General features: G+C 72.5%; 91 protein-coding genes and 1 pseudogene (2 of these 92 running past the window's edge). 41 read left to right on the top strand and 51 right to left on the bottom strand.

The window, feature by feature from the left end; genetic code table 11:
• A protein-coding gene (locus ICC28_RS14025; RefSeq protein WP_188288859.1) for an ABC transporter permease crosses the window boundary here: on the bottom strand, positions 1-541 show its 5' portion. It extends 500 nt beyond the left edge of the window; the window shows 541 of its 1,041 coding nt (coding positions 1-541); its start codon is at positions 539-541; its stop codon lies off the left edge, out of view.
• Positions 541-2,220, bottom strand: a complete 1,680-nt coding sequence (locus ICC28_RS14020) for an extracellular solute-binding protein (protein WP_188288858.1) — start codon at positions 2,218-2,220, stop codon at positions 541-543. Before ICC28_RS14020 ends, ICC28_RS14025 begins: the two co-directional genes overlap by 1 nt.
• A gap of 473 nt (positions 2,221-2,693) precedes the next feature.
• Between ICC28_RS14020 and ICC28_RS14015 the strand changes: the two genes are divergently transcribed.
• Positions 2,694-4,829 (top strand): alpha-galactosidase, encoded by a 2,136-nt coding sequence (locus tag ICC28_RS14015; RefSeq protein WP_188288857.1) that lies wholly within the window; start codon positions 2,694-2,696, stop codon positions 4,827-4,829.
• 18 nt (positions 4,830-4,847) lie between these two features.
• Here ICC28_RS14015 and ICC28_RS14010 read toward each other — a convergent pair whose 3' ends face one another.
• From ICC28_RS14010 to ICC28_RS13985, 6 genes are all read right to left on the bottom strand, one after another.
• Positions 4,848-5,903: an ABC transporter substrate-binding protein gene (locus ICC28_RS14010; protein WP_317454019.1), complete on the bottom strand. Its 1,056-nt coding sequence runs from the start codon at positions 5,901-5,903 to the stop codon at positions 4,848-4,850.
• Complete coding sequence (locus ICC28_RS14005) at positions 5,809-6,744, bottom strand: lysophospholipid acyltransferase family protein (RefSeq protein ID WP_223188822.1); 936 nt, start codon at positions 6,742-6,744, stop codon at positions 5,809-5,811. Before ICC28_RS14005 ends, ICC28_RS14010 begins: the two co-directional genes overlap by 95 nt.
• A complete protein-coding gene (locus tag ICC28_RS14000; protein WP_188288855.1) occupies positions 6,744-7,511 on the bottom strand; it encodes a GNAT family N-acetyltransferase in 768 nt (255 codons plus the stop codon). The genes ICC28_RS14005 and ICC28_RS14000 overlap by 1 nt, the downstream gene beginning before the upstream one ends.
• A gap of 216 nt (positions 7,512-7,727) precedes the next feature.
• Positions 7,728-8,477: a succinate dehydrogenase/fumarate reductase iron-sulfur subunit gene (locus ICC28_RS13995; protein WP_188288854.1), complete on the bottom strand. Its 750-nt coding sequence runs from the start codon at positions 8,475-8,477 to the stop codon at positions 7,728-7,730.
• Positions 8,474-10,420, bottom strand: coding sequence for a fumarate reductase/succinate dehydrogenase flavoprotein subunit (locus tag ICC28_RS13990; protein ID WP_188288853.1), 1,947 nt, complete (start codon positions 10,418-10,420; stop codon positions 8,474-8,476). Before ICC28_RS13990 ends, ICC28_RS13995 begins: the two co-directional genes overlap by 4 nt.
• Positions 10,421-10,423: 3 nt before the next feature.
• Complete coding sequence (locus ICC28_RS13985; RefSeq protein ID WP_188288986.1) at positions 10,424-11,095, bottom strand: succinate dehydrogenase; 672 nt, start codon at positions 11,093-11,095, stop codon at positions 10,424-10,426.
• Between the two features lie 121 nt (positions 11,096-11,216).
• Here ICC28_RS13985 and ICC28_RS13980 point away from each other — a divergent pair, with 121 nt between their 5' ends.
• Positions 11,217-12,101: a LysR family transcriptional regulator gene (locus tag ICC28_RS13980; protein WP_188288852.1), complete on the top strand. Its 885-nt coding sequence runs from the start codon at positions 11,217-11,219 to the stop codon at positions 12,099-12,101.
• A 508-nt stretch (positions 12,102-12,609) separates the two neighbouring features.
• Here the strand turns inward: ICC28_RS13980 and ICC28_RS13975 are convergent.
• The 3 genes from ICC28_RS13975 to ICC28_RS13965 all read right to left on the bottom strand — a co-directional run bounded on the left by ICC28_RS13975 (position 12,610) and on the right by ICC28_RS13965 (position 16,855).
• Positions 12,610-14,745 (bottom strand): putative bifunctional diguanylate cyclase/phosphodiesterase, encoded by a 2,136-nt coding sequence (locus tag ICC28_RS13975; RefSeq protein ID WP_188288851.1) that lies wholly within the window; start codon positions 14,743-14,745, stop codon positions 12,610-12,612.
• Positions 14,742-15,554, bottom strand: a complete 813-nt coding sequence (locus ICC28_RS13970) for an SAM-dependent methyltransferase (protein WP_188288850.1) — start codon at positions 15,552-15,554, stop codon at positions 14,742-14,744. The genes ICC28_RS13975 and ICC28_RS13970 overlap by 4 nt, the downstream gene beginning before the upstream one ends.
• A gap of 314 nt (positions 15,555-15,868) precedes the next feature.
• A complete protein-coding gene (locus ICC28_RS13965) occupies positions 15,869-16,855 on the bottom strand; it encodes an SCO0930 family lipoprotein (protein WP_188288849.1) in 987 nt (328 codons plus the stop codon).
• Positions 16,856-17,679: 824 nt separating this feature from the next.
• Between ICC28_RS13965 and ICC28_RS41100 the strand changes: the two genes are divergently transcribed.
• From ICC28_RS41100 to ICC28_RS13950, 3 genes are all read left to right on the top strand, one after another.
• Positions 17,680-17,811: a hypothetical protein gene (locus ICC28_RS41100; protein ID WP_262928468.1), complete on the top strand. Its 132-nt coding sequence runs from the start codon at positions 17,680-17,682 to the stop codon at positions 17,809-17,811.
• A gap of 16 nt (positions 17,812-17,827) precedes the next feature.
• Positions 17,828-18,592 carry a DUF4239 domain-containing protein gene (locus ICC28_RS13955; protein WP_188288847.1) on the top strand — a complete coding sequence of 255 codons (765 nt, stop codon included), beginning with the start codon at positions 17,828-17,830 and terminating at the stop codon, positions 18,590-18,592.
• 211 nt (positions 18,593-18,803) lie between these two features.
• Positions 18,804-19,337, top strand: a complete 534-nt coding sequence (locus ICC28_RS13950; protein WP_188288846.1) for a hypothetical protein — start codon at positions 18,804-18,806, stop codon at positions 19,335-19,337.
• 94 nt (positions 19,338-19,431) lie between these two features.
• Here ICC28_RS13950 and ICC28_RS13945 read toward each other — a convergent pair whose 3' ends face one another.
• On the bottom strand, positions 19,432-19,923 hold the full coding sequence (locus ICC28_RS13945; RefSeq protein WP_188288845.1) for a hypothetical protein: 492 nt from the start codon (positions 19,921-19,923) through the stop codon (positions 19,432-19,434).
• A gap of 344 nt (positions 19,924-20,267) precedes the next feature.
• Between ICC28_RS13945 and ICC28_RS13940 the strand changes: the two genes are divergently transcribed.
• Entirely contained in the window at positions 20,268-20,933 is a 666-nt protein-coding gene (locus ICC28_RS13940) for a class F sortase (RefSeq protein WP_188288844.1), read from the top strand.
• Positions 20,934-20,952: 19 nt separating this feature from the next.
• On the opposite strand, the gene ICC28_RS13935 is transcribed toward ICC28_RS13940, so the two are convergent.
• Positions 20,953-21,801, bottom strand: coding sequence for a polysaccharide deacetylase family protein (locus tag ICC28_RS13935; protein WP_188288843.1), 849 nt, complete (start codon positions 21,799-21,801; stop codon positions 20,953-20,955).
• A gap of 627 nt (positions 21,802-22,428) precedes the next feature.
• Here ICC28_RS13935 and ICC28_RS13930 point away from each other — a divergent pair.
• Entirely contained in the window at positions 22,429-22,890 is a 462-nt protein-coding gene (locus tag ICC28_RS13930) for a universal stress protein (RefSeq protein WP_188288842.1), read from the top strand.
• A gap of 18 nt (positions 22,891-22,908) precedes the next feature.
• Here ICC28_RS13930 and ICC28_RS13925 read toward each other — a convergent pair whose 3' ends face one another.
• Positions 22,909-23,724, bottom strand: a complete 816-nt coding sequence (locus ICC28_RS13925; RefSeq protein ID WP_188288841.1) for an alpha/beta fold hydrolase — start codon at positions 23,722-23,724, stop codon at positions 22,909-22,911.
• Positions 23,725-23,796: 72 nt separating this feature from the next.
• Between ICC28_RS13925 and ICC28_RS13920 the strand changes: the two genes are divergently transcribed.
• A complete protein-coding gene (locus ICC28_RS13920; protein ID WP_188288840.1) occupies positions 23,797-24,270 on the top strand; it encodes a MarR family winged helix-turn-helix transcriptional regulator in 474 nt (157 codons plus the stop codon).
• A gap of 18 nt (positions 24,271-24,288) precedes the next feature.
• On the opposite strand, the gene ICC28_RS13915 is transcribed toward ICC28_RS13920, so the two are convergent.
• The gene (locus ICC28_RS13915) at positions 24,289-25,437 is read right to left on the bottom strand and encodes a CapA family protein (protein ID WP_188288839.1); all 1,149 of its coding nucleotides are present in this window, start codon (positions 25,435-25,437) and stop codon (positions 24,289-24,291) included.
• A 211-nt stretch (positions 25,438-25,648) separates the two neighbouring features.
• Here ICC28_RS13915 and ICC28_RS13910 point away from each other — a divergent pair, with 211 nt between their 5' ends.
• From ICC28_RS13910 to ICC28_RS13900, 3 genes are all read left to right on the top strand, one after another.
• Positions 25,649-26,197 carry a sigma-70 family RNA polymerase sigma factor gene (locus ICC28_RS13910; protein ID WP_188288838.1) on the top strand — a complete coding sequence of 183 codons (549 nt, stop codon included), beginning with the start codon at positions 25,649-25,651 and terminating at the stop codon, positions 26,195-26,197.
• A 135-nt stretch (positions 26,198-26,332) separates the two neighbouring features.
• Entirely contained in the window at positions 26,333-26,848 is a 516-nt protein-coding gene (locus ICC28_RS13905; RefSeq protein WP_188288837.1) for a hypothetical protein, read from the top strand.
• A gap of 236 nt (positions 26,849-27,084) precedes the next feature.
• The gene (locus ICC28_RS13900) at positions 27,085-27,732 is read left to right on the top strand and encodes a zf-HC2 domain-containing protein (protein WP_188288836.1); all 648 of its coding nucleotides are present in this window, start codon (positions 27,085-27,087) and stop codon (positions 27,730-27,732) included.
• A 9-nt stretch (positions 27,733-27,741) separates the two neighbouring features.
• On the opposite strand, the gene ICC28_RS13895 is transcribed toward ICC28_RS13900, so the two are convergent.
• From ICC28_RS13895 to ICC28_RS13885, 3 genes are all read right to left on the bottom strand, one after another.
• Positions 27,742-28,611: an Fpg/Nei family DNA glycosylase gene (locus tag ICC28_RS13895; RefSeq protein WP_188288835.1), complete on the bottom strand. Its 870-nt coding sequence runs from the start codon at positions 28,609-28,611 to the stop codon at positions 27,742-27,744.
• 18 nt (positions 28,612-28,629) lie between these two features.
• Positions 28,630-30,717, bottom strand: a complete 2,088-nt coding sequence (locus ICC28_RS13890; protein ID WP_188288834.1) for a SpoIIE family protein phosphatase — start codon at positions 30,715-30,717, stop codon at positions 28,630-28,632.
• Positions 30,718-30,816: 99 nt separating this feature from the next.
• On the bottom strand, positions 30,817-31,329 hold the full coding sequence (locus ICC28_RS13885) for a hypothetical protein (protein ID WP_188288833.1): 513 nt from the start codon (positions 31,327-31,329) through the stop codon (positions 30,817-30,819).
• A 144-nt stretch (positions 31,330-31,473) separates the two neighbouring features.
• Between ICC28_RS13885 and ICC28_RS13880 the strand changes: the two genes are divergently transcribed.
• Complete coding sequence (locus tag ICC28_RS13880) at positions 31,474-32,907, top strand: lipase maturation factor family protein (protein WP_188288832.1); 1,434 nt, start codon at positions 31,474-31,476, stop codon at positions 32,905-32,907.
• Positions 32,908-32,994: 87 nt separating this feature from the next.
• Here ICC28_RS13880 and ICC28_RS13875 read toward each other — a convergent pair whose 3' ends face one another.
• From ICC28_RS13875 to ICC28_RS13850, 6 genes are read right to left on the bottom strand one after another with little or no spacing between them, the layout of a single operon-like run.
• A complete protein-coding gene (locus ICC28_RS13875) occupies positions 32,995-36,009 on the bottom strand; it encodes an alpha-mannosidase (RefSeq protein WP_188288831.1) in 3,015 nt (1,004 codons plus the stop codon).
• Between the two features lie 48 nt (positions 36,010-36,057).
• Positions 36,058-38,073 (bottom strand): endo-beta-N-acetylglucosaminidase, encoded by a 2,016-nt coding sequence (locus ICC28_RS13870; protein WP_188288830.1) that lies wholly within the window; start codon positions 38,071-38,073, stop codon positions 36,058-36,060.
• Entirely contained in the window at positions 38,070-39,326 is a 1,257-nt protein-coding gene (locus ICC28_RS13865) for a glycoside hydrolase 5 family protein (RefSeq protein ID WP_188288829.1), read from the bottom strand. Before ICC28_RS13865 ends, ICC28_RS13870 begins: the two co-directional genes overlap by 4 nt.
• A gap of 29 nt (positions 39,327-39,355) precedes the next feature.
• Positions 39,356-40,252: a carbohydrate ABC transporter permease gene (locus ICC28_RS13860; RefSeq protein WP_188288828.1), complete on the bottom strand. Its 897-nt coding sequence runs from the start codon at positions 40,250-40,252 to the stop codon at positions 39,356-39,358.
• Positions 40,249-41,139 (bottom strand): carbohydrate ABC transporter permease, encoded by an 891-nt coding sequence (locus tag ICC28_RS13855; protein ID WP_282701711.1) that lies wholly within the window; start codon positions 41,137-41,139, stop codon positions 40,249-40,251. The genes ICC28_RS13860 and ICC28_RS13855 overlap by 4 nt, the downstream gene beginning before the upstream one ends.
• Positions 41,140-41,141: 2 nt before the next feature.
• On the bottom strand, positions 41,142-42,431 hold the full coding sequence (locus ICC28_RS13850; RefSeq protein WP_188288827.1) for an ABC transporter substrate-binding protein: 1,290 nt from the start codon (positions 42,429-42,431) through the stop codon (positions 41,142-41,144).
• A gap of 242 nt (positions 42,432-42,673) precedes the next feature.
• Here ICC28_RS13850 and ICC28_RS13845 point away from each other — a divergent pair, with 242 nt between their 5' ends.
• From ICC28_RS13845 to ICC28_RS13835, 3 genes and pseudogenes are all read left to right on the top strand, one after another.
• Positions 42,674-43,684 carry a LacI family DNA-binding transcriptional regulator gene (locus ICC28_RS13845; protein ID WP_188288984.1) on the top strand — a complete coding sequence of 337 codons (1,011 nt, stop codon included), beginning with the start codon at positions 42,674-42,676 and terminating at the stop codon, positions 43,682-43,684.
• Positions 43,685-43,937: 253 nt separating this feature from the next.
• The gene (locus tag ICC28_RS13840; protein ID WP_188288826.1) at positions 43,938-44,951 is read left to right on the top strand and encodes an alpha/beta hydrolase family protein; all 1,014 of its coding nucleotides are present in this window, start codon (positions 43,938-43,940) and stop codon (positions 44,949-44,951) included.
• A gap of 107 nt (positions 44,952-45,058) precedes the next feature.
• Positions 45,059-46,398, top strand: a pseudogene (locus tag ICC28_RS13835) (amidase).
• 25 nt (positions 46,399-46,423) lie between these two features.
• Here ICC28_RS13835 and ICC28_RS13830 read toward each other — a convergent pair.
• Positions 46,424-46,906: a GNAT family N-acetyltransferase gene (locus ICC28_RS13830; protein ID WP_188288825.1), complete on the bottom strand. Its 483-nt coding sequence runs from the start codon at positions 46,904-46,906 to the stop codon at positions 46,424-46,426.
• 56 nt (positions 46,907-46,962) lie between these two features.
• Positions 46,963-47,139 carry a hypothetical protein gene (locus ICC28_RS13825; protein WP_188288824.1) on the bottom strand — a complete coding sequence of 59 codons (177 nt, stop codon included), beginning with the start codon at positions 47,137-47,139 and terminating at the stop codon, positions 46,963-46,965.
• A 451-nt stretch (positions 47,140-47,590) separates the two neighbouring features.
• On the opposite strand from ICC28_RS13825, the gene ICC28_RS13820 reads away from it, so the two are divergent.
• Positions 47,591-48,025, top strand: a complete 435-nt coding sequence (locus ICC28_RS13820; protein WP_188288823.1) for a hypothetical protein — start codon at positions 47,591-47,593, stop codon at positions 48,023-48,025.
• A gap of 25 nt (positions 48,026-48,050) precedes the next feature.
• Positions 48,051-48,836, top strand: coding sequence for an SDR family oxidoreductase (locus tag ICC28_RS13815; RefSeq protein ID WP_188288822.1), 786 nt, complete (start codon positions 48,051-48,053; stop codon positions 48,834-48,836).
• On the opposite strand, the gene ICC28_RS13810 is transcribed toward ICC28_RS13815, so the two are convergent.
• The 5 genes from ICC28_RS13810 to ICC28_RS13790 form a co-directional block, all read right to left on the bottom strand.
• Positions 48,815-50,308, bottom strand: a complete 1,494-nt coding sequence (locus ICC28_RS13810; RefSeq protein ID WP_188288821.1) for an SDR family NAD(P)-dependent oxidoreductase — start codon at positions 50,306-50,308, stop codon at positions 48,815-48,817. The two genes, ICC28_RS13815 and ICC28_RS13810, sit on opposite strands and share 22 nt — an antisense overlap.
• A gap of 512 nt (positions 50,309-50,820) precedes the next feature.
• Positions 50,821-52,164: a wax ester/triacylglycerol synthase family O-acyltransferase gene (locus ICC28_RS13805; protein WP_188288820.1), complete on the bottom strand. Its 1,344-nt coding sequence runs from the start codon at positions 52,162-52,164 to the stop codon at positions 50,821-50,823.
• Positions 52,165-52,301: 137 nt separating this feature from the next.
• On the bottom strand, positions 52,302-53,522 hold the full coding sequence (gene glgC, locus ICC28_RS13800) for a glucose-1-phosphate adenylyltransferase (RefSeq protein WP_188288819.1): 1,221 nt from the start codon (positions 53,520-53,522) through the stop codon (positions 52,302-52,304).
• A 51-nt stretch (positions 53,523-53,573) separates the two neighbouring features.
• Positions 53,574-54,725, bottom strand: a complete 1,152-nt coding sequence (glgA, locus tag ICC28_RS13795) for a glycogen synthase (protein ID WP_188288818.1) — start codon at positions 54,723-54,725, stop codon at positions 53,574-53,576.
• A gap of 33 nt (positions 54,726-54,758) precedes the next feature.
• Positions 54,759-55,535, bottom strand: coding sequence for a (2Fe-2S)-binding protein (locus ICC28_RS13790; RefSeq protein ID WP_188288817.1), 777 nt, complete (start codon positions 55,533-55,535; stop codon positions 54,759-54,761).
• 209 nt (positions 55,536-55,744) lie between these two features.
• On the opposite strand from ICC28_RS13790, the gene ICC28_RS13785 reads away from it, so the two are divergent.
• Positions 55,745-56,902 (top strand): DMT family transporter, encoded by a 1,158-nt coding sequence (locus ICC28_RS13785; RefSeq protein ID WP_188288816.1) that lies wholly within the window; start codon positions 55,745-55,747, stop codon positions 56,900-56,902.
• On the opposite strand, the gene ICC28_RS13780 is transcribed toward ICC28_RS13785, so the two are convergent.
• The gene (locus ICC28_RS13780; RefSeq protein ID WP_188288815.1) at positions 56,892-58,031 is read right to left on the bottom strand and encodes a transglycosylase family protein; all 1,140 of its coding nucleotides are present in this window, start codon (positions 58,029-58,031) and stop codon (positions 56,892-56,894) included. The two genes, ICC28_RS13785 and ICC28_RS13780, sit on opposite strands and share 11 nt — an antisense overlap.
• A 306-nt stretch (positions 58,032-58,337) precedes the next feature.
• Here ICC28_RS13780 and gndA point away from each other — a divergent pair, with 306 nt between their 5' ends.
• The 5 genes from gndA (at position 58,338) to ICC28_RS41095 (ending at position 67,964) form a co-directional block, all read left to right on the top strand.
• On the top strand, positions 58,338-59,777 hold the full coding sequence (gene gndA, locus ICC28_RS13775) for an NADP-dependent phosphogluconate dehydrogenase (protein WP_188288814.1): 1,440 nt from the start codon (positions 58,338-58,340) through the stop codon (positions 59,775-59,777).
• Between the two features lie 93 nt (positions 59,778-59,870).
• Entirely contained in the window at positions 59,871-60,824 is a 954-nt protein-coding gene (locus ICC28_RS13770; protein WP_188288813.1) for an alpha/beta hydrolase, read from the top strand.
• Positions 60,825-60,853: 29 nt separating this feature from the next.
• Positions 60,854-62,821, top strand: coding sequence for a hypothetical protein (locus ICC28_RS13765; protein ID WP_317454012.1), 1,968 nt, complete (start codon positions 60,854-60,856; stop codon positions 62,819-62,821).
• A 171-nt stretch (positions 62,822-62,992) separates the two neighbouring features.
• The gene (locus ICC28_RS13760) at positions 62,993-63,913 is read left to right on the top strand and encodes an AAA family ATPase (protein ID WP_188288811.1); all 921 of its coding nucleotides are present in this window, start codon (positions 62,993-62,995) and stop codon (positions 63,911-63,913) included.
• The gene (locus ICC28_RS41095; RefSeq protein ID WP_317454011.1) at positions 63,906-67,964 is read left to right on the top strand and encodes an SAV_2336 N-terminal domain-related protein; all 4,059 of its coding nucleotides are present in this window, start codon (positions 63,906-63,908) and stop codon (positions 67,962-67,964) included. Before ICC28_RS13760 ends, ICC28_RS41095 begins: the two co-directional genes overlap by 8 nt.
• Before the next feature lie 494 nt (positions 67,965-68,458).
• Here the strand turns inward: ICC28_RS41095 and ICC28_RS13750 are convergent, their stop codons facing one another.
• From ICC28_RS13750 to panD, 3 genes are read right to left on the bottom strand one after another with little or no spacing between them, the layout of a single operon-like run.
• Positions 68,459-69,094, bottom strand: a complete 636-nt coding sequence (locus ICC28_RS13750) for an aspartate/glutamate racemase family protein (protein WP_188288810.1) — start codon at positions 69,092-69,094, stop codon at positions 68,459-68,461.
• 4 nt (positions 69,095-69,098) lie between these two features.
• On the bottom strand, positions 69,099-69,443 hold the full coding sequence (locus ICC28_RS13745) for a GNAT family N-acetyltransferase (RefSeq protein ID WP_188288809.1): 345 nt from the start codon (positions 69,441-69,443) through the stop codon (positions 69,099-69,101).
• A gap of 28 nt (positions 69,444-69,471) precedes the next feature.
• A complete protein-coding gene (gene panD / locus ICC28_RS13740; protein ID WP_188288808.1) occupies positions 69,472-69,894 on the bottom strand; it encodes an aspartate 1-decarboxylase in 423 nt (140 codons plus the stop codon).
• Positions 69,895-70,505: 611 nt separating this feature from the next.
• Here panD and ICC28_RS13735 point away from each other — a divergent pair.
• The 5 genes from ICC28_RS13735 to ICC28_RS13715 all read left to right on the top strand — a co-directional run bounded on the left by ICC28_RS13735 (position 70,506) and on the right by ICC28_RS13715 (position 78,095).
• Positions 70,506-71,870, top strand: coding sequence for an ABC transporter substrate-binding protein (locus ICC28_RS13735; RefSeq protein WP_188288807.1), 1,365 nt, complete (start codon positions 70,506-70,508; stop codon positions 71,868-71,870).
• Positions 71,871-71,984: 114 nt separating this feature from the next.
• The gene (locus ICC28_RS13730) at positions 71,985-72,932 is read left to right on the top strand and encodes a carbohydrate ABC transporter permease (RefSeq protein WP_188288806.1); all 948 of its coding nucleotides are present in this window, start codon (positions 71,985-71,987) and stop codon (positions 72,930-72,932) included.
• The gene (locus tag ICC28_RS13725) at positions 72,929-73,840 is read left to right on the top strand and encodes a carbohydrate ABC transporter permease (protein WP_188288805.1); all 912 of its coding nucleotides are present in this window, start codon (positions 72,929-72,931) and stop codon (positions 73,838-73,840) included. Before ICC28_RS13730 ends, ICC28_RS13725 begins: the two co-directional genes overlap by 4 nt.
• Entirely contained in the window at positions 73,837-75,936 is a 2,100-nt protein-coding gene (locus ICC28_RS13720; protein WP_188288804.1) for a beta-galactosidase, read from the top strand. The genes ICC28_RS13725 and ICC28_RS13720 overlap by 4 nt, the downstream gene beginning before the upstream one ends.
• Entirely contained in the window at positions 75,933-78,095 is a 2,163-nt protein-coding gene (locus tag ICC28_RS13715) for an alpha-galactosidase (protein ID WP_188288803.1), read from the top strand. Before ICC28_RS13720 ends, ICC28_RS13715 begins: the two co-directional genes overlap by 4 nt.
• 12 nt (positions 78,096-78,107) lie before the next feature.
• Here ICC28_RS13715 and ICC28_RS13710 read toward each other — a convergent pair whose 3' ends face one another.
• The 4 genes from ICC28_RS13710 to ICC28_RS13695 form a co-directional block, all read right to left on the bottom strand.
• Positions 78,108-79,463, bottom strand: a complete 1,356-nt coding sequence (locus tag ICC28_RS13710; protein WP_188288802.1) for a family 43 glycosylhydrolase — start codon at positions 79,461-79,463, stop codon at positions 78,108-78,110.
• 46 nt (positions 79,464-79,509) lie between these two features.
• Positions 79,510-80,415: a helix-turn-helix domain-containing protein gene (locus ICC28_RS13705; protein WP_188288801.1), complete on the bottom strand. Its 906-nt coding sequence runs from the start codon at positions 80,413-80,415 to the stop codon at positions 79,510-79,512.
• 244 nt (positions 80,416-80,659) lie between these two features.
• Entirely contained in the window at positions 80,660-81,523 is an 864-nt protein-coding gene (locus ICC28_RS13700) for a hypothetical protein (RefSeq protein WP_188288800.1), read from the bottom strand.
• A gap of 135 nt (positions 81,524-81,658) precedes the next feature.
• Positions 81,659-82,138, bottom strand: coding sequence for an RICIN domain-containing protein (locus ICC28_RS13695; protein ID WP_188288799.1), 480 nt, complete (start codon positions 82,136-82,138; stop codon positions 81,659-81,661).
• A 401-nt stretch (positions 82,139-82,539) separates the two neighbouring features.
• Here ICC28_RS13695 and ICC28_RS13690 point away from each other — a divergent pair, with 401 nt between their 5' ends.
• The gene (locus ICC28_RS13690; RefSeq protein WP_317454010.1) at positions 82,540-84,423 is read left to right on the top strand and encodes a protein-arginine deiminase domain-containing protein; all 1,884 of its coding nucleotides are present in this window, start codon (positions 82,540-82,542) and stop codon (positions 84,421-84,423) included.
• A gap of 46 nt (positions 84,424-84,469) precedes the next feature.
• On the opposite strand, the gene ICC28_RS13685 is transcribed toward ICC28_RS13690, so the two are convergent.
• The 4 genes from ICC28_RS13685 to ICC28_RS13670 are packed head-to-tail and all read right to left on the bottom strand — an operon-like array spanning position 84,470 to position 89,368.
• Positions 84,470-85,480: a DUF5914 domain-containing protein gene (locus tag ICC28_RS13685; RefSeq protein ID WP_188288797.1), complete on the bottom strand. Its 1,011-nt coding sequence runs from the start codon at positions 85,478-85,480 to the stop codon at positions 84,470-84,472.
• Positions 85,477-86,505 carry a phytoene/squalene synthase family protein gene (locus ICC28_RS13680; protein WP_188288796.1) on the bottom strand — a complete coding sequence of 343 codons (1,029 nt, stop codon included), beginning with the start codon at positions 86,503-86,505 and terminating at the stop codon, positions 85,477-85,479. The genes ICC28_RS13685 and ICC28_RS13680 overlap by 4 nt, the downstream gene beginning before the upstream one ends.
• Positions 86,502-88,043: a phytoene desaturase gene (locus ICC28_RS13675; protein WP_188288795.1), complete on the bottom strand. Its 1,542-nt coding sequence runs from the start codon at positions 88,041-88,043 to the stop codon at positions 86,502-86,504. Before ICC28_RS13675 ends, ICC28_RS13680 begins: the two co-directional genes overlap by 4 nt.
• Positions 88,040-89,368 (bottom strand): polyprenyl synthetase family protein, encoded by a 1,329-nt coding sequence (locus ICC28_RS13670; protein WP_188288794.1) that lies wholly within the window; start codon positions 89,366-89,368, stop codon positions 88,040-88,042. The genes ICC28_RS13675 and ICC28_RS13670 overlap by 4 nt, the downstream gene beginning before the upstream one ends.
• Positions 89,369-89,558: 190 nt before the next feature.
• Between ICC28_RS13670 and ICC28_RS13665 the strand changes: the two genes are divergently transcribed.
• From ICC28_RS13665 to ICC28_RS13650, 4 genes are all read left to right on the top strand, one after another.
• Positions 89,559-90,746, top strand: coding sequence for a lycopene cyclase family protein (locus ICC28_RS13665; protein ID WP_188288982.1), 1,188 nt, complete (start codon positions 89,559-89,561; stop codon positions 90,744-90,746).
• Positions 90,747-90,778: 32 nt separating this feature from the next.
• The gene (locus ICC28_RS13660) at positions 90,779-91,510 is read left to right on the top strand and encodes a methyltransferase domain-containing protein (RefSeq protein WP_188288793.1); all 732 of its coding nucleotides are present in this window, start codon (positions 90,779-90,781) and stop codon (positions 91,508-91,510) included.
• Positions 91,507-93,063 (top strand): FAD-dependent oxidoreductase, encoded by a 1,557-nt coding sequence (locus ICC28_RS13655; RefSeq protein ID WP_188288792.1) that lies wholly within the window; start codon positions 91,507-91,509, stop codon positions 93,061-93,063. The genes ICC28_RS13660 and ICC28_RS13655 overlap by 4 nt, the downstream gene beginning before the upstream one ends.
• Positions 93,064-93,425: 362 nt before the next feature.
• On the top strand, positions 93,426-94,718 hold the full coding sequence (locus tag ICC28_RS13650; RefSeq protein WP_188288791.1) for an NAD(P)/FAD-dependent oxidoreductase: 1,293 nt from the start codon (positions 93,426-93,428) through the stop codon (positions 94,716-94,718).
• Here ICC28_RS13650 and ICC28_RS13645 read toward each other — a convergent pair.
• A complete protein-coding gene (locus ICC28_RS13645) occupies positions 94,685-96,190 on the bottom strand; it encodes a cryptochrome/photolyase family protein (protein WP_188288790.1) in 1,506 nt (501 codons plus the stop codon). The genes ICC28_RS13650 and ICC28_RS13645 overlap by 34 nt on opposite strands.
• 204 nt (positions 96,191-96,394) lie before the next feature.
• The gene (locus ICC28_RS13640; RefSeq protein ID WP_188288789.1) at positions 96,395-97,066 is read right to left on the bottom strand and encodes an SDR family NAD(P)-dependent oxidoreductase; all 672 of its coding nucleotides are present in this window, start codon (positions 97,064-97,066) and stop codon (positions 96,395-96,397) included.
• A 310-nt stretch (positions 97,067-97,376) separates the two neighbouring features.
• On the opposite strand from ICC28_RS13640, the gene ICC28_RS13635 reads away from it, so the two are divergent.
• Positions 97,377-98,453 (top strand): MerR family transcriptional regulator, encoded by a 1,077-nt coding sequence (locus ICC28_RS13635; RefSeq protein ID WP_188288788.1) that lies wholly within the window; start codon positions 97,377-97,379, stop codon positions 98,451-98,453.
• On the opposite strand, the gene ICC28_RS13630 is transcribed toward ICC28_RS13635, so the two are convergent.
• Together ICC28_RS13630 and ICC28_RS13625 are read right to left on the bottom strand one after the other, a co-directional pair.
• Complete coding sequence (locus ICC28_RS13630) at positions 98,448-99,074, bottom strand: sigma-70 family RNA polymerase sigma factor (RefSeq protein ID WP_188288787.1); 627 nt, start codon at positions 99,072-99,074, stop codon at positions 98,448-98,450. The genes ICC28_RS13635 and ICC28_RS13630 overlap by 6 nt on opposite strands.
• Before the next feature lie 158 nt (positions 99,075-99,232).
• Positions 99,233-99,814, bottom strand: a complete 582-nt coding sequence (locus ICC28_RS13625; RefSeq protein ID WP_188288786.1) for a DUF4383 domain-containing protein — start codon at positions 99,812-99,814, stop codon at positions 99,233-99,235.
• 246 nt (positions 99,815-100,060) lie between these two features.
• Between ICC28_RS13625 and ICC28_RS13620 the strand changes: the two genes are divergently transcribed.
• A complete protein-coding gene (locus ICC28_RS13620; protein WP_188288785.1) occupies positions 100,061-101,428 on the top strand; it encodes a diacylglycerol/lipid kinase family protein in 1,368 nt (455 codons plus the stop codon).
• Here the strand turns inward: ICC28_RS13620 and ICC28_RS13615 are convergent.
• From ICC28_RS13615 to ICC28_RS13600, 4 genes are all read right to left on the bottom strand, one after another.
• A complete protein-coding gene (locus ICC28_RS13615) occupies positions 101,402-105,295 on the bottom strand; it encodes a glycoside hydrolase family 2 TIM barrel-domain containing protein (protein ID WP_188288784.1) in 3,894 nt (1,297 codons plus the stop codon). The genes ICC28_RS13620 and ICC28_RS13615 overlap by 27 nt on opposite strands.
• A 162-nt stretch (positions 105,296-105,457) precedes the next feature.
• Positions 105,458-105,970 carry an HIT family protein gene (locus ICC28_RS13610; RefSeq protein WP_188288783.1) on the bottom strand — a complete coding sequence of 171 codons (513 nt, stop codon included), beginning with the start codon at positions 105,968-105,970 and terminating at the stop codon, positions 105,458-105,460.
• A 2-nt stretch (positions 105,971-105,972) separates the two neighbouring features.
• A complete protein-coding gene (locus ICC28_RS13605; RefSeq protein WP_317454009.1) occupies positions 105,973-106,293 on the bottom strand; it encodes a hypothetical protein in 321 nt (106 codons plus the stop codon).
• A gap of 154 nt (positions 106,294-106,447) precedes the next feature.
• A complete protein-coding gene (locus tag ICC28_RS13600; protein ID WP_188288782.1) occupies positions 106,448-108,343 on the bottom strand; it encodes an ABC transporter ATP-binding protein in 1,896 nt (631 codons plus the stop codon).
• A gap of 175 nt (positions 108,344-108,518) precedes the next feature.
• Between ICC28_RS13600 and ICC28_RS13595 the strand changes: the two genes are divergently transcribed.
• From ICC28_RS13595 to ICC28_RS13570, 6 genes are all read left to right on the top strand, one after another.
• A complete protein-coding gene (locus ICC28_RS13595) occupies positions 108,519-109,502 on the top strand; it encodes a lysylphosphatidylglycerol synthase transmembrane domain-containing protein (RefSeq protein ID WP_317454008.1) in 984 nt (327 codons plus the stop codon).
• Positions 109,503-109,571: 69 nt separating this feature from the next.
• Positions 109,572-110,357, top strand: a complete 786-nt coding sequence (locus ICC28_RS13590) for a crotonase/enoyl-CoA hydratase family protein (protein WP_188288780.1) — start codon at positions 109,572-109,574, stop codon at positions 110,355-110,357.
• A 328-nt stretch (positions 110,358-110,685) separates the two neighbouring features.
• Complete coding sequence (locus tag ICC28_RS13585; RefSeq protein WP_188288779.1) at positions 110,686-111,780, top strand: mechanosensitive ion channel family protein; 1,095 nt, start codon at positions 110,686-110,688, stop codon at positions 111,778-111,780.
• Between the two features lie 181 nt (positions 111,781-111,961).
• On the top strand, positions 111,962-114,184 hold the full coding sequence (locus ICC28_RS13580) for an NADP-dependent isocitrate dehydrogenase (RefSeq protein ID WP_188288778.1): 2,223 nt from the start codon (positions 111,962-111,964) through the stop codon (positions 114,182-114,184).
• Positions 114,185-114,415: 231 nt separating this feature from the next.
• Positions 114,416-115,279 (top strand): helix-turn-helix domain-containing protein, encoded by an 864-nt coding sequence (locus ICC28_RS13575; protein ID WP_188288777.1) that lies wholly within the window; start codon positions 114,416-114,418, stop codon positions 115,277-115,279.
• Positions 115,276-115,343, top strand: partial view of a DUF397 domain-containing protein gene (locus ICC28_RS13570; protein ID WP_188288776.1) — the 5' portion only. Its footprint extends 151 nt past the window's final position; 68 of the gene's 219 nt are visible here — the first part of the coding sequence; it begins with the start codon at positions 115,276-115,278; its stop codon lies beyond the right edge, outside the window. The genes ICC28_RS13575 and ICC28_RS13570 overlap by 4 nt, the downstream gene beginning before the upstream one ends.

The raw sequence follows: 115,343 nt of genomic DNA, 5'->3' as shown, positions 1-115,343 counted from the left end.
CCGCGCCGCCGAGGATCTGCTGGAAGACGGTGACCACGAGGACCCACGAGAAGAAGTGCGGCAGATACATGATCGCCTGCGCCACGGCCCGCACCCGGGGCCGGATCACGCTGTTGATGACCAGCGCGAGGGCGATGGGGACCGGGAAGAAGAACACCAGTTGGAGCAGGAAGAGCACGATCGTGTTCTGCGTGGCGTCCCAGAACAGCGGGTCGTCGAGCATCCGGGAGAACTGTTCCACGCCCACCCAGGGGCTGTGGAAGATCGCCGTGATGCCGTTGTTGGAGACGTACGGGTCGTAGTCCTGGAAGGCGACGACGTTACCGAGCAGCGGGACGTAGTTGAAGATGAGGAGCAGGAGGATGACGGGCAGCGTCATCAGGATGAGCGTGCGGTCGCGCCGCCACCGAACCCGCCAGGGGACCTTGCCCACCCTGCGTGTCCCCCGGTCCTCCACCGCCGCGGCGACCGCGGCCGTCGGTTCCTCGACGGCCGCGGGGGGAGGTGACCCGTCCGGCCTGCTCCTGGCCGTGGTGGGCATCAGTTGCCACTGCCGTTCTTGTCCAGGAGCTCCTTGTACCAGTCGCGGAGCTTGTCGCCACCGGAGGACTTCCAGGTGGAGATGGCCTGCTGGACGTCGGACAGCTGCTTGTGGCCGCGCACGTAGTCGAGCTCCAGCTGCTCGAACTGGCTGACGAGGCCGGCGTAGCGGCTCGGTTCGATGACCTTCATGCCGTACGTGGACGTCTTCTTCATGAAGGCACCCATCCGCTGCTGCCATTCGACCTGCTTGCGGGCGATGTCGGGGAGGTCGGGATGGGCCAGGTAGGCCGCTGGGCCCGCCAGCATCCCCCAGGCGTTGTTCACCTCGGAGTTGCCCTGGTCGTTCTTGGCCGGGACGCCGTCCGTGACCGTGTAGTGGGTGCCCTCGACGCCGTACTCGACGAGCATGCGCTCCTTGGTACCGTAGGGCGCGGCCGCGAAGTTGGCGGCGGCCAGCGCGTTCTCGACCGTCTCCTTCGAGGCGCCCTTGCGGATGAACGACCAGATGGTGGCGGGCTGGCTCGCGTACAGCGTCGGGTTGCCGCCGTCGGCGCCGAAGTAGTCCATGCCCTCGATCTGGAAGTCCGGGTTGGACTGGGCCTGTTCAGCACTCTTGCCGTACCAGGCGGACATGTCGCTGTTGAAGACCAGGATCTGCCCGGCGGTGAACCGCTGGCTGGCGTCGCCCGTGCGTGCCTTGTCGTCGGGGTGGACCACGCCCGCGTCGAACAGCTTGCGCACCCACGCCAGGGCTTCCAGGAACTCGGGGTGTTCGATGCGGTACGTCACCTTGCCGTCGTCCTCGATGTTCCAGCCGAGCGGCCCGGCGGGGCGGACGCCGAAGATGGCCGCCGCGCTCCAGCTCATGTCACCGCAGGCCCACACCTTGGCCTTGGCGCTGGTGACGTCCTTGGCCCAGCTGAGGAATTCGTCGGCCGACGTGGGGACGGACCAGCCCTTCGCGTCGAAGATGTCCTTGCGGTAGTAGGGCACGATGGTGCTCGCCGCGGCGGCGGGGATCGGAATGCCGCGCAGTGCGCCGCCGAAGATGCTCACCCGCCAGGCGTCGGACGGGATCGCGGCCAGGTTGGGGTACTTCTTGACCTTGTCGCCCGCCAGGTAGGGGCCGAGGTCCATGAACTTCGCGGTGACCGCGTTCGGGATCTTGCCGCCCAGTTCCCAGTCGGGCACGACCACCATGTCGGGTATGGAGCTGGAGGCGAGGACGGCGCCGAGCTTCTCGCCGTAGGTGTTGCCGTCCTGGTTCTGCCAGGTGATCTTGGTGCCCGCCGCCGCGTCGAGTTCCTTGTAGTACGCGCACCCCGGCTTCGGCGGGGTGCCCCACAGCGGGGACATGATCTTCAGGGGAGCGCCGGTGCCGAGCTTTTCCGGGACCGCGGTGGCGAAGGCCGCGAGGTCGACCTTGCTGGTGTAACCGGCGGCCGAGCCGTTCTTCGACGGGATGTCCGGCTCGGCGACCGTGCTGGGGACGTACGTGGGGAGCAGCTTGTCCGCGTCCTTGCGCGAAGTGGCGCCCTCGCGCGTTCCGCTGTCCGAACCGCCGCAGGCGGAGAGCAGCGGGATTCCACCGGCAACCGCTGCGGTGGCGACCGCCGTGGAGGCGAGGAAGCTTCTCCGGCTCGGTCCTGCGGAGGTGGAGGCGGCATTCGGCGTCATTGCGTCAACCCTTCATGGCGCACCTGAGCACCCGGTGGTGGGCCGTCGGCTGCGCGCGGTGTCGTGACGGGAACTGGCTGATCTGGAAGAGGACATCCCATTAATGCGACGTGGTGCACAGTCGAAGCGCTTCGACGTTGCAGCGAGGTTAAGTGAAGGCATAGGGGCGCACAAGGGGCGTTTCCAAGATTCCTCGAAGGGGCAGAACGGGTCGAAGCGCTTCGAGCAGCCATCTTCTTCCTGCTCAGGAAGACCTCATGCGCCGCGCAGAAGATGGGATCACTGTGCCCGTTTGCGCTCCCGGCCGGTCGAAGCGCATCGACCGCAACCACACCACCAGCAGGGCGCCAACGCGGCCAGGATAGAGAAACTTTCCGCATGGCACAGCCTCTTGTTTCGCACGAAACCTGTCCGTTAACTTCACCCCCTAGCGAAGCGCTTCGACACTCGTCGCCGGTCTGGAGAAGGACACCATGGAGAACGAACAGCGGAGCTTCCGCTGGGGTCACGAAGCCCTGCGACTCGACTTCGTCGTCGGCGACGACCGCAGTCCGCGCCTGACCCACCTCGGGCTGCCCGGCGAAGTGGACAGCGCCGCCCGTCCGTCCTTGCCACTGGTGGAGGTGACGGCCGCGGGTCACGGCCGCGACTGGTCGGGCAGCCGCCTCGTCGGCACCGGTCTCGGCGCGCGGCTGCGCCACCGGGCCCACCACGCGACTCGCGACGGCGACTGGCACACGCTGACCGTCCACCTCCACGACCCGGAGACCGGGCTGGCCGCGGAGGTGGTCTACCGGTCCCCCGACGGCGTGCCCGCGCTCCGCAGCGAGGTGACCCTGCGCAACGAGGGGCAGGCCACGCTGCACCTGGAGTCGGTCAGCTCGCTCGTGGTGGGCTGCCTCACCCCGCCGGACCCGGCGGCCCTCGATGCCGCGGACGTGCTGTGGGCGGAGAACGACTGGCTCGCCGAGTGCCGCTGGCAGCGCCGACCGATGCGCCGGTCCACCCCCGCCCTCAGCGGTCGCGTCACGTACGGGCACGGCAAGGCCGGTTTCGCCCTGACCGGCCAGGGCACCTGGTCCACCTGCGGGCACCTGCCCATGGGCGCCCTGACGGACCGTCACTCCGGCCGTAGTTGGGCGTGGCAGATCGAGCACAACGGCGGCGGCTGGCGCTGGGAGTGCCAGGAGCACGAACAGGCGGCCTACGTGGCACTGTTCGGGCCCACCGACACCCATCACGGCTGGCGGCACCCGCTGGAACCGGGCGCGGCCTTCCGCACCGTACCCGCCTCGCTGGTCTACGCCGCCGACGGCGGCCCCGATGCGGCGTTCAGCGCGCTGACCCGCTACCGCCGCGCCCAGCGCCGCCCACACACCGACCATCAGCGCCTGCCCGTGATCTTCAACGACTACATGAACTGCCTGATGGGAGACCCCACCACCGACAAGCTCCTGCCGCTGATCGACGCGGCCGCCGACGCGGGCGCCGAGTACTTCGTCATCGACGCCGGCTGGTACGACGACGATGACGGCGGCTGGTGGAGCACCGTCGGCGCCTGGGAACCGGCCGCCTCACGGTTCCCCGGGGAGAAGGGGATCCACGAGGTGCTCGACCGCATCCGCGAGCGCGGCATGGTCCCCGGCCTGTGGCTGGAGCCGGAAGTCATCGGCGTGCACAGCCCCATGGCCAAGACCCTGCCGGACGAGGCGTTCTTCCGCCGCGACGGCGTCCGCGTCGCGGAAGTGGGCCGCCACCACCTGGACCTGCGCCACCCCGCCGCCCGCGCCCATCTGGACCGGGTCGTGGACCGCCTCGTCGGCGAGTGGGGCGTCGGCTACCTCAAGCTCGACCACAACATCGACCCCGGCTCCGGCACCAGCGCCCACCCCGGGGAGACACCGGCCGCCGGCCTGCTCGGTCACAACCGGGCGCACCTCGACTGGCTCGACGGCATCCTGGACCGGTACCCGCACCTGGTGGTGGAGAACTGCTCCTCCGGCGGCATGCGCTGGGACCACGCCCTGCTCTCCCGGCTTCAGCTGCAGTCCACCAGCGACCAGCAGAACCTTCAGCTCTACGCGCCCATCGCGGCCTCCGCGCCCACCGCCGTCACCCCCGAGCAGGGTGCCGTCTGGGCCTACCCGCTGCCGGAGGACTCCCCCGACGAGGTGGCTTTCACCATGGCCAACGCGCTCCTCGGCCGTATCCATCTCTCCGGCCACCTGCTGGAGTTGGGGCCCGAGGGCCGCGCCCTGGTCCACGAGGCGGTCGCCGTGTACAAGGCCGTCCGCGCCGACCTGCCGCGGGCCGTGCCCTGCTGGCCGCTCGGGCTCCCCGACTGGGACGCCCCCTGGATCGCCCTCGCCCTGCACACCCCCGCCACCACCTACCTCACCGCGTGGCGCCGCCCCGGCGCCGACCCCTCCGCCGCCCTCCACCTGGCCCACCTGCGCGGCTCCGACCTTCGCGCGGAGCTGCTCTACCCGTCCACCAGCCAGGCCGCCGCCACCTGGAACCCCGACACCGGGGACCTCTCGGTCACCCTGCCCACCGCACCGTCCGCGGTGATGTTCCGCATCACCCGTACCGAACCGGACGCTTCCTGAGCGCCCACGGCAGGGGGCTCAGCCGGCGTGCAGGATCCTGAAGCGGCCGGGTTCCGCCGGGTCCCGGTCGACGACCTGGATGGGCGCCCACGTCCACTGCCACAGGCCGGTGTCGGGTGTGCGCGTGAAGCTGATCGGTCCGCGGGTGCCTTCGACCGCGACGTCCGGCCAGGCCTCGGTGATGCTCGCGCGGTCCGTGCCGTGCGAGCGGAGCGCCTCGGCGAGGACGGTGATGGTGTCGTAGCCCTCGAAGGCGACGAAGGAGGGCGGCGTGCCGAGCCGTTCGGCCAGGGCGGTTTCCACGCGCGTGCCCAGGGGGCCGAGACGCTCGGGGAGGTAGCGCAGGAAGGGGATCGCGGCGCCGTCCTCGCCCAACTCGCCTGCCCATGAGGCGAATTCCGGCTGTCCGGCCGGAGCGCCGATCAGAGTCTCGGCCAGCCGTTTGTCCGCGCGGACGGACCGCACGATCGGCACCGCCGGCTCCGGGTGGCCGACCAGGAGAAGGAGGGCTGTGGCGCCGGTGTCCGCGAGCGCGTCACACACGGCGGCGGGGGTGAGGGCGGTCGTGTCGAGTTCGGCGACCGTGCCGCCGTGCGCGGTGAGGTGGTCGCGCAGGATGCGGGTGCCGGTCGCCCAGTAGAGGCTCGGCTGGGTTGCCACGGCGATGTGCCGGTGGCCCGCGCCGAGGAGGAAGTCCGCGTAGACGCGCCAGCCGCGGGACTGTGGCGGGGACAGGCGCGCGATCCGGCGCGTCGGCTGTTCGGTGAGCGCGTCGAGGACCGCCGACGTGCACAGGTAGGGCAGGCCGAGGGTGTCGGCCCTGGTGGCGGCGGCGCGTGCGACGACGCTGTGGTACTCGCCGACCAGGGCGGCGACGCCCAGTCCGGCCAGTTCGTCCACGGCCGCCTCGGCCCGCCGCGGGTCGGCCGCGGTGTCGCGGACCAGCAACTCCAGTGGTCTGCCGCCGATCCCGCCGTCGTCATTGACCTCGCGGACGGCCAATTCGAGCCCGGCGAGCAGGTGTTGGCCGGCCTCGGCCCAGCCGGGCCGGGTCAGCGGGGCGAGGGCGCCGATCCGGACGGACGTTCCATGGGTGATCATGCCGGACATTGCATCCACGACCGGCGCCGGCGGGCAAGGGATTATCCACGGCCGACTCAGCGGCACCGGCCAGTGTACGGCGGTCGGCGTGGCTGCCCGGTGCGATGAGGTCCCCCACCTCGACCTCCGCCACCAGACCGCGGGCCCTCGCCACCCGCCACAGCGAGGCGAGCAGACCGTCCTCGCCGACGAACGCCGGCGCCGTGCTGGTCGTACCCCGGTCCAGCCGGTACCGCAGGCGCACCGGCTGGACCGGGACGCCCGCGTCGAGGGCGGCCTGGAAGACGGCCGGGCGGAAGCGGCCCCGGGCGCGCCCGCACCAGGTGCTGCCCTCGGGAAAGACCGCGACCGCGGCGCCCCGGCGCAGGGCCTCCGCGATCCGGGCCACCGTGTCGGGCAGGGCGCGCAGCCGGTCCCGTTCGATGAACAGCACGCCGCCCCGCGCGACCAGGCGGCCCGCCAGCGGCCACTGCCGTATCTCGGTCTTGGCCAGCATCCGGGCCGGCCGTACGGCGGCGAGCAGGGGGACGTCCAGCCAGGAGATGTGGTTGGCGACGAGGAGCAGGCCGCCGTCGGGCGGGGCCGCCCCGGTGATCCGGACGCGGACGCCCGCCGCTCGCACGATCGCCCGGCACCACCGCCGTACCAGTCGGGCGGGGATGCGGTGGCCCACGGGGGTCAGTGCGAGGCCGGCGAGCAGCAGGGCGGCGATCGCGGTCAGCCGTAGCAGGGCGCGGGGTGCGGCCGTCGCCGTGGCCGTCGGCTCCACGCACGCTGCCGGGGTGCAGGGCGCGCTGGGCAGCCAGACGCTCATCAGGCCGGGACGAGGGAGAGGAAGTGCCGCAGGTAGCGCGGGTTGACCCGGCTCATCGGCAGCAGCACCAACAGGTCGGCGACGCCGAAGTCGGGGTCGTGGGCAGGCTCGCCGCACACCCAGGCGCCCAGGCGCAGATAGCCGCGCAGGAGCGCCGGAAGTTCCGTGCGGCCGGCGGCGGGCGCACCCGGCGTCCAGGGCAGCAGGGGGCGTACGCGGAACTCCTCGGGGGCCAGGTTCTTGGCGCGCACGCGTTCCCAGGTGGCGGAGGCCAGCGCGCCGCCGTCGGCGAGCGGGACGGAGCAGCAGCCTGCCAGCCACTCGTGGCCGCCGTCCGCCATGTAGCGGGCGATGCCGGCCCAGATGAGGCTGATGACGGCGCCGTCGCGGTGGTCGGGGTGGACGCAGGAGCGGCCGACCTCGACCAGGCCGGGCCGGATCGGGTCGAGCGGGGCGAGGTCGAACTCGCCCTCCGAGTACAGCCGTCCGGCGACCGCGGCGCGGTCCGGGGGCAGCAGCCGGTAGGTGCCGACCACCTGGCCGGTCACCGTGTCGCGGACGAGCAGGTGGTCGCAGTAGGCGTCGAAGGCGTCGATGTCGTGTCCGGGCTGCGGGCTGGACAGCAGGGCGCCCATCTCCCCGGCGAAGACATCGTGCCGCAGCCGCTGCGCGGCCCGTACGTCGTCCTCGGTGCGGGCGATGCCGACGGTGTAGCGGGCGGGTGCCGTCGGCTGCGCGGGGCGGTCGAGCGTGGAAACGCCGTTCATGGGCTGACTCCTGTGGTCACAGGCCGGGGACGGTTGAGCGGCCGGAACAGTTCTTCCGACGCCGGACGTCGTCCGCGTGACCGTCGTCAGGAGCGCGGATGTGGGGTTGTTGAACGGAACGGTCAGGGTGCCGCGGGGCGGAAAAGCGAGACGGGGCCGGGGAGCACCACTCCCGGCCCCGTCCGTCCGCGCTGAACGGCGAACGTCTTGGGGGGCCTACCGCTTGGCCACCTTGCGCGTGGCCCGCAGCCACTCCTTGTTCATGCTCGTGATGGAGACGAGCGGAATGCCCTTGGGGCAGGCTGTGGCGCACTCGCCCGTCAGGGTGCAGCCGCCGAAGCCCTCGTCGTCCATCTGCGCCACCATGTCCAGCACCCGTGTCTCCCGCTCGGGCGCGCCCTGCGGCAGCACGTTGAGGTGGTTGACCTTGGCGGAGGTGAACAGCATCGCCGCGCCGTTGGGGCACGCGGCCACGCACGCCCCGCAGCCGATGCACTCGGCGTGCTCGAAGGCGAAGTCGGCGTCCGGCTTCGGCACCGGCGTCGCGTGCGCCTCCGGCGCCGACCCGGTCGGGGCGGTGATGTAGCCGCCGGCCTGGATGATCCGGTCGAACGCCGAGCGGTCGACGACCAGGTCCTTGATCACAGGGAACGCGGCGGCCCGCCACGGCTCGATGTCGATGGTGTCGCCGTCCTGGAAGGACCGCATGTGCAGCTGACAGGTGGTGGTGCGCTCCGGGCCGTGCGCGTCGCCGTTGATGACGAGGGAGCACGCGCCGCAGATGCCCTCGCGGCAGTCGTGGTCGAAGGCGACCGGGTCCTCGCCCCGGAGGATGAGTTCCTCGTTGAGGGTGTCGAGCATCTCCAGGAAGGACATGTCGGAGGAGATGCCGTCCACCTCGTACGTGGACATGGCGCCGTCGGCGTCGGCGTTCTGCTGCCGCCAGACGCGCAGGGTGAGCTTCATGCGTAGCTCCGCTGGGTGGGGTGGACGTACTCGAAGACGAGGTCTTCCTTGTGCAGGGTGGGGGCCTCGCCGGTGCCGGTGAACTCCCAGGCGGCCGCGTAGCCGAACTCGTCGTCCCTGCGGGCGGCTTCGCCGTCGGGTGTCTGGGACTCCTCGCGGAAGTGTCCGCCGCAGGACTCCCTGCGATGCAGCGCGTCGAGGCACATCAGCTCGGCGAGTTCCAGGTAGTCGACGATCCGGTTGGCCTTCTCCAGCGACTGGTTGAACTCCTCGCCGGTGCCGGGCACCTTGATGCGCCGCCAGAACTCCTCGCGGATCTGCGGAATGCGCTCCAGGGCCTTGCGCAGGCCGGAGTCGGTGCGGGCCATGCCGCAGAACTCCCACATGAGTTCGCCGACTTCGCGGTGGAAGGAGTCCGGGGTGCGGTCGCCGTCGACGGACAGCAGCAGGTTCAGGCGGTCCTCGGTCTCCGCCAACACCTCCTGTACGACGGGGTGTTCGGCGGTGACGGCTTCCTGGTGCGGGTTGCGGGCGAGGTAGTCGTTGATGGTGGCGGGCAGTACGAAGTAGCCGTCGGCCAGGCCCTGCATGAGCGCCGAGGCGCCGAGCCGGTTCGCGCCGTGGTCGGAGAAGTTGGCCTCGCCGATCGCGAACAGGCCGGGGACGGTGGTCTGGAGGTCGTAGTCGACCCACAGGCCGCCCATCGTGTAGTGCACGGCCGGGTAGATCCGCATCGGCACCTTGTACGGGTCCTCGTCGGTGATCCGCTGGTACATGTCGAAGAGGTTGCCGTACTTGGCCTCGACCGCCTTGCGCCCCATCCGCTGGATGGCGTCGGCGAAGTCGAGGTAGACGCCCTGGCCGCCGGGGCCGACTCCCCTGCCCTCGTCGCAGACGTTCTTCGCGGCGCGGGAGGCGATGTCGCGGGGCACGAGGTTGCCGAAGGAGGGGTAGATGCGCTCCAGGTAGTAGTCGCGCTCGTCCTCGGGGATCCTGTTCGGCGGGCGGTCGTCGCCCTTGGCCTTCGGCACCCAGATCCGGCCGTCGTTGCGCAGGGACTCGCTCATCAGCGTCAGCTTGGACTGGTGGTCGCCGGTGCGCGGGATGCAGGTCGGGTGGATCTGGGTGAAGCAGGGGTTGGCGAACCAGGCGCCGCGCCGGTGCGCCCGCCAGACGGCGGTGGCGTTGGAGTTCATGGCGTTGGTCGACAGGTAGAAGACGTTGCCGTAGCCGCCGCTGGCGAGTACGACGGCGTCGGCGAAGTAGGTGTCGATCCTGCCGGTGATCAGGTCCCGGGCGACGATGCCGCGGGCCCGTCCGTCGATGACGATCAGGTCGAGCATCTCGGTGCGCGGGTGCATCTCGACGTTCCCGGCGGCGATCTGGCGGCTGAGCGCCTGGTAGGCGCCGAGCAGCAGTTGCTGGCCGGTCTGGCCGCGGGCGTAGAAGGTCCGTGACACCTGCACGCCGCCGAAGGAGCGGGTGTCGAGCAGGCCGCCGTACTCGCGGGCGAAGGGCACGCCCTGGGCCACGCACTGGTCGATGATCTCGACGGAGATCTGGGCGAGGCGGTGGACGTTGGACTCGCGCGCCCGGAAGTCGCCGCCCTTGACGGTGTCGTAGAACAGCCGGTGGACGGAGTCGCCGTCGTTGCGGTAGTTCTTCGCGGCGTTGATGCCTCCTTGCGCGGCGATGGAGTGGGCGCGGCGCGGGGAGTCCTGGTAGCAGAACTGGACGACGTGGTAGCCCTGTTCGGCGAGGGTGGCTCCGGCGGAGCCGCCGGCCAGTCCGGTGCCCACCACGATCACGGTGTGCTTGCGCCGGTTGGCGGGGTTGACCAGCCTGGCCTCGAAACGGCGCTTGTCCCAGCGCTCGTTGACGGGGCCGGAGGGGGCCTTGGTGTCGACGACGGGGTCGCCGGTCGCGTAGTCCGTGTAGGTCATGGGTCAGCTCACCACTCCGGTCATGACACCCACGGGTACGGCGACGAAGCCGGCCGTGAGCAGCAGTGCGAGGACGTTGGCCGTGGTCTTCAGGGCGCGGTCGCGGGTGCGGCTGCCCGCGCCGAGGGTCTGGGCCGCGCTCCAGAAGCCGTGCCGGATGTGCAGGCCGAGCGCGAGCATCGCGACGATGTAGATGGAGTTGCCGTACCAGGTGGAGAAGGTGTCCACGACGTTCTGGTAGGGCCGGCCCTCCTGGAAGCCGCCGGAGTGCACGGTGCCGGTGGTCAGGTCCAGGACGTGCCAGACGATGAACAGGCCGAGGATGATGCCGCCCCAGCGCATGGTGCGCGTGGCGTAGCTCGCCCGGGGCTTCTTGTGCACGTACTTGCTGGGCCGTGCCTTGATGTCCCGGCGGCTGAGCTGGTACGCGGAGGTGGCGTGGGCGACGACGGCGACGACCAGCACCACGCGGACGAGCCACAGCGTCCACCCGTAGTGCATGAAGGGTTCGCCGACCGTGCGCAGCCAGTGCCCGTAGCGGTTGAACTCCTCCGGCCCGAAGAAGATCTTCAGGTTGCCGATCATGTGGACGACCAGGTACAGCAGCATGATCAGCCCGCTGACCGCCATCACGGTCTTCTTGCCGACGGAGCTGTCCCACACCGTGCGTGCCATGGACGGCCGTCGGTCCGTCCGCGTTGCCAGAGCCATGGCTCAAGACGCTAGGGCCGGACGGCCCCATCGGTCCAAGACATGGTATGCCTCGATGCGATAGGCATTGCCTATCATGGGGCTCATGCAGTTCCAGCAGCTCCAGTACTTCGTGGCGGTCGCCGAGACCCGGCACTTCACCCGGGCCGCGGATCGCGTCCACGTGTCGCAGCCGTCCCTGTCCCAGCAGATCAGGGCGCTGGAGCGGGACCTGGGCGCCGATCTGTTCCTGCGGGCGCGCGGCAACATCACGCTCACCGACGCGGGCGAGGCGCTGCTGCCGCTGGCCCGGCGGATCCTGGCCGACGCCGATACAGCCCGGCTCGAAGTCCAGGAGCTGGTCCACCTGCGCAGCGGCCGGGTCCGGCTGGGCGCGACGCCGAGCCTGTGCACCGGTCTGCTGCCGGACGTGCTGCGCGCCTACCACGACCGCTATCCCGGCATCCGCCTGCTGGTCGAGGAGGGCGGCTCGCACGACCTGGTGCGCGAGCTGGCCCGGGGCGCCCTGGACCTGGCCCTGGTCGTGCTGCCGCTGCCGACCCCGTCACCCGCCCTGGCCACGGTGGAGCTGCTGCGCGAGGACCTGGTCGTGGTCTCCTCGCCGGACGCGCCGAGGCCCGGCCACGGCCGCCGCTCCGTGCGCATCGCCGATCTGGAGGGCGAGCGTCTGGTGATGTTCCGCCACGGCTACGACCTGCGGGAGCTGACCGTGGCCGCGTGCCGCGCCGAGGGCTTTGAACCCGACTTCGCGGTGGAGGGCGGCGAGATGGACGCGGTCCTGGGCTTCGTACGGGCGGGGCTCGGGGTGGCCGTCGTCCCCCGGATGGTGGCGGCCCGGGCCGGGCGCGGGCTACGCGTCACCCCGCTGGCCCGGCCCGGCCTGCACCGGACGATCGCGCTCGCCCACCGCAGCGACGTGGCTCCGCCGCGGGCGGCACGGGAGCTCCAGCGGATGCTGCTGGAGCGGTGACGGCCCATGCCCGTACGGCCGGCCCTGGCACCTCCTCGCGCCACGAGCAGCCGCGGCTGCTGCGCCGGGCGAGGCGGAAGCGGCACCGGTCGTGGAGCCGTTCGACCGCACCGGCCCGGACACCGGGCCGCGCGTCGCGGCCCGCGCCGCCGCGCCTCCCCTCGCCGCATGCGACCGGCTGGCCCTGGCCGGCCCGGGGCCGCGCCCGGGTGACGTGCAGCGGTACATCGACGAGAGCCGCGCCGGGGGCCACGACCTCGCCCTCGCCGGGCGGGGCCGTGCCTCTGCCGCCCGCAGCCGTCGCTGTCCGCTGTCCCCGCCCAGAAGTCGTCACCCGCAGGGGCGCCGTCGCCCCGCCCGCGGTCCGGCCGTCACCCGGTCGCGGCACTCCCGTGCGACGGCCACCGCGGGCCTCGTCCGCGCGGCCCGACGACCGGGACCGGGCCGTCGTACTCGGAAATTCGGTACGGCCGTACGGACTGGCGATTCCGTACGGCCGTCGCGGTGTTCAGCCGGTGGCGTCCACCAGTGCCAGTTCGTGGAGTCGGTCCGGTGGGCCCGGGCGGGCGTAGTACCAGCCCTGGGCCGTGTCGCAGCCGAGTATCCGCAACTGCTCGGCCTGGGAGCCGGTTTCGACGCCCTCGACGGTCACCGCGAGGTTGAGGCTGTGGGCGAGCGAAACGATCCCTTCGACGATCTTGAGGTCGACGGGGTCGGCGGGGAACTGCTGCATGCTCTGGGTGAAGGAGCGATCCAGCTTGAGCACGCTCACCGGCAGCCGGCGCAGGTTGGCGAGGTTGGAGTAGCCGGTGCCGAAGTCGTCCAGGGCGATGTCCACGCCCATCTCGGCCAGCCGGCGCAGCGGTTTGAGCAGGTCGTCGTCCGCGCCGATCAGCGCCGACTCGGTGACCTCCAGGCACAGTACGTCGGGGGTGACGCCCGCCCGCTCCAGGATGTCCACCGTGTCCTGCACCAGACCGGGGTGCGTGAGCTGGCACGGCGAGAGGTTGACGTTGATGCGCAGCGGGCCCGCGTCGGTGTGCCGGTCGCGCCACTCCCGGGCCTGGCGCACGGACTGCTCCAGCACCCAGCGGCCGAGCGGAACGATCAGCCCCGTGTGCTCGGCGAGCGGGATGAAGCGGTCCGGGCCGAGGATTCCGTGCTGCGGGTGCAGCCAGCGCACCAGCGCCTCGGCGCCGCGCACGCTGCCGTCGCCGAGATGGACCAGCGGCTGGTACTCGATGAAGAACTCGCCCCGGTCCAGGGCGGTGGGCAGCGCGGTGGTCAGGCCGTGCCGGGTGATGGCACGGGCGTCGGCCTCCGGGTCGGCCAGCTCGAAGCGGTTGCCCCCGGCCGACTTGGCCCGGTACATCGTGATGTCGGCGCTGCGCAGCACCTCCGCGGGGCTGCGCTCGCCCGCCGGCCCCTCGACGATGCCGATGCTGCCGCGCACGGTCAGTTCCCGGCCCTCGACCATGATCGGGGCGACCAGCGCGTTCATGATGCGGGCGGCCAGCTCGTCGACCTCTCGCTCGGTGTCCGTGCCGGTGGTCAGCGCCACGAACTCGTCGCCGCCGAGCCGGGCGACCATCTCGCCGGGCGCGGTCGCGCAGGACTGCAGCCGGTCGGCGACCTCCACGAGCAGCCGGTCGCCGGCCGCGTGGCCGAGGCTGTCGTTGATGGTCTTGAAGCCGTCGAGGTCAAGGTAGCACAGCCCGAACCGCTGGCCCGCGCCGGCGGTGAGCGCCTTCTCCAGGCGTTCGAAGAACAGAGTCCGGTTGGGCAGTCCGGTGAGCGCGTCGTGCGTGGCCTCGTAGCGCAGCCGGAGGTTGAGCAGCCGCCGCTCGGTGGTGTCCTCCATGAGGGCGAGCTGGTACTGGGGTTCGCCGTCGGCGTCGCGGAGCAGGGACACCGTCAGGTTGGTCCACAGGACCGTTCCGTCGGGGCGGTAGAACGCCTTCTCGACGTGGTAGTGCTCGCGCTCGCCGCGGACGAGCTCGTCGTAGAGCTTCCAGACCTGCGGCGCGTCCTCGGGGTGCGTCCAGTCCATGACGTTGCGGCCGCGCACGCTCTGCTCGGAGCCGCCGAACATACGCACGAGCGCGCCGTTGACCTGCAGTATGTTGCCCGAGAGGTCGGCGATGCCGATTCCTATGGCGGCGCCCTCGAAGACCGCGCGGAAGCGGGCCTCGCTGGCGTGCAGGGCCTGGGCCACCACGCCCTGCGCCCGCAGGGCGGCCGCGGAGATCGCCTCCTGCTCGGCCAGCGTGCGCTCGCGCAGCGCCTGCGCGTACCCGGCGGCCATGGCGTGCTGGAGCCGCGCGCTGCGGGCCCGCAGGTCCTCCTGGTCACCGCCCTCGCCGCAGTACAGGACCAGATAGGCGTCGACGCAGTCGAGGCTGCGGCTGAGCGCCTCGGGGTCGGTGCAGTGCGCGCCGACGAGAGCGGCGCCGACCGCTCTCGCCGCGTCGGCGTCGAACGCCCTGGCCCGCAGCGCCTCGCTCAACCGCCGGGCGAGCGGCAGCAGTTGCTCCTCGAACTCCGGCCGGGTCGACGACGTCGAGGTCACCGGGAACACGGCCCGGCTCCAGATCGTCGCGAACCGGCGCAGTCTGTCCTCCGGCCCGTCCGGCTCCGCGCTCACGCCGTACGCCCCACGCCCGCGAAGCCGGAGAAGGCCCATGGGTCCTCCTCCTCCGGTGCGGTGTCCGGCCGCCAGTGCGGCATCGGCACCAGTCCGGGTTCCACCATGTCGTACCCCTCGAAGAACCGCGCGATCTCGTCGCGCGAGCGCATGATCAGCGGGTTGCGAATGTCCTTGTATACGCCGACCGTGCCCTCCGCCCGCTCGGTCGGCAGCGGGATTCCCTCGTACGAGGCATGCGTGAGGATCAGCAGGCTGCCGGGCGCGAGCGCGTCGCGCAGTTCGGCCACCGCTCCGTACGGGTCGTCCGTGTCTTCCACGAAGTGCAGTATGGCAACGAGGAGAAGCGCCACTGGACGGTTCAGGTCGATCAGCCGCTCGACCTGGGAGCTGGAGAGGATCTCGCGGGGCTTGCGCAGATCGGCCGCGAGGACGTCCGTGGCCTCGTCCCCGGCCAGCACCGCGCGGCTGTGCGCGACGGCCACCGGGTCGTTGTCGACGTAGACGACATGCGCGTCGGGGGTGGCCGCCCGGGCCACCTCGTGGACGTTGCCGAACGTGGGGATGCCGGAACCGATGTCCAGGAACTGGGTGATGCCCTCGGCGGCCGCGTACCGCACGGCGCGGCGCATGAACGCCCGGTTCGCCTGCATGATCTTGGGGAGTCCCGGCATGAACTCCATGGCCTTGCGGGCCGCTTCCCGGTCGACCTCGAAGTTGTGCGAACCGCCCAGGTAGTAGTCGTAGATTCGCGAGACGCTCGGCACCGAGATGTCGATGCTCCGTGGTGCCCAGGCGGGACGCTCCATCTATCTCTCCAAGGCTCAGGCGATCCAGTGTTCGAGCTGAGGCTACTGATCGCCTGCCAAAGGAGCGAGCCGAAACGGAAATTGACCATCCGTTCCCGGTCACTGCCTGCGGCACGTGCCGAATTGTGCACCCGCGAATCGGCTACGAAATGCATCCGAAGCGTTCCACAGAGTTCTGAATCAGGCTGAACGGGACGAAGAGTTGGGGGCGGCACAGCACACCGGTCCGCCCCCTCCGTGCGGTGCGGAGGGGGCGGACCGGTGTGGCGCGCGCTGACCGTTCGTCCGGCACTCGCTCTCTTTTTCCCGCCTCCCTACTTCTTCTCCTCCGGCGCGCCGACCGCCTTGCCGTCGGGGCGGACGGCGTACCAGGTGCCGCCGACGCCCTGACCGTTGGTGTCGCCGGGCTTCTTGTCACCGGCGAAGGTGTAGATCGGCACGCAGTCGATGGACTGCTGCTTGATGCCGTCGGGGCGGTCGAAGACGACGTAGCCCCGGTTGGGGGTGGACCCCTGCAGATCGATGCCCTTGGTGTCCTTGGCGTCGACCGGGGCGACGACGGGCCACTTGTCCAGGCAGGCACCGGTGCACGCGGTCGACATCGGCCACTGGGTGTCCTTCAGGAAGCGGTAGACCGTCATGCCGTTCTTGTCGACGACGATCTCGCCGAGCTTGGGGTCGTTGCGGGTGGACAGGCCGGGCAGGCCCGCCTCCTTGGCCCCCTTGGCCCCCTTGGCCTTCTTGCCGTCGGGGGCCAGCGCGTACCAGGTGCCGCCCACGCCCTGCCCCTTGGCCTCGCCCGCGTTGACGTCCTTCGCGTACCGGTACGCGGGCCAGCCGTCGACCGTCAGCTGCTTGGTGCCGTCGCTCCGGATGACCTCGCCGAGCAGCGCCTTGTCGATACCGGCGCCGGCGGTGGCGTCGTCCGCGGGGACCGGCGGCCAGGCCGTGGCGCAGTCGCCGTCGCAGTTCGACTTCGGCGGCTCGGCCGTGTCCTTGTCGAAGCGGTAGAGGGTCAGTCCGGCGCTGTCGGTCAGCACCTTGCCCAGCTCGGCGTTGGTGGCCACGGACAGCTCGCCCGCGGAATCCGCCGGCGCGGCCGGGGCTCCCTGCGCTCCGGCGCCGGTGTCGGCGCTCGATCCCAGTCCCGTACCGGCACTTCCGTAATCGCCCGCCGCGGCCGTGGCGCCCACGTTCTGGCTGCTCGCCGGCGGGGTGCTCTCCTGACCGCACGCCGTCGTCAGCGCCAGTACGGCCACGGCGCCCACCGCGAGCGAGGCGCTCCGCCACGAGGTCTTCATCGTCAACTCCCCATAATCGCAAGGGTGTTGCAGCGCCCTGCTGCGCCGCCGCACGACACTGGGTACGCACGGGGACCATGGTCGTGTTCAATCGCCTCACAAATTTCTTTCGGAAACCTGTGACACCGCGCCTCGCAGACCCGCCGCACCACGCCCCGGGAACCCGTGCCATCACGCCCTCGAGTCGCACACACGCCCGGGTCGATGGACATGCGAGCGACCCTCGATCAAACAGCCGGACACGATAGTTCCCCCCTTCGGGGCAATCCCCGTGGCTGCGGGGGCGCGAGCCTCCTCCAGGCCTCATGATCTTCGCCGTGCATGCACTCCAAACGACCCAATCCGCCCTCGGGGCGCGGGCGTTGGCCGCGGTGGCGTTGACCTGGTTCCTGGTGGGGGTACCGGCCGGGCCGGCCGCGGCCGACGCCTGCGCGTACGCCTCGACCGGGCCGGGGGGCACGGAAGCGGTCGCGGTCGCCGGGAGCGCCACCTGGCCGACTCCCCCGTGCCCGCCGCCGCCCCCGCCTCCCCCGCCGTGCCCGTCGCCGACCCCCACACCGACCCCGACCCCCACACCCACGCCGCCGCCCGAGCCGCCCCCGCCGAAACCGACGCCCACCCCCACACCCACCCCCGACCCACCGCCGAAACCGACTCCGAAGCCCACCCCGAAGCCGCCTCCGCCACCGGCACCCCGGCCGGCGGCCCCCCTCCCCCCGCCGCCCCCGCCTCCCCCCTCGCCCACCCCGCCCACTCCCACACCCACACCCACGCCGAAGCCACCCCCGTCGGCCCGCCCCGCCCCGCCCCCGTCCGTCGCCCCAGTGCACTACCCGCGCTACCACGCCGCGCAGCCGCAGAAGCGACCGCCGAACCGCACCACCGACCCCCTCACGTTCGTTCTGCTCATCGCCGCGCCCGCCGTGGTCGCCGTCGCCGCGCTCCGCCCGCGCTGATCCCTGGAGGCACCCCTTGCCGGAATGGCTTGTTCTCACCCTCGCGATGCTGGCCGCCTGCGTCGCGGTGGTCGCCATCACCTTCGTACGGCACCGCACCGCGTCGGACGACGAGGACCCTTCCGAGACCCCGGACGTCATCGAGTACATGACGATGTGGATCGGCGTGGTGTACGCCATCGTGCTGGGCCTGGCCATCGCGGGCGTGTGGGAGGGCCGCAGCGCCGCCCAGGACCACGTCCAGGCGGAGGCCCTCGCGCTGCACGAGGTGCACGAGCGGGTCCGCGTCTACCCGCCCGACGTGCGCGACCGCATTCGGGACGATGTCAACGCCTATGTCGGACACGTCGTGAACACCGAGTGGCAGACCATGGCCGACCACGGCCGGGTCACCGACCGCGGCGCCGAGCTCCTCCAGCGCCTCCGCGAGGACGTCACCGACTACGAGCCGCGCACCGACTTCGAGGCCCAGGCCTACCAGCCGCTGATCGACCAGGTCGCCGCAGCGGACCAGGCGCGCAACGCCCGCGCGAACTCCACCGGCGAGACGATGCCGGGCGTGGTGTGGTTCGGGCTGATCGCCGGGGCCGTAGTCACCGTCGGGATGATCCTCGCGCTGCAGATCAGACGGACGCCGCGGGAAGTGCTCCTCGCCGTGCTGTTCTCCGCGCTGATCGCGTTCCTGCTCTTCCTCATCTGGGACTTCGACGCGCCCTACAGCCGCGGCATCACGGCGTCCGCAGAACCGTTCCTGAACCTCTTCCCGGACGCAAAGGGCTGACGGCCGCTCACCCGGGGACCCGGGCGGCGCTCCGTCCGGGTCCCCCGGACGCAGGAACGGCGTCCCCTGTGCGGCCCACACCTGTGCCCCATTCGCCCGACTGCGTTCGCGCAGGTGTGCGCACCTTCCTAGCGTTCCGGTCATCGAGGTGCATTTCCGGCACAAGCGGAACAGGTCCGCAGCTGCTCCTCGGGGACCCGGAGGAACCACCATGCGCGCGATACGCGTCGCTTCGGCCGCACTGCTGGGCGTGACCGCCCTGGCCTTCACCGCGCCGGCAGCCCAGGCGAACGGCGACAACAACATCACGCCGTTCGGCTTCAGCGTGCTGCCCTCCACGATCGCGGCGGGCGGCCAGGTCACCCTGCGCCTCGACCGGAGCGACGGCGGCTGCAAGGGGTCGGCGACCGTCACCTCGGCGGTCTTCGACACGGTCACCATCCCCGCGGGGAGGACCCAGGCGACGGCCGTCGTGGACTGGGACGCCAAACCGGCCGCGGTCTACCGGGTGACCTTCGCCTGCGACGGCGTGAGCGGTTCGACGGAGCTGACCATCTCGGCCGGCCGGCCCACCCATCGGCCGGTGCCCCAGCCCTATCCACCGGGCGGTGTGCACGCCGGCGGGGGCGGCAGCTTCGCCGGGTTCGACCTGAAGGAGATCGGCCTCGGCGCCGCGCTCATCGCGGGTTCCCTCGGAGCCGCGTACCACCTCTCCCGGCGGCGCACCGGGGAGGACGGCGGCTGACGCCGCAGCAGCCCGCACAGGCCGTCGCCCCGGCCCCCTCGCGGAGGGGGCCGGGGCGACGGCCTGTGACGTGCGGTACCGAAGAGGGTGCGGCTCAGATGCGCTTCTCGGAGCGGCGGCGCATCCAGAACAGCCCGCCGCCGAGGAGCGCGGCGGCCACGAGCCCGCCGCCGATGGCCATGTCGGTGGGGGTGGCCCCGGAGGAGCTGCTGCCGCCGAGACCGCCGCGGACACCGCCGATGACGGTGAAGGCGCCCGGCTTGGTCAGCGACTTGTTCTCACCGCAGTTGGCCGTGATGTCGTACGTGCCCGGGGCGGCGTTGCTGTTGACGGTGACCTTCGCGGTCGCCGACGAGCCTCCCATGGAGGTGAGCTTGGTGGTGGGGAACGCCGACGACGAGACGGTGCTGCCCGGCATCTGGCAGGCCGTCCCGTCCACCGTGATGGTCAGCTGGCCGCCGCGGGCGATGACGCTGGGCAGAGCCACGATGTTGCTGGGTTCCGTCCAGGCGGCAGCCGTCGGTGCGGCGAGCCCGAGGGCGGCCACCGCCACTGCTGACACCGCCAGGGCACGAGAGTTGCGCATCTCAATCCTCCGCGGGAGGCGCCCCGGGAACCGTCCCCGGTGGATCGGCGAGAAAACGCCTCCCGGAAAAACCCTCAGATGCCGTGCGGCGGGCCGCATTTCGGCAATGGTCCGTCCTGGTGAGAGGACACGCCGAACGATCACCGCACAATCGGATATCACCGCAGGTCACGGACCGTCAGAAATTTCCTTTCGACGGCAACTCGGATGGCTCACCACGGCCTGCCGAAAGGGAGCGGGGCCACCCGTTCGCTGCTGCCCCGTCGCCGGTTCGGTGCGCCGGACTTAGCGTTCTCGTATGCGCGAATGACGGGGCGACGGCCGCGTCGAGAGGGGAAAAGCGAATGTCTGCGTACGAGCTGGCCGAAGAGGAGGAGCAGCAGCGGAAGAAGCGCGCTCCTTGGGGCGTGATAGCGCTTGTTCTGCTGACCGGCCTCGCGCTCATTCGGAATGGTTCGGGGGAATTCGACGTGGGCCCCCCGCAGCCCGCTTCGGCGGCCGCGGCCGACAGCCGGATGCCGGGCGGCACCTTCGCCAACACCCCGGATCCGCTGCCGTACGCCGTGCCCGACCGGGTCAGGATCTCCGCGATCCGGGTCGACGCGCCGATGATGCCGGTCGGCCTGGACGCGGACGGCTGGGTGGCGGCACCGCCGCCGGAGGACCCCAACCTGGCCGGCTGGTTCACCGGCGCCGTGTCCCCCGGCGAGAAGGGCACCGCGGTCGTCGTGGGCCACGTCGACAACAAGCAGGGCCCCGCCGTGTTCTACGGACTGGGGGCCCTGAAGAAGGGAAACCGCGTCGAGATCGCGCGCAAGGACGGAAAGACGGCCGTGTTCGAGATCTACGGCATCGAGGTGTTCGAGAAGAACAACTTCCCCGGCGACCGCGTCTACGCCTCCAAGGGCGTCGCGGAGCTGCGCGTCATCACCTGCGGCGGCGGTTTCTCCCAGCAGGACGGCTACGCCGGCAATGTCGTCGCCTTCGCCCGCCTGGTCGAGGTCCGCTGACCAGGCGGGCGGGCGCGGCTCAGGAGTACTGCCGACGCGGGACCGTCACGGAGTAGCCGGCGTCCAGCAGTTCGGGCAGATAGTCCCGCAGCGCGCGGACACTCTGCGAACGGTCGCCCCCGGCGTCGTGCGAGAGCACCACGACGCCGGGGGCGGCGCCGTTCTCGACCCGGGCGGAGATGGTACGGGCACCAGGGGTGGTCCAGTCGAGGGTGTCGACGGTCCAGGCCAGCGGCTCCATGCCGAGTTCGGCGCCGAGCTGGAAGGCCGCCCGGTTCCAGGCGCCGTAGGGTGCGCGGAACCACTGCGGCCGCTCCCCGTACGCCTCCTCGACGACATCGCAGGTGCGCTCCATCTGGGAGCGGATCTGACCGCGGCTCAGGCGGGTCAGCAGGGGGTGGGACCAGGTGTGGTTGCCGACCACATGGCCCTCGTCGGCCATGCGGGCCAGCAGGTCCTTGTGGGCGGCGGCCATCTCCCCGCACACGAAGAACATCGCGCGGACGTCGTACTCGGCGAGCGTGTCCAGGATGGCCGGGGTGTAGCGGGGGTCGGGGCCGTCGTCGAAGGTCAGCACCATGGTGCGGCCGCGCCCGGACATCCGGAGCAAGGGGGTGCTGCGGACGAGCGTGCGGCGGGGCGCCGACCGGGGCGGGCCGTAACCGGTCAGGGGCTGGAGGCGGTAGGCGGAGGGCTTGAGCGGGCGGCGCGCCGGAGGGCCGGCGGCGGGTGCGGTGGCCCGCACCGGCTTCTCGCCCCCGCCGAGCGCGAACAGTCCGCCGGTGCCGGCCGCCCCTACGGCGACGGCTCCGGCGAGCAGGGCCCGGCGGCGCGTGAGCAGCCGTGTGAGCAACTGATCCTTCTGCATGACTCATCAGTCGCCCGGCGGGGCCCCGACGCACCACAACGACACCGGTGCGGCGGCGGGATTCCACCCGGGCGGCCTATGACGGGGCGTCAGCAGGGGTGCACGGACCGGGGGTCGTACCGCCGGTCGCATCGGCGGTCGTGACAGCTGGCCGTACCGGCGCTCGCACCGGCTGGCCGTACCAGCGGTCGCATGGGCGATCGTGACGGCTGGGCGTACCGGCGATGGTGACGGCCGGCCGTACCGGCGGTCGCATCGGCGGTCGTACCGACGGCCGTACCGGCGATCGTGACGGCCGGCCGTCTTGGCGGTCGTATCGGCCGGCCGTACCAGCGCTCACATCGGCGGTCGCATCGACTGGCCGTACCGGCGGTGCCGGATGCGGATCCGTTCGGGCGGGTCCGCATCCGGCTCGGCGCGCCCGGCCTCGTCCCCTCCGTCGAGGCCGAGCGCCGGGCGGCCCGGTCGGCCCGGCCCTCGGGGGCCCGGGCAGCCCGGGGAGCGCGCGGCTTTCGCGGCGCGTCGGCGGTGGCAGCCGTGGTTCCGACTGTAGGAAGAGCTCCGGCCGGTCGCTCGTCGAGCCGGCCGGCACCCGCGGGACCTGCGGTTTCCGATAGCCTCGCAGGCGTGACGGAACAGCACGCGCAGGGCTTCGAGCGGGGCACGGACGGGCCGAAGGTCATCGTGGTCGGGGTCGACGGCTCCGACTCCTCACTGCGGGCGGCGGCCTACGCGGGTGGCCTCGCCCGCCGCCAGCGGGCACTGCTCGCGGTGGTGTACGTACAGCCGGTGATGTCGGCGGGTGCGGCGCTGGGGGCGCCGGTCGCCCAGGTGACCGACGAGATCGCCGAGGACCTGGTCGCGCAGATCCGGGAGGCGACGGAGCGCACGAAGGGGATATTCGACGTGCGCTGGGAGTTCCACACCTTCCGGGGTGATCCCTACACCGGGCTGGTCAAGGCGGCCGACGAACTCACGGCGGACGCCGTGGTGGTGGGCGCCTCCGAGCAGGCCGGGCACCGGATCGTCGGTTCGGTCGCGGTGCGGCTGGTGAAGGCCGGGCGGTGGCCGGTCACGGTCGTGCCGTAGCCACCGCGCGGCCGTTTCTCACAGCGTCCGCAGGAACTCCAGCAGGATCTTGTTGAATTCCTCGGGCTTCTCCAGGTTCGGGTAGTGGCCGGCGCCGTCGACGGTCACGGCGCGGCCGTGACGGACCGAGCCGACGAGCCGGTCCGCCGCGTCGATCATGTCGGCGGGTTCCAGGGTGCCGTTGAGGGCGAGCACGGGGACGTCGATGCGGTCCAGCCGGGACCAGGAGTCGGTCACGGGCACGTGCCAGTCCCGCTCGCCGGGCGTGTGCTTGGAGACGGTGTGCAGGGCCATCTCCCGCATCCGGCGCAGGATGCCGGGGTCGACGGCGTCGGCGGTCCGGTGCTCGCCGGGCACGACCTTCTCGAAGGCGGCGAGCCAGCCCTCGATGTCACCGGCGCCCAGCGTCCGCGCGAACTCGTCCTGGATCTCCCGGGTCCAGGGGTCGGTGTACCGGTAGTCCCCGGTCGCGGACCCGCAGGTGACCACGGCGCGAACGAGGTCGGGGTATTCCAGCACGGTGTCGGTGACGACCACTCCGCCCATCGACAGGCCGACCAGGGCCGCGGGCCCGGCGTCGAGGTGACGCAGCAGGTCGGCGAGGTCGTCGGCCCAGCGGAACGGCCGCGTCGCGTTGGCCGAGAAGCCATGGCCGCGTACGTCCGGGGCGATCACGCGGTACTCGGCGGCGAGGGCCGGTATCTGGTCCGCCCAGAGGCGGTGGTCGACGTAGCCGGAGTGGACGAGGACCACGAGGTCCCCGGACCCGGTGTCGAGGTAGGCGAGGTCGCCGTCGCGGGACGGGAAGAAGCGAAGGTCGGAAGCACCAGTCATGACAACCAAGGTGTCACCCTGGGGAGATTTTGACAACCGGGTTGTCATGTTGGATCGGTGCATGATGTCCTGGTGAACGACATCGACGACCCGCTGCCCCCCGACGAACTCGGCCACCGCGTCTCCGAGGTGTTCGACCTGATCGGCGCGCTCTACCGCCGCGGCCTGCGCAAGATCGAGCAGGGCGAACAGGTCGAGGGGGTCTCCGTCGGCGTGCGCTCCGTTCTGGTCCTGCTGCGCAGGTACGGGTCCATGACGGTGCCCCAGATGGGCCGGATCATGGCGTTGTCCCGGCAGTTCGTGCAGCGCATGGTCAACGACGCGGTGGCCGGGGGCTGGGCCGAGACCACGCCCAACCCCGCCCACCAGCGGTCCTCCCTGATCCGGATCACACCGGAGGGCGAGGCGATGATCGACGCGATCCTCGCGCGCGAGCACGCCCTGAACCGGCAGGTCGGCGGCGACCTCACCGACGCCGAACTGCGGGCGTGCAAGCGGGTGCTGAAGGAGATGCTGAAGACCTTCGACCACGTGGACCTGGACTAGGGCCCGCCCGGCCGGGGGCTACCGGCCCATCACCAACCCGTCCCCGGCGGCGCCGCGGCTCAGGACCACCTCCCGGATGCGGTCGCGCACGGCGCCCACGTCGGCGCCCCGGGCGAGGGACTCGTTGAGGTTCACCACCCGGCCCGCGTCGATGTCGAACACCTGTGGGACGAACTCGGCCTTCGTCACCCGCCAGCGCCCGCCGGGCTTCGCGGGCGGGGCGAAGGTGAAGCGGCCGAGGGTGGACTCGTTGCCGCGCGGGTCCCGGACCCCCGAGTAGTTGTACATCTCGCCGGCGACCTGGTCCCCCATGCCGTAGATCACCCAGGTTCCGTTGACCTTCTCGTAGGCCTGCGGGACATGGGCGTGGGTGCCGAGGATCAGGTCGATGTCGGGGCGGTCGCCGGTGCGGGCGGCGGTGAGGGTGCGGGCGAGGGTCACCTGACGCTCGTCGGGGGCGTCCTGCCACTCCGTGCCCCAGTGCAGCGATACGGCGACCACGTCGGCGCCCGCCCGACGGGCGGCCCGCGCGTCCGCCAGGATCCGGCCCTCGTCGATCAGGTTGACCGCCCAGGGCTGTCCCGGCGGGAGCGGGAAGCCGTTGGTGTCGTAGGTGTAGGCGAGGTGGGCGACCCGCGCCGAACCGGCCCGCAGGATCGTGACCGTGCGCGCCTCGCCCTCGGTGCGCGCCGATCCGGCGTGCCGTACGCCGGCCCGGTCCAGGGCGTCCAGGGTGCGGCGGATGCCGGCAGCGCCGTCGTCGAGGCTGTGGTTGGAGGCGGTGGAGCAGCCGTCGTAGCCGGTCGCGGCGAGGCCCGCGGCGACCTCCGGCGGGGACTTGAAGGTGGGGTAGCCGGTGTAGTCGCCGTGCTCGCCGTACACGGTCTCCATGTGGCACAGGGCCACGTCGGCGCGGGAGACGACCGGTTTCACCCCGGCGAACATGGGGCGGAAGTCGTGGCCGGTGCCGCCCGCGTCGTACCGGGCGCGGTCGATGATCGAGCTGTGCGGGAGGATGTCGCCGGAGGCGACGAGCGTGAAGCCGCGGGGGCCGTCCGCGGCGGGCGCGGGGCGCCCCGGCGGCTCGTGCCGGTCGGCCTGGCAGGCGGCGCCCGCGGCCAGGAGAGCGGTCAGGGCCAGGGCCACCTGTCTACTGCGCGCGATCATCTCTCACCCCGGTGTAGTCGTATTTACGCACCAATAGGTAAGAATCAGGACACTCTCACATCGCGCTCCGACACGCTGATTAGCCCGTCCGGCCCTTGCGCGAACGGCTGCGGGACCGTTCGTCGAACCGTTCGTCGACGCGATCGACCGTCCGCCGCAGAGGCGTGTGCGCTCCCTGTCCCCGGACGGCCCCCTGCGATGCCATACGGCCATGACGGCCGGAACCACTCTCATCAACGGGACGACGACCGCCGAGCACGAGCTCGCCGCCCTCCAGCGCGAGCACGGCCGGCCCCTCTTCGCGCTGCTGCTCCGGCTCTGCGACGGAGACCGGCAGCGCGCCGAAGACCTCGTACAGGAGACCCTCGTACGCGCCTGGCAGCACCCCGAGGCGCTGCGCGCCGACGACTTCGACTCCGTACGGCCCTGGCTGCTCACCGTCGGGCGCCGGCTGGCGATCGACGCGCGGCGGGCCCGGCAGGCGCGGCCCCCGGAGGTCGGCGACGCCATCCTGGAGAACGCGCGGGTGTGCGCGGACCACGCCGAGCGGGCGGCCGCCGCCCTCGATGTGCGCAAGGCTGTGAAGACACTCACTCCGGAGCACCGTGAAGTCCTGGTGCTCGTGTACTTCCAGGGGGCCAGTGTGGCGGAAGCGGCGCAGGCCCTCGGGATCCCACCCGGTACCGTGAAGTCCCGCGCGTACTACGCGCTGCGCGCCCTGCGCCGGGTGCTTCCGGGATACGCGCCCGACCTGCGATGAAACCAGGTGCCGGGTCAAACCTCCGTAAAGCGCCTGCCGATGACCATGGTTGAGTAATCGGCTGTCTTCATCCGTGTTCCGCAGTAGGGGCCCGGGGTCGGGCGACGCGTACGCACCGGAGGAAGGCAGGAAAGGATGCTGCACAGAGGTCAAGAGGGTTCGGAGGGCGCCGGCGGCGGTGAACTGACCGTCCCGATGGCGTGGTTGTACGCGGAGTACATCGCCGACGAACTGCTGCGGACCGGCGATCTCATGCCGCCGACGTCCTTCGAGTTCCGCGCGGGCCGGGATGCTCTGGCCCTGACCATCTTCCTGTCCGACAGCGGCGGTGAGCTGCCCGGCATCCGGGTCGTCACCCAACTGGAGACCTGGCTGTCGCTGACGGCGTACGACCAGCCGTGGCAGGACTGGGTGCGCGAGCGGATGGCACAGCTCACCGCCGAGGCCGTCGCCTCCGGCACCCCGGCACCCGACCTCGACCTGGCCGAGGCCGCCTGGCGCTGGCTGGAGGAGACCGAGCTGCTCGCGCCCGACCTCAACGCGGTGCCCGGCGGCGGTGCGCCCGGTGGCGAGGACGAGGGCCCGAAGGTGTGGACACCGGCCTGGCAACTCGGACTGCCCCTCGGGCACTTGGCGATCCACCTGTTCTAGGGACGGCGCCTGTTCCCGGGATCGCTCCCGTTCCCGGGACGGCGCCCGTTCCCGGGAACGCTCCTGTTCCAGGGATCGCTCCGAACTTTTTCGGAACGGGACCAATCCGCCGCACCGGCCGCTCCGAATCCCGGGGTTGGCGATTCTGTGGATGCCTTGAGTGATTCGGCGGTCCGGTGCGTACCCGTGGGTGCAAGGAGTAACCCACCCCGCACCCAACGGCACGAGGATTCCGCATGAGGTCCCTGGAAAGGCATCGCGACGTCGCCGCGTACGCGCTCGGCGTGCTGGACGAGGCGGAGGCCTTCCGCTTCGAGGACCACCTCATGGAGTGCGCCAGCTGCGCGGCGCAGGTCACCGAATTCGGGCCCGCGGCACGGCAGTTGATGCTGTACCGGCGGGCGACGCCGCGCTTCGTCCACCCGATGGCCCAGCCCGGCCCCCGTCTGCTGGACCGCCTCCTCGGCGAGGTGGCGAACCGGCACCGGCTGCGCCGCAGGCGCCTGCTGTACGCCGTGGCCGCCTCGGCGGTGGTCGCGCTGGCCGCGCCCGGCATCGCGGCGATGGCCCCGGGGGACAGCGGCGCCGTACGCATCGCGGCCACCGACGAGCGCTCCGGCGTCTGGGCCCAGGTCACCGCCGAGAACGAGCCATGGGGCGCCCAGGTCGAACTCAAGGTCAAGGACGGCGCGGGCCCCCGCGCCTGCCGCCTCGCCGTCATCGGCCACGACGGTTCCGAGCAGACGGTGACGAACTGGGCGGTGGCCCGTCACGACGCCCGCGAGAACACGATGATGGGCGCGGCCGCGCTGCACCCCGACGAGATCGCCCGGTACGAGGTGCGAACGGCGGACGGGGAGCACCTGGTGACGCTGGAGCCGTAGCGGCCCAGGTCACTTCAGCAGGCGCGACATCCTCCGGTCCGCCAGTGGCTTGCCGCCCGTCTGGCACGTGGGGCAGTACTGGAGAGAGGAGTCGCTGAAGGAGACCTCGCGGATGGTGTCACCGCACACCGGGCAGGGTTCGCCGGTCCGGCCGTGGACGCGCAGCCCGGTCTTCTTCTCCGACTTCAGCCGGCCCGCGGCCAGGCCCCGGGAGCGGGTGACCGCGTCGGTGAGCGTGGAGCGCAGGGCCTCGTAGAGGGTGCGGACCTCCTCCGGGGTGAGCTTCGCGGCCAGTTTGAAGGGGGACATCCGCGCGGCGTGGAGGATCTCGTCGCTGTAGGCGTTGCCCACCCCGGCGATCAGGGTCTGGTCGCGCAACGCGCCCTTGACCTGGCGGCGTTCGGCGGCCAGCAGCGCCGCGAACCGGGGCTCGTCGAAGTCGTCCGCCAGCGGGTCCGGGCCCAGGCGGGCGATGCCGGGGACCTCCTGGGGGTCCTGGACGACGTACACCGCGAGGCGCTTCTGTGTGCCCGCCTCGGTCAGGTCGAAGCCCGCGCCGGTCTCCAGGGCGACGCGTAGGGCGAGGGGGCTCTTGCCGCCGGGGCGGGGCGGGCCGTCGGGGAGGCGGTCCTTCCAGTGCAGCCAGCCCGCGCGGGCCAGGTGGGTCACCAGGTGCGGGCCGCCGTCCGCCGTCGCGATGTCGAGGAACTTGCCGTGCCGGTGCACCGCCGCCACCTCGCGGCCTTCGAGCGCGGTGAGCGGTGGATCGTAGGTCTTCAGGACGCTGACGGCGGTGGGGAGGACTCGGACGATCTCGTGGCCGACGAGCTGCTCGGTGAGGAAGTCCTTGAGTGCCTCGACCTCGGGGAGTTCCGGCATGGGTCCAGACTGCCGTGCTCAGGCGCGTTCGCGCACCAGGAACTCGCACCACACGCACTTGCCGCCGCCGCGCGCCTCCACGCCCCACACGTCGGTGAGCCGCTCGACCAGGAGCAGACCCCGTCCGGAGACGCCCGACTCGCCCGCCTCCCGGCGGCGGGGCAGGGCGCTGGAGGAGTCCTCGACCTCGACGCGCACGCGGCGGCCGCTGCCAGTGAGCGCTCGGAGGGTGACGACCGCGGAGCCCTCGGTGTGCATCAGGGCATTGGTGATCAGCTCGTCGGCGACGAGTTCGATCTCGTCGGCGCGTTCGCCGGCGCCCCAGGCGCGGACGGCGGCGCGGATCATGTGGCGGGCCCCGGAGAGGGCCTCGGGGTCACCGAGCCGCACGTGCTGCTGGAGACGGCCGCCGCTCTGCGGGGCGTCGAGGCCGCGTCGGCGCAGCAGGAGCAGGGCCACGTCGTCGTCGCCGTCCCGCTCCCCGGCCGCGTCGATGAGCCGGTCGGCGAGTTCGCGGACGTCGTCCGGGCCGTCGGCGACCAGGGCCATCAGGGTCTGCATACCGTCGTCGAGGTCCGCGCCGGGCTGCTCCACCAGGCCGTCGGTGCACAGCAGCAGCGTGTGCCCGGGGTCCAGTTCGAGGGTGCCCACGGGATAGTCCAGCCGTCCGAACTCGGCGGACAGGCCGAGCGGCAGCCCGCCCTCCACCCCGACCCGGCGGCAGGTGCCGTCGGGGTGCCGGACCAGCGGGTCGATGTGGCCGGCCCGCACCACCTGCACCACGCCCGTGGACAGGTCGGCCTCGGCGTACAGACAGGTCGCGAACCGGTCGGTGTCCAGTTCGTGCAGGAAGACCGAGGCGCGGGCCATGACCGCCGCCGGGGTGTGCCCCTCCGCCGCGTAGGCGCGCAGAACGATGCGCAGTTGGCCCATGACGGCGGCGGCGTGCGTGTCATGACCCTGGACGTCGCCGATGACGGCGCCGACACGGCCGCCGGGCAGCGGGATCAGGTCGTACCAGTCGCCGCCGATGTCCCGGCCGAGGGTGCCGGCGGCGGTGCCGGCCCGGTAGCGGACGGCGACGTCCGCGCCGGGGACGCTGGGGATGGTGCGCGGCAGCATGGCCTGCTGCAACCCGGTGGCCAGGTCCTTCTCCTGCTCGTACAGCATGGCCCGCTGCAGGCTCTGCGCGATGCTGCTGCCGAGGGCGACGAGGACGTTGCGCTCGTCGGCGGAGAAGCCGCTGCGGTCGCTGTAGAGCAGGCCCATGGCGCCGATGGGCCGGGCCTGGGCGATCAGTGGGAGGTAGGCGGCCGAGGTGATGTCCAGGTCGGTGATGTGCGGCCACAGGACGGGGTAGCCGTCCGCGAACTCCTGCGGTGACTCGATGAACCGCGGGGTGAGGGTCCGTACGACCTCGCTCATCGGGTAGGGCTCGTCGATGCCGGTGACCCGGGTGCCCGGCACGAAGCTGCCCGCCGGGCCCTCGGCGACCAGCCGGATGCGGTCGGCCTCCACCAGGCCCATGACCAGGCTGGTGGCGCCCAGATGGGTGAGGCCGTGGGTGTCCTTCAGGACGTCGATGACGTCCTGAACGGTCCGGGCGTGGGCGAGCGCGGCGGTGGTGAGCTGGACGACGTTCGTCTGCTGCCGGCGCGCCTCGTCCGCCTCGGCCCGTTCCCGGCGGGTGGCGATCTCGCTCAGTTCCTGGGTGGCGTCCCGGACGATGCCGATGATCCGGCGCGGGCGGCCCGTCTCGTCGCGCCGGATGTAGCCCTGGGTGTGGGTCCAGCGCAGGCTGCCGTCACGGCAGCGGAGGCGGAAGTAGGCGCCGTAGTTCTCGCTGCCGTCCTTCATGGCCTGCGCGACCAGGGTGTCCAGGCGGTAGCCCTCCGCCGCCGGGACCCGGCAGGCCAGCGACTCGGGGTGGCCGTCGAATTCGTCGGGACGCAGGTCGAAGATCTCGTGGGCCTGCGCGTCCATGTGGAACAGACCGCTGTCCAGGTCCCAGTCGAAGCTGCCCATGCGGTTGAGCGCCAGGATCGGATCCGGGTGGGCGGGCCAGTCGTCCGGGAGTGACAGGGCGCTCGCTCCCCGATCAACCATGGGGCCACCTTGTCAGGGTTTGTCCGATTCTTCGACCGGGAGGAGCGGGGGCCGCCCGCGACGGTCCGCGGTGACCGGTCGCTGACCATCGGCCGTCGGTCAGCCGTCGAAGACGTCCGTGGGGCTGCCGAAGACACTGCCGAAGGCGGCCGGGTCGTCGAGATCGTCGAGATCGGCGAAGCCGTCGAGGTCGGAGAGGTCATCGAGGTCGGAGAGGTCGCCGAAGCCGTCGAGGTCGGAGAGGTCGCCGAGGTCGGCGAGGTCGCCGAAGCCGTCCAGGTCAGCGAGGTCGTCCAGGTCAGCGAGGTCGCCGAGCACATCGAGTTCGTCAAGGTCATCGAGGTCGTCGAGATCGTCGAGGTCGTCCGGGATCAGCCCGCCGCCGTCGGGCAGGTCGGGGATCTCCGGCACGAACAGGGGGCCGACCTCGTCCGACTGCGGCGTTCGGGTGACGGGCCGCAGGGTAGCCGTGGAGACGACGGTGGAGTCCGTGAAGGCCCCGTGCGCCGCCGAGTCCTTGCCGTCGCCGACACCGTCGTCGCCGCGGCCGACGACAAGGAGCGCCGTAGCGAGCGCGCTGGTCATGACGAAGGTTCCGATGGAGGTTCGCACCACGTTCTCCCGCCTGCTTCCGGGCAGTTCGCCACTATTGTCTGCTTCACTCACCCGGGTTACGCAACAGGAGGAGTCACACACGGAGAGTGACATCCCTCCGGAGGGCCTACGGCGCGACACTGGACGAAGGAGAACACGGCCGTGGACTGGTTCACCGCACCCGACTACTGGCTGAGCCGGCTGCTCTTCCAGCGGGCTCTGGCCGGGGTGTACCTCGTCGCCTTCCTCACGGCGGCCCTCCAGTTCCGTGCGCTGATGGGCGAACGGGGCCTGCTGCCCGTACCCCGGTTCGTGGCACGGGTGCCCTTCCGGAGGGCACCGAGCCTGTTCCACCTCCACTACTCCGACCGGTTCTTCGCCGGGTGCGCCTGGGCGGGCTGCGCGGTGTCGGCGGCGCTGCTCGCGGGACTGGACGGGCTCCTGCCGCTCTGGGGCGCCATGCTGCTGTGGCTGGTGCCGTGGGTGCTGTACCTGTCGATCGTCAACGTCGGGCAGACCTGGTACGGCTTCGGCTGGGAGTCCCTGCTGCTGGAGGTGGGCTTCGTCGCCGTCCTCCTCGGCAACGACGAGGTGGCCCCGCCGGTCGTGGTGCTGTTCCTGCTGCGCTGGATCCTGTTCCGCGTGGAGTTCGGCGCGGGCCTGATCAAGATGCGGGGCGACGCGTGCTGGCGCAAGCTCACCTGCCTGGACCACCATCACGAGACCCAGCCGATGCCGGGCCCGCTGAGCTGGTTCTTCCACCACCTGCCCCGGCCGCTGCACCGGGTCGAGGCGGCCGCCAACCATGTCACCCAACTCGCCGTCCCGTTCCTGCTGTTCACCCCGCAGCCGATCGCCACGGCCGCCGCCTCCCTGATGATCGTCACCCAGCTGTGGCTGGTGCTGTCGGGCAACTTCGCCTGGCTGAACTGGATCACCATCGTGCTGGCCCTGTCGGCGCTGCGCCTGCCGGACACCGGCCCGTCCTCGGCGCCGGACGCGCCGCTGTGGTACGCGGTCGTGGTCCTCGCCGTCTGCGCCCTGCTCCTCGCCCTCAGCTACCGCCCGGTCGCCAACCTGCTCTCCCGCCGCCAGGTGATGAACCGCTCCTTCGACCCGCTCCATCTGGTCAACAGCTACGGCGCGTTCGGCAGCGTCAGCCGCGTCCGCCACGAAGTGGTGATCGAGGGCACCGCCGAGGCCGTACCGCGCGAGGACTCCGACTGGCGCGCGTACGAGTTCAAGGGCAAGCCCGGCGATCCCCGGCGCCGGCCGCGGCAGTTCGCGCCGTACCATCTGCGGCTCGACTGGATGATGTGGTTCGCCGCCCTGTCACCGGCGTACGCCGGTTCATGGTTCGGCACACTGGTGGAACGGCTGTTGGAGAACGACCGCGCGACCCTGAAGCTGCTGCGCCGCTCCCCCTTCCCGCCGGACGAGCCGCCCCGCTACATCCGCGCCCGCCTGTTCCGCTACCGCTACACGACCTGGCGGGAGCTGCGCGAGACGGGGGCGTGCTGGGAACGGACGTATGTACGGGAGTATCTGCCGCCGACGCGCCTGGCGGGGGCGGGCGACGAACGTCTGCCCCGTTGAACGGGGCCGGCGCAGCCGCTGGAGCACTCGGCCGTGGGCGGGTGCGTCCGGGGTGACCGGTCTGCGCCTGGACGCACCCGCGGTGCCTCACGCGCGCCGCAGCCGCAGTGTCGCCAGTTCGAAGGGGCGCAGGCGCAGGGTGACGCGGTTGCCGCTGACCTCCGGTGCGGGGGCCTCGGCGAGTGGCCGTTCCAGCAGGTCGGTCACCGTGACGTCCGTGACCTCGAAGCCGACGGCGAGGGTCGCGCGCGTCCGCCCGCCGTGGGCTTCGTGGAACCGGACCACCACGTCCCCGCTGCCGTCGTCCGCGAGCTTGACGGCCGTGACGACGACCGCGTCCCGGTCGACCGTCACCAGCGGGGCCACCTCGGCGGCGCCGGTGGTGCGCCGCTCGGGCAGGTTGACGCGCCAGCCCTCGCGGACCGCGTCGCCGATGCCCGCGCCGGGCACCAGGGCGTGCCGGAAGCGGTGGACGCCCTGGTCGGTCTCGGGGTCGGGGAAGCGGGGGGCCCGGAGCAGGGAGACGCGGACCGTGGTGGTCGTGCCGCGGTCTCCGTCGGTGCGGACCGTGCGGGTGACGTCGTGGCCGTACGTCGAGTCGTTGACGAGGGCGACGCCCCAGCCGGGTTCCTCCAGGTGGACGAAGCGGTGGTTGCAGGTCTCGAACTTGGCCGCCTCCCAGGAGGTGTTGGTGTGGGTGGGGCGGTGGAAGTGCCCGAACTGGGTCTCCGAGGCGTAGCGTTCGGCGTGCACGTCGAGCGGGAAGGCGAGCTTGAGGAACTTCTCCGTCTCGTGCCAGTCGACCTCCGTGTCCAGCACCAGCCGCCGCTCTCCCGGCGCCAGGGAGAGCACCTGGGTGACGCGGGAGGCGCCGAAGGAGCGCACGATCCGCACACCTTCCGCGGCGGCGGTGACCTCGTCGGCGTCGGTGAGGTCGGTGACCGTGTTGCGGTAGAACTCGTCGACGTCCCAGGCGTCCCACATGTTCGGGAAGTCGGCGTGCAGTTGGAGCAGGTTCGCCGCCGCGCCCGGGGCGACGGTCTCGCGGTCGGCCTCGATGTCGTAGGCGGAGACCACCAGTCCCCGTGCGTCGATCTCGACCCGGAGCAGGCCGTTGTCCAGGACGTAGCCGCCGCCGGGGCGCGGGGCCGGCCGGACCGGTTCGGGGACGGCCGCGGCCCCCGCGCCGCCCGCAGGGATTCCGCCCCGGCTGTGCGGTGCCGAGTTGAACACCAGGTCCCGCGTCCCCTCCCCCGCGAGCGCACGCTGGGCGGCCTCGATGATCCCGGTCAGCTCCTCGGCGATCAGCTCGTACGTCCGCCGCGCCTCCCGGTGCACCCACGCGATCGACGAGCCGGGCAGGATGTCGTGGAACTGGTGCAGCAGCACCGTCTTCCAGATCCGGTCCAACTCCGCGTGGGGGTAGGGGAATCCGGTGCGTACGGCGGCCGTGGCCGCCCACAGTTCCGCCTCGCGCAGGAGGTGTTCGCTGCGCCGGTTGCCCTGCTTGGTCTTCGCCTGGCTGGTGAGGGTGGCGCGGTGGAGTTCGAGGTAGAGCTCGCCGACCCAGACCGGCGGGTCGGGGTACTCGGCCTCGGCCTTGGCGAAGAACTCCGCCGGGGTCTCCCAGACGACGGTCGCCGAGCCCTCCAGGTCGCGCAGGCGGGCCGCCTTGCCGATCATCTCCCTGGTGGTGCCGCCGCCTCCGTCGCCCCAGCCGGTGGGGGCCAGGGAGTGCCGGGCGACGCCCTTGTCCTTGAAGTTGCGGGCCGCGTGGGCGATTTCGCTGCCCTTCATCGAGCAGTTGTAGGTGTCGACCGGCGGGAAGTGGGTGAAGATCCGGGTGCCGTCGATGCCCTCCCACTGGAAGGTGTGGTGCGGGAACTTGTTCGTCTGCGACCACGAGATCTTCTGCGTCAGCAGCCACTTGGCGCCCGCCGCCTTGATGATCTGCGGGAGTCCGGCGGCGAATCCGAAGGTGTCGGGCAGCCAGGCCTCGTCGTTCTCGACGCCGAACTCGTCGAGGAAGAACCGCTTGCCGTGCACGAACTGACGGGCCATCGCCTCCGAGCCCGGCATGTTGGTGTCCGACTCCACCCACATGCCGCCCGTCGGCACGAACCGTCCGTCGGCCACCGCCTTCTTCACCCGCGCCCACACCTCCGGCCGGTGGTCGCGCACCCACGCCCACTGCTGCGCCTGGGACATGGCGAAGACGAACTCCGGCTCGTCCTCCAGCAGGGCGGTCATGTTGGAGGTCGTGCGGGCCACCTTCCGGACCGTCTCGCGCAGCGGCCACAGCCATGCGGAGTCGATGTGGGCGTGGCCGACCGCGCTGATCCGGTGGGCGGAGGGGACGGCGGGTTCGGACAGGACCGTCTCCAGCCGGACGCGCGCCTGCGCGGCGGTGCCGTTGACGTCCTGGAGGTCGATCGCGTCCAGGGCCCGTTCGACGGCCCGCAGGATGTCCCAGCGGCGTGCCGACTCCAGCGGCAGCTCGGCCATCAGCTCGCCGAGCACCTCCAGGTCGAGGACGAGCTGCCAGACGGTCTCGTCGAAGACGGCCAGGTCCATGCGGGTGAGGGTGTACTGCGGCTCGCTGCCGGCCGTCTCCTTGTCGCCCAACCGCGTGGGCAGGAACGGGTGGTAGTCGAGGATGACGGGGTTGGAGGCGGCCTCGACGTGCAGCCGGACCTGCTCGCCGCCCTCGACCGGGGCACCGATCCGCACCCACTGGTTGCGCGGGTTGAGGCCCTTCACCGGGGTGCCGTCGGGCCGGTAGACCAGGCCCTCGCACTGGAAGCCGGGCATGTTCTCGTCGAAGCCGAGGTCCAGCAGGGCCTCCACGGTCCGCCCGGCCCACGCCTCGGGCACGGTCCCGGTGACCCGGAACCAGCTGGTGCCCCAGGGAGCGCCCCAGCGTGCGCCGACCTCGATCGGCTCGGGCTCGGCCGCCAGCCCTTCGGCGACCGGCACGGGCTCACCGGGGGCGTGCCACACGGCCACCTTCAGCGGTACGGACTCGGGGTACACGGCGGGGCGGATGCGCTCGTCGAGGACGCGCTTGAGACGGGCCTCGACCAGGCTGCGGTCGTCATGCATGGGGGCACTCCAAGGCTGTGGGGGGCGTGGGACGGACGGGACGGACGGTTACCAGGGGTGGGTCACGGTCACGGGCGCCGACGAGGTGTACAGCTCCCCTACGGCACGTACTTCGAACCGTGCCGCCCGCTCGCCCTGCTCGGGTCGCAGGCCGGCGACGAAGTAGGCCCGCTGGCAGGTGGCGCCGAGGAAGCGGCGGCTGCCGTCGGGGAGGACCCGGTGCAGGGTGTAGTGGCGGACGGCGCCGGGTGCGGAGGCGGGGGCCGGTTTCCAGGCGAGGCGCAGGTCGCCGCCGCTCGCGCCGGTGATCCGCAGCCGGGAGGGTGCCGCGGGCGCGGCGGGCGTGCCGGCCGCGGCGCGCACCGCGATCCCGCCGAGCCGCCACTTCACGGGCCCACCGGCCCCGGTGAGCCGTACCCCGAGCGCATGCACGGTCCCGGTCAGCCCGCTGAGCGGCACGGTCGACGTCTGCCAGGCGTTGACCGAGTTCACAGGCAGATAGGTGTACGGCGGTGTCGACCCCGGCGCCTCGGGCTCGGCGGTCGCCACGGCCAGCTCGACGTTCACATCACCCTCCTCGATGCGATGCGTCAGCTCGACAACCGTGTTCACACCGATCGGCAGCCGTGTCGCATACACATCCAGCACCGCAGGAGCGTCCAGTTCACCGGCAACCAGCACACTGCTCCCTCCCCGCCACGCGTCGGCGAAGTCGAAGCCGACCGCCGGCCGCCGCCCCTCCGTGCGCACCACCCACCGCCGTGACGGCAGCCGGTCCTGCACGCCGAGATGGTTCCACGGCCGGTCCGACGCGACGACGCCCTCCTCGTACCATCGCAGCCCGTGCCCGGTGTTGAACACGCTCGCGAACGGCACCGAGGTCACCGTCGACCGGTCGGCTACGGACACGGCTGGCGCCCGCCAGCCGTCCGTGCCGTCCGGCCGTGACGGATCCAGGGAGCGGCCCGTCCAGAACCGGTCGTCGGAGGCGTGGAAGTCGCCCGGCGTGCGGGAGGCGGGCAGGTGGTTGCGGGTCCACTCGGGCCGGTAGAAGCCGACCGACACGACGTGCGCCTTGTCCGTCGGCACGATCGCGTCCCAGTCCACGGCGGAGTTCCAGCCGTTCGCCTCCACGTCGACGCCCGCCCACAGCTCGTAGCGGCCGCGCCCCAGTCCGTCCGCCCGCCGCCCGGAGGCGGCCAGGGTGTTCGCGGTCCAGCGGAAGTCGACGAACATGGTGTCGGCGGCCTCGTAGAACGACTGGTTCTGCGCGTTGAGCGCCCCCTGCCAGCTCACCGTGCCGTTCACGGTCATCGAGTCGTACCAGGTCACCCGTTGCCCGCGCGCCGCGCCCAGGGACTTCAGCTCCCGCAGGAAGCCGAGCATGTCGGTGGCGAGCGCGGTGTTCCCGCCGCCCGTCTCGGCGTTCACGAACCAGCCGTCGAAGCCGTACGCCGACGCGACGGCGACGAGCTGCGCGGCCAGCGGATACCGTCCCGCCGCGTCTCTCTGCACCAGGTCGCGGGTCCACTGCAACTGCCCGCCGTAGGCCGCGGGCGGCAGGAAGACGTTGCCGAGGACGGGCACGCCGTGGCGGTGGGCGGCGTCCACGACCGGCGCGTTGGGCGCGAGGATCAGCCCCTCGCCCGAGGAGCCGCCCCAGAAGACGAGTTCGTCGATGTAGGCCCAGTGGGTGAGCGCGTAGTAGTCGGCGGTGGCCGACCCCTGCGAGGGGTTGCTCGACGTCGGCCCGAAGGAGACCAGGGACTGGATGCGGGCCCGGTCCGGGCGGGCGGTCGGGTTCGCCGGGGTCGGGGTGAAGCGTCGGGCCAGCGGCACGCAGGAGGCGTTGAAGGCGAGGTCGGGGTCGTCGGCCGCCCGCCAGGACTTCAGGCTGCGCCAGGTGATGCCGGCGCCCGGGCTGCCGGCGGGCAGTGAGTCCGGGTACCAGTAGGAGGCGTACGGCGGGGTCGCGCCGGTCTTCGGGGCGGCGGCCGCCGGGAGTGCGGACAGCAGGGCGGCGGTCGCGCCGGCGAGCAGGACGGTGCGTCTGGTGGGGGTCACGAGCGGGTGCCTCCTTGCGGGACGGGGAGTACCTGGTCGGGGGTGACGACCTCGGTGATGCCGCGGGCGGCGAGGTGGGCGGGGTCGTCGGCGCGGGTGTCGAGGACCGTGGTGGGGCGGGCGCCGTCGGCGACCAGCCGGAAGAACGCGTCGAAGACGGGGCCGCCCGGAGCGCACAGCGAGCGCCGCGACGGATGGGCGGGGACCACGAGCGCGGTGGTGCGCGGGGCCGGGGCGGGGTGCGTCGTACTCGCCGCGCGCGCGAGCGCGAGGGCCGTGTCCTTGGGCCGTCGGTCGCTGGTCAACAGCCCCAGCCCGTACTCCAGTTCCGGGAAGTCGGCCAGCTGCCGGGAGACGTCGTGGGAGCACCACCAGGTGATGCCCCACAGGTCGGGGCAGTCCAGTGCGTTGGCCACGGTCGCCTCGGTGAAGGCGGCGGCGTGCTCGGCCGGGACGAGGGGGGCGGGCGCGCCGACCTCCTGGAGCCAGACCGGCCGGTGCGGCTCGTCGGCCCAGGCCTTGCTCAGCTCGATCAGATAGGCGGCGTGGTGCTCGGTCGGCACGGCGGTACGGCCGTGGCGCTGGGCGGTGCCGTTGAAGACCCAGGAGTGCACGGCCGTCAGGGCGCCGTGGCTGGCGGCCTGGGCCGGGGTGAAGGGCTGGTCGTCCTGGTACCAGGTGGCGTCGTACTCGGCGTGCAGGTGCAGTCGGCCGGGGGCGCCCTCCTCGCAAGCGGCGAGCATGCGCCGCAGCCAGGCGTCGATCTGGGTGCTGGTCGCCCGGTCGGGATCGGGGTGCGGGCCGGCCGAGAACTGGTTGACCTCGTTGCCGAGCGTCATGCCGATGAAGTTGGGCCGGTCGGCGAGGGCCGCGGCGAGCGTGCGCAGGTAGGCGGCCTGGCCGTCGAGGACGTCGGGGTCGGTGAAGAGGTTGCGCCGGTGCCAGGTGCGGGTCCAGGCCGGGAGGAAGTCGAAGCTGCTCAAGTGGCCTTGCAGTCCGTCGACGTTGACGTCGAGCCCGCGTTCGGCGGCGGCGTCGGCGAGCCGCACGAGGTCCGCGACGGCCCGCTCGCGGATCAGCGCACGGTTGGGCTGGAAGTACGGCCACAGCGGGAAGACCCGGATGTGGTCCAGGCCCAGCGCGGCGACGGAGTCGAGGTCGGCGCGGACGGAGTCCAGGTCGAAGTCGAGCCAGTGGTGGAACCACCCCACGCTGGGGGTGTAGTTGACGCCGAAGCGCACGGCAGCAGGCATGCGGTGTCCTTGAACTAGGTGGGGGGGGTTCAGCCCTTGACCGCTCCCTCGCCGACACCGCGGAAGAAGTACCGCTGGAGGCAGGCGAAGAGGGCGATGAGCGGTGCCACGGCGATGACGGTGCCGGCGGCGACGAGCCGTTCGTCGTTGGCGAAGGTGCCGTGCAGGTAGTTGAGGCCGATGGTCAGGGTGAACTTGTCCGGGTCGCTGAGCACGATGAGGGGCCACAGGAAGTCGTCCCAGGCGCCCATGAAGGCGAAGATCGCTACGACGGCGAGGGTGCCCTTGACCGAGGGCACGGCGATGCGCAGGAACCGCTGCCACACGTTGGCGCCGTCGACGTAGGCCGCCTCCTCGATCTCGTACGGCAGGTTGAGGAAGGCGTTGCGCATCAGCAGGACGTTCATGGCGCCGATGCAGCCGGGCAGGACCACGCCGATCAGGGTGTTGTTGAGGCCGAGGTCCCGCATGGTGGTGAACTGGGCGATGATGATGCCCTCCACCGGTACGAGCATCGCCAGGATGAAGGCGAGGGTGGCGGCGCGGCGGCCCCGGTAGCGCAGGCGGGCCAGGGCGTAGCCCGCGAGGGCCGAACCGACGCAGTTGGTCACGACGTTGGCGGTGGCGACCTTCAGGGAGTTCAGGGCGTAGTTCCAGACCGGGATGGTCTCGGCGACCCGCTCGTAGTTGTGCAGGGTGGGGTCGGCGGGCAGGAACGTGGGCGGGGAGCTGTAGATGTCCTCGGTGGGCCCCTTGAGCGAGGTCGACAGCTGCCACAGGAACGGGCCGACGGTGAGGGCGAGTACGGCGAGCAGCAGGGTGTAGCGCAGGGCCAGTTCCCAGACGCGTACGCGGCGGCCGTGCTCGTCGGTGACGCGCGGTTCACTGGCGACGGGCGCGGGCGGCGCCTTCTCCAGCACGCTCATGACTCGTCCCTCCGGTCGGCGCGCAGCACGAGCAGCATCAGGGCGACGGTGACGACGAAGACGACCACGGAGATGGCGGAGGCGTAGCCGACGCGGCCGGTCAGGCCGGTGCCGGTGCGCTGGACGAGCATGACGAGGGTGGTGTCCTCGCCTGCCGGTCCGCCGTCCGGGCCCGCCATCAGGTACACCTCGGAGAACACCTTGAAGGCGGCGACCGAGGACAGGGCGCCGACCAGGACCATGGTGGAGCGGACGGCGGGCACGGTGACGGTGAGGAAGCGGCGCACCGGGCCCGCGCCGTCGACGGCGGCGGCCTCGTGGAGTTCGCGCGGTACGTTCGCCAGCGCCGCCAGATAGATGATCATGTAGTAGCCGAGGCCCTTCCAGACGGTGACCGTCATGGCGCTCAGCAGGAGCAGCCACTGGTCGCTGAGGAAGCCGACCCGGCCGATGCCGACGGTCTCCAGCAGCGCGTTCACCAGGCCGCGTTCGTCGAGCAGCCACACCCAGATCAGGCCGACCACGACGATCGAGGCGACGACCGGCGTGTAGAAGGCGGACCGGAAGAAGGCGATGCCGGGGATGTTCTTCTGCACCAGCAGGGCGAGCAGCAGCGGCAGGACCACCAGCGCGGGGACGACGCCGAGGACGTAGAGCGTGCTGTTGCGCAGGCCGATCCAGAACATGTCGTCGTGCAGCAGTTCACGGAAGTTGGCGAGGCCGACGAACTCGCCGGGCACCAGGGTGCGCCGGTCGGTGAAGGCGTTCACCAGGGTGGAGAGGAAGGGGTAGAGGATGAACGCGCCGATGATCAGCAGGCCGGGGGCGGCGAACAGCCAGGGGCTGACCGGCAGTTGGCGCCGCACCCGGGACACGGTGGCCGGCACGGCTAGCCCTGCTGCCGGAGCAGCGTGTTGCAGGCCTTGACAGCGTTGTCAAGAGCTTCCTGCGGGCTCTCCTTGCCCTGCAGCGCCTTGGCGACCTCGTTGCGCAGCGCGGTCTTCATCTGCTCGCTGAACAGCACCGGCGTGTAATTGACCGCGGTCTTCAGCGACTTGGCGGCGGCCACCCGGACCCGCGTCTCGTCGGTGCCGTCCTCCTTGGTGAAGTACGGGTCGTCGAGGGAGCCGGCGGTGCTGGGGAAGATGGCGACCTGCTGGGCGAACTCCATCTGACGGGTGGCGTCGGTGACGAAGTGCGCGAAGGCGACCGCGGCCGGTGTGCGCTTGGTCTGCGCGTTCACCATCACGCCCATCACGTACATGTTGACGTGGCCGGTGCTGGTGATCTGGTCGGTGATGCCGATGTTCCTGTACAGGCTCGGCGCCTGCTTCTTGAAGTTGCCGAGGTCCAGGGCGCTGCCGGGGTTCATGGCGACGGCGCCGGTGAGGAACTTCTTGCCGGACGACTCCGGCGTGGCGGTCAGCGCCTGCGGGTCGAGGGCCTTGGCGTCGTACAACTCCTTGTACTTGGCGAGGAGTTCGACGCCCTTGGGGTCGTTGAAGGTGAAGGCGGTGCCCTCCTTGTTCATCAGCTCGACGCCGTAGCGGCCGAAGTCCTCGATGGTGGGCACGTTGGCGAGCGTGGCGACCTTGCCGTCGGTCTTCTCGGCCATCGTCAGGGCGGCGGAGAACACGTCCTCGTAGGTCTTCGGCGGCTGCTCGGGGTCGAGTCCGGCCTCCGTGAACAGGGACTTGTTGTAGAAGAGCGGGCCGGTGTTGAGGTACCAGGGGAAGGCGTACGTGCCGGTCATGCCCGGTATCCGGTGGCTGGCCCAGGCGCCGTCCAGGTACTCCTTCTCGTACTGGCCGGCGGCCTTGTCGAGGTCGAGGGCGAGTCCGGCCTTGGCCAGCGGGGCGACGAGGTCCGGGGAGACGTTGACGACGTCGGGCAGGGTGCCGCCGGCGGCGTCGGCGCTGATCTTGTCGGCGTAGCCCTCGGCGGGCTGGTCCACCCACTTCACGTGCGTGCCGGGGTACTTCTTCTCGAAGTCGGCGATCACGTCCTCGAAGTACGGCTTGAAGTTCGCTCTCAGGTTCCAGGTCTGGAAGGTGATGTCGCCTTCGACCTTGCCGGAGGCGTCGGACGGGCCGCCGGCGTCGTCGGAGCCGCACGCGCTCAGCGGCAGCAGGGCGCAGACGGCGAGGGCGGCAGCGAGGGTTCTGCGGGAAACGGGCACCGTGAACCGGCCTCCTTTGGCGGCGGGGATCGGGCAACGAGGCCGACCTTGCACGCCGCCGCACGGGCCCGTCAATGACTTTCACGCAGCTAATTCGTTTAGCACTAATGCGCTTTAGGCCTGGGCAGCTGAACCGCATTAGTGCACACTGGCGAGAAAGCTTCGCGGGAATGCCTCGCGTGCCGCACGGGAATGGGGAAAGCACCTTGTCAGGCAAGCGGTCGCCGGCCCGACGGCCGACGATGAAGGACATCGCGCGGCACGCCGGGGTGTCCCAGAGCGCCGTGTCGTTCGCGCTCAACGGCCGGCCCGGGGTCTCGGAGGACACCAGGGAACGCGTGCGCCGGGTCGCCGAGGAGCTGGGCTGGCGGCCCAGTACGGCGGCCCGCGCGCTGTCCGGCGAGGGTGCGGCCACGGTCGGTTTCGTGCTGGCGCGCCCCGCGGACACCCTGGGCGTGGACTCCTTCTTCCTCCAACTCGTCTCGGGCATCCAGGAGGTGCTGGCGGAGCGCCATCTCGGGCTCCTCTTCCAGGTGGTGGAGGACATCGCCGACGAATGCGCGGTCTACCGGCGGTGGTGGGCCGAGCACCGGGTGGACGGCGTGCTGGTGGTCGACCCGCGCACCGCCGACCCGCGGCCCGACCTCCTCGACGAACTCGGCCTGCCTGCCGTGGTGATCGGCGGCGCCCCCGACGAACGCCACCCCGGCCTCTCGACGGTCTGGGCGGACGACGCCGGCGCGATGGCCGCCGTCGTGGACGGGCTCTACGCCCTCGGCCACCGGCGGATCGTGCACATCGCGGGCCTCCCCGGCCTCGCGCACACCGAGCGCCGCATCCGCACCCTGGCCGCCGAGGCCGGACGGCGCGGCCTGCACGAGGTGCAGTCGGTCACCACCGACTACTCCGACGCGGCGGGCGCCGCCGTCACCCGCCGCGTCCTCGGCGCCTCCGTCCCGCCGACCGCCCTGATCTACGACAACGACGTGATGGCCCTGGCCGGCCTGGCCACCGCGACCGACCTCGGCTTCTCGGTCCCGGCCCAGGTCTCCGTCGTGGCCTGGGAGGACTCGGCCCTGTGCCGCATGGTCAAGCCCTGGCTCTCCGCCCTGTCCCGGGACAGCGTGGAGTTCGGCCGCACGGCGGCCCGGGAGCTGACCGCGCTGCTGGACGGCGGCCCGGCCCGCACGGTACGGGTACCGGTACCGCGGCTGATCGAGCGGGACAGCACGGGGGTGGCGCGGGAGGCGTGACCCGGGGCACGGCCGGGGGGCGCCGAGACCGGAGCCCAGCGCGTGCCGTACGTCGGACGGCGGGGGCGGTTGCACAGCCCCGGCCCAAGGACTCGCGCACTGCCGCCGGTGCCGGGTGCCCGGGTCCACGGCCCGTGTGGTGGCGGTCGGACAACAGGGGGCGGCACAGGTATCCCCGAGAGCGCCCGCTCCCCAAGGCACGAACCGGGGAGGGGGTCCTCCCCGAGAACGCCCGCCGGGTGACAATGGCTCCATGCGGCTGCGGAAACTGGCCTGTGTCGCCGCCGGAGTGACGCTGCTCCTCGCGGGCGGCTGCACCGGGGGCGAAAAGGAGGGCGCGCGCGAGAGCCGGACGCCTCCGACCAGCGGTTCACCCACGACGAAGTCCTCGTCCCCCGTCGACCCGGTGTCGCTCCCGGCCCACATCCGGCGTGAGCACCACGGCTCCGGCCTGCGCCTCGGCACCGTCCTCGCCCGCACGAACGCCTACACCTCGTACGCCGTCACCTACGAGAGCGACGGTCTGACGATCTCGGGCCTGATGAACATCCCCGAGGGGGAGGGACCGTTCCCGGCGCTGGTGCTCGCGCACGGCTACATCGACCCGGCCGTCTACACCACCGGGCGCGGACTCGCCCGGGAACAGGACCGGCTCGCGCGCGAGGGCTACGTCGTGCTGCACACCGACTACCGCAACCACGCACGCTCGGACAAGGACCCCGACAACGACGTGAACCTCCGTCTCGGGTACACCGAGGACGTCATCGGGGCGGCCCTGGCCCTGCGCTCCTCCGGCCGCCCGGAGATCGACGGCGAACGGCTCGGGCTGCTGGGCCGGTCGATGGGCGGCGGTGTCGTCTACAACACGCTGGTGGTGGCCCCTGGCCTGTTCGACGCCGCCGTGGCCTTCGCGCCGGTCAGCGCGCGCCCCGAGGAGAACATCGACCACTTCCAACGGGGCCGGGGCGACCCGATCGCCGCCGAGATCGACGCGCGGCACGGCACGCCCGAGGAGAACCCGGAGTTCTGGCGGAACGTCTCGCCGCTGACGTTCGTGGACCGGGTGACGGAGCCGCTGCTGATCCACCACGGCACCGCGGACGACACCTGCCCGCTCGCCTGGACGCGGCACACGGTCGCCGCGTTCGAGGCGGCCGGGAAGGACGTGGAGCTGCGCACGTACGCCGGTGAGGGCCACACCTTCGGGCCGCGCTGGCCGGAGTCGATGGACGCGACGACCGCGTTCTTCGAGCGGCACCTGCGCTGAGACCGCACCGCCACAGCACGCCGCACTCTCGACGCGCGGCCCGCGGGAAGGCAGAGTTCTACCTGCGTACTCGCGAGTAGGTACCCGTGCACCCCGAAGGAGCCCCCGTGACCAGCTGGGTCGGCCGCACCGCCGCCGAAATAGCCGCCGCCGTACGGGAGAAGCGGGCCACGCCCCGCGAGGTGGTGGCGAGCACCTGGACCGGATCGAACGTCTCGACGGCCGGATCGGGGCCTTCCGCACGGTCCGGGCCGAGGCGGCGCTCGCGGAGGCCGACGAGGTGGGCGCGCGCGGCGATCTGGCCGAACTGCCGCTCGCGGGCGTGCCGGTGGCCGTCAAGGACAATCTCGCGGTGCGCGGCGAGTCCCTGCGGATCGGCTCCGCCGCGACCCCGGACACGCCCGCCGCCGACGACCATGTGACCGTGGCCCGGCTCCGCGCGGCGGGTGCGGTGGTCGTGGGTCTGACGAACGTGCCGGAGCTGTGCGTGTTCGGTACGACGGAGGGCGTGCACGGCACGGCCCGCAACCCGTGGGACACCGCGCGCTCGGCGGGCGGCTCGTCGGGCGGCAGCGCGGCCGCGGTCGCCGCCGGGATGGTGCCGGTCGCGCTCGGCAACGACGGCATGGGCTCACTGCGCATCCCGGCCGCCAACTGCGGGCTGGTCACGATCAAGCCCGGCACCGGGGTGGTGCCCGCGGGCATCGGCGAGGGCGACTGGTTCGGCATGTCCGAGAACGGGCCGCTGGCCACGACGGTCGAGGACGTGCGTCTGCTGCTGTCGGTCATCGCCGACACCCCGCCCGAGAGCGCGGTCACCGGCGCGCGCCGGATCGCCGTGTCGCTGCGCAGCCCCCTCGCGGGCGTCGCCGTGACCAAGCCGTACACGGCCGCCGTACGGGAGGCCGCCGCGCTGCTGATCAAGGCGGGCCACCCGGTGCGGCGCGCGGAACCGCCGTACCCGCTGTCGCTGGGCGTCACCGCCCTCACCCACTGGACGGCCGGCACGTCGGTCGACGCCCGTGGCCTGGATCCGCACCTGCTGCACCGCCGCACCCGCGTGCACGCGGCCCTCGGGCGCCGGTTCGTGCGGCGTGTGCGGGCCGGAGACGGCCGCGAGCGGCTGCGGCGCCGTCTGGAGCCGTTCTTCGCCCAGTACGACGTCCTGCTGATGCCCGCCCTCGCCCGCCGCTCCCCGAAGGCCGGGCCCTGGCACGAGCGGGGCTGGCTGCGCAACGTGCTCGCCGACACCGCCTACTCCCCCATGACCCCGCCGTGGAACCTCACCGGCTGGCCGGCCATGTCGGTCCCGCTCGGCACCCTGCCCTCCGGCGCCCCCTGCGCCGTACAACTGGTCGGACGTCCGGGTGCGGAGGCGGATCTGCTGGCGTTGGCCGAGCAGTTGGAGCGGCTGAGCCCGTGGCGGCGGACGGCACCGCTGGACTGAGGTCAGCCCCGGTCGGGCGGGGCGTTCACAGGGCCTTGTGCATGATGTGCAGGCCCACCAGGCCGTCCCGCGGATGCTCGAACGCGTCGGGGACCGTGCCGAGGATCGTGAAGCCGAGGGAGAGCCACAGCTTGACGGCCGGGTTGGTCTCGACGACCGAGTTGAAGACCATGCCGCGGTAGCCGAGGTCCTTGGCTGCGGTCAGTACGTGCTCGGCGAGAGCGCGGCCGACGCCACGCCCCGCGTGCTCGGGGTCGACCATGAAGCCCGCGTTGGCGATGCGGGCGGCGGGGCCGCCGTAGTTGGGGGTGAGGTAGGCGATGCCCGCCAGGGCGCCGGTCTCGTCCTCGACGACGTAGACGCGTTTGGCGGGGTTCATCCACAGGACCCGGGCGGCCTCCTCGGAGGTGTCCGGGTCCCAGGTGTAGGTCTCACCGGCGGCGACGATGCGGTGCCAGAACGGCCAGATCCGCGGCCAGTCGCCGGCCGCTGCTTCTCTGATCGGCATGGGCGTGAGTTTCGCACGCCCATGCCGTCGGCGATCGCGAAGGGTCAGCCTGCGGGTCAGTCGACGCTGGGCAGGATGTGGGGCTCGGCGAGGTCGTCCTCGTAGCCGGCCAGTCGGATCGGTGCGGAACGGGCCCAGACGTCGAGGCTGCCGAGCTGCCCCCCGGGCCGGCGGCCTGCACGCTCCGGGCGTTCCTTGGGGCGTTGTTCGCGATTCGTCTTCTCCGGTGTCACCGCGCACTCCTTATGTGTCGGATCACCCTCGGGGCACAGCGCCGGGTCCTTTGCGCCTGGCGTCTGAAGCCTCGGGTGTATGTCGTTGGCAGTTCGGACGCGGTGGCGCCGGTTCCTCGTGCGGAGCAGGCCGTTGTGAACCGGCGTGTCCCGGTGACGGACCGTGGGTGTGGGTGGGACCCAGTGTGGCTGTCCGTCCGCTACAGGGTAACCAAATGAGCGGGTACCCGCTCGATGGGGCTGAAAACTTGGGGTTACTGTCTGAAGTCGTCCTGTTTTCTCCCATGGGTGAGGGGCAGTTGGGGCCCGAGTGCCACGAGGTGCGCGCCGCTCGCGTCCGCCCTTCCGTGCGGCGGCCGGCCGCACAGTTCAGGTCCCGTTGGCCGGTTCGCAAGGCGGCCATGATCTGCTGGCGCGACGGCAACGGCTTGTCCCGCGGGAGGACTGACGCATGGAGCTGCGCAGTGTCGAGGAGCTGATGGATCTGCTGTACGCCTGCCGGGGCACGTGGGACACGTCCGGCGGGGGCGCCCGCGTCGAGCTGCACCAGCACGCCCTGCGGACCGCCGCACTGCTGCGCCGCAGCCGCCCGGCGGACAAGGAACTCCAGGTGGCTGGGCTGGTGCGGGCGATCGGCCCGCTGCTCGGGCCCGGCGATCCGGCCGCCCGGCCGGCCTGCGCGGCGGACGCGGTACGGCCCCTGCTCGGCGAGCGGATCTCCGCGCTCGTCCGCGCCGCCGACCCCGGCGACGAGGACGCCGCCCGGCTGCGCCAGGCACAGGAGGAAGCCCGCGGCGCCGGGTTCGACGCCGGCGTCCTGGAGGACTGGCGCACCGTGCTGGAACTGGTCGCGGCGCGCAACTCCCGCCTGGGGGCTGTCGACTGACGGCCCGTCATGAGACGGTACGTCGATGACGTCGTCGTACGGTCTGGACGGCAGGGTCGCCCTCGTCACCGGCGCCACGCGCGGCATCGGGTGGGCGGTGGCACGGGCGCTCGCCGGAGCCGGGATGCGCGTGTGCGTGACAGCGCGGGACGCGGCCGAGGTACGGCGCACCGCGGCGGGGCTGGACGGGACCGGACTGGCCGGTGACATCGCCGACCCCGGCCACCCGGCGGCGCTGACGGACCTGTGTCTGCGCACGTACGGCCGGATCGACGTAGTGGTCAACAACGCTGCGACGAACCAGCCGTACGGTCCCCTCATGGACGTCGATCCGGCGGCCTGGCGGGCGGCGTTCACCGTCAACGTGGAGGCGCCGCTGCGGCTCGTGCAGTGTGCGTGGCGGGCATGGCTGGGCGAGCACGGCGGCTCGGTCGTCAACATCTGCACGGAGGGCGCCGAGCACGTGGGCCCGGACGTCGGGGCCTACGGGACCAGCAAGGCGGCGCTGCTTCACCTGACCCGCCAGCTCGCGGGCGAGCTGGCTCCGCGGGTCCGGGTCAACTCCGTCTCCCCCGGGCTCGTCCGGACCGAACTGGCCCGCTTCATGTGGGAGCCGCGTGAGGGCGAACTGGCCGCCGCGCTGCCCCTGCGCCGCATCGGCGAGCCCGAGGACGTCGCCGACGCGGTGCTGTGGCTGGTGTCGGACGCGGCACGGTGGGTCACCGGGGCCGACCTGGTGGTGGACGGCGGGACGCGGGTGCGGGCCGCGGCGACGCCGAGGTCAGCGGCCTACCACTTGCCCGGCGCGTAGTCCTTCAGGAAGACGCCGTACAGGTCCTCGCCCGCCTCGCCGCGGACGACGGGGTCGTAGACGCGGGCCGCGCCGTCGATGAGGTCGAGGGGGGCGTGGAAGCCCTCCTCCGCCAGGCGCAGCTTGTCCCAGTGGGGGCGCTCGTCGGTGATCCAGCCGGTGTCGACCGAGGTCATCAGGATGCCGTCGGACTGGAACATCTCCTGGGCGCTGGTCCGGGTCACCATGTTCATCGCGGCCTTGGCGGCGTTGGTGTTCGGGTGCCCGGCGCCCTTGTAGCCGCGGCCGAACACGCCTTCCATCGCCGAGACGTTGACGATGTACGAGCGGCCCGAGGAGGCCTTGCGCGCCGCCTCGGCCATCACCGGGCGGAGCTTGCTGATCAGGATGAACGGGGCCGTGTAGTTGCACAGCTGGGTTTCGAGGAGCTCCACCGGGGAGATCTGCTCGATGGTCTGCACCCAGGTGTTGGTGTCGACGACGTCGGGGACCAGACCGCCCGCGTCGATGGCTGTGCCGTCGCGGTGCCGCTCCACGCTGGCGTTGCCCGCGACCAGGGCGAGGTCGGCCACCTTCTGCGCGTCGAGGCCGGAGACGCCGACGGGCAGCGCGGCCAGGCCGTCCACCGCGCCGGAGTTGAAGGCGCCGATGACGTGGTGGGCGGGGAGTTCACCGGCCGGCAGCGGGGCGGACTCGCCGTCCACCAGCGCGGCGTAGGCCGAGGGCAGGCGGCGTACCGTCTGGGTGGCGTTGTTGATCAGGATGTCGAGCGGGCCCTGCTCGGTCATCCGGTCGGCCAGGGCCACGGCCTGGGCCGGGTCGCGCAGGTCGATGCCGACGACCTCCAGGCGGTGGATCCAGTCGGCGGAGTCGTCCATCGCCTTGAAGCGGCGGATGGCGTCCTTCGGGAACCGCGTGGTGATCGTGGTGTGCGCGCCGTCGCGCAGGAGGCGCAGCGCGATGTACATGCCGATCTTGGCGCGGCCGCCGGTGAGCAGCGCGCGCTTGCCGGTGAGGTCGGCGCGGACGTCCCGCTTGGCGCGGTTCAGGGTCGCGCACTCGGGACAGAGCTGGTGGTAGAAGTAGTCGACCTCCACGTACCGCGTCTTGCAGGTGTAGCAGGAGCGGGGGCGCTGGAGTATCCCGGCGATCTTCCCGGCCTCGGTGACCGACGACGGCAGGATGCCCTCCGTCTCGTCGTCGATGCGCTGGGCGGAGCCGGTCGCCGTGGCCTCCGTGACCGCCTTGTCGTGGGCGGTCTTGGCGGCCCGGCGCTCCTGGCGGCGGCGCTGCTTGACCGTGCGGTAGATGCCGGCGGTGGCGCGGCGCACGGCGATGGCGTCGGGGTGGTCGACCTCCAGCTTGTCGAGCTCCTCCAGCACGCTGAGGCAGACGGCCAGCCGCTCGGGGTCGATACCGGGGCCGTACACGACCTCGTCCGTGCTCGCCGAGCCGTCCTGTGTCACCGTCATCGCCGCTGCCGTTCCCTGCTCACCCGTGCGGCGCTCCGACCGCGCCCGCTTTCGAACGGCGAATTCTACGGAGCGCCGGGCCGCACCGCCAAAAGCGGGACGATCGGCGGGCTCGTCCGGTGACCCGCCGTGACGGGACGGGCCCGCAGGGGCACCAGCACGGCGACGGTCCCGGCTCCCGGGTGACGACCGGCACCGTACGGGGCCACGGCCTGCAGCCCGCGATCCACACCGGGCCAGCCCCCCACCCGCAGACCCCGACCAGCACCGCGACGGCCCTGGCCGCAGGCCCGCAGGCCCGCAGGCCGCAGGCCCGCAGGCCGCACCCAGCCGTCCACAGCCCCCGCCCGCACACCGCGCTCAGCACGCGCCAGCCCCGGCCCTCAGCCCGCAATCAGCACCGCGACAGCCCCGGCCGCAGACCGCCACAGCCCCCGCCCGCACACCGCGCTCGCTGCCGCCTCGGCCCGGCCCGGTCCTCAGCCCGCGATCGGCCCGCGATCGGCCCGCGATCAGCCCAGTGACGGCTCCGGCTCGCAGGCCGTGATCAGCTGCGCCACCTCCTCGGAGAGCGCGGTGGCCAGCCGGTCCAGGTCCGGTACGGCCTCGGCGTCGGCGACGAGGCCGTAGTGGACGTGTCCGCGGTAGGTGGAGACGGCGACCGCGAGGGACTGGCCGCGGGCGAGCGGGGCGTAGGGGAAGACGGCGGTGACCGGGTTGCCGCCGAGTTTCAGGCCGAGGCCGGGCAGCGGGACGCTGGTGACGAGGATGTCGAACCAGAGCCGGGCGGCCTGGGAGACGAGGGGCCCGCCGAGCCGGTGGCCGAGGGCGGGCACGTGGTCGGCGAGCAGGGCGACGGCGCCCGCGCCCCTGTTGGGGCCGGCGTCCTTGTTGCGGTCCATGGCGGCGCGGACGGTGCCGAGGCGGCGCAGCGGGTCGGGATCGTCGACCGGCAGCCGCATCAGGTAACCGGAGAGCCGGTTGCCCTGCGGGTGCGCGGTGCGCGGGCGGCGCTTGGAGACGGGGATGAGGGCGCGGGGCGCCACGCCGTCGCTGCCGTCGCCGCGCTCGTCGAGCCAGCGGCGCAGGGCGCCGGCGACGACCGCGATCAGGACGTCGTTGACGGTGCCGCCGACGGCCTTGCGGACCCGGTGCACGTCGTCGAGGTCGACGACCACTCCGGCGGTGCGCCGGGTGCCGGTGGGTGCGGAGGTGAGGGCGTCGGAGGAGCGCGCCCCCAGGGTCGATACGGCGACGGAGGCGCCGATGTCGAGGGCGCGGCCGACGTCGGAGAAGGCGCCGCGGACGAGGCCGGGCAGCTTGCGCACGTCCGGCAGAAGGCCGCGGGCTGGCTCGGCGGGCCGGGGCCGGGGCGCGGGCATGTCCATCGGGTCGAGGACGGCCGCGGCGAGCGTCAGCGCGCGCAGCCCGTCGGCGAGGGCGTGGTGGAACTTGAACAGCACGGCGAAGGACACGCCGTCCTCGCCCGGCAGCACATGGGCCTCCCACGGCGGTCGGCCGCGCTCCAGCGGCCGTTCCATGAGCCGTCCGGCCACCGTCTGGAAGTCGTCGGTGGGGGCGTGCAGCCGCACGTGGTCGAGGGGGTCGAAGTCGGGGGCGGGCTCACGGGCCGCGCCGCCGAAGACGGTGGGGAAGCCCAGGGGCCACACGTCCCGGATGCGCATGCGCAGGCCGGGTACGGCGGCGGCCCGGGCGGCGAGCAGATCGGCCGCGTGGGCTCCGGCGGCGGGCGTGTGCGCGGCGAAGACGCCGAGCGCCCCCAGATGCATCGGATGTTCGGCGGACTCCATGTTCCAGAACGCCAGGTCGAGAGGTGCGAGCAGGTCAGCAGTCAAGGGCTTGCCTCGCGTCGACGACGGGTGAGCAAGCAGTCAACCCCTCGCGGGCGATTACGGTCAAGTACGATCAAGCTACGCACAGTTAACAACGGATTAAGTCCAGCCATCGGTGAATCCCTCGCCCCGGGAGCACCTCACGACACCTGCTGCCCCTTCCCCAGCGCGATCACCCCGCCCTTGGAGACCGTGTACAGCTCGGCGTCCCGCTCCGGGTTGACGCCGATCGTGGCGCCCGGCGGAACCTCGACGTTCTTGTCCAGCACAGCCCCGCGCACCACCGCCCCCCGGCCTATGTGGACGTTGTCGTGCAGCACCGAGCCCTGCACCACGGCCCCCGGGTCGACCACGACACCCGGGGAGAGCACGGACCGGGTCACCTGGCCGCGGATCAGACAGCCCGCGCTGATGATGGACTCCCCCGCGATGCCGCCCGCGTTGAAGCGGGCCGGGGAGAGCTGGCCCGAGTGGGTGTAGATCGGCCACTGACGGTTGTAGAGGTTGAAGGCGGGGCGCTCGGCGATCAGGTCCATGTGGGCGTCGTAGTACGCGTCCAGGGTGCCCACATCACGCCAGTAGCCCTGGTCGCGGGTGGTCTCGCCGGGCACGTGGTTGGCGCTGAAGTCGTACAGCTGTGCCTCGCCCCGGTCGGTGAGCTGGGGCAGGATCGAGCCGCCCATGTCGTGGACGGAGCTCTCGTCCTCCGCGTCCCGCTGGAGTGCCTCGACGAGGGCCTTGGTGGTGAAGAGGTAGTTGCCCATCGAGGCGTAGACGCACTCCGGGTCGTCCGCGAGGCCGGGCGGGTCGGCCGGTTTCTCCAGGAAGCACTCCACCGTCCGGCCGTCCGAGCCCGGGCTGATCACGCCGAAGGACGAGGACTCGCCGCGCGGCACCCGTATCCCGGCCACGGTCACTCCGGCACCACTCTCGATGTGCTGGGCGAGCATCTGGCGCGGGTCCATGCGGTACACGTGGTCGGCGCCGAAGACCGCGACGTACTCGGGGCGTTCGTCGTAGATCAGGTTCAGCGACTGCAGGATCGCGTCCGCGCTGCCCAGGTACCAGCGCGGGCCGAGGCGCTGCTGGGCCGGGACGGGGGTGACGTAGTTGCCGAGCAGGCTGGACATCCGCCAGGTGGTGGTGATGTGCCGGTCCAGCGAGTGCGACTTGTACTGCGTGAGCACGCAGACGCGCAGGATGTCGCCGTTGACCAGGTTCGACAGGACGAAGTCGACGAGCCGGTAGGTGCCGCCGAAGGTGACCGCGGGTTTCGCGCGGTCCGCGGTCAGGGGCATCAGGCGCTTGCCCTCCCCGCCCGCGAGCACGATGCCGAGTACCGAAGGCCCACCACGACGCATGGCCGCTCCCCTCACCCAGGTTGATCCATGCCTGCCCTCGCGCGGTGCCTGCTACGCCTGTTCGAGGATCTCCTCGTAGAGCCGGACCGTGCGCCGCGCCACCGCGTCCCAGCCGAACTCCCCCACCGCGCGCTCCCGTCCGGCCTCGCCCATCGCGCGGGCGCCGTCGGGGTCACCGAGGACGGAGTCCAGGGCCTGCGCGAGCGAGGCCTCGAAGTCGTCGTCCACGGGCACCAGGAGCCCCGTCTTGCCGTCGTCGACGACCTCGGGGATGCCGCCCACCCGGGAGGCGACCACGGGCGTGCCGCAGGCCATCGCCTCCAGGTTGACGATGCCGAGGGGTTCGTACACCGAGGGGCAGACGAACACGGCCGCGCGCGTGAGGAGTTGGATCACCTCGGGGCGCGGCAGCATCTGCGGGATCCAGTGCACGCCCGCGCGGACGCGGCTCAGCTCCTCGTACAGCTCGCGGAACTCCCGGTCGATCTCGGGGGTGTCGGGGGCGCCCGCGCACAGCACGACCTGCGCGGCGGGGTCGATGTCCCGTACCGCCCGCAGCAGATGGGGCACGCCCTTCTGGCGGGTGATCCGGCCGACGAACAGGACGTAGGGGCGGTCGCGGTCCAGGCCGAGCCGGTCCAGAACGTCGGTGCCGTGGTCAGGGCGGTAGAGCGTGGTGTCGATGCCGTTGTGGACGACGTGCACGCGCGCCGGGTCCAGCGCCGGGTAGCAGGCGAGGATGTCCTCGCGCATGGCGCCCGAGACGGCGACCACCGCGTCGGCGGCCTCGACCGCGGTGCGCTCGGCCCAGCCCGACAGGGCGTATCCGCCGCCGAGTTGCTCGGCCTTCCAGGGGCGCAGCGGCTCCAGGGAGTGGGCGGTCATCACGTGCGGCACGCCGTACAGCAGCTTGCCGAGGTGGCCGGCGAGGTTGGCGTACCAGGTGTGGGAATGGACGAGTTCGCAGCCCTCCAGGGCGGCGGTCATCGCGAGGTCCACGGAGAACGTGCGCAGCGCGTCGTTGGCGGTGTCGAGCGCGGACCACGGGCGGTGCCGCAGCACGCCCTCGGCGCGGCCCTCGCCCCAGCAGTGCACGTCCAGATCGACGAGTTCCCTCAACTCCCGGGCCAGGAACTCGACGTGGACGCCCGCGCCACCGTAGACGTCCGGGGGGTACTCCCGGGTCAGCAGTCCCACTCGCACCCGCAACCCCCTGTCTCGGCCGGACCCTCATGGTCACCCAGATGAGGCGCGCGGGGAAGAGCGCGGGGGCCGCGTGAAGCAACAGTCGCCGCACACGCCTCCGCCGGGCACCCGGTAGTAGAGGCAGCAGCTCCGGCGCCGGAAGGCGGTGCCGGTGAGGGTTCCGGTGAGGGTGAGGCGTCCGGTGCCCGTGAGGGTGCCGGCGAGGAGGGGGTGGGCGAGGAGGCCTGCGGTCAGGGTGCGGGTGCGTACGGCGGTCTCGGTACGGCCGTGTGCCAGCGCCCACCGTTCCAGTTGCCGGGCCGCGCCCGCCAGCGCGGAGGCCGCGTTGCCCCACAGCAGGCCCTCCGCGACCCGGTAGCGGGTGTGCACCAGGGCCGTCAGCGGTACGAGGTGGGCGTGCAGGACGGTGTCCGCGAGGTCGCCGTCCGCCGGGCGCACCTCGGTCAGCCACAGGTCGTCGGGTGCACTGCCGTCGGCGTCCCAGCGCAGCAGCCGCGGGGCGAGGTCCGGGACCGTGCCGTACAGGGCGGCGCAGCCCAGTGCCACCGACCACAGCCGGGCGGCGAGCCCCTGCTGGGCCACCGAGGCCGCGACGCGCGGCTCGGGGGTGTGCAGGGCATCGGCGACCTTCCGGATGCGGAAAGTCACGGAATTTCCGTAAACATCCGATGAAATGTCCCCGTAGGCCTGCGCGAGGGTCGGCAGGGGCGGGCGGGGTGCTCCGGAGGTGCGTAGTACGAAGAACGGTCCGAGCGGGCGCAGCGCGGCGAGATCGGGGTCGAGGTCCACGACGTGCAGTAGTACCAAGGGGGCGCGTACCGGCGCGCGGCGGGGCTCGGGGAGTGACACCCACCCTGGGGATGAGGGTGCACTCTCCGTACTCCATCGGCAGTAGGAGGCAACGCCTGCTCAGGTACGACGACGGGAAGAAAATTTCCGGGCATCGTGTTGGCTATGGAAGCCGACCGCCCGTCGCGCGGGACGAAGAGCCCTCGCCTCACGCAGAGGAGCCGCTCATGAGCGCCCTCGCGTTGTCCGTGCTGCTGTCGTTCGTCTCCGCCGTGGCCTACGCGGGCGGAGCGATCGTGCAGGAGCACGTCGCGGTGTCCGCGCCGGGCGGGCAGTACGCGGCCCTGCGCCGGCCGACCTGGTGGGCCGCGGTGGCGCTGAACGGCCTGGGCGGCCTGCTGCACGTGGCGGCCCTCGCCTACGGTCCGCTGAGCCTCGTCCAGCCGCTGGGCGCGCTCACCATCGTGTTCGCGCTGCCGATGGCGGCGCTGTTCGTGGGCCGCAAGGCCGGTGCGACCGCCTGGCGCGGCGCGATCATGGCGACCGTGGGTCTGGCCGGTCTGCTCTCGCTGGTCGGCGCCTCCGAGTCGCAGTCGCTGGGCACCGCCGAGCGCATGGCCGTGGCCCTGGTCACCGCGGGCGCGGTCGTGGCCCTGATGATCGCGGGGCGGGCGGCGCACCGGCACCCGGTGGTGCGCAGCGTGCTGCTCGCCACCGCGTCCGGTATCGCCTTCGGCATGTCCTCGGTGTTCACGAAGATCGTCGCGGTCGACTGGGACGGCGCGGTGACGGCGGGCGACCTGCCGGCCCTGACCGCCATCGGTGTGTTCGCCACGGCCGGCCTGCTGCTGTCGCAGGCCGCCTACCGGGGCGCCGGACTCGCCGCCCCGCTGGCCGTGCTGACCGTCGTGAACCCGGTCGTGGCGGCCGCGGTCGGCATCACGATGTTCGGCGAAACCTTCCGGTACGGCACGGCCGGCACCGCGCTCGCGCTGAGCTGTGGCGTGGTGGCGGCGGGTGGCCTGATCCTGCTCACCACGGAGCGCATCGCACGCACCCCGGCGGCCCCGAAGCCGCTGCCGGAGGCCGGGGTCACCGCCGGGGCCGACGCGGTCGCCGAGCCCGTGCCCGCCGGTGAGCTGCTCGGCACGGTCCCGGAGCAGGCCGGAGTCCCGGTCCGGACGCAGGAGCCGGTGCCGCTTCCGGTGCCCGAGCTTCCCCTACCGGAACTTCCCGTACCGGAGGAGGCACTGGTGCCGGTGCCCGCACCGGAGGACGACGGGCCGAGCACGTACCCCGTACCGCACCTCTACGGCCCGTTCTACGGCGGCCCGTACATCCCGATGCCGGTCCTGGACCGGCATCGCACGAGGATCAAATCCTGACCCCGCCCGCCCTCAGATAGGCCACCGGGTCGAGGTCCGTCCCGAAGCCGGGTCCCGTCCGCACCTCGAAGTGCAGATGCGGGCCCGTGCTGTTGCCCGTGGACCCGGAACGGCCGATCCGCTGCCCCGCGCCGACCTGCTGCCCGCTCCTCACGGAGATCGCCGACAGGTGGGCGTACTGGCTGTACCGGCCGTCGGAGTGGCGCACCACGACCTGGTAGCCGAAGGACCCCTCCCAGCCCGCGCTCACCACCGTGCCGGACGTCACCGACCGCACGGACGTGCCGGTGGGCACGGGGAAGTCGACCCCGGTGTGGTAGCCCTTCGACCAGGAGGGGCCCGCCTTGCGGTACGGCGTGCCGGTGGCCGCGCTCACCGGGGAGACCATCGTCCTGCCGGAGGTCTTCTGCGCCGGCTTCGCGGATGTCTTCTTGGCGGCCGGCTTCTTGGCGGCCGGCTTCTTCCGCTCCGGCGCCGACGTGGCGGCGGCCGGGGAGGCCGCCGTGACGGGCTTGCCGCGCAGCGCGAGCCGCTGGCCGGGCAGGATCAGGTCGGGGTCGGCTCCGACGGTCTTGCGGTTGGCGGCGTACAGCCCCTGCCAGCCGCCCCTGACCCGCTGCTCCTGGGCGATCGTGGAGAGGGTGTCCCCGCGGACGACCGTGTACATCTCGGCCCTGCCGGCCCGGGACTGGGGTGTGGTCTGCGGCTGGACGTCCGGTACCGAGGCGGTGGAGATGTCGGGGGTGCCGCCGCCCCTGGTCAGACCGGCGCGCACCGAGCACACCGGCCAGGCGCCCGGCCCCTGCCCGTCCAGTACCTTCTCGGCCACGGCGATCTGCTGGTCCTTGGTGGCCAGGTCGGCCCGCGGGGCGTACCGCGTGCCGCCGTACGCCTCCCAGGTGGACTGGGCGAACTGGAGGCCGCCGTAGTAGCCGTTGCCGGTGTTGATGTTCCAGTTGTTGGTCGACTCGCACGCGGCGACCTTGTCCCAGGTGTCCACGTCGGCCGCCTGCGCGGTGCCGGTGCCGATGAGCGGGATCGCCATTCCGGCGCTGCCCGCCGTGACGGTGAGCGAGGCGCGGTTGATCCTGTTCGGCTGATACCGGCGGTGCCGGCCGCGTACGGCCATGTCTCCAGCCCCCTCGACGTGCGTCAGGAGCGCCAAAAGTAAGCGCATGTAACAGGCCATGACAAGACGGCAATCAGCCGCTCCCGCGACCAAACGGCCGGGAAGCGACGCCACTTGGCGAACGTGGGAAGAGACGCCACTCGACGAACGGTTGAGGCGGGGTGGACCTCCGGTGCGTATCTGCCTGCGGAACGTCGGACAGCCCGGACGTGCGGCCGGCGTACCGGCACGTCACGATGGTCGTTGCGGCCATACTGACGGGCACGACCGGCACCACCGATACCGGACCCTTGAGGAGCCACCCGTATGAGCAGTTCAGCCCAGATCGGCGTCACAGGTCTCGCGGTCATGGGCCGCAACCTCGCCCGCAACTTCGCGCGCAACGGCTTCACGGTCGCGGTCCACAACCGGACGGCGGCGCGTACGCACGCGCTGGTGGAGGAGTTCGGGAGCGAGGGCGAGTTCGTCGCGGCCGAGACCGCGAAGGACTTCGTGGCGGCCCTGGAGCGGCCCCGCCGACTGGTCGTCATGGTCAAGGCCGGCGACCCGACCGACGCGGTGATCCAGGAGTTCGCACCGCTCCTGGAACCCGGCGACATGATCATCGACGGTGGCAACGCGCACTTCGCCGACACCCGGCGCCGCGAGCGCGACCTGCGCGAGCAGGGCATCCACTTCGTCGGCATGGGCGTCTCCGGCGGCGAGGAGGGCGCGCTGCTGGGGCCGAGCATCATGCCGGGCGGCCCGAAGGAGTCCTACGACTCGCTCGGCCCGATGCTGGAGAAGATCTCCGCGAAGGCGGCGGACGGGGCGCCCTGCGTGACGCACGTCGGTCCCGACGGTGCCGGGCACTTCGTGAAGATGGTGCACAACGGCATCGAGTACGCCGACATGCAGCTCATCGGTGAGGCCTACCAACTGCTGCGCGATGTGGCCGGGTACGAGCCCGCGCAGATCGCGGACATCTTCCGCACCTGGAACACGGGCCGGCTGGATTCCTACCTGATCGAGATCACCGCCGAGGTGCTGTCGCACGTGGACGCGGCGACGGGCAAGCCGTTCGTGGACGTGGTGGTGGACCAGGCCGAGCAGAAGGGCACCGGCCGCTGGACCGTCCAGATCGCCCTGGACCTGGGGGTACCGGTGTCGGGCATCGCGGAGGCGGTCTTCGCACGGTCGCTGTCCGGACACGCGGCCCTGCGCGAGGCCTCGCGCGGGCTGGCCGGGCCGAAGGCGTCCGCGCTGAGCGAGGCGGAGGCGGGCGCGTTCGCGGACCGGGTGGAGCAGGCGCTGTACGCGTCGAAGATCGTGTCGTACACGCAGGGCTTCCACGAGATCGACGCGGCGCGCGCGGAGTACGACTGGGACATCGACCTGGGTGCGGTGTCGTCGATCTGGCGCGGCGGCTGCATCATCCGGGCGGCGTTCCTGGACCGGATCCGCGCCGCCTACGACGCCCGCGCCGACCTGCCGAGCCTGCTGTCCGACGACACGTTCGCGCGGGAGATCGCCGACGCGCAGGACGACTGGCGCGAGGTGATCGTCGCGGCGACCCGGCAGGGCGTGCCGACGCCCGGCTTCTCGGCGGCGCTGGCGTACTACGACGGGCTGCGTGCGGAGCGGCTGCCCGCGGCGCTCACGCAGGGGCAGCGGGACTTCTTCGGGGCGCACACGTACCGCAGGGTGGACCGGGACGGCTCGTTCCACACGCTGTGGGGCGGGGACCGGTCGGAGGTTTCCGGCTGACGGGCCGTTCACGGTTGGTATTCTCGCGCTTCGCCCCGGCCCCGCCGCCGGGGTGAACGCGAGGGGGGCCAGGGGAAGTTGCCGGGGGGATCGATGAGACCGCGTCTGGTCTTCGTACACGGTGTCGGGAGGCCGCTGGACGCGGACGCCAAGCGGGAGGAGTGGCGGCGCGCCCTGGCCGACGGCGCCCGCGCGGCCGGGCACTCCCGCAGCGCGCTCGACCTGTTCGACCGCCCCTCGCCGGACATCCGGTTCGCCTACTACGGCGACCTGTTCCCCGGCAACGGAGTCCAGGGCGCGGTGGCACGGCCCACGCCGGAGGACGAGGAGCTGGCGGGGATGCTCCTGGAGGCGGTCGACGACCGGCTCCGCGCGCCCGAGGACGCCCACGAGGCCCGGGTGCTGCGCCGCGCCCGCACCCAGCTCGCCCCCGAGGGCGAACCGCAGGGAGCCGGTGCGGTCCTGCGGCAGACGCTCGCCGCGGCCAACACCCTGCTGTCCCTGCCCGGACTGCGCACGGTCGGCGGCTGGACCAGCGCCCGCATGATGGTCCATGTGCTGCGCCAGGTCAGGCAGTACCTCGCGCGCGGTCACGCCGACGAGGCCGGGGTGGGCCTCGACCGGCGCATCCGCGACCGGGTGGCCGCCGAACTCGACCCGGACGGCCCCACGGTGGTCGTCGCCCACTCGCTGGGCACGGTGGTGGCCTACGAGACCCTGCACGAACACCGGGCACCGGTCCCGCTGTTCGTGACCCTGGGCTCGCCCATCGGCATGCGGGCCGCGGTGCAGCCCCGCATGCGCCCGCGGCCGCTCCGGACACCGGAACGGGTCGGCGGCTGGCTGGACTTCTGGGACCGCGACGACTTCGTCACCGCCGGGCCCGAGGTCGCGCGCTGCGTGGCGCCGAACACCGCCTCCGTCGCCCCGGTGAGCCGCCGGGTCGACTCCGACGGCGCCCATGTGCATCCGGCGGCGAAATACCTGGCGCAGCCCGGCGTGGCGGGGCCGGTCGTCGAGGCGCTGAGTGCCGTCACCGCCCGATGACGCCCCCGCCCCCGCCCCGACATCTGCTGGTGATCGCACCGCAGTGCGCCGACCTGGCCGTCCTCGACGGACTGGAGGACGTGGCCCGGTCCCTGCACGCCGTTCTGCTCGACCCGGCCGTTGGCGGCTGCGCGGAGCCGCCGCAGGGTCTGCCCTCGCTGCTGTGCGGTCCGGACGTGATGCAGACCCAGGTCGAGAAGGCGGTACGGGACGCGGCGGAACGGGCCGCCGAGGCGGGCGCCGTGCTGGTCCTCGCCTTCCTTGGGCACGGCACCACGCCCGGCGACGCTCCCCGGCTGCTGTTCATGGCGAGCGACTCGCGCTCCGATGTCCCGGGCACCGTGGTCGACCTCGGCGGCCTCCTCGCCGCCGCCGTGGACACCCCGGGCGTGCGGGGAGTGTTCGCGCTGGTCGACACCTGCCGCGCCGCCGGGGCCGTACCGGACCTGGCCGCGCTGGGCGCCGGGGTGCGCGGCGGGGCCGTGCGGCTGTCGGTGCTGATGTCGGTGGGGGTCTTCGAGGACGCGTACGGACTCGCGTTCAGCAGGGGTGTCGTACGGGTGCTGCGCGAGGGGCTCGCCGGTGCCGGGGAGTTCCTGACGGCGGACGATGTGCAGGAGGCCGTCGACGCCCTGGCGGGCACCGGCGCCCGGGTGGTGACGGCCAACGGGGACTCGCTCGCGGGGCGCGTCTGGTTCGCCCGCAACATCCGGCACACGGCGGGCCACGGTCCGCTGCTGGGGCCGGTGGCGGAGGACGAACTGCGCTGGGCGCTCGCACCGTTGGGCGAGGCGGTGCCGACGGCGCGGGCCGATCTGGAGCGGCTGCGGGGCAGTCTCCGAGCCCGGCCTTCGGAGGCGGCCGCCTGTGCGCTGCGGGTGGCCGACGCCCTGGCCGACGCGCTGCGCACCGCCAAGTTGCTGAGGGAGTGGCCCGGTTCGCTGACCTCCGACCGGCTCAGACGGGCCTTCACCACGGCCGCCAAGGGCGCGGTGACCGTCCCGGACAGCTGCGGCGGCGAGCTGCTGCGGGACTGCGTGGAGGCGCTGCGGCTGCGGGTTCCCCGCCTGCGGGACGGCCGTATGGCAGCGACGGCCGCGTTCGTCGCCGCGCTCGCGGCCGAGGACCATCTCACCCCCGCCACACCGGAGTTGGCGGCCTGGGCGAGGGAGACGGACGCCGTCGTGGACCTCAACGACGCCTTCGCGCGCCTGGCGGAGCACAGTGCCGACGGCCGGTTGCGTCTGGTCGTCAGCCTGCACGCCGCCGTCGCCGACGACTGGCCGGAGACCCTGCTCGCCTGGCTGCTGGACGGCGAACACCCTTTGGCGCACGAGGAGTTCGGCTGCACGCCGACGCAAGAGGGCGTCGAACGGGAACTGTTCGCCGTACTGGCCTGGGCCAAACGCCGGGCCCGGGCCACGGGATGCCGGCTCCGGCACGTCGACATCGCCGCCCCCACGGCGTTGCTGGCCACCTGGCGCCCCGAGGAGACGAAGCAGCGCGGACCGCGTCTGGGCCTCTCCTACGAGATCGTCCTGCGCTGGAGCGACCGGCTGTGCCCGCCGGCGCACCTCGACTGGATCAACGACTACGCGCGCGACCGGCTCGACTCCGCCCCGCACTGGCTCGGCGAGCAGGACACCGGCGACGCGCAGGCGCTCGCCGACCGGCTGGCGGACGGCGCCTACGGCGGGGCGCTCGCCCTCGGCCACCGCCCCGACCGGCTGACGGAGGTCCTGGAGCCCCTGCTCGCCTTCGCGCCGGTCGTGCTGTGGCCGCAGGACCCGGGAGACCTGCCCGACGCCGCCCGGCAGAGCGTCGCCCGCCACTGGGACCGTATGCCGGGCGAGCTGAGCGCGGCCTACCGCAGCGCCTGGCAGCACGGCGCCGCGGCGCGGGACCCGGGCGACGGCCACCCGGAGCTGGCCCGGGTGCGCTCCGCATGGCACGACGCGCAATGGCTGGACTTCTGCGACTTGTTCGACCCCCGCTGAAGCCGATGCCGACCCCCGCCGAGCCGATGCCGACCCCCACTGAAACCACTACACCCCCCGCCGAACCAATGCCGACCCCCACCAAAACCACTGGCCCCCCCCCGCCGAGCCGATTCCGACCACCACTAAGGCCACTACGCCCCCCGCTGAGCCGATGGAGAGCACTCGGACATGACCTGGACCCCCTTCTATGTCGGCGACGGCACGCCCCGGGACGTCGACCTCGGCGAACCGCCGCCCTGGCGCGTCTTCCCCCGCAAGCCCGCGCCCATGGAGTTCCGGCCCCCGCCCGGACTGGTGGAGGCCGTGAACGCGGCCCTCGCCCTGCGCCGCCCGCTGCTGCTCACCGGGGCGCCCGGGTCCGGCAAGTCCAGCGTGATCGAGCAGGTCGCGGCCGAACTGAAGCTCGGCGATCCGCTGCGCTGGCACATCACCTCCCGCAGCACCCTGGTCGACGCCCTCTACCGGTACGACGCGCTCGGCCGGATCCACGCCCAGCGGCTCGCGGGCGACGACGACATCGCCTCCTTCCTCCGGCTGGGGCCACTGGGCACGGCCCTGCTGCCCGGCGAGCGGCCCCGCGCGCTCCTCATCGACGAACTGGACAAGAGCGACTTCGACCTGCCGAGCGATCTGCTCGACGTGCTGGAGCGGGGCGAGTTCGAGATCCCGGAACTGGCCCGCCACCAGCAGGACGTCGTGCCCGTCCGCGCGTGGGGCGACACCGGCCGCCACGCGGTGGAGAAGGGGCGGGTGCGGTGCGACACCTTCCCGTTCATCGTGATGACGAGCAACGGCGAGCGCGAGTTCCCGGCCGCGTTCCTGCGCCGCTGCATCCGGTTCTCGATGCCGACGCCGACGGTCGAGTCCCTGCGTCAGGTGGTCGCCGCCCACCTGACGGTCTCCGAGGACGACTCCCCCGCCGTAGACACCCTGATCGCCCGCTTCGTGGAACGCCTCCACGCCGGCGAGAGCCTGGCCGTCGACCAACTCCTCAACGCCGTACACGTGCTGACCGGCCAGGAAGCCCCGGACGGCGACGCCACGCAGAGCGTGCTGGACCTCGTCCTGCGCGAGCTGTCCCGTGTCTGAGGAGCCGTCCGCCGCGCTGGCACGGGCCGTCTCCGCGCTGCGCAGGGCGGCCCCGCAGCTCGACGCGACGGGTCTCGCGGAGGCCCTGTGGCTCGCCTCGCGGATGGCCTCCGCGACCACGCCACCGGCAGCCGAGCCCCTGGCCGAAGAGACCCCGCCACCGGCGGCACGGAGGCCCCGCCCGCGCCCCGTCACGCCCTCCGAGACCACGATCCCGGCCCCTCGGCCCGCCCCGGCCATCCGGTCCGAGCAGCCGCCCCGCCCCCTGCACGAACGCCTGCCGGACTCCTCCGCCCCCGTCCCCGGACAGCCGCTCGCCCTGCCCCGGCCGTCGGCGCTTCCCCGGGCGCTCCCCCTGGCCCGAGCCCTACGGCCGTGGAAGCGCCCCTGGACGGCGGGGCACCGGCACGCGCTCGACGTGACGGCCACCGTCGACGCCTACGCCCGCAGCGGCGAACTCCTCCCGGTCCTCTCCCCCACGCCGGAACGCTGGTTCGACGTCGTGGTCGTCGTCGACCGCTCGCCCTCGATGCAGGTGTGGCGGGAGACCGTCGACGCCTTCACCGGCCTCCTCGACGAACTGGGCGCCTTCCGCACCCTCCAGGCACGCGACCTTCGCTTCTCCCCCGACGGAGAGCCTGCGCTGACGGACCGTCAGGGCCTGCCCGTCGCCTCCGGTCACCTCGGCTCGCCCGGCGGCCGCCGCCTGGTCGTCGTGGTCTCGGACTGCGCCGCCCCGGCCTGGCGGTCGCCCGTGATCTGGCAGCGGCTGCGCACCTGGGCGCGGACGGCGCCCGTGGCGCTGCTCAACCCCCTGCCGACCAAGCTGTGGCGCCGCACGGGCCTGGACCTGCCCACCGCCCGCGCTCTGCCCGGCGGTCCCGGGTCCGGCAACGCAGGCCTGGGCTTCCGGCTGCCGCCGCTGCTGCCCCGCGGCTCGCGCGCGCAGGAATGGCTCGCCCTGCCGGTGCTGTCGCTGTCCCCGCACTCCCTGGACCGCTGGTCGCGCACCGTGATGCTCGCAGCGCCCGAGGGCTGCGCCGCCGTCCTGGTCCCGTCCGGCGGACGCCCGCCCGCCCCGGACCTGCCGCGCCCCGCCGGAGGCCTGCCTGCCCCGACGGAGCCTCGCCCCACCGCCCGCAAGGACCCGGCAGCCCGCACCGAGGCCTTCCTGCGGACCGCAGCACCCGCGGCGGCCCGCATGGCGGTCCTCTCGGCCCCCTTCGAGCGGCTGAGCCTGGACATGCTCTACGTCCTGCGCCAGGAACTGGTGCCGGAGGCGACGACCGCCGACCTCGCCGAGGTGCTCGCCTCCGACCTGTTCGCGCTGCGCACCGACCCGTCCGGCACGGTGACCTTGCAGGCCTCGGCCGAGGTGCGCTGCCACCTGGAGCGTGCGCTGCCCGAGCACGAGGCCCTACGGCTCACCAGGGCGCTGGGCAGCCACGTCGCCGGGCGCGGCCACGGCCTTCGGCGCATGCCGGTGGTGGCCGGCGGGACCGCCGCGGCAGACGGCGCGGGCAGCCTTGCGGCGGAGGCGGCACCGGCGGGCCGGGCGCTGGCGCGCACGCTGGAGCTGCTGGGGCTGGCTCCGGTAGCGCAGGAGCAGCCCGCGCTGCAGGTACCGGCCCCGGTCGCCGATCCTCTGCGCCTCGCGGTGCGGATGGCAGAGACACTGCTTCCGGTGGGCCGAACGGTCCTGGTCGATGCCCTGGTCGCCGCGGTCGACACGGTGCTCGGGCTGCTGGCGGCCCAGGGCATCTCGCTGGACGGCCGCGAGCTGCGCCGGCAACTGGAGGCCCACGTCGCCGCGTTCCACGACACCGCCGCGGCGGACGGCGACCGTCCACTGTGGTACACGCCACCCACCGAGCTCCGGCCGGACTCGTTCTGGGCGCGGTTCAAGGCCCATCTCGAAGCGCGCTCGCCCTCGTCGTACACGACCCGGCTGGACCAGATCACCGACACACTCATGTCGAGTCTCGGCAACCCCGCCCGACCCGGCCCGTGGCTGACTCCGACGATGGCCGCCACCCCTCCGCAGTCGGGTCGGACCACGACGGCGATCGGGCTGGCCGCCAAGGCCCTGGACGCCGGGTACGGTGCCGTCGTCATCCTCGCCGGAACGCAGAACACCACCCGGCTGCAGACCCAACGGCGCGTGGATGAAGGCCTGTTGGGATACGAATCGACCGACGCTCCGTACGCCCACGCGATCGGCGTGGGTACCCTGCGCGCCTTCCTTCGCCCGCCGGTGGTCGCCCTGACCTCCACCGAGGGCGACTTCGGCGCCCGCGCAGCCGCCCGCCATCCGGTCAACGAACTGGACGGCCCGCTCGTCTTCGTGGTCAAGAAGAACAGGACGGTCGTCGACCGCGTCTGCTCCTGGATCGTCAAGCAGTCCCGGACCGGATCGCACGCGTTCCTCCCGCTGCTCGTCATCGACACCGCGCAGGACAGCCCCTCCGGGCGGCACGGCCCCTCCCCGGCGGACCAGGCGGTCCACCGCCTGCTGTCGTCCGTCCCCCGGGCCGCCTACGTCAGCTTCGCCTACGGCCCGTTCGTCCCCCTCGTCGACTCCGCCGGCCGGGAAGAGCCGCTGTACCCGAACCACGTCGTCCGGTACTTCCCGGAGCCCGCCGATGACGACGTCCCCGCGCCACTCACCCCCGACATGCTGCCCCAGCTACGTGAAGTCACCGACGACGAGGCCTGGCTGACGACTCTGGTCCGGGCCCGGACCGGCGACGACCCCGAGCCCGACCTCCCGCCCTCCCTGCGTGAAGCGATCAACGTGTTCGTGCTGGCCTGCGCGATCCGCGAGGTACGGGGGCAGGTGCACGTGGGCAACTCGATGCTGGTGTCGGTCAGCCGGTACAAGGCCGTGCAGTCCCATGTGCGCGACGGGATCGCACGGCACGTCCGGCTCCTGCGGCGCTCGTTCTCGCCGGCCGATCCTTTCAGCAGCGCGCACACAGCGCCGATGGCCGACCTTGAGACGCTGTGGCACGCGGAGTTCGCTGGTGATGGGTCAGCAGGGTGGCCGATCACGTGGCAGCAAGTGTTCGCGGCTGCGTCACTCGTCGTCCACACGATCCAGGTCGCACTGGTCAACAGCGACTCCGACGGCCTGCCCCCCGAGCCGCTCCTCCGGCGCGCGGGAAGGAACGTCATCGCGGTCGGTGGCACCAAGCTGACCCAGGGTCCCGCGCTCGAAGGCCTGACCGTCGGCTATCACCTGATGTCCGCCAGTACTCCCGAGTCTCTCCTCCGACTGAGCAATGGCTTCAGCCTCCGTACCGACTCAAGGGACCTCTGCCGCCTGTACACCACGCCGGAGGTGCTGGCGGGCTATAGGTTCCTCACACTGTCGTCCGCCTTCTTCGAAGCCGACGTGGAGACCCGCTCGTTCAGCCTGGCGCCGGCTGCGGTGCGCGCCAACCTGCACGCGGCGGAGACGTTCGTCCGCCTCCTCGACGGGCGCGGCAGCAGCCCGGAGAACCGGGGGCGCAATCCGATCTGGCGTGACGTCCCGCCGGAGCTGATCATGGAGGAGTTCTTCAGGCTCTACCGGCCGGGTGCCGTCGTGCAGCGCGATCAGCTCGACGCGCTGTACGCGCACATCCGGCGACGCGTGCAGCAGGGGGAGCTGAGCAGGTGGACCGTGCAACTCGCCCGCCCTGCGGTCAGGGGCCAGCGCCCCGAGGTCGAACTGGGCGGCTATTACCTCGACTTGGCGACGCGCAAGCCCATGGACCGGGTGTCCGCCGACCGCACCTACCGGATCGGGAGGCTCAGCGGCGTCAGCGACACCTTCGCCGACCTCGACGAGGAGCAGTACGCCGCCGCCCTCGCCGCGACCCCCGAAGCCGCCGCGGGCATCACCGCCCGCTGGCCGTCGCCCCAGGCCGTGCGTGACGTGCGCCGCCCCGATCAGGCCCTGCTCACGATCTACCTGGTCCGTCCGCCGGAGGGCGAGGAGTCCGTGGGCCCGCTGGTGGGGTTCGCGGTGCGCCTGCCCCGCTCGTCGGCGGACGCCCGGGTCAGCTGAGCGGCGGTCCCGGCTCGGGGTTCGGCACCGGTTCGGGTCCCGGCGGGATCGGGGACGGGTCCGGGTCCGGGACCGGCCGGGGGCCCGGCGGAGGGGTCGGCGCGGGCGGCGGGGTCGGCTCCGGGGCGGGCGGGGGTTCCGGGGGCGGCACGGGATGCGGTTGTGGGTCCGGACCCGGCGTCGGGTCCGGATGGACGGGGTCCGGGTACGGGTGGGTCATGGCGTCCTCCAGCCAGTCGTACGCGTCGGCTCTCCGGACTACTCCCCCGCGTACCCGGCGCCCGCGCCGACAGTCACCCGGCCGGGGCACCGACCGCAGCCGTACGGCGTCAAACGGGCGCCACCGCCACAACCGTACGGCGTCAGACCAACGCCACCACCACAGCCGTACAGCGTCAGGCCACCGCCACCGCCCCAGCCCTACGACGTCAGGCCACCGCCACCGCCCCAGCCGTACGGCACCAGACCAACACCACCACCCCCGCCGTACAGCGTCAGGCCGACGCCACCGCGCGCGCCCCGGCCGCGAGTCCCAGCCGCGGACTGGACAGCACCGGGACGGGCGTCGACGCCAGCTCGCGGGCGGGGGCCATCGAGGCCTGCGCGAGGACGATCGCGTCGGCGTCGGTGACCTCGTCGGCCGCGGCGGCGACCCGCCGTACGTACTCCTGCGTGTCGCCCGCCTCGAACCGCGCCCAGGCGCCCTCGACCAGCCGGGAGACCAGGGCGACGGGGCGGCCGGCGCGACCGGCCTCCTCCTCGATCAGTTCGGCGGTCGGCCCGAGGGTGCTCTCCAGCGCCGCGAGGACGACGACCCGGGGACCGGCCGACACCGCCGCGGCGGCCATGGGCCGGTCGACGCGCAGCACCGGCACACCGGCGTCGACCGCCTCCGCCACGCCGCCGATCGTCGAGCAGGTGCACAGGACGGCTCGGGCGCCCTCGGCGACAGCACGACGAAGCGTCGACGCGACCTCGTCCGCCACCGTGTCGGGGCCGTGCGCACGCGCCCGGTCCAGCAGCGACTCGTCGACGATGTGCCGCAGTTCCAGCCCGGGGTGGGTCTCGTCGCGCAGGGCATCGAAGACGGGCCCATGGACGGGCGAGGTGTGCAGCAGGGCGAGCGTCACCGGGTCAGAACCGCCCGGGGTGCGCCGCGAGCCACTCCTTCGCCGCCCGCCGCAGCGCGGGGTCGGCGGCGGGGGCCTCCTCGGGGTGGCGTTCGGCCCACTTCACGACGTACGGGCAGAGCGGGGCGACGACGGTCCCTTCGCGCTCGGCGATGCCGTACAGCTCGCGCGCGAGCGAGCCCGCGATGCCTTTGCCCTCGTGGGCCGGTTCGACGACCGTGTGCACGGGGACCAGGGCGCGCCCGGGGCTTTCGAGGACGAAGTACTCGATACGGCCCACCACTTCGCCGCCGTCGAGGGCCTCCAGGCGGCCCGCCGCCCGGTCGTCGCGGATCTCGATGTCGCTCATGGGCTCGCTCCTGGTCCGTCCGGGGGGCTCAGGCCGATACGGCGGCCTGGGGGCTGCGCTCCTGGTCCGAGCCCGGCACCGGCTCCGACGGGTCGGCCCCGAGGGCCACGATCCGGTTGTCGTGGTCCACGTGCACGACCCGCGGCTCCAGCGCCCGCGCCTCGGCGTCGGTCACCTGAGCGTAGCTGATGATGATCACCAGATCGCCGGGATGAACGAGATGCGCCGCGGCCCCGTTGATCCCGATCACCCCGGATCCGCGCTCCCCCTCGATGACGTACGTCTCCAGCCGCGCGCCATTGGTGATGTCGACAATGTGCACGAGCTCCCCAGGCAGCAGGTCGGCCGCGTCGAGCAGATCGGCGTCAATGGTCACCGACCCCACGTAGTGCAGGTCGGCCTGGGTGACGGTGGCACGGTGGATCTTGGACTTGAACATGGTGCGCAGCACTATGGACTCCCGGAAGACGGCTCCCTGCCTGCTTTGTGCAGGTCAAGGGCGGTTTTCACTCTACACGGGCGCACGTCGAAGTCGACGGGCGTGAGGAACATCATGCTGTCGGCGACGGCGGCCATCAATCCTGCCGGAGGCCTCCGCCCGGCCCGGCCGGTCATCGCGGTCCCGGCCCTATGCGCCCGCGCACAACGCCTCCGCCTCAAGGCAGCGACTCACGGCGGCCGGCCCGATCGCGCGGGGAGCGGATCACCCTGCTCGTTCAGCCCGTCGAACAGCAGCTTTGGGAGGAATGCAAGCCGAGCGCCGCCGCCCCCCGCCCACCTTTCCGATGAGGGGAGGCGATCCCTCCACCCACGATTATTTGCTTATGCATATTCCCGGAACGCCCCCTGACAGCGTTCGGCAATCCCGTCCGTTGATCGACGAAGCCAACTCCCGCAGGTGGGTAGCAGTCGCCGCCGCCCCCTCACGCCCGATAACGGTTCTTGTTTGATTCCGTTATTTAGCGATGGACTGTGTTGACTTTACGAACAGTTAACAGCCAAGGTATGCGCACCCGCCGCACCGGGACACGTAGCGGAGCGGCACGCACCCGAGGAGACGCCATGTCACTGCGGACCCATCGCCCCGCGTTTCGCCGGGCCCTGGTGGCCCTTGCCGCCTTCCCCCTGCTCGCCACCGCGGCGTGCGGCGGCTCCGGTTCCGAGGACGGCGCCTCGGGTGAGCAGGCCAAGTGCGAGAAGAGCGAGGGCAAGGTCAAGCTCACGTACTGGTCCTGGATCCCCGGGGTCGACAAGGCGGTGGCCGAGTGGAACCGCCAGAACCCCGACATCCAGGTGTCCGTCAAGTCCACCCCGAACGGCAACGCCGGCACGTACCAGAACATGTCGAACGCCCTGAAGGCCGGCAACGCCCCCGACCTCGGGCAGATCGAGTACGACTCCCTGGCGAGCTTCCGCCTCCAGGAGGGCCTCACCGACATCGCCGCGTGCGCGGGCGTCAAGGAGGCCCAGGGCGACTTCGTCGACTGGACCTGGTCCCAGGTGACCTTCGGCGCCGACGGCGAGGACGGCGTCTGGGCGGTGCCGCAGGACACCGGCCCGATGGCGCTCTTCTACCGCAAGGACCTGTTCGAGAAGAACGACATCGCGGTCCCGACGACCTGGGAGGAGTACTACGAGGCGGCCAAGAAGCTGAAGAAGGCCGACCCGAAGGCGTACATGACGCACTTCTCGCAGACGGACCCGAACTGGTTCAGCGGTCTGCTGTGGCAGAAGGGCGCGAACATGTTCGCGCAGGACGGTGACACCTGGAAGGTCGACGTCGACAGCCCGGCCGCCGGCGAGGTGGCGGACTACTGGCAGAAGATGATCGACGAGAAGCTGGTCGCGACCGATCTGCAGGGCTTCTCCCCGGCGCTGTACAAGGCGTGGAACAACGGCGAGGTGGCGACCTGGGTCAGCGCCGCATGGGGCTACGGCACCATCCGGGACAACGCGACGGCGACCGCCGGCAAGTGGGGCGTGGCTCCGATGCCGCAGTGGTCCGCGGGCGAGAAGAAGGCCGGCAACTGGGGCGGCTCGACCACGGCGGTCCTCGGCAAGAGCAAGCACCCCTACGAGGCGGCGCAGTTCGCCCTGTGGCTGAACACCGACCCGAAGGCGCTGGAGATCCTCAACCGTGACGGCGGTCTCTACCCCGCCGCCACCGCGGGCCTGGAGCTGGCGGCGCTGAAGCAGCCGGTGGACTTCTACGACGGCCAGAAGATCTTCGACGTCTTCGCGGACGCCTCCAAGAACGTCACCACGGACTGGACGTTCGGTCCGACCATGACCGACACCTACCGCTTCATGGCCGACGGCGTCGCCGGGGCGCTGGGCGGCAAGGGCACGCTCGAGGACGCGCTGAAGTCGACGGACGCCAAGACGGTGGAGTCGCTGGAGAAGCAGTCCCTCGACGTCGCCAAGTAGCGGAGGCCCGGGGCGGCGGGGAGACCCGTCGCCCCGGCCTCGCCCGTCGGGTCCCGCTCGCGGCCCGTGCCACTCGCCAGCACAGCCCAGTCCAGTCCAGGAAGAGACCACGCCATGACCGCCGACCCCCTAGCGGCCACAGCCGCGCCGCCGGCGCAGACCGCCCCCGCCCGTGTCCCGGCCCGCAGCAGACGGAACTGGGCGCCCGTCTTCTTTCTCCTGCCGTTCTTCGTGCCGTTCGTCCTGTTCACCCTGGTTCCGGTCGGCTACGCCTTCTACCAGAGCCTGCTCAGGACCGAGCGGACCGGCGGCACCTTCGGCCGCAAGACCACCGTGTTCGCCGGTCTCGACCAGTACAAGGAAGTGCTCGGCGACGGCGAGTTCCTCGGCAGCGTCGGCCGGGTGCTGGTCTTCGGGCTGGTGCAGATCCCGGTGATGCTGCTGCTGGCGCTGGTGCTCGCGCTGCTGCTGGACTCGACGGTGGCCCGCCTCAAGCGCTTCTTCCGGATCTCCTTCTTCGTGCCGTACGGCATCCCCGGCGTGGTCGCCGCGCTCATGTGGGCCTTCCTGTACGACCCGCGGCTGTCGCCCATCGTGGACCTGCTGGACAAGGTCGGCTCCGCGCCGGACTTCCTCGGCTCGTCGATGATGCTGTGGTCCATCGGCAACGTCGTGACCTGGACGTACACCGGGTACAACATGCTGATCATCTACGCCGCCCTGCAGGCCGTCCCGTCCGACATCTACGAGGCGGCCCGGATGGACGGGGCGAGCGAGGCGAAGATCGCCTGGCGGATCAAGGTGCCGATCCTGCGTCCGGCCCTCATCCTGACGGGCGTCTTCTCCATCATCGGGACGCTGCAGCTGTTCACCGAACCGCAGGTGCTGCGCTCCATCTCCACCAGCGTCACCAGCACCTACACCCCCAACCTGGCGGCCTACTCGCTCGCCTCGGCGAACAACTACAGCGAGGCGGCGGCCATGTCCGTGACGCTGGCGCTGGCCACGTTCGTCCTGTCGTTCGGATTCCTCAAGCTCACGGGGCGAAAGGCCGAGTCATGAGCCTCCTCACCGACACCGCGGGCGCCCACGCGCCCCGCCAGACCTCCACGACCGCACCGCGCGGCCCCCGGGAGAGCCGCCTGGCGGTGATCGCGGCCACCGGCTTCCTGGTCGTCATCGCCGTCTACATGCTGTTGCCGGTGTTCTGGCTGTTCGTCTCCGCGACCAAGAGCCAGGGCGACCTCGTCGACTCGTTCGGCCTGTGGTTCTCCGACTTCCACCTCTTCGACAACCTGCGGGCGCTGTTCGCCAAGCAGGACGGCGTGTACCTGCCCTGGCTCCTCAACAGCCTCCTGTACGCGGGGGCCGGCGCGGCCGTCGGCACGCTGCTGTCCGCCATGGCCGGCTACGCCCTGGCCAAGTACCGCTTCCGGGGCCGGGAGTTCCTCTTCAACGTGGTGCTCGGCGGAGTGCTGGTGCCGGCCACCGCGCTGGCGCTGCCGCTGTTCCTGCTGTTCGCCGAGGTCGGCGCCACCAACACGTTCTGGTCGGTGTTCCTGCCCAGTATCGTCAGCCCGTTCGGCGTGTACCTCTCGCGCATCTTCGCGGCGGCGTCCGTGCCCGACGAGTTGCTGGAGGCGGCCCGGATCGACGGGTCCGGCGAGCTGCGGACGTTCTTCACCATGTCGCTGCGGCTGATGTCACCGGCGATGGTCACGATCTTCCTGTTCCAGTTCGTGGTCATCTGGAACAACTTCCTGCTGCCGCTGGTGATGCTCCAGGACGACCGCCTCTACCCGGTCACCCTCGGGCTGTTCACCTGGCAGTCCCAGGTCAGCCGCGACCCGTCGCTGCAGATCCTCAGCCTCACGGGCTCGCTGGTGTCGGTGGTGCCGATCGTCATCACCTTCCTGGTGCTCCAGCGGTACTGGAAGGCGGGCCTCGCGGCGGGAGCGGTGAAGTCGTGACCGACGCGCTCGCCCACCTGTCCCACCGGCTCGGCGGCATCGCCTACGGCGGCGACTACAACCCGGAGCAGTGGCCCCGCGAGGTGTGGGAGGAGGACGTCCGCCTCATGCGGGAGGCCGGCGTCAACCTCGTCACCGTCGGCGTGTTCTCCTGGGCGTTCCTCGAACCGCGGCCCGGGCAGTACGAGTTCGGGCTCCTCGACGAGGTCCTGGACCTGCTGCACACGCACGGCATCGCCGCCGACCTGGCGACGGCCACGGCGTCCCCGCCCCCGTGGTTCTCGCTCCGGCATCCCGACGCCCTGCCGGTGACCGCCGACGGTGTCCGGCTCACGCACGGCTCGCGTCAGACGTTCTGCCCGAGCAGTCCCGCCTACGCCGAGGCGGCCGGGCGGCTCGTCGAACGGCTCGTGGAGCGTTACCGCGACCACCCCGCGCTCGCGCTGTGGCACCTGCACAACGAGTGGGGAAACCACAACGCCCACTGCTACTGCGACACCAGCGCCGAGGCGTTCCGGGACTGGCTGCGGCAGCGGTACGGGGACCTCGACGGCCTCAACCGGGCCTGGGGAACGGCGTTCTGGAGCCAGCGCTACGGCGACTGGGCGGAGGTCATGCCACCGCGCGCCACCGCGGCCGTACCGAATCCGACCCAGCAGCTCGACTTCTGGCGGTTCTCCTCGGACGCGCTGCTGAGGCTGCACCGACGCGAGGCGGAGGTCGTGCGCCGTCTCTCCCCCGGGGTGCCGCTGACCACGAACCTCCTGGTCACGCTGGAGAAGAAGGTCGACGGGTTCTCCTTCGCCGAGGAGTGCGACTTCGTCTCCGTGGACCAGTACCTCACGGCCGCGGACCCCGAAGCGCACATCGGGCTGTCGCTCGACGCCGACCTCGCGCGCGGTATGGGCGGCGGCGCTCCGTGGCTGTTGATGGAGCACTCCACGTCCGCGGTGAACTGGCAGCCGCGCAACGTGGCGAAGACGCCGGGGCAGATGCGGCGCAACAGTCTCGCGCACGTGGCACGCGGCGCGGACGGCGTCCTGTTCTTCCAGTGGCGCCAGTCGCGGGCCGGCGCCGAGAAGTGGCATTCGGCGATGCTCCCGCACGGCGGCACCGACACCAGGACGTGGCGCGAGGTCACCGCTCTCGGGCAGGACCTGCGGGCGCTCGCGGAGGTGCGCGGCAGCCGCGTCGAGTCGGACGTGGCCCTGCTCTTCGACTGGAACGCCTGGTGGGCGCTGGAGATGGACGCCACCCCCTCGCGGGACGTGCGCTACCTCGACCTGGTGCGGGCCTGGTACGAGGCGCTGTGGTCGCTGGGCATCACGTGCGACCTCGTGCATCCCGGGAGCGATCTGAGCGGCCACCGGCTGGTCCTCGTGCCCAGTCTCTGTCTTACGTCCGACGCGGACGCGTCCTCGCTGGACGCCTTCGTACGGGACGGCGGGCACGCGGCGGTCGGCTTCTTCAGCGGTGTGGTGGACGAGAACGACCACGTGCGGCTCGGCGGCCACCCCGGGGCCTACCGGGACATGCTCGGCATCCGCGTCGACGAGTTCTTCCCGCTCCGCGAGGCGGAGACCGTACGGCTCTCCGACGGCTCGGCGGCCACGGTGTGGAGTGAACTCGTGGAGCAGCGGGGTGCCGAGACGGTCGTACGGTTCGACAAGGATCCCTCGTGCGGGGGTCCGGTCGCGGGCCACCCCGCGGTCACCCGCCACGCCTACGGCAGGGGCGTGTCCTGGTACGTGGCGACGCGGCCCGAGGCGGCCGCGCTGCGCGGGTTGCTGGCCCGGGTCTGCCGGGAGGCCGGTGTCACGGCCCCGGCGGAGGTTCCGGCCGGGGTGGAGGCGGTCCGCAGGCGCGGGCCGGACGCGACCTACCTCTTCCTGATCAACCACACCTCCCGTGACGTGTCCGTCCCCGCGACCGGCACCGACCTGCTGGGCGGCACCGTCGGCGACGGCAAGGCCGTCGTCCCCGCCGGCGATGTCATGGTGATCCGCGAAGACGGCACGCCCGCCCGAGGCCCCCTGGAGGCCGACGGCGTCGAGCCGACCGCGCGCACCCGACCGATCGAAAGCGTACGTACGTGACCGACGAGCACCTCCGCCACTTCCGCGCCGCGGGCGTCAGCCTCCTCCTCGACTGCTCCGGTCCCCGGCTGCCCCGGCTGCTGCACTGGGGCGCCGACCTGGGTGACCTGGAGGCCGACACGCCCGAGGGCTCGCGCGTCCTCGCCTCGCTCGCCCTGGCGAGCCGCGCCGAGCTGGGCACCAGCGTTCCCGACGTCCCCGTGCCGGTGAGCGTGCTGCCCGAGCAGTCGGCCGGCTGGCTGGGCACCCCGGGGCTGTCCGGCCACCGCGAGGGCGCCGACTTCTCCAGTTCCTTCACCCTCCGGGAGGTCCGTTCCCCCGGCCCCCGCTCGCTGACCGTCGAGGCCGTGGACGACCAGGCCGGGCTCACCGTGCGATGGGAACTGGAGCTGACCGCGTCCGGTCTCGTGCGCCAGCGGGCGGCGCTCACCAACCGGGGCGCGGGCCTCTACACGGTGGACGCCCTGCAGCTCACGCTCCCCGTACCGGCGCACGCGACCGAGATCCTCGATCTGACCGGACGTCATCTGCGGGAACGTTCCCCGCAGCGGCACGAGTTCACGCTCGGCACACACCTGCGGGAGAACCGCCGCGGGCGTACCGGTGTCGACGCCACGCTCCTGCACACGGTGGGTGAGCGGGGCTTCGGCTTCCGTGGCGGTGAGGTGTGGGCCCTGCATGTCGCGTGGAGCGGCAACCACCGCACCTTCGCCGAGCGGACGAACTCCGGGGTCTCGCTCCTCGGCGGCGGTGAGCTGCTGCTGCCGGGCGAGATGCGCCTCGCACCCGGTGCGACGTACACGACACCGTGGCTGCTGGGCTCGTACGGCCGGGGCCTGGACGACATGGCGGGGCGCTTCCACGCCTACCTGCGGCAGCGCCCCCACCACCCGGCCACGCCGCGGCCCGTGACGCTCAACACCTGGGAGGCCGTCTACTTCCGGCAGGACCTGGACACCCTCACCGCCCTCGCGGACGCGGCGGCGGAGGTCGGCGCCGAGCGGTTCGTCCTGGACGACGGCTGGTTCCGCGGACGCCGCGACGACCGGGCCGGGCTCGGCGACTGGTACGTGGACCCCGAGATCTGGCCGCGCGGGCTGCATCCCCTCGTCGAGCACGTCCGCTCCCTCGGGCTCCAGTTCGGCCTCTGGGTCGAACCGGAGATGATCAATCCGGACTCGGACCTGGCCAGGGCGCACCCGGAGTGGATCCTGTCGGCGGCGGGGCGCATGCCGCCCGAGGCCCGGCACCAGCAGGTGCTGGACCTGGGCCGGCCCGAGGCGTACACGTACGTGCTCAAGCGCCTGGACGCGCTGGTCGCCGAGTACGCCGTCGACTACCTCAAGTGGGACCACAACCGCGACCTGGTCGACGCGGGCAGCGGTCCGAACGGCGTGGGCGGGGTGCACGCCCAGACCACCGCGGTCTACGCGCTGATGGACGAGCTGCGCCGCCGCCACCCCGCGCTGGAGATCGAGTCCTGCTCCTCCGGCGGCGCCCGGGTGGACCTGGGCATCCTCGAACGCAGCGACCGGGTCTGGACGAGCGACTGCATCGACGCCCTGGAACGGCAGCGGATCCAGCTCTGGACGGGGATGCTGCTGCCGCCCGAGTTGATGGGCGCGCACGTCGGCGCCCCCGCCTCGCACACCACCGGCCGCACGCACGGCCTCGACTTCCGCGCCGGGACCGCGCTCTTCGGCCACATGGGCATCGAGTGGGACCTGACCCGGGCGACGCCCGAGGAGCGCGGCCGGCTCGCCCAGTGGATCGAGACCCACAAACGGCTGCGGCCGCTGCTGCACGGCGGAAGCGTCGTCCACGGCGACCACCACGACCCCGCCGTCCATGTGCACGGTGTCGTGGCCGCCGACCGGTCCCGTGCCGTGTACGCGGTGGTGCAGAAGACCACGAGCGTGCAGGTGCCGACGGGCCGCGTACGCCTGCCCGGGCTGGCCGAGGACGCCCTCTACGCCGTCGCCCCGCTGCCGCCGGGGGACACGGTCCGGGGACCGGTCACCAGCGCACTGCCCTGGTGGACGCCGGAGGGTGTGGAGCTGCCGGGCCGTGTCCTGTCCGCTCTCGGCGTCCAGGCGCCGACCCTGCACCCGGAGAGCCTCGCGCTGATCGAGGTCCGGCGGGTCGAGCGCCCGGCATGACCGACCCGTGCGTCAGCCGACTTCGATGTAGTCGAGTTCGGCGAAGAGAGCGCCCTTGGACAGGGTGATGGTGTTCCAGCCGGTCTTCAGGGTGATGGTGGTGACGGCTGTGCGCCAGGTGCCCCAGGAGGTGTGGGGGTAGTGGACGACGCCGGTGTCGGTGCCGTTGACGGACAGGCGGTGTGTGGCCGGGGCCGGTGAACCGGCCGTGTCCAGGGAGCCGTTCGCGAAGCGTACGGAGAGGGTGCGGGGGCCCGCGGAGGCGGCGGGCACGCGGAACTCGACGTGGCTGTCGGGGTGGTCGATGTAGCCGACGACCTTTCCGTCGGAGGCTTCGGGAGCGTCGCGGACGGACGCGTTGTGCACGTGTGCGCGCTCCGCCTGGTGGATCACTTTGCCGCCGTGCACCACCGGATGGCCGTCGGCCCAGCTCAGGTCGGCCAGGTGCAGGGCCCGGCCGCTGCCGGTCCAGCCGTGGAAGACGATGCGGTCGCGGCCGTCGGGTCCGGTGACCACGTCCTGTCCTCCGGGGCCCTGTACGGCGCCGGAGAAGCCGTCCGTCGTCATCAGGGGGTGGGGCGCCTTGGTGTAGGGGCCGGTCAGGCTCCGGGACACGGCGTAGCCGGTGGCGTACGCGCTGCCGTCGTAGGCGTTGGCGGAGTAGAGGAGGACGTAGTGCCCGGCGCGCTTGATCAGCGTGGGAGCCTCCACCAGGTGGTTCTCCCAGGGCTGGTCCTGCCGGATCAGCCGGACGGGGTCCCCGGTGACGCGTGTGCCGTCCCATGAGGTGGGCTGGAGGTGCAGCCAGGTGTCCTTGCCGAGGTGGCAGCAGTTGCCGTCGTTCTTCCACAGGATGTAGCGCTGCCCGCCCTCGGTGTAGGTGGCGGCGTCGATGGCGCCGCCCTCCTGGGCCGGGCAGATCAGTGGAGTGTCGCCGACCGGTCGGAAGGGGCCGTTCGGCGAGGCGGACCGGGCCACGCCGATGCATTGCCGGTCGCTGGCCCGGTCGCGGGCGGTGTACTGCAGGGTGAAGCCGTCGCCGTGGTCGAAGACTTCCGGTGCCCACACCAGGTCGGGCCGGGGGGCGGCCCACGCGCCGGGGGTGGGCAGCACGTCGCTGTCGTCCAGGGTCCAGTGGCGCAGGTCGCGCGAGGTGGCGTGCTGGACGTGGCGGCCGCCGCTGTGGGTGGCGTAGGCGTGGAAGACACCGCCGGACCGGACGACGTCCGGGTCGGCGAAGTCGTGGTCGAGCACCACCGCGGGCGAACGGCTCACGGCGGGCGCGGGCTGTGCCGAGGTGAGGCAGAGGGCGACCGTCAGGAGAGCGAGCGTCCTCCCCCAGCGGCGGACCAGGCGGTGCGGGGACATGTGGCTCTCCTGACAGGTCAAGGGCGTGGGCGGTCGGGAGCCGGCCCTACGCCAACTCGATGCCGTCCAACTCGGTGAAGAGGTCTCCCCGGGCGAAACGGATCGTGTTGCGGCCTTCGCGGAGGACGACCGTCACCGGTTCGGTCTTCCGCCAGTTCTCCCAGCCGGTGTACGAGTAGTGGACGGCGTTCGCGACGACTCCGTTGACCATCAGGCCGTGCGAGGCGCACGACGGACCGCCGGCGTCGTCCAGGGAGCCGTTGCTGTACCGCACCCGCATGGTCCGGGGGCCCGCCGACGCCGCGACGACGGTGAACTCGACGAAGCTGTCGCGGTAGTCCATGCGGGCGATGGCCTTGCCGCTGCGCGCCCCGACGGCGTCACGGATGGTCACCTGATAGATCCGCGCCTTCTCCGCCTCGTGGAAGACGACTCGCCCCTTCCCCGGTTCACCGCGCGGGGCCCCACCGCCTGCCGCGCCCCTGCTCGCGTTCGCGTTCGTGGAGTCGGCGGCCACATGGACTCCGTACGCCGCCAGGCAGGCGCCGACCGCCGCGGCGCTGATCGCCACGGCGATGACCCTGCGCCGGGGTCGGGGGCGGCCGGCCCACCGTCTCAGACGCTGCCGGAGGGGGACCGGAGCGGTGGCGGGCGTATCGCCCTCCCCCGCGGACGCGGGCGGCGCGACGCGTTCCGGCGACAGTGCGGAAGCCGTTTCCCACAGGCCGCGGAACTCGTTCGGATCGCCGTCCAGGGCCCGGCAGATCTCGACGACCACGGCCCAGGGCACGACGGCGTCCCCGCGGAAGTAGCGCGAGAGCGACGAGTCGCTGACGGGAACCTGCTTCTCCAGCTCGCGCAGTGTGCGTCCCGACCGGTGCTGCAAGGCGCGCAGCGCCGCACCGAGCTGTCGCTGGGCGGCGAGGCGGTCACTGTGTCCGCTGTCCGTCATGGCGGACGTCTCCTGGGGTTCGGCAACGGTGTTCCGTTGGCTGCTTCATGGCTCGGGACGAGCTGCCCCAGCAGGTCAGGACTGTATTTATGGCGACATACGCGGTGCAACGGACATCGGACGGCGGCCTGGTGCAGAGTCGATTCACCGGCCGCGCAGTTCACCCGGACGGACGCATGGGCCCTCCGCGGCCGGCCGGTGTGCGCTCGGCCCGGGGAGGGCTGAGCGCACACCTGGTGACGGATCAGTCGCCGTACTGGACGGGCCGGTAGGCCCGGTACTCGCTGCCTGCGTTCAGGCCGTAGGTCAGCGTCCGGTGCGAGGTACCGGGGCCGCCGCGCTGCTCGTAGGCCACGTAGGAGGTGTGGGCCGCGTCGGTCCACCGTTCGAAGATGACGACGTGTCGGGTGTTGCTGTTGCCGATGGCGTCGATGACGAGGTCACCGGGCCGGAGTTCGCCCATGGAGATGGGGCGGGTGATGTTCCGGTTGGTCAGGCCGACGGTGTTGGTGCCGGGCGTGGGCAGGCCGAGCGCCATGGAGGCGTAGCCGGAGCAGTCCTGGCGGTAGCCGTCCCGCCAGTACGCGGACTGGCTGTAGGGCACGGGGCGGCCGTTGTTGGCGGTGAGCCAGGTCGCGGCGCGCTCCAGCGTCCGCTGTCGTGAGCCGGTCGGGGAGCCGCCGCCGGGAGGGGCGTCCTTGACGGGGACGCCGGGGAGCCGGTCCTCGGGGATGTCCACGGCGACGACGGTCAGGAAGCCCGTGACGGGTGCGGTGATGTGGGCCATGAAAGTGGAGCAGTAGCTGCCCTCGCACACCCGGCGGCCTGTGTCGACCTGGTAGTCGGCGGTGATGCGGTCCTCACCCGCGGAGTTGCGGTTGATCATGCCGACGGACGGCGAGTCGATGTCCGGCGTGGCGTGCACCACCCATCGCGTCCCCCAGGTGGGGAAGGAGGCGTCGGCCCGAAGGACGCTCGCCGTGGGCGCGGCCGGGGTGTTCGCCGGCGCGGCGTGGGCGGGGAGGGCCTGGACGAGGGCCGGGGCGGTCAGGCAGGTGAGGGTGAGGGTGGGCAGGATCCTGCGCAGTCTGCTGGATCGCGAGGACATGGTCGTTCTCCTTGTTCGGGAGCTCGGGAGCTCGGGAGCTTCAGGTGCTTCGGGAGCCTCGGGAGCTTCGGGAGGCTTGAGGGACTCGGGAGGTTCGAGGCGGGGCCGCCGTGCCGGAGGCCTGGGGCCGGCCCTCTACTGCCACTGCTGGTTCGCCGAGTTGACGACGCACGGCAGGGCGATCAGCCGCCGGTTCTCGCCGGGGTCGGCGATGCACGCCCCGGTCTTCACGTTCTTGAAGACGATGCGGCTCTGGGTGAGCTTCTCGACCTTCCACTTCTGGAAGTCGAGTCCGTTGCACGGCCAGGTGCGCAGGCCGGCGGGGCTGTCGTCCAGGCACCGGCCCGTGGACATGTTCGACAGCTGCCGGGTGTCGTCGGTGTGCCGGGTCACCACCCACTTCTGGTGGTTGAGCCCGTTGCACTGCCAGCCGCGCAGCCCGCCGCCGTCGCTGTCGTCCATGCACAGCCCCGTGTGCACGTTGCGGTACGTCTCCGCGGCCGCCGCGCGGGCGACGGGAGCGGAGGCGGCGGAGACGGGAGTGACGGCGGCCGCGCCGAGCACGGTCACGGCGGCTGCCACGAAGGAGGGCAGGAGGACGCGTACGGAAGTCATGCGGAAGTCCCTTCCAGGGGATGGCGAGGAGTCGGCCCGAGGGGCCGTCAGAACCGGCGTGCGCTCGCCGTCGGAGGCGAAGCACCGCGTCGGTGAGAGGAGTTTGTGCAGCTCACACCCTCTTCACAACCTGGTCCCGGCTGCTTCACGCGTCTCGGGACAGACGCGTTCATGGCCTGCCGGGGCGCCCCTGTCCCGGGACGGGAAGCAGACGGCACGACGGCGCCGCCGGACCGCCTTTCGTCCCTAATGGACTTACTTGTTCCCTCGGTTGTCCTTCACCGCAGACGTTTTCGTGCAGGACACCCAACGCAGAACGCTCTTTCCGCCTCCTTCACTTCAGCGGCAGATGACCGCACGCAGAGAAAGGACGCGATGTGCGTACGAGACATGCTGCACGGGTGGTACTGGCCCTTACCGCGACGGGAGCGGTGCTCACGCCCCCGGCGAACGCGTACGCGGACGAGCCGCCGCGTGTCGACCTGAGAGCCGACGTCAACCGTGACGGGAAGGTCGACATCACCGGCACCACCGACACGGCCGGGGAGAACACCTGGACCGTGAAGCGGGGCGCGGTCTTCCTGCCCAACATCGACGACGACGGCAAGCGGTGCCCGACCACCGGGTCGAACGGCCGCCCGCTCTCCGACGCCAAGCTGGCCGCCTGCAACGACGCCTCGGACAACAAGGTCAACGGCCGCGCCGACGCCGCGGACCTGGCCCGGGTGCTCTCGGTGCCGATGCGGGGCCTGCCGTCCGACGCCAAGGGCAGCGTCAAGGTCACGGCGGGGGCCGCGCAGAGCAGGGTCTTCCTCAAGCGCGACGGCAAGTGGACGCCCGTCACCTCGCAGACCCGGCTGACCCGGGCCGAGTTGCGGGCGGGCATCGAGTTCGGTGTCGAGGGCAAGGACGTGATCCGCGACAGCGCGAAGTGGGACGGGCGGGTGGCGATCCGGCTGAAGGTGACGTCCTCGTCCGGCACCTCCGCCGACACCGTCACACTGCGCGCCGCCCCGCTGCTGACCCACCATGCCCTGCAGAACACCCAGCAGTTGATGGTCACCAAGGTCCGCGGCAACGACCCGTGGGCCAAGCGGCAGCGCGAGTTCGTCAAGAAGCTCGACAAGGAGAGCCGGGCGGCGGGCATCACCAAGCCGCTGGTGACCTTCGAGAAGTACGGCGACATCTGGGCCCAGGACTTCGTGGAGCCCGCGTACCTCGCCATGACGGGTCCGGACGGACGGCAGCGGACGATGCGCGTGATGCTGCGCTCCGCCCAGGACCGGGAGGCCGGTCGCGAGCTGTACGAGAAGCTGCGCGGCCCCAACATCGGTGTCGTCCAGGCCAAGGGCCGGGACATGCAGGGCTGGGAGACCCTGAACTCCTACGGCAACCTGGAGACGATCCCTCCGCACACCGCGAACGGCCGCTCGTTCCCGGCGGGCCGGATCATCATGGGTGAGCGCAAGGACGGCAGCGGCGTGCGCCCCTCGAAGGAGATCCGCACGATGCTGAAGTCCCAGGGGCTGCAGGACCCGCTCCTGCTGGACACCTCCTGGCTGCACGTGGGCCACGTCGACGAGTTCGTGCAGTTCCTGCCGGCCGACACCCCGCGCGGCTGGCGGATCGGCATCGCCGACCCGAAGGCCGGACTCCAGCTGCTGCGGGACGCGCAGCGCGACGGTCACGGCGCGAAGAAGATGTTCTCCGTCCCCGGCTTCGACGAGTTCCTGCCCCCCGCCGAGACCATCGACGACGCCCTCTCCTCCCGGTACCTCGTGAAGGACAACGAGATGGCGGCCCGGAAGATCGCGGCCAACCTGAAGGTCCTCAAGCGGGAGACGGGCATCACGGACGACGAGATCGTCCACGTGCCCGCGCTCTACACGCGTGGCATCGTGCAGGACAGCGAGGACACCCGCGTGCCGCTGCTGCGCCGCCTCGGCGGCACCGACGAGGCCCCGGAGGGCGCCCGCAAGTACGGTCAGCAGAAGTTCGCCGAGCGCTCCCGCGCCGCGGCGCCGACGATCATGACCAGCGCCTATGTGCCGGGCGCCGTCAACGGCATCCTGCTCTCGCGCGACCGCTACCTCGCCCCGCGCCAGTGGGGCCCGGTCATCGGGGGCAAGGACATCTTCACCCAGGCCGTCACGGCCGCGTACACCCGGGCGGGCATGAAGGTCTCGTACATCGACGACTGGTACACGTACCACCTCGGCATGGGCGAGATCCACTGCGGCACCAACACCCTGCGCGACGCCTCCGCCGCCTGGTGGAAGCAGTAGCCGCACGGCGGTGGGCAGGCGCGGCCGGTTCGCCCCGGCCGCGCCCTCAGCCGGGGAACCTCCCCGTCGAGCGCAGCTCGCGCCGGCGTTCCGCGTAGGCGAGGTCGTCGCGCCACAGGCGGGCCGCCGCCGTGCGGACGAGGGGACGCAGCAGGGGCGCCGCGCGGCGGGCGAGGCCGAAGCCCGGACGGTCGGAGGCGGCCACCACCGCCTCGGTCACCACGGTGCGCGGACGTCCCTGCGGATCCGGTCCCAGGGGGGTGGCATGGGTCTCGACCACGGAGCCGACGCCCTCCCCCTCGGTGATGTGCATGACGACCGTGCGCGGTTCGGGGGCGGTGAAGACGGCCCGGACCGGGACGACGAGCCGCCCCGCCACCTTGAAGGAGACGTCGACGGTGAAGCTGTCGTCGCCGCCGGGTTCCGGGCCGTCGGGTTCGTCGACCACCTTGAGGTCGACGAACGAGTACGGGTGGTACCACGCCCCGTGCCAGGGATCCAGCCGGTTCGCCACGACGTCCTCCGGCTCGCAGCGGCCGATCCCCTCGTAGACGGCCGTCAGGGAGCGGGCGGGGTCCGGCCGTTCGGGCAGGACCGGGGCGTCCAGCGGGGGCTCCCCGCCGACCGCGTCGAGCCGCACCCACACCAGGACGCCGTCGTCGTGGACGGGCAGCGGTTCCCAGCCCGCGAACGAGTCGCCGTCCAGGGCGAGTCCGTGCCAGTGGCAGACCAGGGTGCCGCAGCGCACGGGACTGTCGGCCAGGGGCGCCCCCAGGTGCGGGCAGACACCCGGTCCGGCGCGCAGGCGGCCGTCGGGGCCGCGCCAGACGACCACCTCCTGCCCGGCCACGGCGCGCGCCAACGGGCGGTCGGCGCGCAGGGCCCGGGTGGCGCCGACGACGTACCAGTTGCCGGAGGGGCGGGCGGTCGCGCGCTTGAGCGCCTGGGCGATCACCGCGGGCTTCGCCTCGCGCCAGGTGGGGCGCTGGCGTTCCCAGGGGACGGGACGGCGGCGCAGGGACAGGGGCAGTCGGCGGCGGGCGGGCCGAGGGCTCACGAGACTTCCTCCGGGGTCGTCCGGCGGGCCGGGCCGGGGGTGGTGACGGGCTGTGGGCGGGGTGTTCCGGCCGCGCCCCGCCGGGTGGCGGCGCGGTGCCGCAGCCGGGCCCCGGCCACCCGGACCAGGCCGGCCGCGGCGACCCGCGCGCGGCGCCGGCGGGGCACCACGGCACGCCGGTGCAGCACGGCGTACCCGTCGCGCGCGACGGCGTCGAGGATGCCGCCGTACAGCACGTACGCGGTGCGGATGCAGGGCCGGGAGACCGGGTCCAGCAGGGCGATCCCCGGTTCCGCCTCCCGGTAGACACCGCGGGTGAGGGCCTCGAACTCCCGCAGCGCGGCGGTGATCCGGCCGTCGGGGCGGCCCGTGTCCCGGCTGCGGCGCAGCAGCTCGCGGTCCACGCCGTGGGCGGCGAGCAGGTCGGCGGGCAGGTAGACGCGGCCGCGGTCGAGGTCCTCGCCCACGTCCCGCAGGAAGTTGGTGAGCTGGAAGGCGACGCCCAGGGCGGCCGCGTGCGGCTCCGCCTCCTCGCGCGGGACCACGGTGCCGAGGACGGGCAGCATCTGCAGTCCGATCACCGCGGCCGAACCGTGCATGTAGCCGCGGAGGTCGGCGTAGGTGGGGTAGTCGGTCACCACCAGGTCCGCGCGCATGGCGGACATGAAGTCGCGGAAGTGGGCGTGGTCGATGCCGTAGCGGCGCGCCGTGTCGGCGACGGCCCGCACCACCGGCTCGCGGCTCCGCCCCCGTCGCAGCCCTTCGTCCAGTTGGCGCTGGAGCTCGGTCAGCTCCGTGCCCCGGCGGGCGGCGTCGGTCCCGGGTGCGGGGGTGTCGACGATGTCGTCGGCCCAGCGGGCGAACCCGTACAGGGCGTGCACGGCGGGCCGGCGTTCGACGGGCAGCAGCCGGGTGGCGAGGAAGTACGTCCTGCCGTGGCGGGCGTTGAGGGTACGGCAGTGGCCGTACGCGGCACGCAGCTCCGGGTCGTCGATCCCCGCGGCGTCGAGTTCACGGTCGGTCATACGGATGCCTCCGTCACGGTGCCCGACGACGGCCGCGGGCGGGTGGGGGCGGGACGGGGGACGCCGGTGATGCGGGCGGCGGCGAGCTTTCCCGACACCAGCACGGTGGGGACCCCGACGCCGGGAGTGGTGCCGCAGCCGGCGAGGACGGCGTTCTCGGTGCCCCGGACCAGGTTGCGGGGCCGGAAGGGGCCGGTCTGGGGGAAGGTGTGGGCGGCCGAGAAGGGTGTCCCGGCGGCGTGGCCCTGGGCCTGCCAGTCCGCCGGGGTGACCAGGCACTCCTCCTCGACGGCGGCACCGAGGCCGTCGAGACCGCGCCGCTCCAGCTCCCGCAGGAGCGTGTCCCGGTAGCGCGGGCCGAGGTCGGCCCACTCGGCGGCCCCCGGTCCGATGTCGGTGTTGGGGCAGGGCGCGAGGATGTAGTGGAGGTGGTGGCCGGGGGGAGCAAGGCCGGGGTCGGTGGCGGTGGGCCTGGTGATGAGCAGGGACGGATCGCTCATGAGCCGCCCGGTGCGGGTGAGTTCGTCGAAGGTGGTGCGCCAGGCCGCTCCGAAGGACAGCGTGTGGTGGCCCAGCCCGGGCCAGGTGCGGTCCGTGCCCGCGTGCAGCACGACCGCGGACGGGGCGTGCCGCAGCCGCACCGGCCTGCGCGGCCTTCGGCCGAGGAGCCGGTAGGCGACGGGGAGGTCGGGGGTGAGGACGACCGCGTCGCAGGGGATGCGCTCCTGCTCGGTGACGACGGCCGTGATCCGCTCGCCGGAGCGCTCCAGGCGGGTCACCGACCGGCCGTACCGCAGGTCGGCGCCCGCGTCGGCGGCGGCGTCCGCCATGGCGCGGGGCACGGCGTGCAGGCCGCCGCGGGGGAAGTACACGCCGGCGACCGTGTCCATGTAGGCGATGACGGCGTAGGCGGCGAGCGCGCGGGCCGGCGGGACACCGGCGTACAGCGCCTGGAAGGAGAAGACCCGGCGCAGCCGTTCGTCGTGCAGGTAGCGGCCGATGCGGGCGTCGAGCCGACCGAACCCGCCGAGCGCGGCCAGCCGGGCCAGGTCGGGGGTGAGCAGGTTCAGCGGCGAGTCGAAGTTGGCGTCGATGAAACGGCGCATCTGCGCCCGGTACAGCCGCTCCAGCCACGCGCGCAGCCGCCGGTAGCCCGCGGCTTCCGCGGGCCCGGCGAAGCGTTCCACCTCGGCGGCCATCGCGTCGGCGTCGGTGTGCACGTCGAGGCTGCTGCCGTCCGCGAACCGCGCCCGGTAGGCGGGGTGCAGGGGAATCAGGTCGACCCGTCGGCGCAGGCTGTCGCCGACGGCGGCGAAGGCCTCGTCGGCGAGGTCGGGCATGGTCAGCACGGTGGGGCCGGTGTCGATCCGGTAGCCGCCGAGCGTCAGGCGGCCGGCTCGGCCGCCGGGGCCCGCGTCCCGTTCGACGACGGTGACCCGGCGTCCGGCGCCCAGCAGGTGGAGGGCTGCGGACAGGCCGGCCAGTCCGGCTCCCACGACCACGACGTGATCGGTGCGGCCCGGGACGGTGCGGGTCATCGCCGGTCCTCCCCGCGGCCCGGCGCGGCCTGCGCCACGCGGCCCGCCGGTTCCGGCGGGGCGGTCACGTCGACCGCCGACACGAGCAGCCGGCGCAGGCGGCGTCCGCCGTCCGGGTCGAGCAGCGCGCTGTCGAAGTGGCGCAGGCCCTGCTCCACCAGGCGTTCGATCTTCGTCTCGACGGCGGCCCGCGCTCCCGTCCGCACCAGGACCTCCCGCACCTCGTCGAGGTCCGCGGCGGTCAGTGCGGCGTTCCCCACGCACCGGTCCAGCACCTTGAGGGCGGCCCGGTCGTCGTCGGCCTCGGCGCGGGCCCGGGCCAAGACGACCAGGTAGGTGGCCTTGCCCTCGCGGATGTCCCCGCCGCACGGCTTGCCGGTGTGCCGGGCGTCGCCGAAGACGTCGGTCACGTCGTCGCGCAGTTGGAAGGCCATGCCGATGCGGCGTCCGACCGTACAGATCTTCTGCACGGTGACGCTGTCCGCGCCGGCCAGGGCGGCGCCGAGGGCCAGCGGCCGTTCCACCGAGTACAGGGCGCTCTTCAGACAGGCCGCGCGCAGGGTTCGCGGCAGCGACCGGGCGGCGACGGTCTGGCCGTGGAGGTCCAGGTACTGGCCGGCGACCATCTCCAGGCGCATGTCGCTCCACAGGCGGCGCACCGCGATCGTGGTCCAGGCGGGCAGCGGGGTCTCGGCCACCACGTCGTCGGCCCAGGCGAGCGCGAGGTCACCGGCGAGGATCGCGGCGGACTCGCCGAAGCGCCCGGCGGGCCCGGCGGGCACCCGGTCGGCGTACCGGGCGCTGAGGTCGGCGTGCAGGGCGGGCCTGCCGCGCCGCAGGGGCGAGCGGTCCATGACGTCGTCGTGGACGAGCGCGCAGGTCTGGAGGAGTTCCAGCGCCGCGCCGATCCGCAGGGCCGCGCTCGCGCCGGCCGGTTCCGGTCCGCCGCAGGCGCGCGCGGACCACCACAGCAGTTGGGGGCGGCTGCGCTTGCCACCCTCACGGGTGAAGCGGGTCACCCGCTCGGCCAGGTCCTTGGCGAACAGCGGATCCACGAGGTGGGCCCGGTCGAGGCGGTCGGCCAGGAGATGGTCCAGCATCCGGCCGACGGCGGCCGGCACGTCGGTGTCAATGGCACGGGCGTCGGCGAGGTCCGCGGGGAGGGTGCCCGCGGGCGGCGTACCGTGCGTGCCCGGCCCGTCGTGGCCGGCCTGCGGGGCCGGGGGGTCCGTGCGTGCCGGGACACAGGAGCCCGGCACGGGGACCAGGCGTGGCACGGGCGGCGGCAGGGCCGCCGGGAGTTCCTTCGCCTGTGGGTGCCGCATCCCGGTTCCTTCCGTAGGGTCCTCGGTCCGTCATCTGTGCTTCGGACCGGGCACGCGCGACGGATGCGGCACCGGCCGGCGCGTGCCGACGTTCTGGGGCGGGGGCCGTGAGCCGTGCATCCACCGGGGCACACGGTGGGGAACCATCCTGCGACGAGAACGAGGAGTACGCAGAGTGGAGGCAGCCGTCGTGCCGCAGACGGACGTGGCGATCGTGGGCGCGGGAGCAGCGGGGCTGTCCCTCGCCCACCGGCTCGCCGAACGGGTGCCCGGCGCGCACACGCCGTCCGTGACCCTGCTGGAGGCGCCGCCGGGCCCGCTGCGGCCGCCGCCGCGGACCTGGTGCTTCTGGGAGCGCGGGCCCGGCCGTTTCGATGCGGCGGTGCGCTCCGACTGGCGGCTGCTGCGGGTGTGTCCGCCCGCGGGCGCGCCGATCGTGGGGGACATCGCTCCACTGCGGTACAAGATGATCCGTTCGGACGACTTCGCGGAGCTGGTCGGCCGGGACCTGGCCCGCAGCCCCCACGTCACCCGTCTGGAGGCGACCGTGGAGACGGTGCGAGACGTGCCCGGCGGCGCCCGGGTCGGTCTGCAGGACACCGACGGACGCTCCCGCGAGCTCACCGCCCGTTGGGTGTTCGACTCGCGTCCGCTCGGCAGCCTGCCGGCCGCCCGCACCCTGCTGCTCCAGCACTTCCACGGCTGGTTCGTCCGCACGCAGCGGCCGGCCTTCGACCCCGGCACGCTCGACCTGATGGACTTCCGCACCCCGCAGCCGGCGAAGGGCGTGTCGTTCGGCTACGTGCTGCCGCTCTCCGCCCGTGAGGCGCTGGTGGAGTACACCGAGTTCTCCGCGCGGCCGCTCACCGCCGACGGCTACGAGGCCGCCGTACGGCAGTACGCGCAGGAGGTGCTGCGGCTGGGCCCCCTGCGGGTCCTGGCGAAGGAGACCGGGGTCATCCCCATGACCGACGCGCCGATGCCGAGCCGGGTCGGCAGCTCCGTCTTCCGCATCGGGGCGGCCGGCGGCGCCACCCGGCCCGCCACCGGCTACACCTTCGCCGGCCTGCAGCGCCAGACCGCGGCCGTCGCCGCCGCCTTGCAGCGGGGGCGTCGGCCGGTGCCGCCCGCCGCCCACTCCGTGCGCTCGCGCGCCATGGACGCGGTGCTGCTGCGCGCCCTGGACAGCGGGCGCGTCGACGGCCCCGCGCTGTTCTGCCGCCTGTTCGCGCGCGTACCCGCCGAGCGGCTGCTGCGCTTCCTCGACGGGGACACCCATCTGTTCGAGGATCTGGCCGTCGGTCTGCGCGCCCCGGTCCGGCCGATGCTCCGGTCCGCGGCGGAACTGCCTCGGCTGCCGCGCCGCCCGTACGACTGAACCGCCCCGCCCCTTCTGCTCCGGGAGACCGTATGACCCTGTTGCGCGACGAGGACCTCGCCGCCGCGTTCGACCACGCGTCCCGCAGTTACGACACGCTGGTGGCCGCCAACCCCGGCTACCACGCGCACCTGCGTCGCTCGGTGCGCCGGCTCGGCCTGCCCGGGCACGGCGCCGGGCTGCGCCTGCTGGACCTGGGCTGCGGCACCGGCGCGTCGACCGCCGCGCTGCGCTCGGTCCTGCCGGCAGCCGAGATCACGGCCGTGGACGCCTCGGCCGGGATGCTGGCCCGTGCCGCCGCCAAGCCGTGGGCGGACGGGGTGACGTTCGTCCACGCGCCGGTCGAGCGGCTGGCGGCGGCCGGTGTGCGCGGGCCGTTCGACGCGGTCTTCGCCGCCTACCTCTTCCGCAACGTCACCGACCCCGACGCCGTCCTGTCGGCGGTGCGCGGGCTGCTGCGGCCGGGCGGTCGGCTGGGCGTCCACGAGTACGCCCTCAGCGGGCGCCGCCTGGACCGGGCGGTGTGGACGCTGGTCTGCCGCGGCATCGTGCAGCCCGCCGCGACCGCGCTCGGGGACGGTCCGCTCTACCGCCATCTGTGGCGCAGCGTGGTGGAGTTCGACACCGCCGAGCGCTTCGCGCGGCGCATCCGCGGCGCCGGGTTCGACCGGGTCCGGACGCTGCCCCTGCCGGGCTGGCAGACGGGGATCACCCACACCTTCGTGGCCCGCCGGACCGGCCTCGCGACGGAGGACCCGCGATGAGCGCCCACCGCCCCGCCGCGGCCCGCCGCGGCCGGGACCGCCGGGCCCGGATCCTGCCGGCCCACCCCGGCTCCGCGCGGGTCGTCGGAGCGCCTCGGTCGGTCGCCGTGATCGGCGGCGGCATCGCCGGACTGGCCGCCGCCACCGCGCTGGCCGAGCGCGGCGTGGCCGTGACGCTGTACGAGCGCCGTACGTACCTCGGCGGGCGCGTCGGCGGCCGGCCCACCCGGCTGCGCGACGGCACCACGGTGACCATGAGCCGCGGCTTCCACGCGTTCTTCCGCCAGTACTACAACCTGCGTGGCCTGCTGCGCCGTACCGACCCCGGGCTGGCCCGGCTGACCGCCCTGCCGGACTATCCGCTGCTGCACGGCAGCGGGCTGCGCGACAGCTTCCGGCACGTGCCGCGGACCCCGCCGTGGAGCGCGCTCGGCTTCGCCGCGCTCAGCCCCTCCTTCCGGCTGCGCGACCTGTCCGGCATGGATCCGGTCGCCGCCCTGCCCCTGCTCGACGTGCGCGTACCCGAGATCTACGACCGTCTCGACGGCACCAGCGCCCACGACTTCCTGGGCGCGATCCGGTTTCCGGAGCGCGCCCGCCACCTGGCGTTCGAGGTGTTCTCCCGGAGCTTCTTCGCCGATCCCCGGCAGCTGTCGGCGGCGGAGATGGCGCTGATGTTCCACATCTACTTCCTCGGCTCGGCCGAGGGACTGCTGTTCGACGTGCCCCGCTCGCCCTTCCCGGCCGCGCTGTGGGACCCGCTGGCCGCCTACCTGGGCGGGCACGGCGCCGAGGTGCGCACCGGCACTGCCGTCGAGCGGGTCGCGCCCCGGTCCGGCGGAGGGTTCGTGGTGGCCACCGACCGGGACGAGAGCCGTCATGACGGTGTCGTCCTCGCCCTGGACACCTCGGGACTGCGTGGCCTGGTCGCCCGCAGCGGGGGGCTGGGCGACGCCGCCTGGCGCGAACGGATCGGGCGACTGCGCACCGCACCGCCGTTCCTGGTCAGCCGCCTGTGGCTGGACCGGCCGGTCGCGCCGGAGCGGCCGGGGTTCCTGGGCACCAGCGGCTTCGGCACGCTGGACAACGTCAGCGTGCTGGAGCGCTGGGAGGACGAGGCGGCCCGCTGGGCGGCGCGCACCGGGGGCTCCGTCGTCGAACTGCACGCCTACGCGGTGCCGCGGGAGGCGGCCCGCGACGTGGAGGAGAAGCGTCTGGTCGACCAGCTGCACCGCGTCTACCCGGAGACCCGCGCGGCCACGGTCGTCGACGCCCGCCACGAGTGGCACGACGACTGCCCCCTGTTCCCGGTGGGCGGCTTCGCCGACCGGCCGTCCGTACGCACCCCGGACCCGGGCCTGGTGGTCGCCGGGGACCTGGTCCGCACCGGGCTGCCCGTGGCCCTCATGGAACGCGCGGCGACGACCGGCTTCCTGGCCGCCAACGCCCTGCTGGAACGGTGGGGGGTGCGTGGCCAGACGCTGTGGACGGTGCCGGACCGGGGCCGCGGCGCGGTCGTGCGGGCGCTGGCCGGGTGGGCGGCCGCGCGCTGAGCACACGACCGGTGCCGCGGCCGCCGTTCACGGATTCTCCCGGGTCAGGGGGGCGAAGGGCCTGGTGGGACGCCTCGACGGCGGTACGGGCGTGGTTCCGTGAGCGGTCCGGTGCCTCCGCCGGATCGTTGTTCCGCCGGGAAGACGGCGGTCCCGTGAGCGCCAGGTGCATCCGCCGGACCGTCCCGTCGGGAAGACAGCGGCCCGGTGCACCCGCCGGACCGTCCCGCCGGGAAGACAGCGGTCCCATGAGCGGCCAAGTGCATCCGCCTGCCCGTGCCGCCGGGAAGAGAGACGGAAAGGGCTTCGCCGCCGTCACCCGCTCGGGCGGGGGCGGCTCGTGACACGAGCGAGGTGGTCGTGTGTCCCCGGCCCGGGACGTGGTGGACGTGCTGGTGGTCGGAGCCGGCGTCGCCGGACTGGCCTGTGCGTGGGACCTGCTGGCGGCCGGCACCGACACGCTGGTCGTGGAGGCGGGCGACGGCGTGGGCGGACGCATGCGCTCCGACCTCGTCGAGGGCTTCGTCGTGGACCGCGGGTTCCAGGTCTTCAACACCTCCTATCCGCAGGTGCGGCGGCGGTTGTCGCTGCGCCGGCTGGGTCTGCGGCCGTTCACCCCCGGCGTACTGGTCCACTCCTCGTCGGGCCGGCTGCGGTTCGGTGACCCGACGCGGCGTCCCGGCACACTGCCCGAGCTGCTGTCGGGACGACTCGCCGGGCCGCGCGACCTGCTCGCGCTCGGTGCGCTCTCGGCGCGGGACGTGCTGGCCCCGCCGCGACGGCTGACATCGGCGGCGGACACCACCACGAGGACGGCACTGGCCCGGGCCGGGTTCTCGGACGCGTTCGTGGAGCGGTTCTTCCGTCCTTTCCTGTCGGGGGTCTTCCTGGAGGACGAGCTGGAGACCTCCAGCCGGGTCTTCCACCTGGTGTGGCGCAGCATGCTGCGCGGCACCCTGTGTCTGCCCGGCGGGGGCATCGGGGCGGTGCCGCGCGCCCTGGCCGGCGCCCTGCCGCCGGGCACCGTGCACCTGGAGACGCCCGTGCGGCAGCTCACGGACGACGGGGCCGTGACCGCCGACGGCCGTGAACTGGCGGCCCGTGCCGTGGTGGTGGCCACCGGACCGGGTCCCCTCGCCACTCTCCTGCCCGGCGTCGGCGTGCCCGCCTATCGCGTGGTGACCACGTACTTCCACGTGGCCCCGAGATCGCCGCTCGGCGAGCCCACCCTGCTGGTCGACACCCGGCGGCGGTTCCTCAACACCTGTGTGCTCAGCGACGTGGTACGCGGTTACGCACCGCCCGGCCACGCGCTCGTCGCCACCTCGGTGCTGGGCTCCGACGCCGAGGGCCGGGAGCGCGAGGTGCGCGGGGCGCTCGCCGAGGCCTACGGCACGGCCACGGACGCCTGGGACCTGCTCGCGGTGCGTACGGTGCCGGACGCGCTGCCCGCCATGGCGCCCCCGCAAGCGCTCAACCGCAGGACCCGGGTGGCCCCGGGTCGGTTCGTGTGCGGGGACCACCGGGCCACCGGTTCGGTGCAGGGGGCGATGGCGTCGGGGGCGCGGGCCGCGCGCGAGGTGCTGGCCGACCTGCGCAGCCGGCCGCGCGGCACCACCGGTCAGGGCGCGTCGTCGCCGCGCTCCCGCTCCTGACGCAGCAGCTCCGGCAGATCACCCAGCCGGTCCAGGCCCCGCACGGCCCGCGTCATGCGCTGGTTGCCCGCCAGCCGGGACCGGTGGCGGTGCAGGAAGGCCCAGTACCCCGCGGTGTAGGGGCAGGCCCGCTCGCCCACGCGCTCGCCGGGACGGTACGCGCAGCCGCCGCACAGATCGCTCATCCGGTTCACGTAGGCGCCGCCGGAGGTGTACGGCTTGGTGGTCATGCGCCCGCCGTCGGCGTACTGGGACATGCCCACGACGTTGGGGAGCATCACCCAGTCGTAGCCGTCGACGAAGCAGCGGTGGAACCAGTCCGTGACCGCCCGCGGGTCCCAGCCGCGTTGCAGGGCGTGGCTGCCGAGCACCATCAGCCGCGGGATGTGATGGGTCCAGCCGGTGTCGCGGACCTGGGCCAGGACGGTGGCCAGGCAGCGGGCGGTGACGGCGTCGGCGTCCAGGTCGAGGAACCACTCCGGGAGCGGCGCGTGGTGCCGCAGGGCGTTGCGGTCGCGGTAGTCGTCCCCGAAGTACCAGTAGAGCTGCCAGACGTACTCGCGCCATCCGGCGACCTGCCGGACGAACCCCTCCACGCTGTTGACCGGCGCCCGCCCCGACCGCCAGGCGTCCTCGGCGCGTGCCGCACACTCCTCGGGGTGCAGCAGACCGAGGTTGAGCGAGGACGACAGGAGGCTGTGGCTCATCACCGGGTCGCGGGCCAGCATCGCGTCCTCGTGCGGCCCGAAGCCGGCCAGCCGGTGTTCGACGAACCTGCGCAGCGCGGCCAGCGCCTCGCGCCGCGTGGCCGGGAAGAGCCGGGGGCCGTCCCGTCCGACGAAGTCGACCTCCTTGTCCCGCTCCCAGCGGTCCAGGTCGTGCCGCACCTCGTCGTCGATGTCGTCCTCGCGCGGCCGGTAGGGGGCGGGGGCGTCGAGGGTGGACGCGCCCCGGGGCGGGGCCTCGCGGTTGTCGTGGTCGTGGTTCCAGCGTCCGCCGGCCGGGGCCTCGCCGTCCATCAGCAGGTGGTGCCCGCGCCGCACCCAGCGGTAGAAGTCCTCCTGACGCAGGCGCCGGCCGCCGTGCCCGTCCGCCCAGGCGCGGAAGTCGTCGTGCGGTACGAGGAAGCCGCGCGCGGGCAGCACGGTGACGTTGTCGAGGGAGCGGACCAGCCGCAGGGCCGCGTGCGAGGTCGGGTGATGGACCGTCACCGGTCCGTCGCCGACGGCCTCGCGCAGTCCTTCGCGGTAGGTCTCGCAGCGGATGTACCGCACCCGGTCGCCGAGTTCGGCGGCGCGGTGCCGCATGGCGGACAGGACCAGATGGGCCTTGGCGCGGTGGAAGCGCCGACGGCGCAGCACCGCGCGGGCCTCGATCATCACCACCGGGGCGGCACGGTCGGGGCCGTCGGGGCCGGGCGTCAGGAAGTGGGGTCCGAGCTGGTCTCCGAAGAGCCAGTGAGGAGTGGTCATGGCAGTGTGCCGCCTTGCTCGTGCGAGGGGGTGCCCGGTGCGCGACGGTCCGCCCCGTCCCGCATCCGAACGGGGGTCGGCCCCGGAAGCAAGGGGTGGCCGGTCTTCGGTCCCGGATCCCCCGAGCCGGGGCCGGAGGCCCGCTTCGGGTGGGCGCTCCGGTCCTTCCGCACCCCTGTGGCCGGGGAGAGGCGGAGGCCGTTCTCAGTCATGGCCCGCGGCCCGCGCCGTGACGAGCGCGTCGACCGTCGTGTCCACGGCCCGCTGCACCGTCCACCCGTGCGGCAGGGCGGGCGGTCGGCCCACGACGGCGCGCTCGGCGAAGCCCGACGCGACGTGCGGCAGCCGGACGTCGAGGACGGCCGGACCGGTGTGCCGGCGTTCCCTGCGGGCCGCCGCCAGCCAGGCCGCCAGAGCCGCCTTGGCCGCGGCGTAGTCCGCCATGCCCGCCGGCAGCAGGTCGACCACCGTGCCCGTGACGGCGGCGAGGACTCCGCGTGGGGACACCACGGGCAGCGCCGCGCGCAGGAACGCCATCGGCGCCAGGGCATTGACGGTGAACAGGTGTTCGGCCGTGGCGTCGTCGACGGATGCGGCGGGACCGAACGCCGGCACCCCGACGCAGACGACGACCGCGTCCAGGCCGCCGAGCGCGTCCGCGGCCCAGGTCACGGTGTCGGCGCAGCGGCCGAGGTCGTAGGCGTCGAAGCGGCGGGCCGGTGCGCCCCCGCAGGCCGCGGCGATCCGGTCCAGGGCCACCGGGTCGCGGCCCGCGACCGCCGGCCGGGCCCCGTGCGCGTGCAGCCGCTCGGCGAGGGCACCGCCGATGGCTCCGGTCGCGCCCGGCACCAGAACGCGCGCGCCTTTCAGGTTCATGCCCGCTCTCCGTTCGGGGGGCGCAGCGGCCGACGCGGCGTCCGGGGGCGTTCTGCGCATGGCTTCATGTGAGGTCCTCGGTCGGATACGGGACGGGCGTCCGTCCCTTGTGTCCGTAGTTCGGGGCGGCGGCGGTCAGGGGTTGCACCCTGATCGGGCGATGTCGCTCGCACGCTCGTGCGCCCTCGTGCATCCACGAGTGGTTTTCGGCCTGAAGTAGGACGTGTCCGGGTTTCCCCGCCCGCTGTGTGTCCCGTCGCCGCGAGAGGACGACAATCGCCATGCCCCCACTCGTCGCCGCCCCCGCCGGATGACCGCCACCGAGGAGGACCCGGTTCCCGTCGGGGTGACGACCGGGTTCCTCGCCCGCAGGCTCGGGGTCTCGCCGACGACGCTGCGCTCCTGGGACCGCCGTTACGGGCTGGGCCCGGCGGCCAGGGTCCAGGGGCGCCACCGCCGTTGGACCGCGGAGGACGTCGCCATGGTGCAGGAGATGTGCCGGCTGACGGCGGCGGGTGTGCCTCCGGCCGAGGCGGCTCGCGCCGCAAGGCAACGCGCCGCCGACCGCAGCCGCACGGGCCCCGGGCCGACGGAACCGGAGTTCCCGTCGGCGGACGGGGAGCGGCCCCCGGTCCGCCGGAAGCCGCCCGCCGCAGCGCAGCCGTTCGCCGGGACGCGGTCGCACTCGCCAAGTGGTCTGCCGCTCGGCGACGTCCGCCGTGAGTGCCGCGGGCTCGCCCGCGCGGCCGTCCGCATGGATTCGGCCGCCGTGCAGGAGCAGGTGAGCGAGGCCGTCGCGGCCCACGGTCTGATCACCGCCTGGGAGACGGTGCTGGCGCCCACCCTGCGCGCGGTCGGCCGCAAGTGGGAGTCGAGCGGCGACCGTTATGTCGAGGTGGAACACCTGCTCTCCTGGCACATCTCGGCGGCGCTGCGCCACGCCTTCGTCGACGCGCTGCCGCGCCCCGGCACGCTCGACGCGCCGCCCGTGCTGCTGGCGTGTCTGCCCGGCGAGCAGCACACGTTGCCGCTGGAGGCGCTGGCCGCGGCGCTGGCGGAGCGCGGCCTGCCCGTCCTCGTGCTCGGTGCCGCCGTACCGCCGGAGGCCCTGCTGGCGGCGGTGCGGCGGACGGGGCCCGGTGTCGTGCTGCTGTGGTCGCAGTCCAGGGCCACCGCCGACACGGCTCTGGCGCACCACGCGGCCGACGTGCGCTGGGGCGTGCCCGGCGCCCGGACCCGGCCCCGGGTGCTCCTCGGCGGGCCCGGCTGGGGGCTGCGTGCGGTACAGGACCTCCCGCGCCCGCGTGACCTGCGGGAGGCGGTCGACATGACGCTGGCCGCGGAGCGGGGGACGCCCCTCGAGCAGGGACCGACGCGCCGCTCATGACGCCAGCGCCGCACCCTCCTCCTCGAGACAGCGGCCGAGGCGGTGCAGGCCGCGCCGGGCATGGCTCTTGACGGTGCCGAGCGGCCAGCCCGTCACCTGGGAGATCTGCGTCTGGGTGAGGTCGTCGTAGTAGGTGAGGGTCAGGACCCGGCGCTGCGCCTCCGGCAGTGTCGCCATCGCCTCGCGCACGACGACCCGGTCGAGCAGGGCCTGGGGTTCGGGCGTGTGCGCGCGGACCCGCAGCTCCAGCAGCGACCCGGCGACCTCCGTCAGCTCTCCGCGCCTGGTGCGCGCGGAGAGCGCGTCGGCCACCTTGCGGCGTGTGATGCCCACGAGCCAGGCGGACAGGGCTCCGCGCACGGGGTCGAACCCCGCCCTCCCCCGCCAGGCGGCGAGGAACACGTTCTGGGTGACGTCCTCCGCCTCGCCGGTGTCCCCGAGCGCCCGCCGGGCCATCGCGTGGACCAACGGGCGCCACGCGCGGTGCACCTCGGCCAGCGCGGCCTCCTCCCCGCGGACGAAACGCTCGGCCAGATCGGCCGCCTCGCGAGCCGCGGTCTCCGGCGACCGGCCCGGCGCGGGCCTCGTGGTCTCGGTGCGGACTGTCTGCCGTACGGACATGGCGACCACTCCCGGCTGGAAGGGACGGCGTCCGCGGTCCGGCGGACACCGACGGCCGCATCGGGCGGCTGCGTCCCCTCCACCGTCACGCGAATCGATGCAGGCGAACAACTCGCATCGACGTTGCATCGATTCTCGCCGTGGGGTCGTCCACGGCCTCAGTCCCGGGCGGGCGCGATCGCGGGCTCGGTGTCGGCTCGTCCCGGGTCCGGGCCCGGGTCCAGGGCCGCGGCCGGCCGACCGCCGCGCCGTCGGGCCGCCAGGGACTCGCGTGCGGCCTGCCGGGGGTGGCGGCGCCGCCAGTACGGGTTGTCGTGCGGCAGCTTGCTGGACACCCGGCCGTACATGCCGAAGCAGGCGATCAGCAGCCCCATGACGAAGCTGAAGAGGACGTTGGTCATGCCGAAGTCGAGGAAGTTGGCGGGGCGGTCCAGGACGAAGAGATGGAAGAAGCCGCTGAGCAGGAAGAGCGTGCCGACGGTCATGTTGAGTGTGGAGGCGAAGTTCCCGCCGATCACGGCGCCGCCGATCAGGACGAGGCCGACGGTGACGGAGAGGAGGCTGAGTACGCCGTTGGTGGACATCCCCGCGATCCGGGTTCCGTCCGTGTCGAAGGGGCTGAGCCGGTCGGCGAAGCCCAGGGTGCCGAAGACGAGCAGGATGACACCGCACAGGCCGGCGCCGTAGCGGTACACCTGGGCCAGTCGGTGGTCCACGGGCAGTTCGTCGCGAAGCCTCATGACGTCTCCTCTTCCTTGTTCCTTGCCAGGAAGCGTCCCGCCCGCCACAGAGCCCTTGCTCTGTCCGCTTTCGTCTCCTCTTCGCCCAACGGGCGGCGAAAGGTTGCAGCACCCCGGGCGGGCGCACCGCGCGCGGACGCCCCAGGCGGGCGCACCGCGCGCGGACCGTCGTCGCCGGGAGCGCATGAGCACCGAACCGCCGCCGGCCTCCGCGACCTACGATGACCGGCGACGACTGGAGGAGTCATGGCCGTGGATGTCAGCAGGCGGGCCTACCGCGCGCAGCGGTGGGCGGCGAGGGGGGCGCTGGCCGCGGCCGCGCTCGCGGTTCTCGTGCCGCTCGGCTACGGCGGTATGGGCGGCGTGCTGCTGGTGGTGGGCGGTGCTCTCGGTCTGGGGCTGGCGGCGGCCGGGGTGTGGTGGACGCTGACGTTGCGGGGGCCGTTGCGCTGGGCCGCGGCGCTGCTGGCCGTGGCCGTGCCGGCCGGGCTCGTGGCCCTGTTCGCGGCCACCCTGTTCTGGACGCTGCCGGTGTCGTTGGGGCTGTGGGGGCTGGCCGTGTGGAGCGGGCGGTACGCGTTGCGCGGTACCGGCGTGCACCGGGCGCGGGTCAAGGAGCGGCGGACCCCGCCGCCCGAGCGGCCGTTCCTGATCATGAATCCGCGGTCGGGCGGCGGGAAGGTGGGCCGGTTCGGGCTGCGGGAGAAGGCCGAACGGCTCGGCGCGCGTGTGGTGTTGTTGGATCCGGAGGAGCGGCAGGACGTGACGGCGCTGGCCCGGGCCGCCGTGGCGGACGGGGCTGATCTGCTCGGTGCCGCGGGCGGTGACGGCACGCAGGCGCTGGTCGCGGCCGTCGCCGCCGAGCACCGGCTGCCGTTCCTGGTCATCAGTGCCGGTACCCGCAACCACTTCGCCCTGGACCTCGGTCTGGACCGCGACGATCCGGCCGCCTGCCTGGACGCGCTGGCCGATGGCGTGGAGCTCATCGTGGACCTCGGTTTCGCCGGTGACCGCCCGTTCGTCAACAACGCCTCCTTCGGGGCGTACGCGGCGATCGTGCAGAGCCCCTCGTACCGCGACGACAAGATCGGCACCAGTCTGGAGCTGCTGCCCGACCTGCTCACCGGCCAGCAGGGGCCGCGGCTCACCGCCCGGGTGGGAGACACGGTGCTCGACGGCCCGCAGGCCGTGCTGGTGAGCAACAACCCGTACCGGACGGGCGATCCGTTCGGGTTCGGGCGGCGCGACCGGCTCGACGGCGGTGTGCTGGGGGTGCTCGGCGTCCGGGTGGACAGCGCGGCGGAGGCGGCGGCGCTGCTGCTGGATCCGCAGCCGCACGGGCTGACCGTCCTGACGGCCCGCGAGGTGCTCGTCGAGGCCGACGGGCCGGAGGTCGAAGTGGGCCTGGACGGCGAGGCGTTGGTCCTGCCCTCGCCGGTGCGCTGCCGTGTCTCGCCGCGCGCGCTGCGCGTCCGGGTGCCCCGCAAGCGACCCGGCGTGGCCCGGCGCCAGCCCCGTCTGGACTGGCGCCGGTTGCGCAAACTGGCGGCGACGGTGGGCCGTACGGCCGCGCCGCACCGCCATGGGTCAGCCGGTCGCCGTGGGCCTGCGTGAGACCTGCGTCGCCCGGTTCACGTCGGTGACGGGGCGCAGCCGGTAGGTGTAGGCGTACTCGCGGTCGGCGAACAGCTTGTACTCGTTGTGCGTCTGCGCGCCCCAGCTGTCGTCGCCGCCCACGCCCATCTGCCGGTGGCTCACCCGCAGGACGACCTCCTCACGCGGGGTGAGCTGGTAGTCGTGGCGCACGCCGACCGACAGGTCCTCCGGGGTGAAGTAGGAGGCGTTGACCTCGACCAGCGGCTCGCCGCTGACCAGCAGGCCGACGCCGTTCCGGTCGGTCAGGGCGGCCCAGCGGACGTCGGTGCGGTTGCCGTTCTCCTGCGGCCGGATGTACGGGGTCCACTGCTCGGCGACGGTCCCGGAGTACAGGCCGACGTCGGTGCCGTTGTTGCGGTCCCAGTGGTTCTCCTCGGGGCCCCGGCCGTAGTAGTGGAGCCGGTTCAGGCGACCGGGGAGGAGGAGCAGGGTGCCGACCTCCGGTATGTACGGCAGTGAACCCGCCCCCGGGCGCAGGGTGTTGTCGACCTTGATCTCGCCGTTGCCGAAGACGGTGTAGGTGGTGGTGTACGTCGACGGCGTGGTCGTCGGCAGGGTGCCGCCGACCTTGATCTCGACGGCCCGGTCGCGTACCGCGCGCACGCTCACCTCGGTCACCGTGCGTCGGGCGCCGGCGTCGCGCCAGGTCTGGTTGCGGGTGTGCTGGCCGTTGCCCTTGTCGTTGTCGGTGGGCGCGCGCCAGAAGTTGGGCGCGGGGCCGGAGCTGATGAGCGTGGTGCCGGCGGCCTTGTACGAGGTGATGACGCCGGTCTTCTTGTCGACGGTGACGGAGAAGCCCTTGCCGGTGACGGTGACGGAGTCCTCGCCGTCGGTGTGGGCGAGGGCCGGCACCTTGTCCAGGGGTACGGGGGTGACGGCCGGGCTGCCGGCGTCGAGGGGGAGTTGCTGCCGGGCCACTTCGAAGCCCGCCCGGGCCCATTTGGTGGGCTCCTTGGTGGTGAAGGAGAGGCGGAGGAAGTACTCGGTGCCCGGCGCGGGGGCGGCGGGCGGTTTCACCGGGAGGGGGATCTTCTTGCCGGACAGCGGCGGGACATCGAGCTGGGTGCGGCTCAGCCTGCCGCTCCGGATCACCTTCCCGTCAGCGATGAGTTCCCAACTGCCTTTGAATTCGCGGAGGTTGGTGAAGAGGTATTCGTTGGTGAGGGTGATCCCGCCGTCCGTCTGCGTGACGTTGACGGCCTGGTAGACGTGTTTGATCTCCGCGGCCTTGCCGGTGTGCCCGCGGTCGGCGGTGACGATGCCGTTGGCGACGAAGTTGAAGTCGTTGGGGTTGTCGCCCCAGTCGCCGCCGTAGGCGAAGAACGTCTTCTGCTTCGGCCGTTTCCGGGTGAGCGCGACGGTCGCCGCGTCGAACCAGAAGCGCACCCCGTCGTCACCGGGACCGCGGCCGGCGGAGGCGAGTTCGGCCGCGCTGAGGGCGCGGGCGTAGACGCGGGCCCGCCGGACGGTGCCGCTGAACTCCCGGCTGGGGTTGTCCATGTCGGTGGCGAGGGCGAGGGAGGCGGTGTTCGGGGCGGGCCGCTGGGTGGTGGTGCGGGTGGACTTCGCCTCGCCGTCGACGTAGAGGGTGAGCCGGCCCGCGTCCGCGTCGAAGACGCCCGCGACATGGTGTTCGGTGCCGGTCCAGCCGTCGGCGGGCACGGCCCAGGTGGTGGTGATCCACTGGCCGCCGCCGTAGATGAAGAACTCCAGGGTCCTGCCGTTCTGCTTCAGGGCGTAGTGGGTGTCGCCCTTGGCGATGATCGGCTGGTGGAAGCCGGTCACCTTCGGGGTGATCCAGGCCTCCAGGGTGAGGGAGCCGGTGAGGTCCAGGCGGGGGTCGCGGGCGAAGACGGTGCCGCCGGAGAGGCCCTTCGCGCGGTCGAAGGTGCCGGAGGGGTTGAGGATCTCGCCGCGCAGCCCGGCGGGGCCGGTCTCGGTCAGGAGGATGCGCTCCGGCGTGGGCCGGGTGAGGGACTGGTCGGCGAAGTCCCAGATCCAGCCGCCCTGGAGGACGTCGTGGCGGCGTATCACGTCCCAGTACTTCTTGAAGTTGCCGTTGGAGTTCCCCATCGCGTGGGAGTACTCGATCATGACGTACGGGCGGGTGTCCGCGGTGTCCTTCGCGCGGGCCTCGACGCGGGCGGGGCTCTCGTACATCCGCGAGCGGATGTCGCTGACGCCGGGCCGGTCGTCACCCTCGTACTGGACGACGCGGGTGGTGTCGTAGGACTTGATCCAGTCGTGCATGGCGACGAAGGTGCTGCCGCCGCCGGCCTCGTTGCCCAGGGACCAGATGACGACGGAGGCGTGGTTCTTGTCGCGGTGCACCATGTTCTGGGCGCGGGCCACGCATGCCTCGCTCCAGTCCGCGTGGTTGCCGGGGTACTCGCCGCGGATGGCGTGCGTCTCGACGTTGGCCTCGTCGACGAGGTAGAGGCCGTACTCGTCGCAGAGTTCCGCCCACAGCGGGTTGTTGGGGTAGTGCGAGGTGCGGACCGTGTTCATGTTCAGGCGCTTGATGACCTCGACGTCCCGGACCATGTCGGCGCGGGTGAGGGCGATGCCGCGGTCGGGGTGCATCTCGTGGCGGTTGGTGCCGCGGAAGGACACCGGCTGGCCGTTGATGCGCATCAGGCCGTCCTTGAGCGCGAACTCGCGCAGGCCGACCCGGTGCGACAGCGTCTCGACCACCTTGCCCGCCGGGTCGCGCAGCCGCAGTACGGCGGTGTAGAGATACGGGTGTTCGGCCGACCAGAGCTTCGGCGCGGGCACGGACTTGGCCGCCGTTACGGTGGTGTCCTCCCCGGTCGCTCCGACGGCGACGGTCTGGTTCAGCGGCCGGGACCAGACGGCGTGGCCGCCGGCGTCGTAGAGCTGGGTCTCGACGGTGTAGGAGCCGGAGCTGCCCGGCCGGTAGGCGCGCACGCTCGCGGTGACCGAGAGGTCGGCCGTCCGGTGGTCGGCGCCGAGCGGGGTCTCCAGCTTGAAGTCGCGCAGGTGGACGGCCGGGGTGGAGTACAGGTAGACCGAGCGGAAGATGCCGCTCAGCCGGATCATGTCCTGGTCCTCCAGCCAGTCTCCGTCGGAGTAGCGGTACACCTCGACGGCGATCTGGTTGGTGCCGGGCTTGAGGTGGTCGGTGATGTCGTACTCGGCCGGGGTGAAGGAGTCCTCGTGGTAGCCCACGAGTTCGCCGTTGATCCACACGTAGTGCGCGGACTTCACGCCCTCGAAGTGCAGGAAGGTGCGCCGGCCGGACCAGGAGCGGGGGACGGTGAAGGATCTTCTGTACTGGCCGACGGGGTTGTAGCGGGTCGGTGCGGCGGGCGGCTGCGGTTCCTCGCCCAGGCCGTTGGGGCCCCAGTAGGGGTAGGTGATGTTGACGTAGATCGGGAAGTCGTAGCCGTGCTGCTGCCAGACGGAGGGGACGGGAAGGGTGTCCCAGCCCTTGTCGTCGACGTCGGTGCGGTAGAAGTCCTCGTCCCGGTCGGCGGGGCGGTCGGCGTAGGCGAACTTCCAGGTGCCGTCGAGGCTGAGCCGGTACGGGGAGCGGGTGCGGTCGGCGGCGAGGGCCTGCCTGACGTCCGCGTACGGCATGAGCGTGGTGTGCGGGGGCTCGGTGCCCAGCCGGAAGACGGAGATGTTGCCGTTCCACTCCGGGGTCGCGTCGGCCTCCCCGGCCGCGCGGGCCGTCCGGGCGGACAGCGGCCCCGACAGGGCGAGCGCGCCGAGGACGGCGGCGCCGCCTTCCAGGAGTCGGCGGCGGCTGACGACTGGGGGGCGGATCGGGTGGCCGGCGGGGGACTCGGGCGCGTGCGGCATGACCGTGGCCTTCCTCGGGACGACAGTGCGGCTCTGCACTTGCTGTGAGGGAGCGTCAGATCTTGTGCGGTGCTGTCGAGAAACCGACCAAACCCTAGGATGGGAACCCAGGTGAAGCAATGATGCTGTCGTTCTTTGTGTGTTTCTGATGGGCGAGTTGGCTCACTGCGGCTGGATATCACCCGTGGGGCCGGAGCCCGTTCGGCGTGCGAGCCGGTCCAACTCGGCGCCGATCGCGGCCCGTACGGTGTCGTGGCGGGGGCCGAGCGCATACCGCTCCTCGCTCCACCGCTCCCGCGGATACAGCCACACCGGCAGGCCCACCAGCTCGGCCGGCTCCCACTCGTACCGCGGCCACACGTGCACGTGCAGGAACGGGTCGGTGTTGCCGAGGATCTCCAGATTGACCCGCCGGAAGGCCGGATCCAGCCGCGCGCAGGCCCGCTCGACGGCCTCGCCGAGCCGGTCCATGTCGGCCAGGAACGCCATCCGCTTCGCCCTCGGCAGCTCCGACAGCCGCCGCACCGCGGGGTCGCCCACCAGGAGCACCGAGTAGCCCGGCAGGAACTGCACGTCCCCGATGACCGCGAACCCCGCGTCCAGCCGCCGCAGCACGGTGGGATTCCCGCCGCGCAGCGCACTGCCGATCCGGTCCTTGCGCCAGTCGCCGCTCATGGTCACGCTGGCGTCTGCGGATCCGGGCGCCCCAGCAGCTCCGCCAACGGTGTTCCCGTACGTGCCGCCGCGATCCGGCGTGCCCGTACCTGGGCGCGGGTGCGCGGGCGGAACCGGGGTTCCTTGCCGCAGCCGCAGGCCTCGAGCCCCTCGTACCGCAGTCCCGCGGCCAGCACCACCGCGACGACGGTCCACGCCTTGGTGTCCCGGCGCCGCGGTGCCGCGAAGTCATGGCCCGCGCACATCATCGGCTCCGCGCACCGGGGGCAGCGGTGCCCGCCGGGCCCGGGGTGCCGCTTGAACGCCACGCGCAGGTCACGCACGCGTAGTGCAGCTTGTAGGACGTCTCGGCGTAGTGGCACACGAGGCGAACGTACCCCGGCGCGGAAACGGGTGGCGAGGCGGTTTCCGTGGAGGCCGCCTCAAGCACACCCGCCCGCACCGGAGTTCGCCACGGCGGGACCTGCGGAGCGCCCCCTACGCCGCGGCCTCCTCCGGCAGGGCCGTCGCCGGGCGCTCCTCGAACTGGGTCCGGTACAGGTCGGCGTAGCGGCCGTTCGCGGCCAGGAGTTCGTCGTGGGTGCCGCGTTCCACGACGCGGCCGGACTCGATCACCAGGATGAGGTCGGCGGCGCGGACCGTGGACAGGCGGTGGGCGATGACGAGGGCCGTCCTGCCGTCGAGGGCCTCGGCGAGGGCTTCCTGGACGGCGGCCTCGGAGGTGTTGTCGAGGTGGGCGGTGGCCTCGTCGAGGATGACGACGCGCTGGCGGGCCAGGAGGAGCCGGGCGATCGTCATGCGCTGGCGTTCGCCGCCGGAGAGACGGTAGCCGCGTTCGCCGACGACGGTGTCGAGGCCGTCGGGCAGGGAGCGTACGAGGTCGTCGAGGCGGGAGCGGCGCAGGGCGTCCCACAGGTCGTCGTCGGTGGCGGAGGGGCTGGCCAGCAGGAGGTTGGCGCGGACGGTGTCGTGGAACAGGTGGCCGTCCTGGGTGACCATGCCGAGGGTCTCGCGCAGGGACCGGGCGCTCAGGTCGCGGACGTCGACGCCGCCGATCCGGACCGCGCCGCCGTCGACGTCGTACAGGCGCGGGAGCAGGGCGGCGACGGTCGACTTGCCCGCGCCGGAGGAGCCGACGAGCGCGACGGTCTGGCCCGGTTCGGCGCGGAAGGAGATGCCGTGCAGGACCTGGTCGCCGCCCCGGGTGTCGAGGGAGGCGACCTCCTCCAGGGAGGCGAGGGAGACCTTGTCGGCGGACGGGTAGCCGAAGCGGACGTCGGCGAACTCGACCGAGACCGGCCCGTCGGGGACGCGTTGGGCGTCGGGCCTGTCCTGGATGAGGGGTTCGAGGTCGAGCACCTCGAAGACGCGCTCGAAGCTGACCAGCGCGCTCATCACCTCGACGCGCGCTCCGGCCAGCGCGGTGAGCGGGGCGTACAGCCGGGTGAGGAGGAGCGCCAGGGAGACGACGGCGCCCGGTTCGAGGCTGCCGTTGAGGGCGAACCAGCCGCCGAGGCCGTAGACCAGGGCGAGTGCGAGGGCGGAGACGAGGGTCAGCGCGGTGATGAACGCCGACTGGGCGGTGGCGGTGCGGATCCCGATGTCGGCGACGCGGCGGGCGCGGGCCGCGAACTCCGCGGACTCCTGCTCGGGGCGGCCGAAGAGCTTGACGAGGGTGGCGCCGGGGGCCGAGAACCGCTCGGTCATCCGGGTGCCCATCGCCGCGTTGAGGGTGGCCGCCTCCCGCTGCATCCGGGCCATCCGGCGGCCCATGCGGCGGGCCGGGATCACGAACACCGGCAGCAGCGCCAGCGCGAGCAGGGTGATCTGCCAGGACAGGGTGAGCATGACGACGAGCGTGAGCAGCAGCGTGACCAGGTTGCTCACGACTCCGGAGAGCGTGTTGCTGAAGGCGCGCTGCGCGCCGATGACGTCGTTGTTGAGACGGGAGACGAGCGCCCCCGTACGAGTGCGTGTGAAGAACGCGACCGGCATGCGCTGCACATGGTCGAACACGGCTGTGCGCAGATCGAGGATGAGTCCCTCTCCGAGCGTCGCCGACAGGCGTCGGGCGAGGATGCCCAGCGCCGCCTCCAGCACCGCGATGAGGGCGATGAGCAGGGCGAGCCGTACGACTCTGCCCTCGTCGTCGCCCGACACGATCGCGGTGACGACCCAGCCGGCGAGGACGGGGGTGGCGACCGCGAGGAGGGCGGTGGCCACCCCGAGCACCACGAACTGGGTGATCCGCCTGCGGTGCGGGCGGGCGAACGCGCCGATGCGGCGCAGGGTGGCGCGGGCGAGGGGGCGGCGTTCCTGCTCGGCGTTCATGACGCTGTGCAGCTGTGTCCAGGCTGTGGTCTCCATGCTCATGAGAGAGAACGTAGGACCTCAAGCAATGTTGAGGTCAACGTTCTTCCGGTAGTTACTACGACAGCCCCCTGCTCCTGCGACCACTCCCCCCGCGAAGGACCCGATGACCGGAAGTAAGCCCGAAGCCCTGATTCGGCAACCCGCCGTTGGTGCGGCGCGGAAAACCTCTCCGACTGTGACAGCGGTACACCTCCCCGACCTGCCCCCTGTCCCCGAGGGGCGACTCCCCCGACGCGTCCCGGTCCGCCGGATCCTGTGTCTGCTTCCGCTCCTGCTGGTCGCCGTGGTGGCGGTCCAGCACCGTGCCGTGCTGGCCGAGGGCTTCGCCCACCTCGGCACCGCCCGCTGGCCCTGGCTGCTGGTGGCGGTCTGCGCCACCTGTCTGACGTGGGTGGCCGCCGCCTGCACCCGGCAGGGCGCGGTCGTCGAGCGGCTGCCGCCGGGCCGGCTGCTCGCCACGCAGTTCGCGGCCGGCGCGGCCAACCACCTGCTGCCCACCGGACTGGGGGCGAGCGCGGTCAACCTGCGGTTCATGACCGTGTGCGGGCTGTCGCTCGCCCGCTCCTCCGCCGCCCTGGCCCTCTATCTGCTCGCGGAGGCGGTCGGCCGTGTGGGCCTGCTCGCCGTGCTGTTCCTCGCCTTCCCCGACGCGCTGCGGCTCGACGGCCTGCTGCCCGACGGGGCGATCGGCCCGTTGCTGCTCGCCGCGGCCGCGGTCGTGCTGGTGGCGGCGGGCGTGCTGGCCCTGGTGCGGCGGGTGCGGGCCACGGTGGTCTCCTTCCTGCGGACCGCGCTCGGCGAGGCTCGCTCGGTCCACGCCCGCCCGTCCCGGGCACTCGCCCTGTGGGGCGGCGCGTTCGCCTTCCCCGCGCTCCAGGCGGCCGGACTGGTCGCGGTGGGGCGGGCGTTGGGGCTGTCGGTGCCGCCCGCGCACCTGGCCGTCGCCTATCTGGCCGCGACGGTCGCGGTGGCGCTGGTGCCCACGCCGGGCGGGCTCGGCTCGGTCGAGGCGGCGCTGGTCGTGGCGCTGGTGGCGGCGGGCGGTCCGGCGGCCGTGGCGACGGCCGTGGTCCTCGCCTACCGGATCATCACCGTCTGGCTGCCGCTGCTGCCGGGGGCGTTGACGCTGGGGGCGCTGGTGCGCCGGAAGGTGATCTGAGCGGGCGGCCCGACCGGGTCCGGCATGGAACACTCCCCCTGTCGTCGCCCCGCCGAAGGGAGTTCCGCCATGCCGGTCCGCGTCGAACGCCAGGGTCCCGTCACCACCGTGATCCTCTCCCGCCCCGAGGTCCGCAACGCCGTCGACGGCCCCACGGCCGCCGAACTGGCGGACGCTTTCCGGGAGTTCGAGGCGGACGAGCAGGCGCGGGCGGCGGTGCTGTGGGGCGAGGGCGGCACGTTCTGCGCGGGCGCGGACCTCAAGGCGCTGGGCACGGAGCAGAGCAACCGGGTCGCGGAGGACGGCGACGGCCCGATGGGCCCGACCCGCATGCGGCTGTCCAAGCCGGTGATCGCGGCGGTCGCCGGACACGCCGTGGCCGGGGGCCTGGAGCTGGCCCTCTGGTGCGATCTGCGGGTGGCCGAACAGGACGCGGTCTTCGGCGTGTTCTGCCGCCGCTGGGGCGTCCCGCTCATCGACGGGGGCACGGTACGGCTGCCCCGGCTGATCGGCACGAGTCGCGCCCTGGACCTGATCCTCACCGGCCGCCCGGTACCGGCCGCCGAGGCCTACGACATCGGCCTCGCCAACCGCCTCGTCGCCACCGGCACCGCCCGCACCGAGGCGGAGGCCCTGGCCGCGTCGATCGCCCGCTTCCCCCAGTCCTGCCTGCGCTCGGACCGGGCGTCGGTCCTGGCCCAGGAAGGCCTGGACGAGGAGACGGCCCTGCGCTCCGAACTCCTCCACGGGATGGGCGTGTTGGCGGAGAGCCCGGAAGGGGCGGGACGGTTCGCGGCGGGAGCGGGACGGCACGGAGTGTTCACGGATCTCCACCCCCCGCAGTCCTCGCTGTGACGCCGGCCGCCCCGCCGGGACGGCGGTCAACGACGACAGTGCGGTGACATTCCCGGACGCACCCCCCGTCGGGAGGCGGTGCCGGACCGCCCTCCAGCGGCCCCCGGGCGCACCCGAGTTGACGGCGGCGCCTTTGACCTCCGGGCGGAAGCACCGCGTCAGGTGCGGACGGTACGAACCCGTGTGCGCGATACGGCAGGATGAGCCCGTCGCGCCCGGTCGGTGCGACCGTACAGTCCGGAATTCGAGCAGGTGGCAACGTGACGACTCTTCACACCCGGCCGTCGGCGAGGCACTTCGCCGCAGCTTCTGTCCCCGGAGGTGACCGGTGAAGCGGGATCTCACTGTGGACGACCTGGTGATGGCCGGAATCGCCCTGGCCGCGGGCCTGTTGGCAGCGTTCCTGCTGCGGATGCTGATGCGCTGGCTCGCCAAGCACGCCGAACGCACCCGCTGGAGCGGCGACGACCTCATCGTGGACGCGCTGCGGTCCGTGGTGCCGTGGGCCGCGGTCCTGGGCGGGACGGCCGCGGCGGCCGCCGCGCTGCCGCTGACCAGGACGCTCCAGCGCACCGTCAACCAGACCCTGAGCGTGCTGCTCATCTTCGCGGTGACGCTGGCGGTCGCCCGCGGGGTCGCCGGACTGATGCGGACGGTCACCCAGTCCCGTCCGGGCGTCGCCGGGTCGGCCACGATCTTCGTCAACATCTCCCGGATCCTGGTCCTGGCGATCGGCTTCCTGGTGGTGCTGCAGACCCTCGGCGTCTCCATAGCGCCGCTGCTCACCGCCCTGGGCGTCGGCGGTCTCGCGGTCGCCCTGGCCCTTCAGGACACGCTCGCCAACCTCTTCGCCGGCATCCACATCCTCGCCTCCAAGACCGTCCAGCCGGGCGACTACATCCGGCTGAGCAGTGGCGAGGAGGGCTACGTCGAGGACATCAACTGGCGCCAGACGACGGTCCGCAACCTGGCCAACAACCTGGTCGTCATCCCCAACGGGGAACTCGCGAAGACGAACATGACCAACTTCATGCGGCCCGAGGAGCGGCTGACGATCCTGGTCCAGGTCGGGGTCGCCTACGACAGTGACCTCGACCAGGTCGAGCGGGTGACGAACGAGGTGATCGCCGAAGTGATGACCGAGGTCGAGGGGGCCGTCCCGGACCACGAGCCGATCATCCGCTTCCACACCTTCGGCGACTCCCGGATCGGCTTCACCGTCATCCTGGGCGTCGGCGAGTTCAGCGACCAGTACCGGATCAAGCACGAGTTCATCAAGCGTCTGCACCGCCGCTACCGCCGGGAGGGCATCCGCATCCCCGCTCCCGCGCGGACGGTGGCGCTGCAGCAGGCGGCGATGGCCATTCCGCAGCAGCGCGGCCCCGAGGAGGCGACCGAGGCGGTCTCCCTCCGCCTCGACTGACGGAGCCGCCACCGACCGGGGTGTGAAGTAGGTCACGCCTGAATCGGACGAGGACACGGACGTCGGCAGGGGCAGCGGTGGGACGCGATCCGCGAAAGCGGCGGAGACCCCTGTCGAGTCCGGGTCGATCACGAGATATCTTGATGTCGAGCAATGTTGCAGACGTGGAGCGGAGCACCCGGTGACTGACTCGACCATCATCTATACGCACACTGACGAGGCCCCGGCCCTGGCGACGTATTCCTTCCTGCCGGTGGTCCAGGCGTACGCCTCGCAGGCGGGTGTCGCCGTGGAGACGCGCGACATCTCGCTGGCCGGGCGGATCATCGCCGTGTTCCCGGAGTACCTCACCGAGGACCAGCGGATCCCGGACGCGCTGGCGGAGCTGGGCGAGCTGGCCAAGACGCCGGCCGCGAACATCATCAAGCTGCCGAACATCTCGGCCTCGATCCCGCAGCTGAAGGCCGCGGTCGCCGAGCTGCAGGCCCAGGGCTACGCGCTGCCGAACTACCCGGACGAGCCGAAGACCGACGAGGAGCGCGAGATCCGCGCCCGCTACGACAAGATCAAGGGTTCCGCCGTGAACCCGGTCCTGCGTGAGGGCAACTCCGACCGCCGCGCCCCCGCCTCGGTCAAGAACTACGCCAAGACCCACCCGCACCGCATGGGCGCCTGGACCCCCGAGTCCAAGACCAACGTGGCGACCATGGGCGAGAACGACTTCCGCTCCACCGAGAAGTCCGCCGTCATCGCCGAGGACGGCGCGCTGCGGATCGAGCTGGTCGCCGAGGACGGCACCACCACCGTCCTGCGCGAGTCGGTCCCGGTCCTCGCGGGCGAGGTCGTCGACGCCTCCGTGATGCGCGCCGCGGCGCTGCGCGAGTTCCTCGCCGCGCAGGTCGCCCGCGCCAAGGCGGAGGGCGTGCTGTTCTCCGTGCACCTGAAGGCCACGATGATGAAGGTCTCCGACCCGATCGTCTTCGGCCACGTGGTACGCGCCTTCTTCCCGAAGACCTTCGCGAAGTACGGCGAGGTCCTCGCCGGCGCCGGCCTGTCCCCGAACGACGGTCTGGGCGGCATCTTCAAGGGCCTGGAGACGCTTCCGCAGCTCGGCGAGGAGATCAAGGCCTCCTTCGACGCCGAGCTCGCCGAGGGCCCGGCCCTGGCGATGGTGGACTCCGACAAGGGCATCACCAACCTGCACGTGCCGTCCGACGTCATCGTCGACGCCTCGATGCCGGCCATGATCCGCACCTCCGGCCACATGTGGGGCCCGGACGGCCAGGAGGCCGACACCCTCGCGGTGCTGCCGGACTCCAGCTACTCCGGCGTCTACCAGGCCGTGATCGAGGACTGCCGCGCCAACGGCGCCTACGACCCGTCCACCATGGGCTCGGTCCCGAACGTCGGCCTGATGGCGCAGAAGGCCGAGGAGTACGGCTCCCACGACAAGACCTTCGAGGTCGCGGCGGCCGGCACGGTCCGCCTGGTCGACCGGGCCGGCAACGTCGTCCTGGAGCAGCAGGTCGCGGCCGGTGACATCTTCCGCGCCTGCCAGACCAAGGACGCGCCGATCAAGGACTGGGTGAAGCTGGCCGTCACCCGTGCCCGCGCCACCGGCGACCCGGCCGTGTTCTGGCTGGACGAGACCCGCGCCCACGACGCGCAGCTGATCGAGAAGGTCAAGGCGTACCTGCCGGAGCACGACACCGAGGGCCTGGACATCCGCATCCTGGCTCCGGTCGAGGCCACCAAGCTGTCGATCGAGCGCATCCGCCGCGGCGAGAACACCATCTCGGTGACCGGCAACGTGCTGCGCGACTACCTGACCGACCTGTTCCCCATCCTGGAGCTGGGCACCAGCGCCAAGATGCTGTCGGTCGTCCCGCTGATGGCGGGCGGCGGTCTGTTCGAGACGGGCGCCGGCGGCTCCGCGCCGAAGCACGTCCAGCAGCTGGTCAAGGAGAACTACCTGCGCTGGGACTCGCTCGGTGAGTTCTTCGCCCTGGTCCCGTCCCTGGAGCAGTACGCGACGGCCACCGGCAACGCCAAGGCCAAGGTCCTCGCCGACACCCTCGACCGCGCCACGGCGACCTTCCTCAACGAGGACAAGTCCCCGACCCGTCGCCTCGGCGGCATCGACAACCGCGGCAGCCACTTCTTCCTGTCCCTGTACTGGGCGCAGGAGCTGGCCAAGCAGACCGACGACGCCGACCTGGCCAAGGCGTTCGCGCCGCTCGCCGAGACGCTCGCCGCCAACGAGCAGAAGATCGTCGACGAGCTGAACGCCGTCCAGGGCAGCCCGGCCGACATCGGCGGCTACTACCAGCCCGACCCGGCCAAGGCCGCCGCGGTCATGCGCCCGTCGGCCACCTGGAACGAGGCGCTCGCCTCGCTGAGCTGACCCACCCGGGCCACAGGCCTTCCGTTCCGCCCCGACCGGTGCACCGTCCGGTCGGGGCGGAGCCATGTCCGCACCCCTTCGAGCACTCGCGCGAGCACTCACGGACTTTTTTCACGCAATTGCGTGAGCGATGTGCATGATCTCAACTATCCTCAGATGCACGAGGGTTGAAGGTCCGAGCGCACTTGCTCGGAGCAACGGGGCACCATTTCGAGTGCGAGGGGTGAGGCGATGGCCACGGCCGGCGGTCCCACGCTGCGACGGCGCCAGCTCGGATCCGAGCTCCGCCGGCTGCGCGAACACGCGGGCAAGCGGATCGAGGACGTGGCGGCGCACCTGGAGTGCTCGATGTCCAAGATCAGCCGGGTGGAGACCGGGCAGGCCCCGATCAAGGCCCGGGACGTCCGCGACCTGCTCCAGTGGTACGGCGTGACCGACCCGGAGCTGACCGAGGCCGTCCTGCAGATCCACAAGGACGCCCAGCAGCAGGGCTGGTGGGCGCACTACAACGAAGTGCTGCCCTCCGGCATGGCCACCTACGCGGGACTTGAGGCCGACGCCCGCGCCCTGCGCTCCTACGAGCCCACGTTCGTCCACGGACTGCTCCAGACCGAGGACTACGCCCGGGCCGTGATCGCCGCCGTACGGCCCAACGAACCCTATGAGGTTGACCAGTTGGTGCGGTTCCGCAAGGAGCGGCAGGCGCTGCTGACCCGGACGCCGGAGCCGCTGGAGCTGTGGGTGGTGCTGGAGGAGAGCGCGCTGCGCCGCCCCATCGGCGGTACGGAGGTCATGGTGGCCCAACTGGAGCACCTGGCCCGGGCGGCGGCCATGCCGAACGTGACCATCCAGGTCATGCCGACCGCCAAGGGCGCCCACGCGGCCCTCGCCGGCACCTTCTCGCTCCTGGAGTTCGAGCCGCGCACCCCCACCGTCGTCTACGTCAACTCGATCGCCGGAAACGTGTACTTGGAGAAGGAGCGCGACGTGCGCACCTTCATCCAGACCTTCGACCTCGTGCGGGCCGCCGCTCCCGACCCGCAGGAGACACCCACCACGCTGGAGCGGATCGCAAGGGAGATGCAGGGGTCATGAGCGTGCACGACGAGCGGCGCCGGTCGCGGATCGACCTGGACGGCGCCGACTGGCGCAAGAGCAG

Origin of the sequence: Streptomyces sp. TRM68416 (assembly GCF_014596915.1) — a bacterium.
In the GTDB taxonomy this organism is placed as follows: domain Bacteria; phylum Actinomycetota; class Actinomycetes; order Streptomycetales; family Streptomycetaceae; genus Streptomyces.
The sequence above is the reverse complement of the archived record's forward strand: the minus strand, read 5'-3'. Positions and strand labels throughout refer to the sequence as shown.

Coding starts and splice junctions, on each gene's coding strand:
- ICC28_RS14020 (WP_188288858.1), bottom strand. CDS start 2,220: ATGACGCCGAATGCCGCCTCCACCTCCGCAGGACCGAGCCGGAGAAGC.
- ICC28_RS14015 (WP_188288857.1), top strand. CDS start 2,694: ATGGAGAACGAACAGCGGAGCTTCCGCTGGGGTCACGAAGCCCTGCGA.
- ICC28_RS14005 (WP_223188822.1), bottom strand. CDS start 6,744: ATGAGCGTCTGGCTGCCCAGCGCGCCCTGCACCCCGGCAGCGTGCGTG.
- ICC28_RS14000 (WP_188288855.1), bottom strand. CDS start 7,511: ATGAACGGCGTTTCCACGCTCGACCGCCCCGCGCAGCCGACGGCACCC.
- ICC28_RS13995 (WP_188288854.1), bottom strand. CDS start 8,477: ATGAAGCTCACCCTGCGCGTCTGGCGGCAGCAGAACGCCGACGCCGAC.
- ICC28_RS13990 (WP_188288853.1), bottom strand. CDS start 10,420: ATGACCTACACGGACTACGCGACCGGCGACCCCGTCGTCGACACCAAG.
- ICC28_RS13985 (WP_188288986.1), bottom strand. CDS start 11,095: ATGGCACGCACGGTGTGGGACAGCTCCGTCGGCAAGAAGACCGTGATG.
- ICC28_RS13980 (WP_188288852.1), top strand. CDS start 11,217: ATGCAGTTCCAGCAGCTCCAGTACTTCGTGGCGGTCGCCGAGACCCGG.
- ICC28_RS13970 (WP_188288850.1), bottom strand. CDS start 15,554: ATGGAGCGTCCCGCCTGGGCACCACGGAGCATCGACATCTCGGTGCCG.
- ICC28_RS13965 (WP_188288849.1), bottom strand. CDS start 16,855: ATGAAGACCTCGTGGCGGAGCGCCTCGCTCGCGGTGGGCGCCGTGGCC.
- ICC28_RS13950 (WP_188288846.1), top strand. CDS start 18,804: ATGCGCGCGATACGCGTCGCTTCGGCCGCACTGCTGGGCGTGACCGCC.
- ICC28_RS13945 (WP_188288845.1), bottom strand. CDS start 19,923: ATGCGCAACTCTCGTGCCCTGGCGGTGTCAGCAGTGGCGGTGGCCGCC.
- ICC28_RS13940 (WP_188288844.1), top strand. CDS start 20,268: ATGTCTGCGTACGAGCTGGCCGAAGAGGAGGAGCAGCAGCGGAAGAAG.
- ICC28_RS13935 (WP_188288843.1), bottom strand. CDS start 21,801: ATGCAGAAGGATCAGTTGCTCACACGGCTGCTCACGCGCCGCCGGGCC.
- ICC28_RS13925 (WP_188288841.1), bottom strand. CDS start 23,724: ATGACTGGTGCTTCCGACCTTCGCTTCTTCCCGTCCCGCGACGGCGAC.
- ICC28_RS13915 (WP_188288839.1), bottom strand. CDS start 25,437: ATGATCGCGCGCAGTAGACAGGTGGCCCTGGCCCTGACCGCTCTCCTG.
- ICC28_RS13910 (WP_188288838.1), top strand. CDS start 25,649: ATGACGGCCGGAACCACTCTCATCAACGGGACGACGACCGCCGAGCAC.
- ICC28_RS13905 (WP_188288837.1), top strand. CDS start 26,333: ATGCTGCACAGAGGTCAAGAGGGTTCGGAGGGCGCCGGCGGCGGTGAA.
- ICC28_RS13900 (WP_188288836.1), top strand. CDS start 27,085: ATGAGGTCCCTGGAAAGGCATCGCGACGTCGCCGCGTACGCGCTCGGC.
- ICC28_RS13895 (WP_188288835.1), bottom strand. CDS start 28,611: ATGCCGGAACTCCCCGAGGTCGAGGCACTCAAGGACTTCCTCACCGAG.
- ICC28_RS13890 (WP_188288834.1), bottom strand. CDS start 30,717: ATGGTTGATCGGGGAGCGAGCGCCCTGTCACTCCCGGACGACTGGCCC.
- ICC28_RS13875 (WP_188288831.1), bottom strand. CDS start 36,009: ATGCATGACGACCGCAGCCTGGTCGAGGCCCGTCTCAAGCGCGTCCTC.
- ICC28_RS13865 (WP_188288829.1), bottom strand. CDS start 39,326: ATGCCTGCTGCCGTGCGCTTCGGCGTCAACTACACCCCCAGCGTGGGG.
- ICC28_RS13860 (WP_188288828.1), bottom strand. CDS start 40,252: ATGAGCGTGCTGGAGAAGGCGCCGCCCGCGCCCGTCGCCAGTGAACCG.
- ICC28_RS13845 (WP_188288984.1), top strand. CDS start 42,674: ATGAAGGACATCGCGCGGCACGCCGGGGTGTCCCAGAGCGCCGTGTCG.
- ICC28_RS13840 (WP_188288826.1), top strand. CDS start 43,938: ATGCGGCTGCGGAAACTGGCCTGTGTCGCCGCCGGAGTGACGCTGCTC.
- ICC28_RS13830 (WP_188288825.1), bottom strand. CDS start 46,906: ATGCCGATCAGAGAAGCAGCGGCCGGCGACTGGCCGCGGATCTGGCCG.
- ICC28_RS13820 (WP_188288823.1), top strand. CDS start 47,591: ATGGAGCTGCGCAGTGTCGAGGAGCTGATGGATCTGCTGTACGCCTGC.
- ICC28_RS13815 (WP_188288822.1), top strand. CDS start 48,051: ATGACGTCGTCGTACGGTCTGGACGGCAGGGTCGCCCTCGTCACCGGC.
- ICC28_RS13810 (WP_188288821.1), bottom strand. CDS start 50,308: ATGACGGTGACACAGGACGGCTCGGCGAGCACGGACGAGGTCGTGTAC.
- glgC (WP_188288819.1), bottom strand. CDS start 53,522: ATGCGTCGTGGTGGGCCTTCGGTACTCGGCATCGTGCTCGCGGGCGGG.
- ICC28_RS13785 (WP_188288816.1), top strand. CDS start 55,745: ATGAGCGCCCTCGCGTTGTCCGTGCTGCTGTCGTTCGTCTCCGCCGTG.
- ICC28_RS13780 (WP_188288815.1), bottom strand. CDS start 58,031: ATGGCCGTACGCGGCCGGCACCGCCGGTATCAGCCGAACAGGATCAAC.
- gndA (WP_188288814.1), top strand. CDS start 58,338: ATGAGCAGTTCAGCCCAGATCGGCGTCACAGGTCTCGCGGTCATGGGC.
- ICC28_RS13770 (WP_188288813.1), top strand. CDS start 59,871: ATGAGACCGCGTCTGGTCTTCGTACACGGTGTCGGGAGGCCGCTGGAC.
- ICC28_RS13760 (WP_188288811.1), top strand. CDS start 62,993: ATGACCTGGACCCCCTTCTATGTCGGCGACGGCACGCCCCGGGACGTC.
- ICC28_RS13745 (WP_188288809.1), bottom strand. CDS start 69,443: ATGAGCGACATCGAGATCCGCGACGACCGGGCGGCGGGCCGCCTGGAG.
- ICC28_RS13735 (WP_188288807.1), top strand. CDS start 70,506: ATGTCACTGCGGACCCATCGCCCCGCGTTTCGCCGGGCCCTGGTGGCC.
- ICC28_RS13730 (WP_188288806.1), top strand. CDS start 71,985: ATGACCGCCGACCCCCTAGCGGCCACAGCCGCGCCGCCGGCGCAGACC.
- ICC28_RS13725 (WP_188288805.1), top strand. CDS start 72,929: ATGAGCCTCCTCACCGACACCGCGGGCGCCCACGCGCCCCGCCAGACC.
- ICC28_RS13710 (WP_188288802.1), bottom strand. CDS start 79,463: ATGTCCCCGCACCGCCTGGTCCGCCGCTGGGGGAGGACGCTCGCTCTC.
- ICC28_RS13705 (WP_188288801.1), bottom strand. CDS start 80,415: ATGACGGACAGCGGACACAGTGACCGCCTCGCCGCCCAGCGACAGCTC.
- ICC28_RS13700 (WP_188288800.1), bottom strand. CDS start 81,523: ATGTCCTCGCGATCCAGCAGACTGCGCAGGATCCTGCCCACCCTCACC.
- ICC28_RS13695 (WP_188288799.1), bottom strand. CDS start 82,138: ATGACTTCCGTACGCGTCCTCCTGCCCTCCTTCGTGGCAGCCGCCGTG.
- ICC28_RS13680 (WP_188288796.1), bottom strand. CDS start 86,505: ATGACCGACCGTGAACTCGACGCCGCGGGGATCGACGACCCGGAGCTG.
- ICC28_RS13675 (WP_188288795.1), bottom strand. CDS start 88,043: ATGACCCGCACCGTCCCGGGCCGCACCGATCACGTCGTGGTCGTGGGA.
- ICC28_RS13670 (WP_188288794.1), bottom strand. CDS start 89,368: ATGCGGCACCCACAGGCGAAGGAACTCCCGGCGGCCCTGCCGCCGCCC.
- ICC28_RS13660 (WP_188288793.1), top strand. CDS start 90,779: ATGACCCTGTTGCGCGACGAGGACCTCGCCGCCGCGTTCGACCACGCG.
- ICC28_RS13655 (WP_188288792.1), top strand. CDS start 91,507: ATGAGCGCCCACCGCCCCGCCGCGGCCCGCCGCGGCCGGGACCGCCGG.
- ICC28_RS13645 (WP_188288790.1), bottom strand. CDS start 96,190: ATGACCACTCCTCACTGGCTCTTCGGAGACCAGCTCGGACCCCACTTC.
- ICC28_RS13640 (WP_188288789.1), bottom strand. CDS start 97,066: ATGAACCTGAAAGGCGCGCGCGTTCTGGTGCCGGGCGCGACCGGAGCC.
- ICC28_RS13635 (WP_188288788.1), top strand. CDS start 97,377: ATGACCGCCACCGAGGAGGACCCGGTTCCCGTCGGGGTGACGACCGGG.
- ICC28_RS13630 (WP_188288787.1), bottom strand. CDS start 99,074: ATGTCCGTACGGCAGACAGTCCGCACCGAGACCACGAGGCCCGCGCCG.
- ICC28_RS13625 (WP_188288786.1), bottom strand. CDS start 99,814: ATGAGGCTTCGCGACGAACTGCCCGTGGACCACCGACTGGCCCAGGTG.
- ICC28_RS13620 (WP_188288785.1), top strand. CDS start 100,061: ATGGCCGTGGATGTCAGCAGGCGGGCCTACCGCGCGCAGCGGTGGGCG.
- ICC28_RS13615 (WP_188288784.1), bottom strand. CDS start 105,295: ATGCCGCACGCGCCCGAGTCCCCCGCCGGCCACCCGATCCGCCCCCCA.
- ICC28_RS13610 (WP_188288783.1), bottom strand. CDS start 105,970: ATGAGCGGCGACTGGCGCAAGGACCGGATCGGCAGTGCGCTGCGCGGC.
- ICC28_RS13600 (WP_188288782.1), bottom strand. CDS start 108,343: ATGAGCATGGAGACCACAGCCTGGACACAGCTGCACAGCGTCATGAAC.
- ICC28_RS13590 (WP_188288780.1), top strand. CDS start 109,572: ATGCCGGTCCGCGTCGAACGCCAGGGTCCCGTCACCACCGTGATCCTC.
- ICC28_RS13575 (WP_188288777.1), top strand. CDS start 114,416: ATGGCCACGGCCGGCGGTCCCACGCTGCGACGGCGCCAGCTCGGATCC.